75 protein-coding genes, 3 pseudogenes and 1 riboswitch are annotated in these 86,402 nt (G+C 72.3%); of the genes and pseudogenes, 36 read left to right on the plus strand and 42 right to left on the minus strand.

Going from position 1 to position 86,402, the window contains the following annotated elements; translation table 11 throughout:
- Positions 1 to 129: 129 nt before the first annotated feature.
- Entirely contained in the window at positions 130 to 1,041 is a 912-nt protein-coding gene (locus ACIBM5_RS41205) for a carbohydrate ABC transporter permease (protein ID WP_020557696.1), read from the plus strand.
- A complete protein-coding gene (locus ACIBM5_RS41210) occupies positions 1,038 to 1,970 on the plus strand; it encodes a carbohydrate ABC transporter permease (protein ID WP_396011829.1) in 933 nt (310 codons plus the stop codon). Before ACIBM5_RS41205 ends, ACIBM5_RS41210 begins: the two co-directional genes overlap by 4 nt.
- Positions 1,971 to 2,090: 120 nt before the next feature.
- Here ACIBM5_RS41210 and ACIBM5_RS41215 read toward each other — a convergent pair whose 3' ends face one another.
- Positions 2,091 to 2,435 (minus strand): cupin domain-containing protein, encoded by a 345-nt coding sequence (locus ACIBM5_RS41215; RefSeq protein ID WP_391586575.1) that lies wholly within the window; start codon positions 2,433 to 2,435, stop codon positions 2,091 to 2,093.
- A gap of 158 nt (positions 2,436 to 2,593) precedes the next feature.
- Between ACIBM5_RS41215 and ACIBM5_RS41220 the strand changes: the two genes are divergently transcribed.
- Genes ACIBM5_RS41220 through otsB form a run of 3 tightly spaced genes read left to right on the plus strand, consistent with a single transcriptional unit; the run spans position 2,594 to position 4,499 of the window.
- Entirely contained in the window at positions 2,594 to 2,929 is a 336-nt protein-coding gene (locus tag ACIBM5_RS41220) for a DUF3263 domain-containing protein (protein ID WP_396011830.1), read from the plus strand.
- 12 nt (positions 2,930 to 2,941) lie between these two features.
- The gene (locus ACIBM5_RS41225) at positions 2,942 to 3,634 is read left to right on the plus strand and encodes a LytR C-terminal domain-containing protein (RefSeq protein WP_396011831.1); all 693 of its coding nucleotides are present in this window, start codon (positions 2,942 to 2,944) and stop codon (positions 3,632 to 3,634) included.
- Positions 3,635 to 3,644: 10 nt separating this feature from the next.
- Entirely contained in the window at positions 3,645 to 4,499 is an 855-nt protein-coding gene (gene otsB, locus ACIBM5_RS41230; protein ID WP_396011832.1) for a trehalose-phosphatase, read from the plus strand.
- A gap of 60 nt (positions 4,500 to 4,559) precedes the next feature.
- Here the strand turns inward: otsB and ACIBM5_RS41235 are convergent, their stop codons facing one another.
- Positions 4,560 to 5,879 carry a M14 family metallocarboxypeptidase gene (locus tag ACIBM5_RS41235; protein WP_396011833.1) on the minus strand — a complete coding sequence of 440 codons (1,320 nt, stop codon included), beginning with the start codon at positions 5,877 to 5,879 and terminating at the stop codon, positions 4,560 to 4,562.
- Positions 5,880 to 6,206: 327 nt separating this feature from the next.
- Here ACIBM5_RS41235 and ACIBM5_RS41240 point away from each other — a divergent pair, with 327 nt between their 5' ends.
- Together ACIBM5_RS41240 and ACIBM5_RS41245 are read left to right on the plus strand one after the other, a co-directional pair.
- Complete coding sequence (locus tag ACIBM5_RS41240) at positions 6,207 to 8,324, plus strand: HelD family protein (protein WP_396011834.1); 2,118 nt, start codon at positions 6,207 to 6,209, stop codon at positions 8,322 to 8,324.
- A gap of 117 nt (positions 8,325 to 8,441) precedes the next feature.
- Positions 8,442 to 9,104 (plus strand): metal-dependent phosphohydrolase, encoded by a 663-nt coding sequence (locus tag ACIBM5_RS41245; RefSeq protein WP_391586581.1) that lies wholly within the window; start codon positions 8,442 to 8,444, stop codon positions 9,102 to 9,104.
- Between the two features lie 18 nt (positions 9,105 to 9,122).
- Here ACIBM5_RS41245 and ACIBM5_RS41250 read toward each other — a convergent pair whose 3' ends face one another.
- Positions 9,123 to 9,392, minus strand: a complete 270-nt coding sequence (locus ACIBM5_RS41250; protein ID WP_396011835.1) for a DUF4031 domain-containing protein — start codon at positions 9,390 to 9,392, stop codon at positions 9,123 to 9,125.
- 45 nt (positions 9,393 to 9,437) lie between these two features.
- Here ACIBM5_RS41250 and ACIBM5_RS41255 point away from each other — a divergent pair, with 45 nt between their 5' ends.
- A complete protein-coding gene (locus ACIBM5_RS41255) occupies positions 9,438 to 9,821 on the plus strand; it encodes a hypothetical protein (RefSeq protein WP_391586583.1) in 384 nt (127 codons plus the stop codon).
- Between the two features lie 191 nt (positions 9,822 to 10,012).
- Here the strand turns inward: ACIBM5_RS41255 and ACIBM5_RS41260 are convergent, their stop codons facing one another.
- The 5 genes from ACIBM5_RS41260 to thrC all read right to left on the minus strand — a co-directional run bounded on the left by ACIBM5_RS41260 (position 10,013) and on the right by thrC (position 15,067).
- Positions 10,013 to 10,591: a Uma2 family endonuclease gene (locus ACIBM5_RS41260; protein ID WP_391586584.1), complete on the minus strand. Its 579-nt coding sequence runs from the start codon at positions 10,589 to 10,591 to the stop codon at positions 10,013 to 10,015.
- Between the two features lie 197 nt (positions 10,592 to 10,788).
- Entirely contained in the window at positions 10,789 to 12,417 is a 1,629-nt protein-coding gene (groL, locus tag ACIBM5_RS41265; RefSeq protein ID WP_391586585.1) for a chaperonin GroEL, read from the minus strand.
- A gap of 473 nt (positions 12,418 to 12,890) precedes the next feature.
- Positions 12,891 to 13,094: a cold-shock protein gene (locus tag ACIBM5_RS41270; protein WP_020557826.1), complete on the minus strand. Its 204-nt coding sequence runs from the start codon at positions 13,092 to 13,094 to the stop codon at positions 12,891 to 12,893.
- A 423-nt stretch (positions 13,095 to 13,517) separates the two neighbouring features.
- Positions 13,518 to 13,796 (minus strand): MoaD/ThiS family protein, encoded by a 279-nt coding sequence (locus ACIBM5_RS41275; protein ID WP_396011836.1) that lies wholly within the window; start codon positions 13,794 to 13,796, stop codon positions 13,518 to 13,520.
- On the minus strand, positions 13,793 to 15,067 hold the full coding sequence (thrC, locus tag ACIBM5_RS41280) for a threonine synthase (protein ID WP_396011837.1): 1,275 nt from the start codon (positions 15,065 to 15,067) through the stop codon (positions 13,793 to 13,795). Before thrC ends, ACIBM5_RS41275 begins: the two co-directional genes overlap by 4 nt.
- A gap of 16 nt (positions 15,068 to 15,083) precedes the next feature.
- A riboswitch (SAM riboswitch) is annotated at positions 15,084 to 15,236 on the minus strand.
- 192 nt (positions 15,237 to 15,428) lie between these two features.
- Between thrC and ACIBM5_RS41285 the strand changes: the two genes are divergently transcribed.
- Entirely contained in the window at positions 15,429 to 16,406 is a 978-nt protein-coding gene (locus ACIBM5_RS41285) for a glucosyl-3-phosphoglycerate synthase (RefSeq protein ID WP_396011838.1), read from the plus strand.
- 79 nt (positions 16,407 to 16,485) lie between these two features.
- Here ACIBM5_RS41285 and ACIBM5_RS41290 read toward each other — a convergent pair whose 3' ends face one another.
- On the minus strand, positions 16,486 to 17,430 hold the full coding sequence (locus ACIBM5_RS41290; protein WP_396011839.1) for a hypothetical protein: 945 nt from the start codon (positions 17,428 to 17,430) through the stop codon (positions 16,486 to 16,488).
- Positions 17,415 to 17,819, minus strand: coding sequence for a peptidase inhibitor family I36 protein (locus tag ACIBM5_RS41295; RefSeq protein WP_391586590.1), 405 nt, complete (start codon positions 17,817 to 17,819; stop codon positions 17,415 to 17,417). Before ACIBM5_RS41295 ends, ACIBM5_RS41290 begins: the two co-directional genes overlap by 16 nt.
- A 245-nt stretch (positions 17,820 to 18,064) precedes the next feature.
- On the opposite strand from ACIBM5_RS41295, the gene ACIBM5_RS41300 reads away from it, so the two are divergent.
- Positions 18,065 to 19,531, plus strand: coding sequence for a trehalose-6-phosphate synthase (locus ACIBM5_RS41300; RefSeq protein WP_396011840.1), 1,467 nt, complete (start codon positions 18,065 to 18,067; stop codon positions 19,529 to 19,531).
- Positions 19,532 to 19,609: 78 nt separating this feature from the next.
- On the opposite strand, the gene ACIBM5_RS41305 is transcribed toward ACIBM5_RS41300, so the two are convergent.
- The 4 genes from ACIBM5_RS41305 to ACIBM5_RS41320 form a co-directional block, all read right to left on the minus strand.
- Positions 19,610 to 20,791: a hypothetical protein gene (locus ACIBM5_RS41305; protein WP_396011841.1), complete on the minus strand. Its 1,182-nt coding sequence runs from the start codon at positions 20,789 to 20,791 to the stop codon at positions 19,610 to 19,612.
- 46 nt (positions 20,792 to 20,837) lie between these two features.
- Positions 20,838 to 21,899 (minus strand): DUF916 domain-containing protein, encoded by a 1,062-nt coding sequence (locus tag ACIBM5_RS41310; RefSeq protein ID WP_396011842.1) that lies wholly within the window; start codon positions 21,897 to 21,899, stop codon positions 20,838 to 20,840.
- Positions 21,900 to 22,255: 356 nt separating this feature from the next.
- Complete coding sequence (locus ACIBM5_RS41315; protein ID WP_396011843.1) at positions 22,256 to 23,653, minus strand: hypothetical protein; 1,398 nt, start codon at positions 23,651 to 23,653, stop codon at positions 22,256 to 22,258.
- A 189-nt stretch (positions 23,654 to 23,842) separates the two neighbouring features.
- On the minus strand, positions 23,843 to 24,889 hold the full coding sequence (locus ACIBM5_RS41320) for a hypothetical protein (RefSeq protein WP_396011844.1): 1,047 nt from the start codon (positions 24,887 to 24,889) through the stop codon (positions 23,843 to 23,845).
- A 227-nt stretch (positions 24,890 to 25,116) separates the two neighbouring features.
- Here ACIBM5_RS41320 and ACIBM5_RS41325 point away from each other — a divergent pair, with 227 nt between their 5' ends.
- Positions 25,117 to 27,534: a helicase-associated domain-containing protein gene (locus ACIBM5_RS41325; RefSeq protein WP_396011845.1), complete on the plus strand. Its 2,418-nt coding sequence runs from the start codon at positions 25,117 to 25,119 to the stop codon at positions 27,532 to 27,534.
- A 58-nt stretch (positions 27,535 to 27,592) separates the two neighbouring features.
- Here the strand turns inward: ACIBM5_RS41325 and ACIBM5_RS41330 are convergent, their stop codons facing one another.
- Positions 27,593 to 28,438 (minus strand): hypothetical protein, encoded by an 846-nt coding sequence (locus ACIBM5_RS41330; RefSeq protein ID WP_396011846.1) that lies wholly within the window; start codon positions 28,436 to 28,438, stop codon positions 27,593 to 27,595.
- A complete protein-coding gene (locus ACIBM5_RS41335) occupies positions 28,435 to 29,319 on the minus strand; it encodes an ABC transporter ATP-binding protein (RefSeq protein WP_396011847.1) in 885 nt (294 codons plus the stop codon). Before ACIBM5_RS41335 ends, ACIBM5_RS41330 begins: the two co-directional genes overlap by 4 nt.
- A gap of 276 nt (positions 29,320 to 29,595) precedes the next feature.
- Here ACIBM5_RS41335 and ACIBM5_RS41340 point away from each other — a divergent pair, with 276 nt between their 5' ends.
- On the plus strand, positions 29,596 to 31,260 hold the full coding sequence (locus ACIBM5_RS41340; protein ID WP_391586599.1) for a DNA repair helicase XPB: 1,665 nt from the start codon (positions 29,596 to 29,598) through the stop codon (positions 31,258 to 31,260).
- 20 nt (positions 31,261 to 31,280) lie between these two features.
- Here ACIBM5_RS41340 and ACIBM5_RS41345 read toward each other — a convergent pair whose 3' ends face one another.
- Both ACIBM5_RS41345 and ACIBM5_RS41350 read right to left on the minus strand, forming a co-directional pair.
- Entirely contained in the window at positions 31,281 to 31,862 is a 582-nt protein-coding gene (locus tag ACIBM5_RS41345) for a VanZ family protein (RefSeq protein WP_396011848.1), read from the minus strand.
- 72 nt (positions 31,863 to 31,934) lie between these two features.
- A complete protein-coding gene (locus ACIBM5_RS41350; RefSeq protein ID WP_396011849.1) occupies positions 31,935 to 32,168 on the minus strand; it encodes a hypothetical protein in 234 nt (77 codons plus the stop codon).
- A gap of 337 nt (positions 32,169 to 32,505) precedes the next feature.
- Here ACIBM5_RS41350 and ACIBM5_RS41355 point away from each other — a divergent pair.
- Positions 32,506 to 33,090: pseudogene (locus tag ACIBM5_RS41355) on the plus strand (HAD family hydrolase); the annotation flags it as partial.
- Positions 33,091 to 33,153: 63 nt separating this feature from the next.
- Positions 33,154 to 33,930 (plus strand): annotated as a pseudogene (larE, locus tag ACIBM5_RS41360) (ATP-dependent sacrificial sulfur transferase LarE); the annotation flags it as partial.
- 31 nt (positions 33,931 to 33,961) lie between these two features.
- On the opposite strand, the gene ACIBM5_RS41365 reads toward larE, so the two are convergent.
- Positions 33,962 to 34,198: a hypothetical protein gene (locus tag ACIBM5_RS41365; RefSeq protein WP_396011850.1), complete on the minus strand. Its 237-nt coding sequence runs from the start codon at positions 34,196 to 34,198 to the stop codon at positions 33,962 to 33,964.
- 203 nt (positions 34,199 to 34,401) lie between these two features.
- Here ACIBM5_RS41365 and ACIBM5_RS41370 point away from each other — a divergent pair, with 203 nt between their 5' ends.
- A complete protein-coding gene (locus tag ACIBM5_RS41370; RefSeq protein ID WP_391586603.1) occupies positions 34,402 to 34,785 on the plus strand; it encodes a cold-shock protein in 384 nt (127 codons plus the stop codon).
- A gap of 96 nt (positions 34,786 to 34,881) precedes the next feature.
- Here ACIBM5_RS41370 and ACIBM5_RS41375 read toward each other — a convergent pair whose 3' ends face one another.
- Genes ACIBM5_RS41375 through ACIBM5_RS41390 form a run of 4 tightly spaced genes read right to left on the minus strand, consistent with a single transcriptional unit; the run spans position 34,882 to position 38,397 of the window.
- Positions 34,882 to 35,718 (minus strand): 1,4-dihydroxy-6-naphthoate synthase, encoded by an 837-nt coding sequence (locus ACIBM5_RS41375; RefSeq protein WP_396011851.1) that lies wholly within the window; start codon positions 35,716 to 35,718, stop codon positions 34,882 to 34,884.
- A complete protein-coding gene (locus tag ACIBM5_RS41380; RefSeq protein ID WP_396011852.1) occupies positions 35,715 to 36,365 on the minus strand; it encodes a futalosine hydrolase in 651 nt (216 codons plus the stop codon). Before ACIBM5_RS41380 ends, ACIBM5_RS41375 begins: the two co-directional genes overlap by 4 nt.
- A gap of 3 nt (positions 36,366 to 36,368) precedes the next feature.
- Positions 36,369 to 36,827, minus strand: a complete 459-nt coding sequence (locus ACIBM5_RS41385) for a DUF2771 domain-containing protein (RefSeq protein ID WP_391586606.1) — start codon at positions 36,825 to 36,827, stop codon at positions 36,369 to 36,371.
- Positions 36,828 to 36,837: 10 nt separating this feature from the next.
- Positions 36,838 to 38,397 carry an MFS transporter gene (locus ACIBM5_RS41390; protein ID WP_396011853.1) on the minus strand — a complete coding sequence of 520 codons (1,560 nt, stop codon included), beginning with the start codon at positions 38,395 to 38,397 and terminating at the stop codon, positions 36,838 to 36,840.
- 134 nt (positions 38,398 to 38,531) lie between these two features.
- On the opposite strand from ACIBM5_RS41390, the gene ACIBM5_RS41395 reads away from it, so the two are divergent.
- Entirely contained in the window at positions 38,532 to 39,383 is an 852-nt protein-coding gene (locus tag ACIBM5_RS41395) for a DUF3027 domain-containing protein (RefSeq protein ID WP_396011881.1), read from the plus strand.
- A gap of 121 nt (positions 39,384 to 39,504) precedes the next feature.
- On the opposite strand, the gene ACIBM5_RS41400 is transcribed toward ACIBM5_RS41395, so the two are convergent.
- Positions 39,505 to 39,762, minus strand: a complete 258-nt coding sequence (locus tag ACIBM5_RS41400) for a hypothetical protein (RefSeq protein ID WP_396011854.1) — start codon at positions 39,760 to 39,762, stop codon at positions 39,505 to 39,507.
- A 213-nt stretch (positions 39,763 to 39,975) separates the two neighbouring features.
- On the opposite strand from ACIBM5_RS41400, the gene ACIBM5_RS41405 reads away from it, so the two are divergent.
- Positions 39,976 to 43,050 carry a sacsin N-terminal ATP-binding-like domain-containing protein gene (locus ACIBM5_RS41405; protein WP_396011855.1) on the plus strand — a complete coding sequence of 1,025 codons (3,075 nt, stop codon included), beginning with the start codon at positions 39,976 to 39,978 and terminating at the stop codon, positions 43,048 to 43,050.
- A 114-nt stretch (positions 43,051 to 43,164) separates the two neighbouring features.
- Here the strand turns inward: ACIBM5_RS41405 and ACIBM5_RS41410 are convergent, their stop codons facing one another.
- Positions 43,165 to 43,596: a PPOX class F420-dependent oxidoreductase gene (locus ACIBM5_RS41410; RefSeq protein ID WP_391586610.1), complete on the minus strand. Its 432-nt coding sequence runs from the start codon at positions 43,594 to 43,596 to the stop codon at positions 43,165 to 43,167.
- A 30-nt stretch (positions 43,597 to 43,626) separates the two neighbouring features.
- Positions 43,627 to 46,482: an FAD-binding and (Fe-S)-binding domain-containing protein gene (locus ACIBM5_RS41415; protein ID WP_396011856.1), complete on the minus strand. Its 2,856-nt coding sequence runs from the start codon at positions 46,480 to 46,482 to the stop codon at positions 43,627 to 43,629.
- A gap of 220 nt (positions 46,483 to 46,702) precedes the next feature.
- On the opposite strand from ACIBM5_RS41415, the gene serC reads away from it, so the two are divergent.
- Positions 46,703 to 47,821, plus strand: coding sequence for a phosphoserine transaminase (serC, locus tag ACIBM5_RS41420; RefSeq protein WP_396011857.1), 1,119 nt, complete (start codon positions 46,703 to 46,705; stop codon positions 47,819 to 47,821).
- Between the two features lie 186 nt (positions 47,822 to 48,007).
- On the opposite strand, the gene ACIBM5_RS41425 is transcribed toward serC, so the two are convergent.
- Positions 48,008 to 49,054, minus strand: a complete 1,047-nt coding sequence (locus ACIBM5_RS41425; protein WP_396011858.1) for a hypothetical protein — start codon at positions 49,052 to 49,054, stop codon at positions 48,008 to 48,010.
- Between the two features lie 163 nt (positions 49,055 to 49,217).
- On the opposite strand from ACIBM5_RS41425, the gene ACIBM5_RS41430 reads away from it, so the two are divergent.
- On the plus strand, positions 49,218 to 49,964 hold the full coding sequence (locus ACIBM5_RS41430) for a 3-keto-5-aminohexanoate cleavage protein (protein ID WP_396011859.1): 747 nt from the start codon (positions 49,218 to 49,220) through the stop codon (positions 49,962 to 49,964).
- Positions 49,965 to 50,205: 241 nt separating this feature from the next.
- Here ACIBM5_RS41430 and ACIBM5_RS41435 read toward each other — a convergent pair whose 3' ends face one another.
- From ACIBM5_RS41435 to ACIBM5_RS41450, 4 genes are all read right to left on the minus strand, one after another.
- The gene (locus ACIBM5_RS41435; RefSeq protein ID WP_396011860.1) at positions 50,206 to 51,006 is read right to left on the minus strand and encodes a maleylpyruvate isomerase family mycothiol-dependent enzyme; all 801 of its coding nucleotides are present in this window, start codon (positions 51,004 to 51,006) and stop codon (positions 50,206 to 50,208) included.
- A 108-nt stretch (positions 51,007 to 51,114) separates the two neighbouring features.
- Complete coding sequence (locus ACIBM5_RS41440; RefSeq protein ID WP_391586616.1) at positions 51,115 to 52,419, minus strand: MFS transporter; 1,305 nt, start codon at positions 52,417 to 52,419, stop codon at positions 51,115 to 51,117.
- A gap of 85 nt (positions 52,420 to 52,504) precedes the next feature.
- Entirely contained in the window at positions 52,505 to 52,936 is a 432-nt protein-coding gene (locus ACIBM5_RS41445) for a MarR family winged helix-turn-helix transcriptional regulator (protein WP_391586617.1), read from the minus strand.
- Between the two features lie 162 nt (positions 52,937 to 53,098).
- Positions 53,099 to 54,553 (minus strand): NCS2 family permease, encoded by a 1,455-nt coding sequence (locus tag ACIBM5_RS41450; RefSeq protein WP_396011861.1) that lies wholly within the window; start codon positions 54,551 to 54,553, stop codon positions 53,099 to 53,101.
- Between the two features lie 179 nt (positions 54,554 to 54,732).
- Here ACIBM5_RS41450 and ACIBM5_RS41455 point away from each other — a divergent pair, with 179 nt between their 5' ends.
- Positions 54,733 to 55,530, plus strand: coding sequence for a hypothetical protein (locus tag ACIBM5_RS41455; protein ID WP_396011862.1), 798 nt, complete (start codon positions 54,733 to 54,735; stop codon positions 55,528 to 55,530).
- An 89-nt stretch (positions 55,531 to 55,619) separates the two neighbouring features.
- Complete coding sequence (locus ACIBM5_RS41460) at positions 55,620 to 57,968, plus strand: HAD-IC family P-type ATPase (protein WP_396011863.1); 2,349 nt, start codon at positions 55,620 to 55,622, stop codon at positions 57,966 to 57,968.
- A 94-nt stretch (positions 57,969 to 58,062) separates the two neighbouring features.
- On the opposite strand, the gene ACIBM5_RS41465 is transcribed toward ACIBM5_RS41460, so the two are convergent.
- Positions 58,063 to 59,010: a threonine/serine dehydratase gene (locus tag ACIBM5_RS41465; protein ID WP_391586621.1), complete on the minus strand. Its 948-nt coding sequence runs from the start codon at positions 59,008 to 59,010 to the stop codon at positions 58,063 to 58,065.
- Positions 59,011 to 59,292: 282 nt separating this feature from the next.
- Between ACIBM5_RS41465 and ACIBM5_RS41470 the strand changes: the two genes are divergently transcribed.
- Together ACIBM5_RS41470 and ACIBM5_RS41475 are read left to right on the plus strand one after the other, a co-directional pair.
- A complete protein-coding gene (locus ACIBM5_RS41470; protein WP_391586622.1) occupies positions 59,293 to 60,858 on the plus strand; it encodes an APC family permease in 1,566 nt (521 codons plus the stop codon).
- Between the two features lie 187 nt (positions 60,859 to 61,045).
- Positions 61,046 to 61,894, plus strand: coding sequence for a (2Fe-2S)-binding protein (locus ACIBM5_RS41475; protein ID WP_396011864.1), 849 nt, complete (start codon positions 61,046 to 61,048; stop codon positions 61,892 to 61,894).
- 125 nt (positions 61,895 to 62,019) lie between these two features.
- Here the strand turns inward: ACIBM5_RS41475 and ACIBM5_RS41480 are convergent, their stop codons facing one another.
- The gene (locus ACIBM5_RS41480) at positions 62,020 to 63,132 is read right to left on the minus strand and encodes a citrate synthase 2 (protein ID WP_391586624.1); all 1,113 of its coding nucleotides are present in this window, start codon (positions 63,130 to 63,132) and stop codon (positions 62,020 to 62,022) included.
- Positions 63,133 to 63,457: 325 nt separating this feature from the next.
- Between ACIBM5_RS41480 and pdxH the strand changes: the two genes are divergently transcribed.
- Both pdxH and ACIBM5_RS41490 read left to right on the plus strand, forming a co-directional pair.
- On the plus strand, positions 63,458 to 64,156 hold the full coding sequence (gene pdxH / locus ACIBM5_RS41485; RefSeq protein WP_396011865.1) for a pyridoxamine 5'-phosphate oxidase: 699 nt from the start codon (positions 63,458 to 63,460) through the stop codon (positions 64,154 to 64,156).
- A gap of 424 nt (positions 64,157 to 64,580) precedes the next feature.
- Positions 64,581 to 65,837: an MFS transporter gene (locus tag ACIBM5_RS41490; protein ID WP_396011866.1), complete on the plus strand. Its 1,257-nt coding sequence runs from the start codon at positions 64,581 to 64,583 to the stop codon at positions 65,835 to 65,837.
- Between the two features lie 108 nt (positions 65,838 to 65,945).
- Here the strand turns inward: ACIBM5_RS41490 and ACIBM5_RS41495 are convergent, their stop codons facing one another.
- The 3 genes from ACIBM5_RS41495 to ACIBM5_RS41505 all read right to left on the minus strand — a co-directional run bounded on the left by ACIBM5_RS41495 (position 65,946) and on the right by ACIBM5_RS41505 (position 69,080).
- The gene (locus ACIBM5_RS41495) at positions 65,946 to 66,848 is read right to left on the minus strand and encodes a hypothetical protein (RefSeq protein WP_396011867.1); all 903 of its coding nucleotides are present in this window, start codon (positions 66,846 to 66,848) and stop codon (positions 65,946 to 65,948) included.
- 8 nt (positions 66,849 to 66,856) lie between these two features.
- Complete coding sequence (locus ACIBM5_RS41500) at positions 66,857 to 67,603, minus strand: sugar isomerase domain-containing protein (protein WP_396011868.1); 747 nt, start codon at positions 67,601 to 67,603, stop codon at positions 66,857 to 66,859.
- Between the two features lie 76 nt (positions 67,604 to 67,679).
- On the minus strand, positions 67,680 to 69,080 hold the full coding sequence (locus ACIBM5_RS41505; RefSeq protein ID WP_396011869.1) for a cryptochrome/photolyase family protein: 1,401 nt from the start codon (positions 69,078 to 69,080) through the stop codon (positions 67,680 to 67,682).
- Between the two features lie 197 nt (positions 69,081 to 69,277).
- Here ACIBM5_RS41505 and ACIBM5_RS41510 point away from each other — a divergent pair, with 197 nt between their 5' ends.
- Positions 69,278 to 69,967, plus strand: coding sequence for an iron dependent repressor, metal binding and dimerization domain protein (locus ACIBM5_RS41510; protein WP_391586629.1), 690 nt, complete (start codon positions 69,278 to 69,280; stop codon positions 69,965 to 69,967).
- Positions 69,968 to 70,207: 240 nt separating this feature from the next.
- Here the strand turns inward: ACIBM5_RS41510 and ACIBM5_RS41515 are convergent, their stop codons facing one another.
- Complete coding sequence (locus tag ACIBM5_RS41515) at positions 70,208 to 70,864, minus strand: bifunctional DNA primase/polymerase (protein WP_396011870.1); 657 nt, start codon at positions 70,862 to 70,864, stop codon at positions 70,208 to 70,210.
- A gap of 446 nt (positions 70,865 to 71,310) precedes the next feature.
- Between ACIBM5_RS41515 and ACIBM5_RS41520 the strand changes: the two genes are divergently transcribed.
- From ACIBM5_RS41520 to purU, 6 genes are all read left to right on the plus strand, one after another.
- Positions 71,311 to 72,687: a transcriptional regulator gene (locus tag ACIBM5_RS41520; protein ID WP_391586631.1), complete on the plus strand. Its 1,377-nt coding sequence runs from the start codon at positions 71,311 to 71,313 to the stop codon at positions 72,685 to 72,687.
- Positions 72,688 to 72,893: 206 nt separating this feature from the next.
- Complete coding sequence (locus ACIBM5_RS41525) at positions 72,894 to 74,231, plus strand: hypothetical protein (RefSeq protein WP_396011871.1); 1,338 nt, start codon at positions 72,894 to 72,896, stop codon at positions 74,229 to 74,231.
- Between the two features lie 113 nt (positions 74,232 to 74,344).
- On the plus strand, positions 74,345 to 75,469 hold the full coding sequence (locus ACIBM5_RS41530; protein WP_396011872.1) for a uroporphyrinogen-III synthase: 1,125 nt from the start codon (positions 74,345 to 74,347) through the stop codon (positions 75,467 to 75,469).
- 158 nt (positions 75,470 to 75,627) lie between these two features.
- On the plus strand, positions 75,628 to 76,443 hold the full coding sequence (locus ACIBM5_RS41535; RefSeq protein ID WP_396011873.1) for a hypothetical protein: 816 nt from the start codon (positions 75,628 to 75,630) through the stop codon (positions 76,441 to 76,443).
- 219 nt (positions 76,444 to 76,662) lie between these two features.
- Positions 76,663 to 77,100 carry a hypothetical protein gene (locus ACIBM5_RS41540; RefSeq protein WP_391586868.1) on the plus strand — a complete coding sequence of 146 codons (438 nt, stop codon included), beginning with the start codon at positions 76,663 to 76,665 and terminating at the stop codon, positions 77,098 to 77,100.
- 138 nt (positions 77,101 to 77,238) lie between these two features.
- A complete protein-coding gene (purU, locus tag ACIBM5_RS41545; RefSeq protein ID WP_396011874.1) occupies positions 77,239 to 78,135 on the plus strand; it encodes a formyltetrahydrofolate deformylase in 897 nt (298 codons plus the stop codon).
- Between the two features lie 90 nt (positions 78,136 to 78,225).
- On the opposite strand, the gene ACIBM5_RS41550 is transcribed toward purU, so the two are convergent.
- Positions 78,226 to 78,444, minus strand: coding sequence for a hypothetical protein (locus ACIBM5_RS41550; protein WP_391586636.1), 219 nt, complete (start codon positions 78,442 to 78,444; stop codon positions 78,226 to 78,228).
- A gap of 426 nt (positions 78,445 to 78,870) precedes the next feature.
- Between ACIBM5_RS41550 and ACIBM5_RS41555 the strand changes: the two genes are divergently transcribed.
- Complete coding sequence (locus ACIBM5_RS41555; protein ID WP_396011875.1) at positions 78,871 to 80,064, plus strand: RtcB family protein; 1,194 nt, start codon at positions 78,871 to 78,873, stop codon at positions 80,062 to 80,064.
- Positions 80,065 to 80,162: 98 nt separating this feature from the next.
- Here the strand turns inward: ACIBM5_RS41555 and ACIBM5_RS41560 are convergent, their stop codons facing one another.
- The 3 genes from ACIBM5_RS41560 to ACIBM5_RS41570 form a co-directional block, all read right to left on the minus strand.
- Positions 80,163 to 80,708 carry a DUF1772 domain-containing protein gene (locus tag ACIBM5_RS41560; RefSeq protein WP_396011876.1) on the minus strand — a complete coding sequence of 182 codons (546 nt, stop codon included), beginning with the start codon at positions 80,706 to 80,708 and terminating at the stop codon, positions 80,163 to 80,165.
- Positions 80,709 to 80,791: 83 nt separating this feature from the next.
- The gene (locus tag ACIBM5_RS41565) at positions 80,792 to 81,271 is read right to left on the minus strand and encodes a DUF1772 domain-containing protein (RefSeq protein ID WP_391586639.1); all 480 of its coding nucleotides are present in this window, start codon (positions 81,269 to 81,271) and stop codon (positions 80,792 to 80,794) included.
- A gap of 2 nt (positions 81,272 to 81,273) precedes the next feature.
- Complete coding sequence (locus tag ACIBM5_RS41570) at positions 81,274 to 82,137, minus strand: NAD(P)H-binding protein (RefSeq protein WP_396011877.1); 864 nt, start codon at positions 82,135 to 82,137, stop codon at positions 81,274 to 81,276.
- A gap of 80 nt (positions 82,138 to 82,217) precedes the next feature.
- Here ACIBM5_RS41570 and ACIBM5_RS41575 point away from each other — a divergent pair, with 80 nt between their 5' ends.
- From ACIBM5_RS41575 to ACIBM5_RS41585, 3 genes and pseudogenes are all read left to right on the plus strand, one after another.
- Positions 82,218 to 83,207: an AraC family transcriptional regulator gene (locus ACIBM5_RS41575; RefSeq protein ID WP_396011878.1), complete on the plus strand. Its 990-nt coding sequence runs from the start codon at positions 82,218 to 82,220 to the stop codon at positions 83,205 to 83,207.
- A pseudogene (locus ACIBM5_RS41580) lies at positions 83,195 to 83,605 on the plus strand (NAD-dependent dehydratase); the annotation flags it as partial. The gene ACIBM5_RS41575 and the pseudogene ACIBM5_RS41580, both read left to right, overlap by 13 nt.
- 455 nt (positions 83,606 to 84,060) lie before the next feature.
- Positions 84,061 to 84,615: a GNAT family N-acetyltransferase gene (locus ACIBM5_RS41585; protein ID WP_396011879.1), complete on the plus strand. Its 555-nt coding sequence runs from the start codon at positions 84,061 to 84,063 to the stop codon at positions 84,613 to 84,615.
- Here the strand turns inward: ACIBM5_RS41585 and ACIBM5_RS41590 are convergent.
- Positions 84,612 to 85,475, minus strand: a complete 864-nt coding sequence (locus ACIBM5_RS41590; protein WP_396011880.1) for a carboxymuconolactone decarboxylase family protein — start codon at positions 85,473 to 85,475, stop codon at positions 84,612 to 84,614. The two genes, ACIBM5_RS41585 and ACIBM5_RS41590, sit on opposite strands and share 4 nt — an antisense overlap.
- Positions 85,476 to 86,402: the final 927 nt, after the last annotated feature.

Here is an 86,402-nt window from a genome sequence, read left to right on the forward strand (position 1 = left end):
CGCGGTCTCCGGCAAGTCGCCCAAGGACGTGCTGGACCAGCTCCAGAAGGAAGCCGAAGCGGCGGTCGCGCAGCAGAAGAGCTGACGCACCACAGATACGTCCGAGCACCGAAGGAGGAGGACGGCCCCGTGGCCGAAACCGCCGTACGCAGAGCGCCTACCGTCGTCACCAGAGTCAAGAAGGCGCTGGCCCCGCTGCCGTGGATCGGCCCGGCCGTCCTCCTCATCGGTGTCGTGGTCCTGTGGCCCGTGGTCGTGATGGTCTGGAGTTCGTTCCAGCGCATCCGCCGCACCGGCATCGTGGTGGGATCCAACGGCACCGACAACTACAAGAAGCTGTTCGACGAGCCGGACTTCGTGGCCGTGCTGTGGAACACCGTGGTGTGGGTGCTGGTGGTCGTCGCGATCACGCTCGTGTTGTCGCTGTTCCTGGCACAACTGTTCAACCAGCACTTCCCCGGCCGGCGGTTCGCCCGCTGGGCGATGATCGTGCCGTGGGCGGCCTCGGTGTTCATGACCGCCGTCGTCTTCAAGTGGATGCTGCACGAGACCCACGGTGCGATCAACACGCTCATGGTCGACCTGCACCTGATGGACGCGGGCAAGGACTGGCTGGGCAGGCCCTCCACGGCGATGCCGTGGATGATGGCGGTCGCGGTCTTCGTCTCGCTCCCGTTCACCACGTACACGCTGCTCGCCGGGCTCCAGACGGTACCCGGCGAGGTGTACGAGGCGGCCAAGATCGACGGCGCGTCCACGTGGCGCACCTACCTGTCGATCACGCTGCCGCTGCTCAAGCCCGCGATCCTGGTCGCGGTGGTGATCAACCTGATCAACGTCTTCAACTCGTTCCCGATCATCTGGGCGATGACCAACGGCGGTCCGGGCTACGAGACCGCGACGACCACGGTGTTCATGTACCAGCTCAAGGCGTCCGACATCGGGGAGAGCGCCGCGATGTCGGTGGCCAACTTCGCGATGATCATCATCCTGGTCGCGTTCTTCCTCGTTGTCAGCCGTAACAAGGAGACCGACCGATGAGCACGAGCACCGCCGCCGGCCGCAAGCCGGGTACCGGCGCCGCGAAGCAGCCCGCGGGCGCCCCCGGCGGCGGGAAGCGACCCGGACGCGGGAAGTCCGTGCTCGGGGGCTCGAAGTACAGCCACAAGCAGCTGTGGTTCGGCGCGCTCGCCTGGGTGATCGCGATCGTCTTCGTCCTGCCGTACATCGAGATGGCGATCACCGCCCTGCGCCCCAAGGACGAACTGACCAGCGACGGCTACGTGCCGTCGAAGTTCGAGTGGGCCAACTTCGTCGACGTGTGGGACAAGTCCACGCTCGGCGACAACCTCAAGGTCTCGCTGCTGGTCGCGGGCATGTCCACGCTGCTCGTGCTGGTGGTCTCGCTGCCCGCGGCCTACTACACCGCCCGCAAACGCTTCCGCGGCCGGGGCGTGTTCCTGCTGCTCGTGCTGGTCACCCAGATGTTCCAGCCGACGTCGCTGCTGGTCGGGTTGTACCGGGAGTTCTACATCCTGGACCTGCTCGACTCGTACTGGGCGCTCGTGCTCGTCAACGGCGCGTTCAACCTGGCCTTCTCGGTGTGGATCCTGACCGCCTACTTCAGCGCGATCCCGGTCGAGCTGGAGGAGGCCGCGATGATCGACGGTGCCTCCCGTCTCGGGGCACTGCGTCGGGTCACCCTGCCGCTGGCGATGCCCGGCATCGTCACGGCGGTGATCTTCACCTTCATCGCCGCGTGGAACGAGTTCACCGTCGCGCTGGTGCTGGTGACCACACCGGACAAGCAACCCCTCACGGTCGGCATCAACAGCTTCCTCGGCGCCTACCGCGTCGAATGGCAGTACCTGTTCGCCGGATCCGTCGTGGCCATCGTGCCCGTGGTGATCCTGTTCGCCTACATCGAGAAGCACGTCGTGTCCGGCCTGACCGCCGGATCGGTCAAGTAGGTCCGACCGACTCCGGGAAGCGCGAAGCCCACAGGTCTCGGGGCCTGTGGGCTTCGCCGCGTGCGGATCCGGCGGCCGGTGCGGCGCCGGGCGACGCCTGCCCCGTCGCCGGTCGCGGTGCTACGGCAGGGTGATGTGGTACGCCTTGCGCAGCGTCTCGTGCACCGTCCACACCGTCTCGTCGCCCTCCTGGAGCACGCACGCGTCGCCCGGGCCGACCTCGATCGTCGCGCCGCCGCGGATCTCGATCGTGGCCCGGCCGGAGACGACCACGAACAGCTCGTTGGCCTCGGTGTCGGTCACCACGCCCGGGGTGATCTGCCAGATGCCGCGGATCTGCTTGCCGTCCTCGGACTCCCACAGGACCTTGCCCGAGACCTCGGGCGTGCCGGAGACGATCTGCGCCGGGTCGAGCGGGTCGGCTTCGAGCTCGGCGGCGGGGATATGGACGGCAAAAGTAGACATGCGGCGGAGCATATAGGTCTCTCCGGTGCCCCCCTCCCTCGGGTGATTCATGGGCTTTTCCGGCGAATCATCGTGCCGGTGCGGTGGTCCGTCGGCACGGGCGGGCACAATGCCGAAAGCGGGTCGACGGGCCCGGCGAGGTACCGAAGGGGTGAGCGATGGGCGAGGAACACGACGCGCGGCCCGAGGCGCCCGTGATTCCCGGGCAGGCCGGCGCGCCGACCTCGCCGGAAGCGGTGCCCGCGGGCGGGCTCTCCGACCGGGATCGGGACATCCTCGAATTCGAGCGCCAGTGGTGGAAGCACGCCGGCGCGAAGGAACGCGCCGTGCGCGATCGTTTCGGCTTCTCCGCGACCCGTTACTTCCAGGTGCTGAACACCCTGCTCGACCGACCGGAGGCCCTGGAGCACGATCCGATGCTGGTCCAGCGGCTGCGGCGGCTGCGCGAGGCCCGGCAACAGGCCCGGTCCACCGTGCGCCGTTCCGGGCACTGAGCGGCGGCCCCGATGTTCCCGCGCCGCAGGGACGAGTACGACGTGTTCCCCGGCTTCGGTCGGTACGGTCTGATCTGGACCAACGAGGACGCGTGGGCCGAGGAGGCCGACCCGGAGCCGGACTCCGCGGCGCCCGAGCGTGACCTGATCGCCGGCCTGCGCTCCGACGCGGCACCCGCGCGGGCCCGCTCGCGGCGCGGCCTGATCCCGGTGGCCGCGCTGCTGGCGATCTGCGTCGTGGCCGGTGTGCTCGCCATCGGCCGGGACGAGCCCGCCTCCCGGGTGGCCGCGGACCGGGCCCGGCACACGTCCGGGCCGGCGCCGGCCGCGGCACCGGCCGGCTCCGCCCGCCCGGTGCCGCCCGCCCGGGGGCCCGCGGTGCCTCGGGGAGCGCACGGCAAGGTGGTGCTGCTCGATCAGAGCAAGGTGCCCGCGCTCGCCGAGCGCATGGCCCGGCGGCTGGAGGCGGCGGGCTGGGAGGTCACCGGCACCGACGTGTTCCGCGGCTCGGTCCCGGCCACCACCGTCTACCACCCCGTCGGGCAGGAGAAGCAGGCCCGCGCGCTGGCCGCCGCGCTGCCCGGGATCGGCCGGATCAAGCCGACCTTCGCCGGCATTCCGCGGCACCGGCTCACCGTGATCGTGGTCGACGACCAGGTGGTCCCGCTGGCGGATCGCCTGCTCGGTTCGCTGACCACTGGGTAGGTTGGACGGCATGTCCACGAACCGGTCCACGCTGCCCGCACCCACCACGCCGGCCGGCAGAACGGGCCTCGCCGCGTTGCTCGGTGAGCCGGCCCGAGCCGTCGTCGCGCTCGACTTCGACGGCACCCTCGCCCCCATCGTCGATCGCCCGGAGCAGGCGCGCGCGGACCCGCGCGCGGTGGCCGCACTGACCCGCCTGACCCCGCACCTGGCCGCGGTGGTGATCGTGACCGGCCGCCCGGCGGCGGTCGCCGTCGAGTACGGCCGCTTTCGCGGCGTGCCCGGGCTCGAACACCTCGTCGTGCTCGGCCACTACGGCCTGGAGCGCTGGGACGCGGCGACCGACCGGATCAGCGCGCCCGAGCCGCCGCGCGGGGTGCACGAGGTGCGCCTCGCCCTGCCCGGCCTGCTCCGAAAGCTCGACCTGTGGGACACCACCCGGATCGAGGACAAGGGCAGCGCGCTCGCCGTGCACACCCGCCGCGCACCGGACCCGGACGCCGCCTTCGCGCTGCTGCGCGACCCGCTCGACGACCTCGCGGCGCGGCACGACCTGGCCGTCGAGCCCGGCCGCTACGTGCTCGAACTGCGCCCGCGCGGGATGGACAAGGGCCGCGCACTGACCGGCTTCCTGGCCGAGAAGCGGGCCGGCTCGGTCCTGTTCGCCGGCGACGACCTCGGCGACCTCGCCGCGTTCGAAGCCGTCGAGGGACTGCGCGACCAGGGCACCGCCGGCGTCACCGTGTGCAGCGGCTCGGCCGAAGTGCACGCCCTCGCCGAACGCGCCGACCTGGTCGTCGCCGGCCCGGAGGGCATCGCCGACCTGCTCACTGCCCTCGCCGACCACGTGGAACCGGCCCGGTAGCTCCGGTTCGTCCCGACGGACATCGCACCCGCACTCGGATCGGTGGGCCCGAACGCCCGCTCACAACGCGTCGGCATGCGGCGCCGAAGTGCCCGCACACGGCTCGGTGGTCGCCATCGCGACCGCGAAGCGGGCCCGCGGGTCCAGCAGCAACGCGGCCATCACACCCGCCGGTTGCGCCGTCGGCACCCGCAGGTCGGGCTGCACCCGGACACCGTGCTCGGCCAGCACGGCCCGGGCGCTTGCGTACAGGTCCGGCGTCAGCCGATACGCACACGGCATCGGCCCGACCGCGCCGCGGCCCGCCGGGACGTTGTCGGCCCCGTCGAAGTACACCACTTCGCCACCGGCCTCGGCCCGCTCCCGGGACGTGCGCACCGCCGCGGTGATCGCGTCCCCACGCTCGGCGGCCATCCGCAGCGTGGCCTGCGCGGCCACCAGATGCGCGGCCACCCGGCGCCGGCCCAGCAGACCCGGGTCCGCGCGTTCGAGCGCCGAGACGGGTCGGGTGCCGACCTCGACCAGCACCGCCACCGCGTGGTCCAGAGCGGCCGCGTTGCGCAGCAGCCGTTCGTCCCCGTCGCCGCCGAGTTGTCGGGTGGTGCCGTCCTCCCCGTACACGCCCGCCGCCCAGCCCGCCGCAGGCAGCGCCGTGCCGATCCGATCACGCGCCAACTCGATTGCCAGGGAACGCAGTTCGGGAGCCACATTGAGATTGCGCGGCCACAGGTACAGGGCCGGCGGGGCAGCGGTGTCCGCCGGCACGGTGAACTCGTGCAGGTCGTGCACGATGTGCGGGCGCGCCTCGCGCAACACCCGGCGGATCGCCCGCGCCTCGGGCGAATTCACCGCCACATGGTCCCGGTTGAGGTCCACCCCCTCGGCGGTCGCGCGCGTGCCCGCCGCCGATCCGTCCGGGTTCGGCGTGGCCAGCACCAGCACGGTGACCCGCTCCAGCAGTCGGCGTCCCGCCGGCGAGCGGTCCGCGGCCAGATCCCGGACCAGCTTCAGGCACGCCTCCCGACCGGCCGGCTCGTCGCCGTGCTGGCCACAGACGAACAACACCCGGACCGGCTCGGGCACCGACCGTGCGCCGGCCACGGTGATCAGGTCCACGGCCCGGCCACGCGCGCTCGTGCCGACCCGGGTCACCGTGACCCGCGCGGCTCCCCACCCGGCCCGCTCCGGGCCCGGCGCCGCTGCGACCAGGTCGCGCAGGTAGTCCCGCTCCTCGGCCACGGTCGTCCAGACCGTGCCGCCGCGCCGCTCGAATCCGGTCGACACCCGCCCGCCGCGCCCACCGCCCGCCGGGGCCGGTGCGAGCGCGACTCCGGCCACCAGCGCCATCGCGAGCACCGTCCGCGTCGCCCACACCCTCATCCCCGAACCACCGTCCCCTTGTTCGCCACGACCGTCGCACCACGATGGCCGACCCGTCGGGCCGTTCGCGCCCCTCCGGCCGGCCCGCCGGCAACCGAGCATGGCCCGGCAAAGGGAGTTGATGGCAGAGCCGGACTCGCCTAGGCTCGCTGATTCCGCTGTCCCACCCAGTGCAGTGATCGGGAACCGTCCTCGGCGCCCGGCACCGGTGGGCCGCGCGGGCCGCCGCCTTCGGGCAATCGGCCCGTGCCCTCCGCAGGGGCGCACCAGGACGTGGCATCGCACACGGCCGGGCTCCGATTTGTCGCCGCCACGAACCGGAGAAACATGTCCGCGCCCGCCACCACCGGCCCCGCCCTGCCCGCTTCCGACGCGCTCGCCGTCGAACGCGCCTACCTGGACGCCTCCCGCGCCGCCCTGCGCCGGATGCGCGAGGAGACCGAGGCGCTCGACCTGCGCGACGTCGGTGCCACCGCCGTCGCCAACGAGACCGCCCAGCACCTGATCGCCAAGCGCATCGCCGCACTGGCCGACCACGCCGGCTCACCGCTGTTCTTCGGCCGGGTCGACGGCCGGTTCGCCGACGGCGTCGAGGGAGTCGAACCGGTCGAGGTGAGCGCCGACCCGAGCAAGCCCGTCGAATCCTTCTGGATCGGCCGCCGACACGTGCACGACGAACTCGGCGACCCGATGGTGGTGGACTGGCGCGCGCCGCTGTCCCGCGCGTTCTACCGGGCCAACCGGGACGAGCCGCTCGGCGTCGAACTGCGCCGCCGCTTCGGCTGGACGGCCGGCGAGCTGACCGCGTTCGAGGACGAGCACCTGACCGACCCGAACGAGACCGACACCGTCGGCGGCATCCTCGCCGCGGAGATCGAACGCCCGCGCGTGGGCCCGATGCGCGACATCGTGGCGACCATCCAGCCCGAGCAGGACGAGATCGTGCGCTCGGACCTGGGCCACACGCTGTGCGTGCAGGGCGCGCCCGGCACCGGCAAGACCGCCGTCGGCCTGCACCGCGTGGCCTGGCTGCTGTACGCCTACCGGGACCGCCTCGCCCGCACCGGCACCCTGGTGGTCGGCCCGAACCGGTCCTTCCTCGACTACATCCAGCAGGTGCTGCCCGCGCTCGGCGAGATCGAGGTCGGCCAGACCACCGTCGAGGACCTGGTCACCCGCACCTCCAAGATCAAGGTCCGGGCGCCGGACGAGGCGGTGTCCGGCACGATCAAGGGCGACGCGCGGATGGCCGAGGTGCTGCGCCGCGCGGTGTGGTCGGGACTGCGCGCACCCACCGAGTCGGTGGTCGTGGTCCGCGACTCGCGCACCTGGCGGCTCGCGGTGTACGAGGTCGAGGAACTGGTCGCCGCGCTGCGCACGCGCGACGTGCGCTACGGCGCGGCTCGCGACATGCTCCGGCAGCGCATCGCACACGCGCTGCTGACCAAGATGGAGGAGCGCGGCGAGTCCCCGGACGACCGGGTCCAGGACGCGGTCGCGCGCAGCCGGCCGGTGAAGGCGGCGGTGGACGCGATCTGGCCGGCGGTGGACCCGCTCAAGCTGGTGTTCCGGCTGCTGGGCGACGCCGACTTCCGGGCCGCGTGCGCGGACGGCGTGCTGAGCGCCGAGGAACAGGCCGCGATCGGCTGGGCCACGCCGCCGCGCGGGGTGGGATCCGCCCGCTGGACCGTGGCCGACGCGGTGCTCGTGGACGAGACCGCCGACCTGCTCCACCGCACCGGCGGCTACGGGCACGTGGTGATCGACGAGGCGCAGGATCTGTCCCCGATGCAGTTGCGTGCGGTGGGTCGGCGCTGCTCCACCGGTTCGGCCACGGTGCTCGGCGACATCGCGCAGGGCACCACGCCGTGGGCCACCCCCGGCTGGCAACAAACGTTGCGGCATCTGGGACACGAGGGGGCCAGGATCGAAGAGCTGACCCGGGGCTTCCGAGTGCCGCTGCAGATCCTGGAGTTCGCCAGTCGGTTGTTGCCGCTGATCGCACCGGGCCTGGTGCCCGCGTCCTCGGTCCGCCAGGCGGCGGGCGCACTGGAACTGCGTGCGGTCGCGGCCGACGAACTGGCCGCGCGATCCGCCGAGGCGGCCGTCGAACTGCTCGACCACGAGGGCTCGATCGGCCTGATCTGCGCCGACGCGCGGGTGGCCGAGGTGGCCGCCGCACTGCGGGCGGGCGCCGTCGCGCATCGGGTCCTGGGCGCGGACGGCGACGGCGAACAGGCCCGGATCAGCGTGGTGCCCGCGTCGCTGGCCAAGGGTCTGGAGTTCGACCACGTCGCGGTCGCCGAACCGGCCGAGATCGTCGACGCCGAGACCCAGGGACTGCGCCGGCTCTATGTGGTGCTCACCCGCGCGGTCTCCGGGCTGGTCGTGCTGCACGCCCGCCCGCTTCCGGAGCCGCTGACGGCATCGGTGGGCACCGGCTGATCGGTGGGCGATCCCGGCAGGTGATTGGGCGTGCGATCGGCATCCGATACGAGTGAACCGCGTGTGTCGGAACGGTTGGTGGTCGGCTTCGCTCGCTCGTTCTGCCATGCTGGCCGGGTGGAACGCATCCAGGAGTCCGCGACCGTGACGCTGCGGGACCAGTGGGCCCGGCTCGTCGGTGAGCACGCCGAGGCCGGCGCCGTCGTCGAGAGCCTGCTGGCGCGCTATGCCGAGCCGCACCGCCGCTATCACGACACCGACCATCTGCGCACCGTGCTCGACCTGATCGGGGAGCTGGCCTACGAGGCCGACGACGCCGACGCGGTCATGCTCGCCGCGTGGTTCCACGACGCGGTCTACGACCCGGCCCGGGCCGACAACGAGGAGCGCAGCGCGCGGCTGGCCGAACGCGGCCTGCGCGAGGCGGGCGTGGCGCCGGCCCTGGTCGCCGAGACGGTGCGCCTGGTCCGGGTGACCGCCGAGCACGCGCCCGGCGAGTCCGACCACAACGCGCACGTGTTGTGCGATGCGGACCTGGCCATCCTGGCCGCCGACCGCGAGCGCTACGAGGCGTACACGGCGGCAGTCCGCGAGGAGTACGCGTTCGTCCCGGACGAGGCGTTCCGGGCCGCCCGCGCCGCGGTGCTGCGCGACCTGATGTCGCTGCCCCGGCTGTTCCACACCCGACTGGGCGCGGCCCGGTACGAGGAGGCGGCCCGCTACAACATGCGCGCCGAGCTGGAGCGGCTGGAGGGCACCATCCCGCGCCAGCAGTCCTGACCGACCCGCCGCCGACCGTCAGCGCGGTCGGTACCGCTTGCGCCGGCGCAGGCCCGCCTCGGTCAGCCGGACGACCAGTTCCCGGCTGGAGACCGGCTCGGCCCCCTGGGCCAGTGCCTGCGCGTACAGGTCGGCCGGGACGTCGTAGTGATCCCGATCGAACGCACGTTCCGGCGCGCCGAGCGCGCGGGCGAACGCGTGCAGCTCGGCATGCGAGACGTCGCTGACGAGGTGCGACCACAGTCGCCCGCGTCCGGGCCAGGCCGGGGGATCGATGAGGAGAGCCACACGCTCGATTCTCGTATACGTCGCGATCACGCACACTTGTGGACCATGAGCAAGGATCCGACCGACGCCGCCCTGTTGACCGCCCGCGCCCTGGTCCTGGCCGATCTGCGCACGCACGGCGTCGAGACCCCCGAGACCGTGACCGTGGTCGAGCACGCCCTGGTCGAGCGCAAGTGGTGGGTCGAGCAGTGGCCCGACGGCGCCGCATACGTCCCCGGACTGATCGGGCAGGACGTCCAGGAGGCACTGACCGAGCAGGGCACGGTGTGGCCGCCGTGCCCGCGGCACGACGACCACCCGCTCTACCTCGAACCCGAGCTCGGGGAGGACCCGCACTGGGTCTGCGAACGCGACGCCGAGGTGATCGCCCCGCTCGGCGGCCTCGCCCCGACTCAGCCGCCGAACGAACGTGCGGTCAACGACGCGTAGATCGGCCGTTCGCCACCCATCGGAGGCACCGACCAACCGCCCGCTCTCGGCCCGACCCACCGTGACACCGGCGTGCGAGTGCTCCGGGGGCCGGCGCCACCGGGTGGGCGCCGGCGTTGTCCAGCGTGCGCTCGGCGCGCCGCTGCTCCTCGGCGTCGGCGGCGCGCGGGTCCGAAGACCTCTCCGCCGTATTACCGCGAGGGAAAGTCCGAGGTGTCCAGTTCGATACCGAAGGGCCCGGGGACGGCGACCGATCCGCCGAAATCGACGCGCTGGATGCGCTGGTAGACCTTGCCGTCCGGCTCGGAGTACAACGTCGCCGCCGGGCCGTCCTTGTCCCAGCGATCGACGAGCAGGTAGAGCGGAATCGGCCCGTGTGCGTATGCCCGCAGCTTGTCGACACGATCGGTGTCCGCGTTGCTCGGGGAGGTGATCTCGGCGACGAGAAGAACCCGATCCGCCGGAGTCGGCGTGGCGACGTCTTCCCGTGCCACCACCACCAGGTCGGGAATACACAGCCGGCCGACCGACATGATCTCCACCCCGAGATGCTGAAAGACACCGCATCCTTCGGGGGCGGCCCGGCGCAGCTGCCAATGGAGGTCGTCCGCGATCAATTCGTGCCTGTGTCCCGGAGGCGGCGACATCGTGATGTTCTCTCCGTCGAACTCGGCGCGCCAGCCTTCGGGCGCCTCCAATTCCTTCCACATGGTCACGATGTCGCGCCAGGCGGTGGTCACTTCGATCACGGGTGCGGTCAACTCGTCCACCTCGCCCACCTCGATCCATGTCGTACGAGAACGACGCTACGGCCGCCCGGAGACCGTTTCAGGGTAAGTCGCCATCGCCACTCGAACGAGCGAACACGGCTCGAACACGCGGAAACGCGAAAGAGGCGGCCCCCGAAGGGGACCGCCTCTTTCGTAAAACAACCGACCGTGGGCCGGGACCACCGATCCTCAGTGGATCAGAAGTCCATGCCGCCCATGTCCGGGGCGCCGCCGCCGGCCGGAGCGGCGTTCTTCTCCGGCTTGTCGGCGATGACGGCCTCGGTGGTCAGGAACAGCGCGGCGATCGACGCGGCGTTCTGCAGCGCGGAACGGGTGACCTTCGCCGGGTCGATGATGCCCTCGGCGATGAGGTCCACGTACTCGCCGGTCGCGGCGTTGAGGCCGTGACCCGGGGTCAGGTTGCGCACCTTCTCCACAACCACGCCGCCCTCGAGGCCGGCGTTGACCGCGATCTGCTTGAGCGGGGCCTCGACGGCCAGGCGCACGATGTTCGCGCCGGTGGCCTCGTCGCCGTCCAGCTCGAGCTTGTCGAACGCGATGGTGGACGCCTGGAGCAGGGCCACGCCACCACCGGCGACGATGCCCTCCTCGACGGCGGCCTTCGCGTTGCGCACCGCGTCCTCGATGCGGTGCTTGCGCTCCTTGAGCTCGACCTCGGTCGCGGCACCGGCCTTGATCACGGCCACGCCGCCGGCCAGCTTCGCGAGGCGCTCCTGGAGCTTCTCGCGGTCGTAGTCCGAGTCCGAGTTCTCGATCTCGGCGCGGATCTGGTTGACCCGACCCGCGACCTGGTCCGAGTCACCGGCGCCGTCGACGATGGTGGTCTCGTCCTTGGTGACGACGACCTTGCGGGCGCGGCCGAGGAGTTCGAGACCCGCGGTGTCGAGCTTGAGGCCGACCTCCTCGGAGATGACCTGGCCACCGGTGAGGATGGCGATGTCGCCGAGCATGGCCTTGCGACGGTCGCCGAAGCCCGGAGCCTTGACGGCGACGGACTTGAAGGTGCCGCGGATCTTGTTGACGACGAGCGTGGCCAGGGCCTCGCCCTCGACGTCCTCGGAGATGATCATGAGCGGCTTGCCCGACTGCATGACCTTCTCCAGCAGCGGGAGGAGGTCCTTCACCGAGGTGATCTTCGAGTTGACGATGAGCACGTAGGCGTCTTCGAGGACGGCCTCCATGCGCTCCATGTCGGTCGCGAAGTACGGCGAGATGTAGCCCTTGTCGAAGCGCATGCCCTCGGTGAGCTCGAGCTCGAGACCGAAGGTGTTGCTCTCCTCGACGGTGATGACGCCTTCCTTGCCGACCTTGTCCATGGCCTCGGCGATCATCTCGCCGATCAGGGGGTCAGCGGCGGAGATCGAGGCGGTGGAGGCGATCTGCTCCTTCGTCTCGACGTCCTTGGCGAGCGCGAGCAGCTGCTCGGAGACGGCCTCGACGGCCTTCTCGATGCCACGCTTGAGGGCCATCGGGTTCGCGCCGGCGGCCACGTTGCGCAGGCCCTCGCGAACGAGCGCCTGGGCGAGGACGGTCGCGGTCGTCGTACCGTCACCGGCGACGTCGTCCGTCTTCTTCGCGACCTCCTTGACCAGCTCGGCACCGATCTTCTCGTACGGGTCCTCGAGCTCGATCTCCTTGGCGATGCTCACACCATCGTTGGTGATGGTGGGCGCACCCCACTTCTTCTCGAGCACGACGTTGCGGCCCTTGGGGCCCAGCGTGACCTTGACGGCGTCGGCGAGCTGGTTCATCCCGCGCTCGAGGCCGCGGCGCGCTTCCTCGTTGAACGCGATGATCTTGGCCATGTGGTGAAGTCCTCCCAGAACGGGGGTGAGTGCCGGACCGCACTGGCGCCCGCGACGGACGACCCGACCACCGCGAGGATCCCTCCCTCACGGGTGCCGAGCCTCACCGGCCCGGTCCGTTTCTGTCACTCTCACATCCAGAGTGCTAACGCCAATGATTAGCACTCGACCATGCCGAGTGCAAGCGCAACGGGAGGTCTCGACCCGTCCGCGTGCACGCCCGCGTGTGTCGCACGTGGGGTGGGCCGCACCGGAGACGACGGGCCGCGGGCGGTCCCGGGGCCGGACGCGCAACGACCGGGGCCCGGCCCCCGCGTGGCGGGAAGGCCGGGCCCCGGTCACCGATCGACCCGATTCGACGATCCGGCAAGGGATCGGTGGGAATCGAAGGATCGGACAAGATGTGTGCTGCGGTGTGTCGTGCAGTCCGTGGTGTGGACCGTTTCAAGCAGAGGAGCGGATTGCCCCCTGGTTCAGGCGGTGACGCGGACCATGTCGGCCTGCGGCCCCTTCTGCCCCTGCGAGATCTCGAACTCGACTCGCTGCCCCTCCTCGAGCGTCCGGTACCCGTCCATCTGGATCGCGCTGTAGTGGACGAAAACGTCCGCACCACCGTCGACCGCGATGAAGCCGTACCCCTTCTCCGCGTTGAACCACTTGACGGCGCCCTGAGCCATTCCTAACTCCCCTGTTACTGGCCCTTTCACGGATACTGCACGCCGCAGCTCCGGGTTCGTATCCAGAAGGACCCGGCCTTCCGCTACGACCGCGGCTGAATGTATCCGGACGGATGCCCGGAGCAACAGGTCAATCGGACGAGAATTCCCGAGTGAATAAAGACCGCATTCTTCGCGAGTCACCAGGAAAGCCGTATTTCAATTCGTCAGGAAAGCGACCTTCCGCACATAACGGGTGTGATCCCGACCACGGGTTTACCGACGCGTCGCCGCCAAAGCCGGGAAATGGACCCGGTTAAACACGTGTAACGATCACCCTCTCCGGGTGACGAAGAAATCCGCCGCCCGGTGCTCCGGGCGGCGGATTTCTCGGTTCCGTTTCGTGCCCGAGTCGATGAAGATCGGGACCGTCGGCCTATCGCGTCAGCAACCGCCCGCGACCGCCGGGATGATCGAAACGGTGCCCTTGTCGGGGGTGGCCGTGGCGAGACCGTCCGCGAAGCGCACGTCCTCGTCGTCCACGTACAGATTCACAAAGCGACGCAGCTTGCCCTCGTCGTCGAGGATGCGCGCGCGAATTCCGGTGTGATCCTTTTCCAAGGCATCCAGGACCTCGGCGAGGGTCGTCCCCTCGACGGACACCTCGGCCGCCCCGCCCGTGTAGGTGCGCAGGATCGTCGGGATGCGAACGTTGACGCTCATGCCAGGCCGGCCTTTCGGAAGGAATCCAGAGTGGGTCGAATGGTCGCGGTGGCGCCGGTGGTCGGCGTGACCGCGTCCAACGTCTTGAGGCCGTCACCCGTGTTGAGCACGACCGTCTCGGCATCCGGGTCCAGCGCGCCGGACGCGAGCAGTTTGCGCAGGCAGCCGACGGTCACGCCACCGGCGGTCTCGCCGAAGATGCCCTCGGTGCGGGCCAGCAGCTTCATCGCCTCGACGACCTCGGCGTCGGTCACGTCCTCCACCGCGCCGCCGGTGCGCTTGCACACGTCCAGCACGTACGGGCCGTCGGCCGGGTTGCCGATCGCGAGCGACTTGGCGATCGTGTCCGGTCGCACCGGGCGGATCACGTCCTGACCGGCCTTCCACGCCGCCGCCACCGGGGAGCACCCGGTGGCCTGCGCGCCGAAGATCCTGTACGGCGCGTCCTCGACCAGGCCCAGTGCGATCAGCTCGCGGAAGCCCTTGTCGATCTTGGTCAGCTGCGAACCGGACGCGATCGGGATGACGATCTGCTCGGGCAGCCGCCAGCCGAGCTGTTCGGCGATCTCGTAGGCCAGCGTCTTGGAACCCTCGCCGTAGTACGGCCGCAGGTTCACGTTGACGAAGCCCCAGTCCTCGCCGGCCGGGTCGCCGATCAGCTCCGAGCAGAACCGGTTGACCTCGTCGTAGGTGCCCTCGATGGCGACCAGCTCGCCGCCGTAGACGGCCGCCGTGACGACCTTGCCGGCCTCCAGGTCGGCCGGGATGAACACGCAGCTGCGCAGGCCCGCCCGAGCGGCGGCGGCGCCCACCGCGCCGGCCAGGTTGCCGGTGGAGGAGCAGGAGAGGGTGGTGAAGCCGAAGGTGCGTGCGGCCTCGACGGCGATCGCGACCACGCGGTCCTTGAAGGAGTGCGTCGGGTTGCCCGAGTCGTCCTTGACGTGCAGGTTCGCGATGCCCAGCTCGCGGCCCAGGTTCTCGGCCCGGACGAGCTTGGTGAAACCGGGGTTCAGGTTGGGCCGGGACGCGACGTCCGCGGCGACCGGCAGGAGCGGTGCGTAGCGCCAGATGTTCTGCGGGCCGGCCTCGATCTGCTCTCGCGTGACGGTGCCGAAGTCGTAGGCGACCTCGAGCGGGCCGAAACAGGACTCGCAGGCGTACTTCGGGCCGAGTTCGGTGCGTTCGCCGCACTCGCGACACGACAGCGCGACGGCCGGACCGAAGGAGGTGGAGGTGGCGCTGGTGGAGCGGGTGGCGGTGGGTGTCGCCATGGCGAGGGCCTTTCTGTCCTCATCTTTACCCGTGGGGTCCCACGGGCCGGACTTGGCACCTGTCCGATCCGCCGGTGCTCGCTCGCGCCGAAAGCGCGTCACGAGGAATGACGATCGGATGGTTGCCGGGGCTTCAACGGGCCGTTCCCTCTGCCCCTCTGGATGAGCTGCTATGGCGGTGGACACACCCGTCGCCGGGTGGCCGGTCCGCGTTTGTCCGGCTCGACGTGCGATCGTCGTATCCGGTGACGACGACTGTAACCGAACCGGTGCCGCGTCGATCATCCGGTCCACCTCGCGAGACGATAAAGGGTGACCGCGACCGAGGCCGGAACACCGGCGACGACAGGGGATTTCGAACGTGCAGCCCGAGGTGAGCGCCTGGCTTCGACGACGGTCCTCCGTCGCCGCGGACTGGCCCGTCGACAAGCTTCTTGACGCCAAACGCGACACCCGGGTCAGCGTCGTCCTGCCCGCGTTGAACGAGGCGGCGACCGTCGGGGACATCGTCAAGGTGATCCGAACCGAGCTGATCGAGCGCGCGCCGCTGGTGGACGAGCTCGTGGTGATCGACTCCGGATCCACCGACGACACCGCCGCGGTCGCCGCCGACGCGGGCGCGCGGGTCGTGCACCGCGACGACATCCTGCCCACGCTGGCGGCCGTGCGCGGCAAGGGCGAGGTGTTGTGGCGCTCGCTGCTGGTCACCGACGGCGACATCGTGGCGTTCGTGGACGCCGACCTGAAGGACTTCTCGGCGGACTTCGTCACCGGGATCCTGGGCCCGCTGCTGACCGACCCCACGGTTCGACTGGTCAAGGCCATGTACGACCGGCCGCTGGAGATCGGCGACACGATCGTGCCCGCGGGCGGCGGCCGGGTCACCGAGTTGGTCGCCCGCCCCCTGCTCAACCTGCACTGGCCGGAACTGGCCGGTTTCGTCCAGCCGCTCGGCGGCGAGTACGCGGCCCGGCGCTCGCTCCTGGAACGGCTGCCCTTCCCGTGCGGCTACGGCGTCGAGACCGCGATGCTCGTGGACACCCTGCGCCTGGCCGGTCTGGACGCGATGGCCCAGGTGGACGTGGGCGTGCGCCGGCACAGCCACCAGGACGAGGCCGGCCTCGGCCGGATGGCGGCGGAGATACTCCAGGCCGTGGAGCGCCGACTGCGCCGCGGCCCCACGGGCGCGCACCCGGTCGAGCTCAGCACCGCGCTGACCCAGTTCGAGCGGGACGAGGACGGCTTCCGGCTGCGCACGCACGACGTCGCGGCCCGGGAACGGCCGCCGATGGCGACCGTGCCCGAGTACCGCGCGCGGACCCGCCTGGTCGGGCGCTGACGGTCGTCCCGGTCGGGCGCCGGACGGCTGTTTCGCGCCATCGTTGTGGGCGAGGCGGGCCCGGTGCGGGTGCGCCGGCTCAGCCGCCCAGGACCGCGGCGACCCGACGGGCGGATTCGTCCTCGTTCGCCCGCACCCGTGCCAGCGCCGCCGCCTCGCGTTCGATTGCCTGCCGCTGGTAGGCCACGTCGACCGCGTACCAGGTGCCCGCCACGTTGTGCTCCGTCCGGCAGGCCACCGTCGCGCTCGCCGCGGCGATCTCGCGCGCACTCGGCGCGGGCGTGTCCCACGCCGGATCGCCGCCGGCCGCCAACGGGTCGGGGTAGTCGAACCCCTTCGCGCGCATGCAGGTCGACCACCGCGCCAGCACCCGAAGCACCCGCGGGTCGGCCCGCGACCGCTCGAACGACTCGACGTCCAGCCGACTCGGCAGCGCCGCGCGCTCCAGCACCGGATCCACGCCCAGCGCGAACCGCGCCTGGCCCAGGCAGCCCGGCCCCGGCCGATCGGTGCCCTCGGTCGGCGCCGGCGGCTCACCGTCCGCCCCGGCCGCGCCGTACAGCGCCACCGCCAGCTCCCGGCTCGGCGCCGGCGCGCTCGGCTTGGCCGTACCGCCGGCGACGGAGCCCGGCGGCCGAAATCCCCACGTGGCCACCTCGACCGGGTCGCCCACCCCGTAGCGGCGCTCGGTGCGCGACTTCAACACCGGTCCGCCGTCGGTGGCCGGCGGCGTCGGGTAGGTCAGGCCCAGCCGGGCCAGGCAGTCCCGGATCAGCACGGACTCGGCCGAGGCCCGCCGGGCGCGCTGTTCCCGGGTCGGCAGGTAGGCCGCGATCGGCAGGTCGAGCCCGGTCACCTCGCCGCTCACCGGAGTCGCCGTCGCCGGCGGCGGGGCGCCCGACGCGAGGTCGGCCGCGGGCGGGCGGTCGCCGCGGTCGCCGGCTCCGGTGCACCCGGCCAGTGCCAGGCACAGCACCGCGATCGCGGCCGACCCGCGGCGCCGGCCCCCTACTGCGCGGTCCAACTGCCGGACGCGTTGTTGTTCTTCAGCGCCGGGTCGAGATTGGCCGTCGACTTCGGGCCGATCTCCTGGACCGGACCCTGGTAGTTGCTGCCGTAGTAGATCCGCAGGATGTGCGTCGGGTCGTTGTTCCACACCGACGCGGCGTTGTTCTTCACCGGCACCCCCGTGCCGCTGCTGCCGTCCGGGGACCGCATGAAGGTGTAACCGGCGTAGTTGGCCATGTTGTACCGGTGATCGAAGCGCGCACCCTTGGTGTTCGAGTTGTAGTACAGACACGCGTCCCCGTCGTTGCACGCGCCGTCCCCCTCGGCGACCGCCGGTGCCGCACCGGCCGCGAGGACCAGCGCGGCGGCCACCGCACCCGCACCGAGGCCACGATTGCTGCGCATACCCGATTCCCCCTTGCCCCGTTGCCCGCAGGCCCGATTTCCGGGCCCGGGTCCGATTCGTCGATCGAGTCGGCGGGCCGAGTCACCCGGTCGCATCCGAGCGAGACAGGCCCGACGAGTCAAGAGAAAACACACCTTCGCTACTCCCGGTAATGACATGCACACGTGATTCTCGCCACACCGTTCGAGTCGCAGGCGCGATCGGGTCGGGTTTGCGCACCGGGATGCGTGGCTAGGGTCGGGGCATGAGTGCTCCCCCTCCCGCCGGTGTCCTGGTCGCGTCCAATCGTGGTCCCGTGTCCTTCTCCCTGGAGGACGACGGCACGCTTTCGGTGAGCCGCGGCGGCGGCGGACTCGTGTCCGGACTGTCCACCGCCGGGCAGGGAACCGGCGCCGTGTGGGTCTGCTCGGCGCTCGGCGAGGCCGATCGCACCGCGACCCGGGCCGCTCCCTCGGGCCGGCTGGATCTCGCCGGTCACGACACCGGCGGCCTGGCGGTGCGGATGCTCGACATCGACCCCGGCACCTTCGCCCGGGCGTACAACGCCATAGCGAATTCGACCCTGTGGTTCGTCCACCACCTGCTCTACGACACCCCGTCCAAGCCGGTCTTCGACGCGCGCTTCCGCAAGGAATGGGCCTCCTACGAGGCGTACAACCAGGCCTTCGCGGAGGCGCTGGCCGACGAGGCCGCCGAGGGCGCCAAGGTGGTCGTGCAGGACTACCACCTGACCCTGGTGCCGGTGCTGCTGCGCCGGCTGCGGCCGGATCTGCGGATCGGGCACTTCTCGCACACCCCGTGGGCGCCGCCGGACTACTTCCGGCTGCTGCCCGACGACATCGCGCGGTTCGTCCTGGAGGGCGTGCTCGGCGCCGACCACGCGGGCTTTTTGACCCGGCGCTGGGCGCTCGCCTTCCTGGACTGCTGCGCGGACGTGCTCGGCGCGACGGTGGACCGGGACGCGATGACCGTCACCCATGCGGGCCATGTGACCGAGATCGGCGTGCACGGCCTGGGCGCGGATGCCGAGTTCCTGCGCGAGCGGGCGTCGCGTGCCGACGTGGACACCCGGCTCGCCGGACTGCGCGAGGCGGTGGGCGATCGCCGGGTGATCGTCCGGGTGGACCGCACCGAACTGTCCAAGAACATCGTCCGGGGCCTGCTCGCCTATCGCGAGCTGCTGCGCACCCGACCGGAATGGCTCGGTCGGGTGGTGCACGTCGCGTTCGCCTACCCCTCCCGGCACGACCTGCCGGAATACCGCGAGTACACCGCGGCGGTGCAGCGGGTGGCCAAGGAGATCGACGACGAATTCGGCACCGGCGACTGGCAGCCGCTGATCCTGCACGTCAACGACGACTTCCCGCGCTCGCTCGCGGCGTACCGATTGGCCGACGTCGCGCTGGTGAACCCGATCCGGGACGGGATGAACCTGGTCGCCAAGGAGGTGCCGGTCGTCTCGCTCCTGGACGAGGCGCACGGGGGTTGTGCGCTGGTGCTCTCGCGCGAGGCGGGAGCGTGCGAGGAACTCGGCGAGGACTCGATCGTGGTCAACCCGTTCGACGTCTCGCAGACCACCGAGGCGCTGCACACGGCGCTCACGATGGACTCGACCGAGCGGCTGCGGCGCACCAAGCGGCTGGCCGCCGCCGCGGTCGCGCTGAACCCGCAGCAGTGGTTCCTGGAGCAGTTGGACGCGCTCGGCAAGTAGGCACTGCGGGCCGCCGCCCGCGCCTGCCGACACCCGCCCGCGCCCACCGGTTCGACCGGTGGGCGCGGGCGGTCGGGCTCAGACCGCCGTGGGCGGGGTGGCGCGGCGGCGGCGGGTGATCAGCACGGCCACCGTGCCGGTGCCGATCAGGGCGACACCGGCGACACCCGCGCCGACCAGGCCGGCCGGTCCGGTCAGCGGCAGGCTGCCGCCGCCGGACTTGCCCGCGCCGCCGCTCGTCCCGCTCGACCCGCTTGTGCCCGCGGCCGTACCGCCGGTCGAGCCGCCTCCGGTGGTCGTCGCGCCGGTCGTGCCCGAGGTGCCGCCGCCGGTCGTGGTGCCGGCCCCGGCCGTCGCGCCGGATCCGGTCGTGGCCGAGCCGCCCTTGAAGGAGACCTTCACGAACGCGTCCTGGCTGCGGTCGGGCGAGCCGTGCGCGGCCATGGTCAGCACGTAGCACTCGGTCCGGAGGCAGTCGACGTCCTTGCCCGCGCCGTTCTTGTAGGTCGCCTTGACGTCGGTGAGGGTGGCCGAGAACGTGCCGTCCGGGTTGATCCCGTCCGGGCCGTACGCCTTGAGCCACTTCGAGGCGCCGTAGTTGCCCGCGTTGGTGGTCCAGTCGGCCTCCTTGGGCCCGAACACCACGTAGATCCCGTTGCCGCTGCCGGCCGCGTAGCCGGAGCCCTCGACCGTGATCGACGTGCCCGCCGGATCCAGGCCGGTGCTCGGCGTGACGGTCAGCTTCGCGCCGCCGGCCGCCGCCCGCGGTGCGGCCTGCGCGAGTTGCGCCGGTGCCGCCGGTGCGGCGGCGCGCAGCGATCGGGGGGCACCGCCGGGCGCAGGCGCGGCGAAGGTCAGCGCGACCTCGGCGGTCGGTCCGCCCTCGACGCCGACCCGGACCTCGAACGCGGGCGCGTCCGGAGCGAATCCGGTGCCCACCCGCAGCGGCGTCGCGACGACGCCCTGCCCGTCGGCGGCGAGCGTGCGGCTGCCCGCCCGGTCGGCGGTGTCGCCGCCGTACAGCGCGACGGTGACCCGGGCACCGGGAGCGAAGCCGCGGCCCACGACGGTGATCTCGTCGCCGGCCGGGGCCAGTGCGGTGCTGCGCGACACCGTCGCGGTGGGTCCGGCCGGGCTCTCGGCACGGGTGTCGGCGGGTGCGGCCGAGGCAACGGCGGCGGCGCTCAGCACGCCGGCGGCGGCCAGGCCGAGCGCGGCGGCCGAGCCTGCGGCGCGACGGACACGGGGGGAGGTGTACATGTCGGCTCCTGGTGGGGTCGGGGCGGCGACGCGCGACGGCGGGTGTTCAGCCGGTCGGGTCGGCGGTGACTTCGGTGGGGGAGGCGGCGGCGTCCGGCGCGGTGTCGGTGTCCTTCGCGGCGGCAGCCTCCTTGGCGGCGGCGGCGGCGGCTTCGGCGGAGGAGGCGGCAGCGGCGCGGCGTCGGCGGAGCACCGTCGCGGCGTAGGCGATCAGCGCGCCGAGCAGCAGCGTGATCGCGCCGAGCAGCAGCCACGGCGGCGCCCATACGCTCGTCGATTTCGCGGTCACCGTCGCCGGGTTGCCGGTGACCTCGACGTCCGCGGTGAGTCGACCGGCCGGGAAGACGCCGTCGAAGCGCTGCACCACCTCGTGCGTCGCCCCCGGCAGCAGCTCGGGCAGGGCGGCTCGGGCGGGGCCGCCCAGTCGCCAACCGCCGGGCCCGGAGACGGTGGTCTCGACGCCCGCCGTGGTGCGTACGTTGCCGGTGTTGCGCACCCGGTAGCGCACGACCGCCTCGGCGCCGCCGAACATCGCGATCGGGTTGTCGTAGGACAGCCGCAGGTCCTCGATCGCCAGGCGCGGTACGGCGGGCCCGTCCACGCGCAGGTAGATCCGGGCGCCGACGCGTCGGTCCACGTCGAATCGTTGTTGTCCCGGGCCGGTCGCCTCGGCCTTGATCGAGGCGACGATGGCGCCGGTGTGGTCGCCGGGGCTCGCGTCCGCCGGGACGGTCAACCGGAACGGGATGTCCGCGCGTTTGCCCGGCGCCACCGTGTACGACTCGGCGTCGAAGCCGATCCACGCACCGACATCCTTCGGTTGCTCGGCGGCGGTCAACAGGGTCATCCCGCCGTCGGCGGCGAGCACGGCGTCGGTGGCGTACACGCGCAGCGTCAGCGGCTTGTCCCCGAAGTTGGACACGCCGACCACGTCGACCAGGGTCTGTCCCGGCGCGGCGGTCGACACGAAGTGGTCGCGTCCGCCCGCCGGTTGCACGCCCCAGGTGAACCCGTCGGCGGCCCGGGCGGGCGCCGCGAGTGCGACGAGTGCGGTGAGGGGCAGGATGGTGGCGAACAGGGCGCACAACAGGCGGGCGGCGGCGCGCATGGGGGTGGGGCTCCTTTGTCGGGCGCCTTCGGCGCCGGCTCGCGAGGGTCCGCTTCGTTCTCTCCCCCGCTTCGCTCCTTCGAGAAGAAAAGCGGTCCCTCGCTCGGGACTTCGTGTCCCCGCGTTTCGTTCCGGGGCACGAAGTCCACGCTTGCGGCTCCACCGCTCTCCGCGCTGCGCGGGTCGATCACCGGGGGGCCGCCGGGTCGGGGGCGCCGACGCGCCGGGCGGTGGGTCGGCGCTGCCGGGATTCGCCGGACACGGGTTGGGGCGGCGCGGCGGGGCATCCCCGGACTCGGCGGCGGCGGGGGATGGCCGTCGGCGGCGAGTCGGGGGATGGCCCGGTCCGAGAGGGGTCAGATGAGGGTCAGAGTCAACGTGCCGGTGTAGGTGCCGGGCACGGTGATGCCGGGGACGCCGAGCTTCAGCGCGCCCGCACATTCGAACGAACCGGCGCTCGCGCCGGCCGCGGACGAGCACAGGGTGCGCGGTCGACCCAGGCCGGTGCCGGGTTCGGCCTTGGCGCCCGCGGTGACCTGCGGGGTGGCGCCGCCGGTGGGCAGCGTGCCGGTGACCGACTTCGCGGTGGGCGTCCAGCCGAGGTTGTCGCCGACGATCCGGCCGCCGGCCGCGGTCAGGTCGCTGGCCTGGCCGGTCAGCGTCCAGCCCGCGTTGGTGCCGCGCGCGTCGGAGACCGTGAGCGGGTTGAGTGCGCCGCCGGTGAATGCGTCCTTGCCGTTCAGGGTGACGCCCGGGAGTGCGACGTCGGTGCCGCCGACGCCCAGGGTCAGCGGGCCGCCCTGCACGTCGGTGGTGATCACCTGGTAGCCGGTACCGGGGCCCGGCGGGACCGTCGGGGCCTTGAACGCGACCGGCAGGAAGGTGTCCTGGCTGCGGTCGGGCGAGCCGTGCGCGGCGAAGGTGACCACGTGGCACGTGGTGACGGAGCAGTCGAACTCGACGCCGTCCTTGTTCTTGTACTTGGCCTTCATGCCGTCCAGGGTCAGCGTGAAGCTGCCGTCGGCGTTCAGCTTGGCCTGGCCCGGCGAGGCGGCCGGGTTGGTGCGCACCCACTTGGTCGCCTGGTACGGCGCCGGGTTGGTGTTCCAGTCGGCGTTCTTGGGGCCGAACGCGACGTAGATGCCGTTGCCGCCGTCGCGGACCGGGTCGAAGCCGGTGCCGGTGACGGTGAACGTCTGGCCGGCCGGGTCGGCGCCGGTGGCCGGGGTCACCGCGAGCCCGGGCGTTCGCACGGGCGGCGTGCCGTTCTTGAACGCGACCGGGGTGAAGGTGTCCTGGCTGCGGTCGGTCATGCTCGCGCCGTGCGCGGCGAAGGTGACGACCCGGCACTCCTGCTTCAGGCAGTCCACCTCCTTGCCGTTGCCGTCGGTGTACTTCGCCTTGACGTCGAGCGTCGTGGTGAAGGCGCCGTCGGCGCTCATCTTGCTGCCCGCGACCCACGCCTGGGCGCTGTAGGCACCCGCGTTGGCGTAGTAGTCGTCGATCTTGGGTCCGAACAGGACGTAGACCCCGTTGCCCGAGTTGCGCACCTTGTCGAAACCCGTGCCGTTGACGGTGATCGTGGCGCCGTCCGGGTCGACGTCGACGGCGGGCGACACACTCACGGACGGGGTCGTGGCGGCCTGCGCGGGCGAGGCCAGGCTCACGCCGGCCAGCGCCAGCGCGGCGGTTGCGCCCATCGCCCCGAAGCGGATCAAGCGGTTCGCGGGCTGGGGCCGCGCTCCGTTCGTCATCCTTGGCTCCTCCATCTGGCAGTGTGCACAGTGCGGCGCCCGGACCTATTAGCGGTAGGTCCGGGCGCCGTCCGATGCAGAGGAGGTAAGGCTAACCTAATTAATGGGATCGTAAAGAGCGGATGCGGCGCCCCGGCAGCGGAGTGCGTCACACCCGGACAAGTCCGAGTACGGGTGGTGTTCCCGTGCCTACGCGGTGATCTGACGACGATTCAGTCGCCACAGCAGATACAGGGACGCGGCGATCGCGGCGATCCGGATCATCCCGGGCAGCAGCTCGCCGAAGCGGTCCCACGCCTCGTCCCGGGTCAGATCCGCGCCCAGGTGCCCGGTGGCGCGCATCCACATGCCGATCGCGAACGCCAGGGCGGTCGCGCCGGGGACGTAGAACGCGGCGAACCGGCGTTCCTTGAGCGACCACGCGCCCGCCGTGAAGACCACCAGGTAGCCGAGCAGCACCACCACGGTCGACGCCACGATCGCACCGATCGCCATCATCGCGATCGCGAACACCTCGCGCACCTGCGTGCGCAGCGCCCCTGGACCGAACATGCCCAGGGCCGGCGTGGGTTCGGTCAGCGAGTCCTCGTCGTCCCAGGTCGCCGACGTGTCCGAGACCACGCCGATCGGATAGGCCGGTGCGTGCAGCGAGCCGTCGCCGTACACGTCGGGGGCGGGTCGCTCCGGCGTCCCGCCCTCCGGCGGGGTCCGCCACCACAGCGGCTCCTCCTCGGGATCCGCGAGCGGGACCGGCTTGGTCGCGGCGCCGCCGGCCGCGGTCTCGGCGAGCGTGGGCGGACCGGCCGCCGGGGGCGCCTCGGGGGAGACCCGGGGCGGCGGCGCGGCCGGCTGCGGGGCGGCCGGCTGCGGGCGGTTCGGATCCGGCACGGCCGGAATCGGCGTCGCGTCCGCGCGAAAGCCCATCTGGCGCGCCACCGTGGCGTAGCGCGAACCGCGCATCGACATCGCGCCGACGCCGTCGTCGGCCCCGGCGGTGCGCAGGTCGCCGAGCCGGTACAGCTCGTGGCCGACCACGGCCTCGGGGCTGCCGAGCCGATCCAGGACGACCTGCACGGTGCCGGGGGTGTGTGCGTTCAGCCGCTCGCGCTCGCTGTTGATCTGGCTGCGCAGCCGCTCCACCAGTCGGGCCCGGTCGGCGGGGCGCAGTCTGCGCTGGGCGGCGTCGCCGACCTCGCCCAGGTACTGCAGAACCAGATGATCGCTCTCGAAGTTCACGCCCCCACCCCACCCCCGCCGAAGGATCGTCGCATCGGCACGACGCTTGCATCGGTAAAGCGACAACTCAGCGTAGGGGCCCGGGCGAAGCGGAGCGAGGGGTTGACCGAAATGGTGATCGCCCGGACCACCCGAGGCGGCGTCGACGGCCGATATTCGGTCGCCGAAGGGCACCGGGATCTCGGGAGCGGTGATCGTCGGCGGGCGGACCGTCTAACGTTGATGGGATGACCACAGCTGCGTCGCCCACCCGTGCCGAGGCGGATCGGCCCGCCGAGTCCGGCCCCCGGACGCTCGCCGAGGATCTGCGCGGGCGCACCGACGCGGCCCTCGCCGCGTTGCTGCGGGCCCGACCGGACCTGACCACCCCGGTCCCGGTGGACCTGACCCAGCTGGCCACCCGGGCCACCACGCGGGCCTCGATCGCCCGGGCCCTGGAGCGGCTGGACCGGTTCACCCTCCAGGTGGTGGACGCCGCGGTGGTGCTGCCCGACGGATTCACGCCGGCCCGACTGCACCCCCTCGTCGGCGCGGCTCCCGAGGCGCTCGCCCGGGCCGTGGCCAATTTGCGCGAGCAGGCCCTGCTGTGGGGCCCGGACGACGCGCTGCGGGTGGTGCGCACGGTGCGCGACCTGGTCGGCGCGAGTCCGGCCGGGCTGGGCCCGGCGCTGGTCGGCGCGTCGGCCGCGACCGCGCCCTCCCGGCTCCAGGAGGTGCTCGCCGATCTCGGTCTGGGCTCCACCCACGACGCGGTCTCCGCGATCGCGGCGATCACCGAACTGTTCACCGACCCGGCCCGCCTGGACGCACTGCTCGGACAGGCTCCCGAGGCGGCGCGCGAGGTGTTGGACAAGCTGGCCTGGGGCCCGCCCACGGGCAGCGTGCGCGGCGCGGACCGGCCGGTGCGCGCCGACGCGGCGCGGACCCCGGTGGAGTGGCTGCTCGCCCGGGCGCTGCTGGTGCCGGCCGGCCCGGACGCGGTGGTGTTGCCGCGCGAGGTGGCGCTGCACCTGCGCGGCGGTCGGGTGCACCGGACCCTGGAGCCCGCGCCTCCCGAGCTGCCGACGCGCGCGCACGATCCACAGGCTGTGGACAGTCTGGCGGCGGGCTCCGCGTTCACCGCCGTGCGTCGGGTCGAGGACCTGCTGGAGGCGTGGAGCGCGGGCGGGCCGGCCGTGCTGCGGGCCGGCGGCCTGGGCATGCGCGAATTCAAGCGCACCGCGGTGCAGTTGGACGCACCCGAGGCCGAGGTCGCGCTGTGGCTGGAGTTGGCCTACGCGATGGGCCTGGTCGCGGGCGACGGCGAACCGGACGAGCAGTGGTTGCCCACCCCCGCCTACGACACCTGGCGGCGCACCCCGGTGGGCACCCGCTGGGCCGCGCTCGCCGGTACCTGGCTGGAGACCACCCGGGTGCCCGCGCTGGTCGGCTCGCGCGACGACAAGGACCGGCCGATCGGCGCACTGGGCCTGCAGGTGGACCGCACCGCCGCGCCCGAGGTGCGCCGCCGGATCCTGGCCACGCTGGCCGCACTGCCGCCGGGCTCGGCCACCGATGCCGACTCGCTGCTCGCGCACCTGACCTGGCATCAGCCGATCCGGGCCGCGCGGCTGCCCGAGGCGTTGTTCCGGGCGATGCTGGTCGAGGCCGAACTGCTCGGCATCACCGGACGGGGCGCGCTCGCCGGATACGCCCGCACGCTGGCCGAGGGCCGGGTCTACGAGGCGGGCGACGCGCTGACCCCGCTGCTCCCGGAGCCGCTGGACCACGTCTTCCTCCAGGCCGACCTCACCGCCGTGGCCCCGGGTCCGCTGGTCCTGGACCTCGCGCACGAACTGCACCTGGCCGCCGACGTGGAGTCCACCGGCGGCGCCACCGTGTACCGCTTCACCGAGTCGTCGGTGCGCCGCGCACTGGACGCCGGCCGCACCGCGGCCGACCTGCACCACCTGCTCGCCACCCACTCGCGCACGCCGGTGCCGCAACCGCTCGGCTATCTCGTGGACGACGTCGCCCGCCGGCACGGCCGGATCCGGGTCGGCACCGCGGCGGCCTTCCTGCGCTGCGACGACGACGCGCTGCTGGGCGAACTGCTCGCCGACCGCCGCGCCGCCGGACTGCGGCTGCGCCGACTGGCCCCGACCGTGCTGGCGGCGGAATCCGCGCCGGACACGGTGCTGGAGAAGCTGCGCGCGCTGGGCTTCGCGCCGGTCGCCGAGTCCGCCACCGGCGACCTGGTGCTGACCCGCCCGGACACCAGACGCACCCCGCCGCGCTCGGCACCGCCTCGGGTGGCCGGCGAACCGCCGGCGCCGAGCGAGGCGCTGCTCGGCGCGGCCGTCACCGCGATCCGCGCGGGCGACGCGGCCGCCACCGGCCGGGTCGACGACGGCGCGGAACGCGACGGCGAGCCGGTCGAACTGCCGCGCACCTCGGCCGCCGAGACGCTGCTCGCGCTCCAGGCCGCACACGCCGACCGGCGGGCGGTGTGGATCGGACACGTCACCCGCGAGGGCCGGGCCACCCAACACATCGTGATCCCGCTGCGCCTGGAGGGCGGCTACGTCACCGCCCACGAACAGGGCACCGGCGAGATCCACACCTACCCACTGCACCGCATCACCGGCGTCGCCGACACGAACTAGGCCGGACACGGCCCGGCCCCACACGGCCCGGCCCCACCCCGGGCGCGTCGGCGCCCCCTCACATCTCCCGACGCCCGATCCGCCACACCGCGAGCCATACGCACAGGGCGGACAGGACCAGGGACAGCGCGAGGTTGTCGCCGTACTCCCCGGGATCGTGCCCGCGCAGCAGGTCGACCTGGGAGTTGAACAACTGGGACGGCAACCAGGTCTGCACCGGCCGCCACAGCGCCGCGAGCGGCATCAGCACGAAGCTGACCAGGGTCGCGCCGAAGATCGCCACCGGCCGGCGCAGGAACGCGGCCATCGCGGCGACCACGCTGAGTTCGAGCACCACGCCCACGATCCCGTAGAACGACCCGTAGAAGACGGCTTCGGCCGGCAGCGGGCCGAACATCCAGTGCACCTGGGCCCAGGCGATCAGGCTGCCCAGCAGATAGGCCAGCGAGACCGCCGCCGTGGTCACCGTGTACCGCGGCAACACCAGGTCGCGCGGGCTGCGCATCCGGGTGCGGTGGAACGCGGCCAGGCCGGGTCGATGGTCGACCGCCAGCGCACTCGCCATCAGCGCGAGCCCGACCAGCACGCCGATCTGGCCGGCGGCGTAGGTGTACACCGCCATCCCGCTGTCCGCCCGCAACCCGCCCGTCGGTGCCACCGCGTCGATGTGCAGCGCCTCGACGATCCGGTCGCGGTGCCTGGCGAACACCGGGCCGACCAGGCCCACGCCCGGATAGGCCACCAAGAGCAGCAGCCAGCGCCGGGTACGCACCAGCCGCAGCCACTCCAGGCGCCACAGGCCCAGCCGACGCGGCCCGCGCGGGACCCGGTCGACGCCGGCCACCACCGCGGGCACGGTCGGTTGGGTCGAGGCGGGCGCCTGCACCGCGCCGGATCGCGTCATCGGGGACCGCCGGTGATGGACAGGAATGCCGCCTCCAGGTCCGACTCCTCCGGCGCGACCGAGACCACCCGGGCCGAGCAGCGGCTGAGCACCTCGGCGAGGTGCCGCTCGCCGGCCTCCAGCGACCGGGCCTCGACCCGGAACAGGCCGGGTCGCAGCGACGATACGCGCGCGACCCAGTTCTCCGCCGCGAACGCGCGCAACAGATCGGTGCCGCCGCCGCGCACCCGCACCAGCCAGCTCGGCCGCATGTGCGTGTCCACCAATTCGGCGGTCGACCCCTGGTAGAGCAGCCGGCCCGCGCGCATCACGCCCACGTGATCGCAGACCCGCTGTACGTCGGCCAGGATGTGGCTGGAGAAGACCACCGTGGTGTGTTCGCGCAGGCTCGCCACCAGGTCGAGCACGTCGGCCCGACCACGCGGGTCCAGCGCGGAGGTGGGTTCGTCCAGGATGAGCAGTTCGGGATCGGCCACCAGGGCGGCGGCCAGGCCCAGGCGCAGCGTCATGCCGCGGGAGAGCGAGCCGGCCTTGCGATCGGCGCACCCGGACAGTCCGGTGCGGTGCAGCGCGACCTTGATCTTCTCCCGGGGCAGCCGTCCGTCGACGAGGTTTCCGGCCAGTTCGACCACCTCGGACGCGGTCAGCCACGGTTCGAATTCGGGCACGTCCGTGGACACCGCGACGCGACGCCGTTCGACCCCGAAGAGCACCTCGCCGTAATCCGCCCGGCGGGTGCCGCCCATGATCGACAACAGCGTGGTCTTGCCCGCGCCGTTCGGTCCCACCAGGCCGTATACGCAGCCGCGCGGCACCGTCAGGTCGATGCCGAAGATCCCGGTGCCACCGCCGTAGTCCCGGGTCAGGGCGCGTGTGGACACGGCGGGACCAGTCGGTTCGCCGGCGTGCTCGGGGGTCTCGGCGGCGGTGCGATCGGGACGGGGAACCCGATCGTCGGAGGCCGACGACGTTTGTTGCGCCATCAAGTATCCAGGGTAGGTAGACGGGCCGGTTTGTGTGTTCCTCCGTAAGGATGGGTCTGGCGCTCCTCCCTGGGCAGTAGTGCCCCTGAAGCCTGCTCCTGCCGACGACAAACGGTTTTCGGAACACGGCCGCCGCGCGGATGGTTGAGACTTGTTGGTCCCGTCCCCTCCACCATGCGGAAAGGTTGGCCCGTGCCCGATGGCCCGCTGATCGTCCAGTCCGACAAAACCCTGCTCCTCGAGGTGGGGCACGAGGCCTCCGGCGACTGCCGTCGAGCGATCGCTCCGTTCGCCGAACTCGAACGCGCACCGGAGCACGTGCACACCTACCGGCTGACCCCGCTGGGCCTGTGGAACGCGCGCGCCGCGGGCCACGACGCCGAGCAGGTCGTGGACGTACTGCTGCGCTACTCGCGCTACCCGGTGCCCAACGCGCTGCTCGTGGACGTGGCCGAGACGATGGGCCGCTACGGCCGGCTCCAGCTGTCCAAGCACCCCACCCACGGCCTGGTGCTGACCAGCACCGACCGTGCGGTGTTGGAGGAGGTGCTGCGCAGCAAGAAGATGATTCCGCTGGTGGGCGCGCGGGTGGACCCGGACACCGTGGTGGTGCACCCCTCCGAGCGCGGCCAGATCAAGCAGGTGCTGCTCAAGCTCGGCTGGCCCGCGGAGGACTTCGCGGGCTACGTGGACGGCGAGGCGCACCCGATCGAGCTGGCCGAGGACGGCTGGGGACTGCGGCCGTACCAGCAGGAGGCGGTCGAGGGCTTCTGGCACGGCGGCTCGGGCGTGGTCGTGCTGCCGTGCGGCGCGGGCAAGACGCTGGTCGGCGCGGCGGCGATGGCCACCGCGAAGGCGACCACGCTGATCCTGGTCACGAACACGGTCTCGGCCCGGCAGTGGAAGTCCGAACTGGTCAAGCGCACCTCGCTGACCGAGGACGAGATCGGCGAGTACAGCGGTACCCGCAAGGAGATCCGGCCGGTCACCATCGCCACCTACCAGGTGGTGACCACGCGCCGGAAGGGCGTCTACCCGCACCTAGAGCTGTTCGACTCCCGGGACTGGGGCCTGATCGTGTACGACGAGGTCCATCTGCTGCCCGCCCCCATCTTCCGGTTCACCGCCGACCTGCAGGCCAGGCGCCGGCTCGGCCTGACCGCGACGCTGGTGCGCGAGGACGGTCGCGAAGGGGACGTGTTCTCGCTGATCGGTCCCAAGCGCTACGACGCGCCGTGGAAGGAGATCGAGAACCAGGGATACATCGCGCCGGCCGACTGCGTCGAGGTGCGGGTGACCTTGACCGAGATCGAGCGGCTGGCCTACGCGACCGCCGAACCCGAGGAGCGGTACCGCTTCTGCGCGACCACCGCGAGCAAGACCCGCGTGGTCAAGGAGCTGGTCGAGCAGCACCGCGGCGAACAGACCCTGATCATCGGGCAGTACATCGACCAACTCGACGAGTTGGGCGAGGTGTTGAACGCGCCGGTGATCAAGGGCGAGACCACCAACAAGGAGCGCGAGCGGCTGTTCGACGCGTTCCGTACCGGCGCGGTGCAGGCGCTCGTGGTCAGCAAGGTGGCGAACTTCTCGATCGACCTGCCGGACGCGACGGTGGCCATCCAGGTGTCCGGCTCGTTCGGCTCGCGACAGGAGGAGGCCCAGCGGCTCGGGCGGGTGCTTCGGCCCAAGGCCGACGGCCGGGGAGCGCGCTTCTACTCGGTGGTCGCGCGCGACACCATCGACCAGGACTTCGCCGCACATCGGCAACGGTTCCTCGCGGAGCAGGGATACGCGTACCGGATCGTCGACTCCGACGACCTGGACAAGCAGAGGTAGTCCGGGACCGGGGCGTTCGGTCACTCGGTCGGGCGCTGCTCGACCGTCTTCGTGGTCCGCTCCCGCCGCCACCACGGGGTGCGGCGGGGGTGGACCCGGGCGGCCAGGTGGCGGCCGAGGAATATGTAGGCCAGGAACGCGCCGGTCGCGTTCAGGATCACGTCGTCGATGTCGAACGCGCGGCCGACGACGAACAGGCCCTGCACCGCCTCGACCACGAGCATCAGCACGCCGACGGTGAGCAGGATCCGGAGCGGGCCGCGCAGCCGGGCGGAGACCACCGGGAGCAGCACGCCCAGCGGTGTGCACAACACCAGGTTGCCGCCGACCTGCCGGACCGCGTCCCGGACTTCGGGACGGTCCAGGTAGGACCGGATCGAGTCGCCCGGGTCGGTGTTGCCGGTGACCAGGTCCTGCGAATCGGGCTGTGGGGTGAACGTCACCCGGGCCAGCACCAGGGCGAAGGCGACCAGGGCCAATACCCCGAGCCCGATCGCGACGGCGCGCAACACGCGGGCACCGCGCGAGCGGGTGGGCCGGGGGTGCTCCGCGGGGTCGGCGGTCGTCGTGCGCCGCTCGTCCCCGGTGCCGAGCGCATCCACCGTGTCCACTCCCGACTGTCGGTTCGGCTGCCTGAGCGGGCGTCTGCCCGCGCGCGGCCGGACCATGCGGGGTCACGGCACGGCGTGTCGACCGAGCAGGGTGACCCGAACGGCCGTACCGGCGAACACCCATGTGCCGCGCGCGACCGTCGCGGTGATGTGCGCGGGCCGGCGCAGCCGGGCGCGGACCAGGTCGGTGAAGGGGATCGCGGTGGCGGTCCCGGCGGGGACTCCGGCGGAGGAGGAGCCGCGCAGCGTCGGCATCCGCAGCGATCGGGGGGCGGGGAGATGCGTCATCGTGCTCATGTCCTCGACGCTAGGTGGACCGGCATGACGGGCGCGTCGGCACCAGGGCGCCCGCTGCGGTACCTCTCGCGGATGACCGCCCCTCGTGGGTCGACCGCGCGACCGACCCGGTGGGTCGGGGGAGCGGTCCGGTCCGCCCGGCCGGCGGAGCGGGCCGGTCCGGTCCGGATCGACGTCGCGCGTGGCCGTGGGTTCCCCGGCGGGGACATCTGCTTCCGATGCGCCCTTGACCCGAATACGCCGAAACGATCAAGGATTTCGCAGTTCACGGCATTGTCCGCATGCGGACATCGGCCCGCAACGCACCGCGTCGTAGGCTGAACGAGTGAATGCCCTCATGGTTGGTTTCGACCTGGATATGACGCTTGTCGATTCCCGTCCCGGCATCGGGGCGGCCTGGGCCGTGCTCGCCGAGGAGACCGGCGTCCCGATCGACATCGACCTGGTCGTCTCCCGGCTCGGGCCGCCGCTGGAGACCGAGGTCGCGAACTGGTTCCCGGCCACCGAGATCACCGCCGTGGCGGCGCGTTATCGCGAGCTGTATCCGGACCATGCCGTGCGCGGCACGGACGTGCTGCCCGGTGCCCGCGAGGCGCTTGCCGCGGTGCATCGACACGGTGGGCGCACGATGGTGGTGACCGGCAAGCACGAGCCCAACGCGCGCCTGCACCTGGACCATCTGGACCTGGCCGTGGACCACCTGGTCGGCGACCTGTGGGGCGAGCAGAAGGGCGCGGCGCTGCGCGCGGCGGGGGCGAGCGTGTATGTCGGCGACCATCTCGGCGACCTGATCGGGGCCCGGGTGGCGGGCGCGATCGCGGTCGGGGTGGCCACCGGTCCGATCTCGGCCGAGGACCTGCGCGCGGCCGGCGCCGACGTCGTACTCGCCGATCTGACCGAGTTTCCCGCGTGGTTGGACGCGCACGTCGCCGATCTGCGGCTGGCGGACCTGCGCGAGCGGCTGCGCGGCCTGGGCAGCGTCGCGGTCGCCTTCTCCGGCGGCGCGGACTCGGCCTTCCTGCTGGCCGCGGCGGTACGCACGCTGGGTGCGGCCGACGTGCTCGCGCTGACCACCGAGTCGCCGAGCCTGCCGGCCGCCGAGCGCGACGCCGCGCGGGCCTTCGCGGCGGACCTGGGCGTGCGTCACGAACTGGTGCCCAGCGACGAGATGGCTCGCGAGGGGTATCGCGCGAACAACGGCGATCGGTGCCGGTTCTGCAAGACGGAGTTGATGGCGGTGCTCGGGCCGGTGGCGCGTGCGGCGGGGATGACCCATCTGGCCACCGGCACCAACGCGGACGACGCGCGGGTGGGCTTTCGGCCGGGGATCGCCGCGGCGGCCGAGGCGGGGGCGGTCACCCCGCTGTTGGACGCGGGTCTGACCAAGGCTCAGGTGCGGGCGATCAGCCGGGCGTGGGGGCTGCCGACCTGGGACAAGCCGGCCGCGGCGTGCCTGTCCAGCAGGGTCGCCTTCGGGGTGGCGATCACGCCGGCCCGACTGGCCCGGGTGGAGCGGGCCGAGGCCGCGTTGCGTGCGGTCCTGGCCCGGGAGGGGATCCCGGTCCGCAACCTGCGCGTGCGCGACCTGGGGCAGTCCGCGCGCATCGAGGTGGACGCGGCGCTCAGCGCCGCGGTGGACGGCCACGCGGCTGCCCTGGCGGCGGTCCGCGAGGCCGGCTTCGCCGCCGTCGAGGTGGACCCGCTCGGCTACCGCGAGGGCGCGATGAACGAACTCCTGGCCGACCCGGAGCCGTACCGCTAGGGCCGGTCTTCGCGCGCCGGGTGCCGCGGCGTCAGATCGTCTCGGGCACCGGGCGACGCCTGCTGCGGACCGATTTGACCAGACCGGCGGCGGCCACCGCGAAGCCGACCGGCATCAGCGCACTGACCAGGTAGACCGCGGTCGGCAGCGCGTCGGCGCCGATCAGCAGCGGTGTGACGGTGGCGAGTGTGGCGAGGGTTCCGATGGCGAAGAGCACCGCGCCGATGCGGACGAGCCGATCGCCGGGGCCTGCGGATGCGTTGTACACACGCCCAGGGTAGATGCCCCGATCCGGCCCCGATGCGCCCGGGGCGGGATCCCCATGTCCGGCCGAGAACGCGACCATTAGCCTGGACGAGTGAACGGGGTCACTACGCGTTCCTGCTCGGATTCGATGTGTGCGCCCCACCCAGCCTGGTAAATGCTCGTAAAAGTCCCGACGAAGCCGTCCCGACACGATCGAGGTCTCCCGTGCCCACCGGCAAGGTCAAGTGGTTCGACACCGAGAAGGGCTTCGGGTTTTTGTCCCGGGACGACGGAGGCGACGTGTTCGTACACGCGTCGGCACTGCCGCAGGGCCTGGACACGCTCAAGCCGGGCACCCGGGTCGAGTTCGGCATCGTCGAGGGGCGACGGGGCGAACAGGCCCTCTCGCTCCGGGTCATGGACCCGCGTCCCTCCGTCGTCGCCGCGAGCCGCAAGAAGCCCGACGAGATGAGTTCGATCATCCAGGACCTGCTCAAGGTCCTCGAAGGCGTCGACAAGACGCTCGAACGCGGCCGCTACCCCGACAAGCGCGCGACCACGAAGGTCGCCGAGCTCCTGCGCGCGGTCGCCGACGAACTGGACACGTGACGCACTCGTTCGCGTGGCGTCGGTGCGCTCGGCCTTGCGGCCTGCGCGGTGTCCTCGAGCGCCGGACGGGCTGATTGTCCGATCTCCCGTCCGGCGCTAGGGGAGTTGCAGGGCGCCGGGGGGGATCGGTGGGACCAGGCCCTCGGTGGCGGCTCGGGTGAGCAGGTGGGTCACTGCCGCGTGGCCGGCTTCGCCCAGGTCTCGGGTGAACTCGTTGACGTACAGGGCGATGTGCCGGTCGGCGACCACCGGGTCCATCTCCTGGGCGTGTTCGAGGACATAGGCGCGCGACGCGGCCGGGTTCGCCCAGGCGTGCTCGACGGACGCGCGTGCCGCCGCGGCCAGGGCGGGCAGGTCCAGCGATCGTTTGGCGATGATCGCGCCGAGCGGGATCGGCAGCCCGGTGTCCGACTCCCACCAGTCGCCCATGTCGGCCAGGCAGGTCAGTCCGTAGCGCTGGTAGGTGAAGCGCGCCTCGTGGATCACCAGGCCCGCGTCCACGACGCCGTCGCGCACCGCGGGCATGATCTCGTCGAACGGCAACACCCGGATCTCGCCCACGCCGCCGGGTACGTTGCGCGCCGCCCACAGCCGGAACAGCAGGTAGGCGGTGGAGCGTTCGCCGGGCACCGCGACCACCTTGCCCGCCAGCGCCGCGGGCGTGCTCGCGACCGGGCTCAGTACGAGCGGGCCGCAGCCGCGGCCGAGCGCGCCGCCGCAGGGCAGCAGCGCGTACTCGTCCAGAACCCACGGCAGCGCCGCGTAGGAGACCTTCAGCAGGTCCAGTTCGCCGCGCTCGGCCAGGCCGTTGGTGATGTCGATGTCGGCGTAGCGCACCTGTACGGGCGGCGCGTCCGCGAGCAGGCCGTGCGTCCACGCGTGGAAGACGAACGTGTCGTTCGGGCACGGCGAGTAGGCCAGCGACAGGGTCATCGGGTCGGGCTCCCTTCGAGCGCGGCGAAGGCCGAGGCGAGTGCGCGCAGCGCGTCGGGGATGCGCCACGCCGCGCGGTCGCGCGGGCCCACGGCGTTGGAGATGGTGCGCAGTTCGAGCATCGGCACGCCGAACGCGGCGGCGGCGGTTGCCACTCCGAAGCCCTCCATGCCCTCGACCGCGGCACCCGGGTGCCACCGGGCCAACTCGGCGGCGCGCGCGGCGGTGCCGGTCACGGTGGAGACGGTGAGCGCCGGACCGGTGGCGAGCGCAAGGCCCGCCGCCCGCAGGGCGTCACCCACCCGGGCGACCAGTTGCGGGTCGACGTCGAACGCGCTCGTCCCGAAGCCCAGTTCCTCGATCGGCACGAACCCGTCGGCGGTCTGCGCACCCAGGTCGGCGGCCACCACGCGGGTGGCCAGCACCGTCGAGCCGACCGGCGCCGAGCCCGGAAAGCCGCCGCCGATACCGGCGTTGATCACCACGTCGTAGGCACCCCGGGCGAGCGCCGCAGCGGTTCCGGCGGCGGCCGCGGCCGGGCCCGCGCCGACCGCGAGCACGTCCGGGCCGGGAGTCCGCCAGGAGCGCGCACCGCCGAGCACGGCATCGCGTTCGGCGGCCACGGCGGTGATCACCAGGATGGGCAAGAGCTACTTCTTCTTGACCTTGAACGCCCAGATGCCCCGGTAGCCCTGCTCGCCGTCCGGCTGCACGACCTGGACCAGGATCGGCTCGTCGTCCTTCTGCGGCGACCCGTACTTCAGCCGAATGTCGGAGTAGAACGTGGTCTTGATCACGGACTGGGTCTGCGGCTTGCCGTCGAACAGGAGCAGCCAACCGGCGTCGGCGATCTTCTTGTCCACGCCGACCGAGAAGCTGCCGCCCTCGTCGACCGAGATGGTCTTGAGCTTCGTCTTGTTCAGGCAGTCCGACACCTTCGCGTCGTCGATCGTGCCGTCGTCCTTGTAGCACTCGGCCTCGGAGTGGACCGACGTACTCCCGGTGACCAGGGTCACCAACGGGGTGGGCTTGTCGATGTTGCAACCCGTCAGGGCGAGCGCGCCCAGGACGGCGGCGCCGGCGAGCGCGGCAGGGCGGCGAGTCTTCATGATCGGAAGATTACCGGGCGGCCCGCAGCCGGATGCCGGGGGACCGCTTGCGCCGCGCTCGGCGAGTCGTCAGTTTGCGACCGGCGGTCACCAGCGCCAGCGTGAGCACGCCGGCCGCCACGCTCATCCCCAGCGTGCCGTTCAGCGGCAGGGCGATGCCGATGCCGCCGCCGATCACCCACGCCACCTGGAGTGCGGTCTCGGTGCGGGCGAAGGCGGAGGTGCGCACCTCCTCGGGGATGTCGCGCTGGATCATCGCGTCCAGGGACAACTTGCCCAGCGCCTGGGCGAGACCGGCGACCGCGGCCACCGCGAGCACGGTGACCAGGCTGTACATCACCGCCGCCCAGGCCGCGCAGGACGCGGACACCAGCAGCACGCCGACGATGATCGCCTCCGGCGCACGGGACTTGAGCCAGGCCCCGAGCCCGGTGCCGACCGCGTTGCCGACCGCGGCGGCGACCACCACCGCGATGGTGGCCTGGGTCGCGGACAGGTCGGCCACCGGGTGTTGTCGCATCAGGAAGCCGAGGAACATGATCAGGAAGCCGGAGAAGCCGCGCATCGCCGCGTTCGCCCACAGTGCCTGCACCACGGACGGGCCCACGCTGCGCAGCCGCCGCGAGGTCTTGACCCGGGGCGGTTTGCGACCGGGCTCGCGCACGCCGGCGCTGCCCGCGACCGTCTCCTCGGCCCTGGGCTCGGGCAGTGCCTCGGTGGTGTCCCCGTCCCGGCCGGCCCGCAGCTTGGTCAGCGACACCTTGCGCTTGTGCTCGACGCCGGGCGCCTCGGCGGTGAAGGAGGCCCGGTCCTCGCCCTCGGCCGAGTCGACCTTGGCGGGCAACGTGAGGGCCAGGATCGCGCCGACGGTGAACACGACGCAGGCGCCGTACAGGATCCCGGGTGTGCCGAACGCGTACTTCAGACCGCCCGCGACCGGTGCCGCGCCCATCGTGCCGATCAGGCCGAACAGGGTGATCCGCGAGTTCGCCTTGACCAGCGAGACCGAGCGCGGCTGGAGCCGGGGCACCACCGCGCTGCGGCTGACCCCGTACACCTTGGAGGAGACCAGGACGCCGAAGGCCGCCGGATACAGCTCCAGGCCGCCGTTGTTCACCGAGCCGGCCATCAGCCAGCACAGGCCGACCCGGACCAGCATCGCCACCGCCATCGCGAAGCGGCGACCGCGGCGCATCCGGTCCAGGATCGGACCCATCACCGGGGCGAGCAGTGCGAACGGCGCGAGCGTGATCAGCAGGTACATGGCGACCCGGTCGCGCGCCTCGCCGGTGGGCACCGAGAAGAACACGGTCGTGGCCAGGGCCATGGTCACCAGCGCGTCGCCCGCGTTGTTGATCAGATGCAGTTCGATCAGCTTGGCGAGGCCGCTTTCTCCGGCCCCCTTGGCCCGGGCCGCGCCGCGTAGTTTGCCGAAGCCGCCGGTGAACAGTCCGCCGAACCAGCCCAGCGCGCGACGCGCCGGACCCCGGTTCTTGGCGTACGACCCACGGGTCGAGCCCGGCGCACGAATGGTGCGCCGTGATGCGGTGGTGGTCTTGGAGGCTGCCACGCCGGGATCCTGCCCTCGCTCCCTTGGTTGATGCGGTCGCGACACGCCAGGAAGGGCTCGCTCCGCGCGCCCGTTCGGGAATCGGACGTGTTTTGAGGGTATCGGCGGTGGAGACCTTCGACGCGTGAGAGAGAATCACTCTCGTGAGTGCCGCGACCCGTAGTCGAACCCCGGACCGCCTCTGCGCCGAGGCGGTTGATCTTGCCTTCGCTGCCGCCGAGGAAGCCGCAGGTCAGGACTCCGTCGGCGAGCATCTGGGTGTTCAGGTGGATGGTGATCGCCTGGTCACCCACCTGTTCGCGTGCCGCGAGTCCGCCTACCACGGCTGGCGGTGGGCGGTGACCGTTGCCCGCGCGCCCCGCGCCAAGCTGGTGACCGTGGACGAAACCGTCCTCGTCCCGGGACCCGAGGCGCTGCTCGCGCCTGCCTGGGTGCCGTGGAACGAGCGCCTTCGTCCCGGCGACCTCGGCGTGGGCGACCTGTTGCCCACCGACGCCGACGACCCCCGTCTCGAATTCGGTTACACCGGAGCGGACGAGACAGAGGAGGAACTGACCGAACCGATCGCGTTCGGTCCCAAGGCGGTCGCGTACGAACTGGGGCAGGGGCGCGCGCGCGTCCTGTCGCCGGTCGGCCGCGATCTGGCCGCAGATCGCTGGGACGAGCAGTTCGGCCGGGCCACGCCCATGGCCCAGGCCGCCCCGGCGCACTGCACGAGTTGTGGATTCCTGGTCAAGATCGGCGGCCCGCTCGGGCAGGCGTTCGGAGTGTGCGCCAACGAGTACTCGCCCGCCGACGGCCGGATGGTCTCGCTCGCCTACGGCTGCGGTGGCCACTCGGAAGCGGCGGTCATGCCCGCCGCGACGCCTGCCGCCGAGCTGTCCCTGGACGAGTACCGGATCGAGACCGTGCGGATCCGCCCGGTCGAGAGCCCGGTGGACGAGGACGGCATGCAGCCCGGCGAGGACCAACTGGGCCACTCCTGATCGATCCCGTGCACGTGTGCGCGACCTCGCGCGACACGCCCGACGTCCTCGACCCCTACCCGACCGACATGCCGAAGCCGCCACCGATCCGGTGGCGGCTTCGGGTCGTTTCGGGTTCGCGTCAGCGAGCCGTGCCGCGGAAACCGACCGGGCCCTCGCCCGGGAACTGCGCGGATCCCTGGAAGCGCGCGCCGTCGTCGAAGAACGTGATCGTCGCGTTGCCCTGGGGGCCGGACCAGGAAAGCTGGGTGCCCGTCGCCGGGCGCGCCTTGTCCGGAATCACGGCGTTGCGACTCTGGACGACGATCGCCAGGTCCGCGTCGTCGTGCCAGGCGGCGTCCGCGTCGCCCCACTGGATCTGCGTGCGATAGGTAGCCACGTTGTCTCCCCTTCCGTAGCGAGCGGGGTTTCCCCCACCCGTGTGTCTACTCCGGCGTCCTCGGGTCTCGCCAGGGAATCGGGGGTAGTTGTTTGTGTGGGTTTTGTGTGAGTTGATCCACTGCCGTCCACACGGTGGGATCACCGGGAAGCCGTGTGCCCGGAAACGCAATAGGGTTCCGGCCACATCCGCGAACGAGGGACGGCGCACGGCATGGGCATCGAGGACCGCTTTGGCACCGCTTCGCTTCGGCGAGCCGTACTGGACGCGTGGGCCGCGTCGCCCGCGCGTTTCCGGGAGGACGCGAACGCCGAGGAGGAACTCGCCCTCGGCGGCTACCGCGACCGCCTGGTGGTCGAACTCGCGCAGAACGCCGCCGACGCGGCGGCCCGGGCGGGCGTGCCGGGCCGGCTGCGGCTGACCCTGCGCGACGGCGTCCTGGTCGCGGCCAACACCGGCGACCCGCTGCACGCGCAGGGCGTCGAGGCGCTGTCCACGCTGCGGGCCTCCGCCAAGCGCGACGACGGGCCCGAGGCGGTCGGCCGGTTCGGGGTCGGCTTCGCCGCGGTGCTCGCGGTCACCGACGAGCCGTGCGTGCTCTCGCGCACCGGCGGCGTGCGCTGGTCCCTCCAGGAGGCGCGCGACCTGGTCGCCGACGCGGCCCGAGGCAACGCCGGGCTGACCGACGAACTGGCCCGGCGCGACGGCGGTGTGCCGGTGCTGCGGTTGCCGATGCCGGCCGAGGGCACCCCGCCCGAGGACTACGACACCTGCGTCGTGCTGCCGCTGCGCGACGGCGCCGCCGCGGACCTGGCCGGCCGGCTGCTCGCCGAGATCGACGACGCGCTGCTGCTCACCCTGCGCCGGATCGCCGAGATCGTGATCGAGACCCCGGACGGCGTGCGCACGCTGACCTGCCGGGCCGACGGCGGTGCCCTCGTGGTGGCCGACAACGGCGTGGAAACCCGCTGGCGGGTCGGCGAGGACGGCGGCGCGCTGGAGCCCGAGCTGCTCGCCGACCGGCCCACCGAGGAGCGCCGCCGGGCCGCGTGGTCGGTGTTGTGGGCGGTCCCGCTGGACGCCGCCGACCAGCCGCGCCGGCCGAGCGTACGGGCCGTGGTGCACGCCCCCACACCCACGGACGAGCCGCTCGGGCTGCCCGCGCTGCTCGTCGCCTCCTTCCCGCTCGACCCGACCCGTCGGCACACCGCGCCCGGCCCGCTGCGCGACTTCCTGATCGAGCGCGCCGCCGAGACCTACGCCACGCTGCTGGCCACCTGGCCGACCACGACCACCGGCATCCTGAGCCTGGTGCCCGGACCGACCGCCGAGGGCGAACTGGACGGGCTGCTGCGCCACCGGGTGCTGAGCCGGCTCGCCGACACCGCGTTCCTGCCCGCCGCCGCGCCCGCCTCCGAGGCCGAGCCGGACGACCCGGACGCGCTGCTGCTCGACCGCGGCACCGCCGCGCGCGACCGCGACCTGCTGCGCCCGCGCGACGCGGTGCTGATCGAGACCGCGAGCCCGGGCCTGGTGGACGCGCTCGCGCCGGTGGTGGCCGGGCTGCTGCCCGCCGGGCTGGACCGCAGCGCGGCGCTGCGGGTGCTGGGGGTGCGCCGGCTGCCGCTGGCCGAGGTGGTCGACCAGTTGGCCGGCATGGACCGGGACCCGGCCTGGTGGCGGGCCCTGTACGACGCGTTCGACCCGGCGGCCCGGGACGCGCTGGGCGCCCTGCCGGTGCCGCTGGCGGACGGCCGGATCGTGCGCGGGCCGCGCGGGATCCTGCTGCCCTGTCCGGACACCCCCGACTTGGCCGCGCCGGCCGTGCTCCGACTGCGGGTCGCCCACCCGGACGCGACCCACCCGCTCCTGGAGCGGCTGGGCGCGGTCCGGGCCACCCCGCGCGCGGTGCTCGCGGACCCGGCGGTGCGGGCGGCGGTCGCCGAGAGCGAGGACGGCGACGACATCGCCGAGGCGATCCTGGAACTGGTCCGGGCCGCCCGGATCGGCCCCGGCGACGAGCCCTGGCTGTCCGCGCTGCTGCTGCCGGACGTGGACGGCGACGCGGTCCCGGCCGGCGAACTGATGCTGCCCGGCAGCCGGATCGCCGCGGTGGTCGAGCCGGGCGCGCTCGGCGTCGTCTACCCGGACCTGGTCGAGCGCTGGGGCGAGGACGTGCTGGAGGCGGTCGGCGTGCTCGGCACCTTCGGCCTGGTCCAGGAGGACGACGTGGTCCTGGACCACGACGGCTGCGACCACGACCTGGACGCCGAGGACGACTGGCTGGACGACGTGCTCGACCACATGCCCGACCAGGGCGTGCCGCCGGTGCTGGCGACCTTCGTCGCGGTGCGCGACCTGGACCTGGTCGCGGACGACGCGTGGGACGAGGCGCTGGAGGTGATCGCCACGCCGCCGCTGCGCACCGCGGTGATCGAGCCGGCGCACGCCCTGCTGCCGGACGGCGGCACCGCCCGGGTGCCCTCGTACACGGCGTGGTGGCTGCGCGGGCACCCGGTGCTGGACGGCCGGCGGCCGGCTGGTCTGCTCGCCGCCGACGGGGACCGGCTGCTGCACGGGCTCTACGACGAGGTGCGGGCGAGCCTGGACCCGGTCTTCCTGACCGCCCTGGGCGTGCGTACGACGCTCTCGGCGCTGCTGGCCGACCCGGACGGCCCGGACGAACTCCTGGAGCGTCTGGCGGACCCGGAGCGGCCCGTGACGCGCGATCAGTTGCGGGCGCTGTACACCGCGCTCGCCGACGTCGCACCGGAGCGGTTGTCCGCGCCGACCGAACTGCGCGGCGTCTCGGGCGGGCGGATGACCGTGGCCGACGTGGCGGACGCGCTGGTGGGCGACGCGCCGGACCTGGCGGCGCTGGTCGCGGACGACGCGGCGCACGTGGTGCTGCCGGTGCGCCCGGACCGCGCGGAGGCGCTGGCCGACCTGCTCGACGTACCGCTGCTGTCCGAGACGATCCCGGGCAAGGTGCTCTCCGAGGGCACGCCGCACGAGGTGCCGGACGACGTGCTGGCGGCGATGCCGGACGCGCCGAAGGAGTACTTCGAGCACGAGGAACTGATCGTCTCCGGCCCGAACGGGACCGAACTCGACGCGGACTGGCGCTACATCGACGGTCGAGTGCACGCCACCACGTTCGAGGGCGTCGCCCGCGGCCTGGCCTGGGCGGCAGGCGAGTGGCACCGCCGCTTCGAGGTGGAACAACTCCTCACCCACCCGGAGAACGCGGACCACTTTGCGACGGAACGCGACTTCGACGGGGTGTGAGGCCGGCGAGCCGCCCGGTCCGAGGCGGACTCGGGCGGCTCGCCGGGCACGCGGGGGACGTGCCGGTGCGGCGAGCACGGGCGGGCCGCGGTACGAAGTCCGCCCGTCGCGTTCTCAGCGCAGGTCGGCGCCGTACACGTGGTCGACCGTCATCGTCATCAGCACCCGGCGGTCGCTCACCATCGCCGCGCGGTATTCGGCCCAGTCCGGGTGCTCCCCGGCGGCGCGCCGGTAGTAGGCGACCAGCGCCTCGACCTCCGGGCCGTCGGGGTCGGTGCCCGGACCGGTCAGGGTCACCGTGCCCTCGGCGGTGGCCCAGGAGCGGCCGTCGGGACCGGTCACCTCCAGCGCGGCGCGGGGGTCGCGGCGCAGGTTCGCCGTCTTGGCGCGGCCCTGGGTCATCGAGACGTACAGGAGACCCGCCTCGGGGTCGTAGTACGGCATCACGGGGGAAAGCTGGGGGCGGCCGTCCGACTTGATCGTGGCCAGGACGCCGAGCCGGCTCTCCGCGAGCAGCGTGCGCGGGTTGAACGGTGTGTCGGTCATATCCGGAGCCAATCCCCGATCACCCGCCGGCTATTCCCCGCCGCGCGCACCCGGGTGACCGGCCCGCCCGGGCAATCCGGCGGCCAGGAGTTCGGCCAGGTGTACCGGGCGGTGATCGCTCAGGTGGGTGATCTGGGTGCGGCAGCTGAAGCCGTCGGCCAGCGTCACCGCGTCCGGCCCGGCGGCTTCCAGCGCCGGCAGCAGCCGGTCCGCGGCGACCGCGCGCGACACCTCGCCGTGCGCCGCCTCGTAGCCGAAGTTTCCGGCCAACCCGCAGCAGCCGCCCGCGAGTTCGCCGGTCAACCCGGCCCGGGTGCGCAACCGACGGTCGGCCGCGTCGCCCAGGACCGCATGCTGGTGGCAGTGCAGTTGGCCGGTCACCTCACGATCGAGCACCGGCGGCGACCAGTGCGGCGCGTACTCCTCCAGGGCCTGGGCGAACGTCCTGACCGAGTCCGCGAGGCCGTCCGCCGCCCGGCCGAGCAACTCGGGTACGTCGGTGCGCAGCGCCGCCGCGCAGGAGGGTTCCAGGCCCACGATCGGCAGCCCGGCCTCGATCGCCGGCCGCAGGGTGCGCACGGTACGGGTCATCACCCGGCGCGCGACGCCCAGTTGCCCGGTCGAGACCCAGGTCAGGCCGCAACACACCGACCCGGGCGGCACCACCACCTCCAGCCCGGCGGCCTCCAGCACCTCGACCGCCGCGCGGCCGACCTCGGGCCGGAACCGGTTGGTGAAGGTGTCCGGCCACAGCACCACCCGACGGCGCGAACCCCCCTCCACACGTGGCCGATCGCGCCACCAGCGGGTGAACGGCTCGGCGGCGAACGGCGGGATCTCCCGAGTGCGATCGAGTCCGGCCAGGCCGAGCGCGGCACGCCGCAGCGCCGGCACCCCCGCCGCCGCGTTGGCCACCCCCGCCAGACCCGGCACCGCGCCCACCGCACGGGCCCACAGCGGCAGGTTGCCCAGCGCGTAGTGCGCCGCGGGCCGCAGCCGACCCCGATAGTGGTGGTGCAGGAACTCGGCCTTGTAGGTGGCCATGTCCACGTCCACCGGACAGTCGCTGCGGCAACCCTTGCAGGACAGGCACAGGTCGAGCGCGTCGCGGACCTCGGTGGAGCGCCAGCCGTCGGTGATCACGTCGCCGATCAGCATCTCGTGCAGCAGCCGGGCCCGCCCGCGCGTCGAGTGCGCCTCCTCGCCGGTGACCCGGTACGACGGGCACATCACGCCGCCCGAGGAGGTGTCCGCGGTCTCGCGGCACTTGCCCACTCCCACGCAGCGCCGCACCGCGGCGGCGAAGTCGCCGCCGTCGGCCGGATAGCCGAACTCCACCGGCACGGGCGTGCGCATCCCGGTGAAACGCAGATTGTCGTCCACAGGGTGTGGACGAACCAGGATGCCCGGGTTCAGCAACCCGGCCGGATCCCAGATCGCCTTGAAGGCGCCGAACAGTTCGACGATCTCCGGTCCGTACATCCGGGGCAGGAACTCGGCCCGGGCCTGTCCGTCGCCGTGTTCCCCGGACAGCGAGCCGCCGTGCGCGACCACCAGATCCGCCAGGTCGGACGAGAAGGCCCGAAACGCCGCGACGCCGCGGGTGGTGAGCAGGTCGAAGTCGATGCGGATGTGTACACAGCCCTCGCCGAAATGGCCGTACGGCAGTCCGCGCAGCTCGTGCCGCGCCATCAGCTCGGCCAACGCGCGCAGGTACGCGCCGAGCCGCTCGGGCGGCACGGCGGTGTCCTCCCAGCCCGGCCACGCCTCCGAGCCGTCCGCCATCCGGGTCGCGGTGCCGGACGCCTCCTCGCGGATCCGCCACAGCGCCCGCTGCCCCGCCGGATCGGTGACCACCCGCGCCGGTCCGGAGCCGGCCAGCGCGTGTGCCCGCGCCGCCGCCTCGGCGACCGAGTCCCCGCCGACCTCGACGAACAACCAGGCGGCGCCGGGCGGCAGTTCGACGTCGCGTGCGGATGCGGCCAACGCGACCAGGCCCGCGCTCAGGCTCTCCACGGTCAGCGGACCGTGCGGCAGCAGACCGGGCGCCGCATCCGCCGCGGCGAAGTCGTCCGGAAAGCCCAGCACGGCCAGGACGCGGGCCCTGGGCGCCTCGACCAGGCGCAGACCGGCCCCGAGCACCACGACGCACGTGCCCTCGGTGCCGACCAGGGCCCGGGCCAGGTCGCGGCCGTGCTCGGGCAGCAGCCGGTCCAGGGCATAGCCGGAGACCCGGCGCGGCAGGGCGGGAAAGCCCCGCCGGATCAGCGCCAGGTTGGCGTCCGCGAGCTCGGCGAGCGCGGCGTGGATCTCGGCGGCGCGGCCCGTCGTGGGCACCGGCTGATCGCGGCCGACCCGCATCCGGGTGCCGTCGACGGTCGCGATGTCGAGCCATTCGACGTTGGCGCTCGTCCGGCCCCACGCGACCGAGTGCGACCCGCACGCGTCGTTGCCGATCATGCCGCCGAGTGTGCAGCGGCTGTGGGTGGACGGGTCCGGGCCGAAGGTGAGTCCGTGCCGGCCGGCCTCCCGGCGCAGGTCGTCGAGCACCACGCCGGGCTCGACGTGGGCGATCCGGGTCGCCGGGTCCACATGGCGGATCCGGTTCAGGTGCCGGGCCAGGTCGAGCACCACGCCGTTCCCGGTGGCTTGCCCGGCGATGCTGGTGCCGCCGCCGCGCACGGTCACCGGCGCGCCCAGCTCGTGGCACACCGCGAGCGCCGCGAGCACGTCCTCGGCGTCCAGCGGCGCGACCACCCCGGGCGGCACCCGACGGTGGTTGGAGGCGTCCATCGAGTACAGCGCGCGGGCCTGCGGGTCGAACCGGACCTCGCCGCGCACCCGCGCCCGCAGCGCGCCTTCCAGGTCCCCGAGCTGTGCCGTCACCGCGTCATCCTCATCCGTCGTGCCCCGCCGACCGAGCCGAACACGCCCGCTCGCCGGGCTCCGGACCCGGCCCCCACCGTCCGTCGGGCCGAGCACGAAGCACCGGCCCCGGTCGCGTACCGTCCACCCGCCGAGACGCCTCCCGCCACATGCCGGCCACGATCGTCTCATTGTGCGGAATACACATCACCCACGAAACGGACACGACTACGCTCTCCGCGTGGCCGAGATCCAGATTCCCGCAGCGCTCATGCCCGCCGACGGCCGGTTCGGTTCGGGTCCGTCCAAGGTACGTCCCGAGGCGCTCGCCGCCCTCGCGGCGACCGGTACCTCTCTCCTGGGCACCTCCCACCGGCAGGCGCCGGTGAAGAACCTGGTGCGCCGGGTTCGCGAAGGTGTCGGCAGCCTGTTCTCCCTGCCCGAGGGCTACGAGGTGGTCCTGGGCAACGGCGGTGCCACCGCCTTCTGGGACATCGCCGCGTTCGGCCTGGTCGAGCGCAAGTCCCAGCACCTGTCGTTCGGCGAGTTCTCCTCCAAGTTCGCCACGTCGGTCAAGGCCGCGCCGTGGCTGGACGAGCCGACGGTGATCAAGTCGGAGCCCGGCACGCACCCGCTGCCGCAGGCCGAGGCGGGCGTGGACGTGTACGCCCTGACCCACAACGAGACCTCGACCGGTGTCGCCATGCCGATCGCCCGCCCGGCCGGCGGCGACGCGGGCTCGCTGGTGCTGGTCGACGCGACCTCCGCGGCGGGCGGGCTGCCGGTGGACGCGGCCGAGACCGACGTGTACTACTTCGCGCCGCAGAAGAACTTCGCCGCCGACGGCGGTCTGTGGCTCGCGGCGTTCTCGCCGGCGGCGTTGGAGCGGGCGCAGCGGATCGCCGCGTCGGACCGCTACATCCCGCCGTTCTTCGACCTGGCCACCGCGATCGACAACTCGGTCAAGGACCAGACGTACAACACGCCGGCGCTGAGCACGCTGTTCCTGCTCGCCGACCAGCTCGACTGGATCAACGGGCAGGGCGGCCTGGACTGGGCCGTCGCGCGCACCGCCGACTCGTCGAGCCGGCTGTACGGGTGGGCCGAGAAGTCCGCCTACGCGAGCCCGTTCGTGGCCGACCCGGCGGCCCGCTCGCAGGTGGTCGGCACGATCGACTTCGCCGACTCGGTGGATGCGTCCGCGGTGGCCAAGGTGCTGCGCGCGAACGGCATCGTGGACACCGAGCCCTACCGCAAGCTGGGCCGCAACCAGCTCCGGGTGGCGATGTTCCCGGCCGTCGAGCCGGCCGACGTCGAGGCGCTGACCGCGTGCGTCGACTACGTGATCGAGCAGCTCTGACCCGCGTCCGCAACGCCTGACGGGCCGCCGCTCCGGACCGAATTGGTCCCGGGGCGGCGGCCCTTCGGCACGCGTGCGGCGAACCGGCCTCTGGTAGGCGGCCCTTCGGCACGCGTGCGCCGAACCGGCGTAGAGAAGGCGGCCCTTCGGCACCCCTTGCGGGGTCGTCGGCGGTCCCGTCGTCGGTCAGTTCCGGTTTCGGCCGCCCAGCCGGCGATACGCGAAGAACAGCACCACCAGGCCGGCCACGGCCAGCAGCCCCGGGCCGTAGGTCTTGGCCTTGTCCGTGGTGGACTCGCCGTCGCCGTCGTCACCGGCGGACGTGGTCGGGTCCGCGGAACCGCCGCCGTCCGACCCGGATCCGGACGTACCGCCGCCGGGCGCGTTGCGCACCAGGTCCGGGCGGTTGTCGCCCTTGAGTTCGACCCGGCGCACCTGGCTGCCCTTGCCCTCGCTGCCGAACAACAACTCCCTGCCGTCCCGGCTCCACGCCACCGACTCGCCCTGGCGCTGGATCGGCACGCCGACCCCGGCCAACTCCTTGCCCGGCGCGGCGAACACGGTGGCGGAGAAGTAGCCGCGCAGCACGAACCGGGAGCCGTCCGGCGCGAACGCGCCGTCGGTCACCGTCGGGCCGGCGGCGGCGATCCGCTTGAACGTGTTGATCCCGGTCGGGGAGAGCTGTTCGGGCTGCTCGTACAGGCCGCCCTCGCCCTCCTTGCTCGCGATGTAGAGCCTGTTCGTGCGCGGGTCCATCAGCAGCGCCTCGGCATCGCGCGGACCGTTGTCGTACTTCACCCGGAACTTGGTCGCCTTGACCGTCGCGTCGGCGAGCGTCGCGGGTTCGGCGAAGCGGTAGATCCACACCTCGGGCCACTTGCCGTGCAGGTTGTCGCCGATGTCGCCGACGAAGACCGCCGGTTTGCCCGCGTCGTCCTTGCCGATGGTGATCGCTTCCCAGTCCCGGGCATCCACGCCGGCCAGCGTGATGGTCGCCTTCGTGGTGCCGTCCTTGCCGATCGCGTACACCTTGGGCGCGTCCGAGCTGTCGTTGTGCGTCCAGTAGACGTCCGGGTGCAGCGCGCTGGCCACCAGGCCGCTGGACTCGGTGATCCGCTCGTCCTTGATGGTGAACAACACGTCCGCGTCGGCCACCGCCGATGCCGGCGTCGCCACCACCAGGGCCACCGCCGCCGTCAGGGCGCCGAAGCCGCGCGTCCGTCCCCGTCCCACCCGCTTCACCCGTCCCGTCCAGTCATGGGTCCACCCTGCCGGCCCGACCCCGATCGCCGCCGAGTCGGGGACCACTTTGCGACAGGTGGGCCGAATCCATTGCGGTTTGCCGGGCATCGGGGATGGGATGGGAGTTCGTGGGCGTCGGCATTCGGAGTCTTCCATGACACTGATCAAGGCATGTCTGAACGGCGCACGGCGCCCCGAGGAGCACCCGGCGCTCCCGCTGACGCCGGCGCAGATCGCCGCGGACAGCCGCGCCGCGGTGGCCGCGGGGGCGTCCATCGTGCACGTGCACCCGCGCGGTCGCGGCGGCCGGGAGAGCCTGGCGCCGGACGTGATCACGCCGGTGGTCCGGGCGATTCGCGGGGCGGCGCCGGGGGTGCCGATCGGGGTGAGCACGGGCGCCTGGATCGAGCCCGACGCCGCGGCCCGGCTGGCCGCGGTGCGCGCCTGGACGGTGCTGCCCGACCTGGCGTCGGTCAACCTGTCCGAGGAGGGCTCGGTCGACCTCGCGTACGTGCTCGCGCACCTGGGTGTGGGAGTCGAGGCGGGGGTGTGGACCGAGGCGGACGCGGAACTGCTGGTCGAACGGGACCTGGCCGCGGTGTGCACCCGGATCCTGATCGAGGTCGAACGCGCCGACGTGGGGGAGGCGCTGGACGAGGCGGGCCGCATCCTGGCGGTGCTCGACCGGCACGACATCGCGGTGCCGCGCCTGCTGCACGGCGCGAACGAGTCCGCGTGGCCGGTCCTGGACGCGGCCATCGCGGCCGGTCTGGACACCCGGATCGGCCTGGAGGACACCCTGCTGGACCCGGAAGGCCGCCGGGTCTCGGGCAACGCGACGCTGGTGCGGATCGCCACGGACCGAGCTCTCGCGGCCCGCTCGGCGGGCAATCCGCACTGACCGCACGGCGGCGTCCGCGCGCGGATCCGCCCCGTCGATCCCGCGTGCCGGGAGTGCGCGGTCGCGCGCCGGCCCGGGTGCCGCTCCGGCCCTAACGCATCAAGGCGCCGATGATCACGGCGATGAGCAGGAGGGCCAGGGTGGCCGTGACGACGCGGGTTCTGGTGCGGGGATTCACGCCCCAGAGCCTACGCGGCGCGGGCGCGCGGCCGAATCCCGGCCGGGCGCCCGCCCTCGCGGGTCACACCATCGAGGCCGCCAGGCGGCGGCGGAAGGCGGCGAGCACGCTGCGGTCGCCGGTCTGCGAGACGACCGTGCCGGGGCGTCGACCCCACAGGTAGAGCAGCAGTTCGGCGGGCTCGCCGCTGACCGCCGCGTCGGCGAACCCGCGGTCGCGGGACATCGTCACGCCGGAACGCTGCATGGTCAGCCGCCAGTGGTGCCGGTTGCTGTGCACGCCGATGGTGCGCCCGCTCGCGCCGTCGCGCGTGCCGCCGTCGTAGTGCGCCGGGAGCAGTACCCCCAGCACCTCGTCGATGCCGTCCAGGGCCTGCTGGGCGTCCAGCGGTCCCGGGGTGCCGACGGCCATCTCGATGTCGGCGCGGTGCACCGCGGCCTCGCGCGCCATCCGGCGGACCAGGAAGCCGGCGGTGCCCGGGTCGGGCCCGTCGCCGTCCACGCCGTCGGCGACGCCGGGGTCGAGGGCCTCGCCCTCGATCGGGTCGAGCGGGTCCCGCCGGGCCATCTCGGTCACGAGCGCCGCGTGCGCCCGGTTGTAGGTGTCGAGCAGATCCCCCTTGGTCGAGCTGTTCGTGACCGGGTGCGCACTGCCTGCGCCCGGGCGCGCGTTGTGCGCGACCGGGCGCTGCTCCGGGCGTAGTTGCCCGGCGGCGCCGGTGTACATGAGCACGGAATGTCGTACGACGTCGGCGACCGTCCAACCGGGACAGGACGGTACCGGCGCGTCCATGTCCGTGACGGCCGCCTGGCCCAAGCGGAGACCCTCCGCCTGGAACAGGTGCTGGAACCGCACGTAGTCCATTCGTCGAGGATTCCAGCGTTTCGGGTGACGTGTCGATGGTCTGCGTCACCCCAGGGCGTGAATCCCGCGTCAAGAAAGGGTGTATCGCACACCAGTGCTGACGCTGTGTCAGATCTTGACCACGGGATTACCGAACTCCGACCGTGTCGCCGAGACGGCGGGCGTCGCCGGCCGCATCGCGCGCACCACCGAGCCCGGCCGCAGTCGGACTCCGGCGTGCCGGGCGAGCAGCACACCGACCACGAGCGCCGCGGCCAGCGAGATCAAGCCGCCCACGAGCAGCCCGGTACGCGGCCCGAAGCTCTCCGCCAGCCACCCCGTCAGCGGGCCGCCCAGCGGGGTGCCGCCCATGAACACGAGCATGTAGATGCCCATCACCCGACCGCGCATCGCCGGGTCGCTGCCGAGCTGCACGGTCGAGTTGGCCGCGGTGTTGAAGGTCAGCCCGGCGATCCCGATCGGCACGAGCAGCAGCGCGAAGCTCCAGTAGCCGGGCATCAGCGCGGCGATCGTCTCCAGCAGCCCGAACACGATCGCGGCGCCGACCAGCACCCGCAGCCGGGTCCGGCCGCGCTTGGCCGCGAACAGGGCGCCCGCCAGCGAGCCGACCGCGAACACCGTGTTGAGCAGCCCGAACGAGCCGGGTCCGGCGTGGAAGACGTCGTTGGAGAAGGTCGCGAGGGTGACCGCGAAGTTGTAGCCGAAGGTGCCGATGAAGCCGACCAGGGCGATCGCCACGAGCAGGTCGGGACGGCCGCGCACATAGCGCAGCCCCTCGCGCAGTTGGCCCTTCTCGCGGGCCACCACCGGCATCGTGCGCAATTCGGACTCGCGCATGGCCAGCAGGCCGAGCAGCACCGCGATGTAGGAGACCGCGTTGACCGCGAACACCCAACCGGTGCCGATCGCGGTGATCAACAGGCCGCCGACCGCGGGGCCGACGATCCGGGCGAGCTGGAAGTTGGCCGAGTTCAGGCTGACCGCGTTGGCCAGGTCCTTGCGGCCGACCATCTCGATCACGAACGCCTGCCGTGCGGGATTGTCCACCGCGGTGGCCATGCCCAGGCCGAACGCCAGCAGCCACACGTGCCACACCTGGACGGCATCGCTCAACACCAGGACCGCCATCACGGCGGCGAGCAGACCCATCACGGTCTGTGTGCCGATCAACAGCAGGCGCTTGCGGTAGCGGTCGGCGATCACGCCGCCCCACAGGCCGAACAGCAGCATGGGCAGGAATTGCAGACCGGTGGTCACCCCGAGCGCGGTGGCGCTGCCGGTGAGCTTGAGCACGAGCCAGTCCTGGGCGATGCGTTGCATCCAGGTGCCCGTATTGGACACCGTCTGCCCGGCGGCAAACAGCCGGAAGTTGCGGTTTCGTAGTGATGAGAAGGTGCCGGCTGTCGCCGCCACGGGCTCCCCTTTCGTCGTACGGTCGGCCGAGGCCGGATGAACATCCGTCCCCGAACCGAACCGCGACGCGGGCTCTCGCGCCGGCCTAGGCCTGCGCCAACTTCTCCAGCACCGGCAGGGCCGCGCGCAACGCCTCGTTCTCCTCGGGCGTGAGCCGGGACAGGTGTTCCGCCAGCCAGGCGTTGCCCAGCCTGCGGTTCTCCTCCACCACGGCGGCGGCGGGCTCGGTCGCGGAGACCACGACCTGCCTGCGGTCGTCGGGGTGCGGCTCGCGCCGCACCAGGCCGCGCTCCTCCAGGCCGGCGATCACGCGCGTCATCGACGGCGGCTGCACCTTTTCCTGCCGGGCGAGTTCGCCCGGGGTCATGGCGCCGCGCACGACGAGCACGGTCAGCACCGAGAGCTGGGTGGGGCTCAGCGTCTCGTCGGCCCGCTGGTTGCGCAGGCGACGGGAGAGCTTCAGCACCGAGGCACGGAGGGCGGCCACCGTGGCACGGTCGGGTTCGGACGGGGACACGTTGTTAGCTTAACTCTTTACTCTCGCTAACTTCCAATGGTTTGCCCGCACGGGATATTCCCGGGGCCGCCGTCGGGCCGTGATCGGGCCGGTGACCCCGCATCCCGGGCCCGACGGAGATCCGCACCCCCGACGGCGACCCGGCGTCCCACGCTCCCGGCGCTACTTGACGCCCAGCACCTGCTCGATCGGGTCGATCGCGAAGTGCACCACGAACAGCGCGGACACGATCCACAACAGCAGCGGGATCTCCCGAGCCCTGCCGACCGCCGTGCGCAGCACCACGTACAGGATGAAGCCCGCGCCGATCCCGGTGGTGATGCTGTACGTGAAGGGCATCAGCGCGATCGTCACGAACGCCGGCGCGGCGACCGTCATGTCGTCCCAGTCGATGTGCTTGACCTGCGTCATCATCAACGCGCCGACCACGACCAGCGCAGGCGTGGCGGCCTGCGCCGGCACCAGCTTCGCCAGCGGCGTGAACAGCAGCGCGAGCGCGAACAGGCCGCCGGTGACCAGGTTGGCGAGCCCGGTCCGGGCGCCTTCGCCGACGCCCGCGGTGGATTCGACGAAGACCGTGTTGGAGGACGCCGAGGCGCCGCCGCCGGCGATCGCGCCGACCGATTCGACGGTGAGGATGCGGCCCAGGTTCGGCACCTTGCCCTGCTCGTCGAGCAGTCCGGCCTCGCGGCTGACCCCGATGATGGTGCCCATGCCGTCGAAGAAGTTCGACAGCAGCAGCGTGAAGATCAGCAGCGACGCGGTGATGAAGCCCACCCGGCCGAACGCGCCGAACAGGTCCACGTCGCCGATCAGTCCGAAGTCGGGGGTGTCCACGACACCGTTCGCCTCGGGCGCGGTCAGGCCCCAGGTCGCCTTGTCCAGGCCGGCCGCCTGGTGCACGATCACCGCGAGCACGGTCGAGGCGACCATGCCGATCAGGATCGCGCCCGGCACCTTGCGGACGACCAGTACGAACGTGAGCACCAGGCCGAAGCAGAAGACCACGGCCGGCCAGCCCTGGAGCGTGCCGCCACTGCCGAGCGCGACCGGCACGGTGGAGTTCGCCTTGTCCGGCACCCGGGTCACCACACCCGCGCTGACCAGGCCGACCAGGGTCACGAACAGGCCGATGCCGACCCCGATCGCCTGCTTGAGCACCAGCGGGATGGCGTTCATGATTGCCTCGCGCAGCCCGGTGGCGGCCAGGATCAACAGGCCGATGCCCTCCAGCACGACCAGGCCCATCGCCTCGTCCCACGTGGTCTGCGGCGCGATCTGGAACGCGACCATCGCATTGATGCCCAGCCCGGCGGCCAGTGCGAGCGGCATGTTGCCGATCAGGCCCATCAGGATGGTCATCACCGCGGCCACCAGAACGGTGGCGGTGACCAGCTGCGGCTGGGAAAGCTGGTTGCCGAACTTGTCGTGCGCGGATCCGAGGATGATCGGGTTCAGCACGATGATGTAGGCCATCGCAAAAAACGTGGCGAGTCCACCGCGTATCTCGCGCAGCGGCGACGAACCGCGCTCGGAGATCTTGAAGAAGCGGTCGAGGCCGCTCCTCGTCGTGGAGGGGACCTCGGGGGTGGTCGCGGCGGCGGCCTGGGGGGACATGCGGAATCCTCGAAGCGTGGGAACGGGTAGTCGAGACACGCACACGGCACGATGGGACGAAGTACCGGGAGACCCTGAAAAGGGTGCCAGACACCACACCGAAAACGGGAACCGGTCCCTGCGTTCGTTCGTCGGGGCGCACGCGGGGCCGGTGCGGGCGGCCAAGTAGCCTAGGTTTCGTGAGCAGGCACGGGAGCGGGAAACGACGGCGCACCTCGCCGGATCCGGACGACACGGGCGCACCGCACCCGGGCACGGCCGCGGACCCGGCGTCGGGGCACGTCGAGGACGCGTACGACGCGGGCTCCCCGGGCAGCGGTGAGTACGACGTGAGCCCGTACGGCAGTGGTGAATACGCGGCGTACGGAGCGGAGACGTATCCGCGGACCGACTACTCGCAGACCGACTACGCGCAGGGGGACTACGCGCAGGCGGACCACGAGCCGACGCAGTACGCGCAGGACGCCTACGAGCCGGCCCGGTACGAGCCCGCCGAGTACGAGTCCGGCGGCTACGCGGCCCACTCGGCGCCCGGCGGGGGGGAGTCGTACCCGTCCGAGGTGCCTCCCGCGGCGGGCTACGGCGCGAGTGCCTACGACCCGGCCACCGATCCTGCGCTCATGGGCGGGACCGCTGAATTCGCCGCCGTCGTCGACGAGTCGGCCGAAGCCGTCGAGCGCAGGTCCACCGAGGACCGACCCACCGAGAGCCGATCCACCGAGCGCCGACCCGCCGAGACCCGCGACGCGGACACCGGCATGCGTCCCGCGCCGCCTCCGCACGAGGGCAACATCATCAGGCTCGTCGCCGTCGGCAGCCTGATCTGGTTCGCGCTGTTCGTGCTCGCGTGGTTCATGCGCGACACGCTGGCGGACGACGACCGGGGCTGGTGGCCGTGGTGTGCGCTGGCCGGGTCGGGCCTCGGGCTGTTCGGGCTCTGGTACTGCCGCCGACTGCAAAGCGCCGACGAGGACTGAGCCGGGCGGCGGCCACTCGGCGCGAGCAATCCTCGCGACTGATGGCAAATAGCCACAAAATCCGACATTCGCTGACGTAGCTTCAGGGCATGATCGAAGCCCCCGCCACCATCACCGGGCTGACCACCGCCGAGGTCGCCGAACGCGTCGCGGACGGCCGCGTCAACGACGTGCCGGCCCGGTCCAGCCGCAGCACCTCGGCGATCGTCCGGGGCAACGTCTTCACCAGGTTCAACGCGATCATCGGCACGTTGTTCGTGGTGATCCTGATCGTCGGCCCGATCCAGGACGGCCTGTTCGGCCTGGTCATCGTCGCCAACACGGCGATCGGCATCATCCAGGAACTGCGCGCCAAGCACACCCTGGACGCCCTGGCGGTGGTCGGCGAGGCCAAGCCGCGGGTGCGCCGGGACGGGCACACCGCCGAACTGTCCGCGCGCGATCTGGTCCTGGACGACGTGTGCGAACTGGGCGCGGGCGAACAGGTCCTGGTCGACGGCGTGGTGATGGAGGCGGACGCACTCGAACTCGACGAGTCGTTGCTCACCGGCGAGATCGATCCGGTCCACAAGAAGGTCGGCGACCGGGTGATGTCCGGCAGCTTCGTGGCCGCCGGCAACGGCGCCTTCCGCGCGGGCAAGGTCGGCCGCGACGCGTACGCCGCCCGACTCGCCGAGGAGGCGGGCCGATTCACCCTGGTCGACTCGGAACTGCGCCGGGGCCTGGACCGGATCCTCAGCTACGTGACCTGGTTGATGATCCCGGTGGGAATCCTGCTGATCATCAGTCAGCTCCGTACCCACGACGGTCTGCCGAACGCGCTGCGCGGCATGGTCGCGGGCCTGGTCACCATGGTGCCCGAGGGCCTGATGTTGCTCACCTCGGTCGCGTTCGCGGTCGGTGTGGTGCGGCTGGGCCGCAAGCAGTGCCTGGTCCAGGAACTACCCGCGATCGAGGGCCTGGCCCGGGTCGACGTGGTCTGCCTGGACAAGACCGGCACGCTCACCGAGGGCGGCATGGACGTGGCCGAGGTGTGCCCGCTCGACGACACGCTGCCGATCGACGCGGCCCTGGGCGCACTGGGTACCTCCGACCGGCGGCCGAATGCGAGCCTCCAGGCGATCGTGGACGCCTACCCCGCGCCGCCGGATTGGCCGGTCACCGACGTCGCCGCGTTCTCCTCGGCCCGCAAGTGGAGCGGCGCGAGCTTCGACGGGCACGGGACGTGGCTGCTCGGCGCGCCCGACGTGCTGCTGCCCGAGGACCACCCGGTACTCGCCCGAGTCGACGAAATGGGCGGCCGGGGTCTGCGAGTGCTCCTGCTGGCGACCGCCGACGGGCTGACCGACGAGGCGGGCGGGCGGGCCCATCCCGCCGCGCTGGTGGTGCTGCAACAGCGGCTGCGTCCGGACGCCGCGGCGACGCTGCGCTACTTCGCGAGTCAGGACGTGGCGACCAAGGTGATCTCCGGCGACAACGCGCTCTCGGTCGGCGCGGTGGCCGCCAAGCTGGGCCTCGCCGGTGCCGAACACGCGGTGGACGCACGTCGGTTGCCCGAGGACCGAGCCGAACTCGGCCAGGCGTTGGAGGACAACACCGTCTTCGGCCGGGTCACCCCGCAGCAGAAGCGCGCGATGGTCGCGGCCCTCCAGGCCCGCGGTCACACGGTCGCGATGACCGGCGACGGCGTCAACGACGTGCTCGCGCTCAAGGACGCCGACATCGGCGTCGCGATGGGCGCGGGCAGCGGTGCGAGCCGTGCGGTCGCGCAGATCGTGCTCCTGGACAACAGCTTCGCGACGTTGCCCTCGGTGGTGGCCGAGGGCCGCAGGGTGATCGGCAACATCGAGCGGGTCGCGAACCTGTTCCTGGTCAAGACCGTGTACGCGCTGCTGCTGTCGCTGCTCACCGGCGTCGCGGGCGTGGTCTTCCCGTTCCTGCCCCGCCACCTCACCCTGATCGGCTCGCTCACCATCGGCGTACCGGCCTTCTTCCTGGCCCTCGCCCCGAACGCCGAACGCGCCCGGCCCGGCTTCGTCCCGCGCGTACTGCGCTTCGCGATCCCCGGCGGCGTGGTCGCCGCACTGGCCACGTTCCTGTCCTACTGGTTGGCCCACCTCAACCACGGCTCGAACCTCGACCAGGACCGCACCACCGCCGTGATCACCCTCTTCCTGGTCGCGACCTGGATCCTGGCGATCGTCGCCCGCCCCTACACGTGGTGGAAGATCGCCCTGATCGCGGCGATGGCGGCAGCCTTCCTGATCGCCCTCTACGTCCCCCCGGTAGCCGACTTCTTCGCCCTCTACCCCCAACACCAGGGCAACAACGGCACCGCGGTGGGCATCGCGCTCGTCGCCGCCGCCCTCCTCGAACTCGGCTGGCACATCTCGGGTTGGCTCCACCGCAAGAACGGCCGGGGAACCGGGAGCCCCTGACGGTCGGGATCGGCGGATCGGGGCCGGCGCGGCGGATGCCCCCGTCATGGGCGGCTCGGGCGGGGCGTGGGGCGCCGGGCTTGCTACTCCCCGGTCAGACCAGGTCGCCCGGGTCGGTGTTGGCGCCGCACAGTATGACCGCGACCTTCTCTCCGGCCGCGGGCGTGTAGGCGCCGGTGGAGAGGGCGGCCAGGGCGGTGGCGGCGGCGTGTTCGACGACGATGCGGAAGTTGTCCCACAGCGCCTGGCGGGATTCGATGATGGCCTTGTCGGAGACCAGGACCGAGAAGGCGCCGGTGCGTCGGGCCGTGGCCAGGGCCGTCGCGGAGACCCGGCGCGCGCCCAGGGAGTCGGCGGCGACGGAGTCGGTCGGTACGTCCACGACCTCGCCCGCCTCCAGCGCGGCGTTCAGGGCCCGGCAGTGTTCCGGTTCGACCGCGACCGTGCGGATCCCGTGTTCCTCGGCGGCGGTCGCCACGCCCGCGAACAGGCCGCCGCCGCCGACCGAGACGATGATCGTGTCCAGTTTCCCGGGCACACCGGCGAGCAACTCCGGCACCAGCGTGCCCGCACCCGCCGCGATCAGCGGATTGTCGTACGCGTGCGACAGCAGCGCGCCGGTCTCCCGGGCGAAGCGCTGCGACGCCTCCAGCGCGTCGGCGTACTCACGGCCGACGAGCAGCACGTCCGCGCCGTACGTCCGCAGCCGCTCGACCTTGATCCGCGGCGCGGTCTCCGGCAGGAACACCGTCGAGCGCACCCCCGCGCTGCGCGCCGCCCAGGCGCAGGCGAGGCCCGCGTTGCCGCCGGAGGCGATCACCACGCCGGCCTCGGGCATGGTGCCGGCCTCGATGTGCGCGGTGGTGAAGTTCGCGGCACCGCGTGCCTTGAACGACCCGGTGTGCTGGATGTACTCCAACGCGAGCCACACGTGCGGTGACGGGTGGATCGGCATCATGGTGACCGGCTGGGTCTGGCCCACGATGCGTTCGGCGGCGTTCCTGATGTCGCCGTAGGTCAGTTCGGGTGTGGCGGTATCCATGACGCCCGACCCTATGGGTTGTCCACCCGCCCACCCCTCGCAGACCCGCGCGTTCGGCGCGCGGGCGGCGCCGGCGCGACGTGCTCGGCACGGGCCGCGTGTGGCGCATCCGGGCCGCGCACGTTGCGATGCGGGAATGGTCCCGCACCGCCCGTCACCGTCCCGACAGCGCAAGGCTCGAATCGGCCCGATCCATGACAGCCTGTCAATTGTGGGGGTGTCGCCCGTGGGTCGAAGCTGACTCGCCATCAGTTCTTTCCCGACGAACGGTAGGGAGGTGGGATGTCCAGCCACTCCGGTGACGGGCAGACCCCCACGGCCACATCGCAGGCCCAACCCCAGGCCCAGCCCCAAGTACAGCGCCTGAAGGCGAATTCGGTCGGGCTCGTCGGGGTCGTCTTCATGGCGATCGCGACCGCCGCGCCGATCACCGCGATGACCGGCAACCTGCCGATCGCGGTCGGCTTCGGCAACGGCATCGGCGCACCCGCCGGCTACCTCTTCGCCACCCTGGTGCTGAGCGTGTTCTCCATCGGCTACGTCGCGATGGCCAAGCACATCACCTCGGCCGGCGCCTTCTACGGCTACATCTCGCACGGCCTGGGCCGAGTCGTGGGGATGGCCTCCGGGCTGCTCGCGGTGCTGGCGTACGTGGTCTTCGAGGCCTCCATCGTCGGCATCTTCGCCTACTTCGCGGACACCACCGTCAACGCCCAGTTCGGCGTCGACCTCAACTGGGCCGTCTACGCGTTGGGCATGCTCGCGGTGACCGCGCTGCTGTCGTACTTCGACATCCACCTCACCTCACGCCTGCTCGGCGTGCTGCTGGTCGCCGAGATCGCGGTGCTGGCCGCGATGGCGATCGCGGTCCTGGTCCAGGGCGGCGGCCCGGACGGGTTGTCCACCGCGCCGATCAACCCGGCCAACGCGTTCGAGGGGGCTGCCGGTCTCGGCCTGTTCTTCGCCTTCTGGTCCTGGGTCGGCTTCGAGTCCACCGCCATGTACGGCGAGGAGTCGCGCAATCCGAAGAAGGTCATCCCGCGCGCCACGCTGATCTCGGTGATCGGTGTCGGTCTGTTCTACGTGTTCGTGTCCTGGATGGCCATCGACGGCAGCGGACTGGAGAAGTCGAAGGAGATCGCGAGCGGTTCGACCCCGCTGGACGTCTTCTTCGGCCCCACCGGCGAGTTCATCGGCGGCTGGGCGGTCGACTGGTTCCAGTGGCTGCTGATCACCGGCTCGTTCGCGTGCGGCATGGCCTTCCACCAGTGCGCCTCGCGCTACCTCTACGCGATCGGCCGCGAGGGCTTCATCTCGCGCAGGCTCGGCAACACCCACCCGGTGCACGGCTCGCCGTACTTCGCCTCGTTCGTGCAGAGCGTGATCGCCACCGGCATCGTGCTGCTCTTCCTGGTCACCGATCAGGACCCCTACATCCACCTCTATACGCTGCTCGCGATCCTGGGCACGATGGCGATCCTGATCGTGCAGACCCTGTGCTCGTTCGCCGTCATCGGCTACTTCCACGTGGGCGGGAACCATCCGGAGACGGCGCACTGGTTCCGTACCTTCCTGGCCCCGCTCCTGGGGGGCATCGCGATGATCGCGGTGGTGGTCCTGCTGTTGCAGAACATGGAGACCGCCGCCGGCGCCGCGTCCGGATCGTTGCTCTTCAAGCTCACGCCGTACATCGTCGGCGGAGTCTTCGTCGGCGGCATCGCCCTGGCCCTGTACATGAAGGCCAGGAGCCCGGAACGGTACGAACTGATGGGCCGCATCATTCTGGAGGACGCCGGCGAACGGCCCGACGACGACGTGCTCGACGTCCCGGTGTCGGTCCGGTCCTGAACCGGCTCCCGGGTCGCGCCCCGGGGCACATCGCAACATCCGAACCCGAGTCCGGAACCGTAAGGGGCGCGCGGCCACACCGCGCGCCCCGTCGCGCCATCGCCCACAGGAGTGGGGTCGGGGCGTGCGATCGCATTCCCGAGTGCGCCATATGGACAGTGGGTTAGGCAAGCCTTACCTTCGGATCATGACGTTGCTTGATCTTCGGCAACCGGCACCGTGCCCCGCGTTCGCGGAGACCTTCCGTGCGCTCGGTGCCGCGTGCCCGCTGATCGCGGTCGAGCCCGGACGGCCGGGAGCGGATCGGCTGCACGCCGCGCGGCTGGCGAGCGACCCCGACGTGATCGCCGGCCTGTTGGCCGCCGAGCGCCGGCGGATCACCGCGGCGCTCGACGTCGAACCACGTGCCGACGCGATCGCGATGTGGGCGCTGCACGGCTACGCCTGGTACGCGTGCCTGATGCTCGCCGGGCCCTGGTTCCTGAACCGCCGCGTGCCGCTCGTGGGCCTGGCCGACGTGTGGATCGACGTCGACTCCGACCGCTCGGGCCGGTCCTTCACGGTCACCGCGGGCACCTTCGCCTGCCTGCCCGACGACCCGGACGCGGGCGCGACCGGCGCGCGCGTGGTGGCCGACGAGGCCGCCCTGCGGGCCGAACTGCTGCGCGCGGTGTCCGAGCACCTGGAGCCGCTGCTCGGCGCGTTCCGGTCACACCTGCGCCGAGGCGAGCGGGTGTTGTGGGGGATGGTGGCGGACGAGCTGGTGAGCGCCGTCTGGTATCTCGGCCGCATGCTCGGCCCGGCCGAGGGCGACCGCGCGGTCCGCGACCTGGGCGAACTGCTCCCCGGGAACACCGGCCGCTTCAAGCGCGAAGCGGGCTTTCGTACCCTGCGCGGCACCGAGGGCCGCACCCACCGCAACCGCACCCAGAGCGTGTGCTGCCTGTGGTACACCATCGACCCGAACGCCCTGTGCGGCACCTGCCCCCGTGCCGACGACGAGCGGCAGGCGGCCATTCTGGAAGGCCGTGCCTGAGCGACCCCGCGGCAGCCGGACCCGACGGGCCGGACGGCCGTGCGCCGGCAACCCCGGCCGTGCGCCGGGCATGACGGAACCCCGCGCCCTTGTGGGGAACGGGGCTCCGGATGAGCGTCGAGAACTCAGTGCTTCAGGTTGCGGACCGTGTCGTCGTAGCCCGGGACCTCGGTGATCGGGCGGGTGCCCGGACCGACATACAGGGCGGCCGGGCGCACCAGCCGCGAGGTGCGCTTGTGCTCCAGGATGTGCGCACTCCACCCGGCGGTCCGGGCGCAGGTGAACATCGAGGTGAACATGTGGGCCGGCACCTCGGCGAAGTCCAGCATCACCGCGGCCCAGAACTCCACGTTGGTGGCCAGGATCCGGTCGGGACGTCGAGCCTGGAGCTCCTCCAACGCCGCCTTCTCCAGTGCCGCGGCCACCTCGTAGCGCGGCGCCCCGAGCTCCTTGGCCGTGCGCCGCAGCACGCGCGCGCGGGGGTCCTCGGCACGATAGACCCGGTGGCCGAAGCCCATCAGGCGCTCGCCGCGGTCGAGGACGCCCTTGACGTACGCCGTGGCGTCGCCGGTGCGCTCGATCTCCTCGATCATGTGCAGCACGCGCGAGGGCGCACCGCCGTGCAGCGGGCCGGACATCGCGCCGACCGCGCCGGACAGACATGCCGCGACGTCGGCGCCGGTGCCCGCGATCACGCGCGCGGTGAACGTCGAGGCGTTCATGCCGTGCTCGGCCGCCGACGTCCAGTAGGCGTCGACCGCCTTGACGTGCTGCGGGTCCGGCTCGCCGCGCCAGCGGATCATGAAGCGCTCGACGATGGTCTGCGCCTTGTCGATCTCGCTCTGCGGCACCATCGGCTTCTCCAGGCCGCGGGCCGACTGGGCGACGTACGACAGCGCCATCACGGCGGCCCGGGCGAGATCGTCCCGCGCCTGGGCGTCGTCGATGTCGTGCAGCGGTTTCAGACCCCACACCGGAGCGAGCATGGCCAGCGCGCTCTGCACGTCCACGCGGACATCGCCCGAATGGATCGGGATCGGAAACGGTTCGGCCGGTGGCAGGCCGGGGTTGAACGCCCCATCCACCAGCAGGCCCCAGACGTTGCCGAACGAGACGTGGCCGACGAGGTCCTCGATGTCCACACCTCGGTACCGGAGCGCGCCACCCTCCTTGTCGGGTTCGGCGATCTCCGTCTCGAACGCTATGACTCCTTCGAGCCCGGGTACGAACTCGGACATCAGGCGGCTCCTCATGCGATCTCGACTGACTTGTGGCCGGGTCCTTCATACCCCGCACTACCACACCGTGTCTTCCCCCGAACGAGGCCGGGGCGCATGGTGCCGATCATGCTCCGCACCTGGGATCCGCCGGTGATTCGGGGAGGTGTTCCGCTCGGTCCGGGCGAGGCCGGGATGGTGCCTCGCCTGAAGGTATGGGCCGATCGAAGTCCGTCGGTCAGGATATCTCTTGATATCGAGACGACCTACGCCGGAACACGCCCGGGCGAGTGAGGTCCGGCACAAACCGGCCGGGTTCGGTCGTCCCGGCATCATCCGGCAGGGGGTGACCGTGCCGGCGGCGGGCGCCGAGTGGTACTCGTTGTCCGTGGAGTTCACCGAGCTTGCCGCCATGCGCCGGCAGTACCGAGGCGAAGGCATCGACGTCTGCGCACTGCCGCCGACCCCCTTCCCGTTGTTCACCGCGTGGCTGGCCGAGGTGGCCGCTGCCGAGTTGCCCGAGCCGAACGCGATGGTGGTCGCGACCGCGACGCCGGACGGCCGGCCGAGCATGCGCACGGTGCTGCTCAAGGAGTTCGACGAGCAGGGCTTCGTCTTCTATACGAACTACGGCTCGCGCAAGGGCACCGAACTGGACGCGAACCCGGCGGTGAGCCTGCTCTTCCCGTGGCACGCGCTCGCCCGCCAGGTGATCGTGAGCGGATCCGCCGAACGGGTGTCGCGCGAGACCACCGCCGAGTACTTCCGCTCCCGGCCGCGCGGCTCGCGGATCGGGGCCTGGGCCAGTGAGCAGTCCAGCGTGGTGTCCGGGCGGGACCAGTTGGAGAAGCGCTACGCGGAGGCCGCGGCAGGGTTCGCGGACATCGACGACATCCCGGTGCCGGAGTTCTGGGGCGGCTACCGGGTCCGGCCGGATGCCGTGGAGTTCTGGCAGGGGCGGGAGAACCGGATGCACGACCGGCTGCGCTACCTGCGCGAGGGCGGCGAGGGCACCCGGTGGCGGTTCGAGCGACTGAGTCCGTGAGCACGTTCGGCCGGTTCGGTGTGCGGGTGGGCGCGCGGCCTGATCGGCGTGAGCCGGCGCCGAAGGCGCCCGACAAAGCAGCGACCCGCAGGTCGCTTCTCCGTCCACCTCGGTGAGGTGGAACGAAGGCCGGGGGACGATCCCGGCGACCTGCGGGTCGGGTGTCTGCCTGGTGTTGCCGGCCGCCTGCCTGCGTCCGTCGCGGTGCACTCACGACGGGGCCTGCCGAGCCGGTAAACCGGAGTGGCGGCTAGCGGGCAGCCACCTCACGCGTCCGAATGCTATGCAACTTCAGACCACCTCCTCTCCCGTGTGCCAGTGAGGTTAGATCGGCCCGAGAGCGGGTGCAACGCATTTTCGGGGTGCCCGATCCCACATCGAAATCAGGAATAGATGCAGGGCACATTGGGATTGGATAGCGCGGGTGCCCCCTGCCTCGAAGCGCCTCGCCCGGGCCGTCCTCGCGGACGTGACCCCGCTCCGCGAGTTCCCCGACTTCCGTCGTCTGTGGTTCGGCCACTCGGTCTCCTCGCTGGGTCAGCAGATGACCGCGGTCGCCGTGGCGATCCAGGTGTACGCGCTGACCGGGTCCAGCTTCGCCGTCGGTCTGGTGGGGCTGTGTTCGGTGGTGCCGCTGATCGTGTTCGGGCTGCTCGGCGGTGCGATCGCGGACAGCGTGGATCGCCGACTGGTCGGCCTGGTGACCGCGAGCGGGCTCTCCGCGGTGTCGATCGTGCTGGCCGCGCAGGCGTTCCTCGATCTCGGCCAGGTGTGGCTGCTGTACGCGGCGGTGGCGGTGCAGTCGGCGTTCTTCGCGGTGAACAACCCCGCGCGGACCTCCATGCTCCCCAAACTGCTGCCCGTGGAGCGGTTGCCCGCCGCGAACGCGCTGAACTCGATAGCCATGGCGCTCGCGATGACGATCGGGCCGATGCTCGGCGGCCTGGTGATCGGCCTGTGGAGCTTCCAGGCCGCATATCTGATCGATGCGCTCGCCTTCTCCGCGGCGCTGCACGCGATGTGGCGGCTGCCGTCGATGCCGCCGACCCGGGCCGAGGGCGGGCCCAGGCGGGCCTCGGTGCTGGAGGGGCTGCGCTTTCTGCGGAGCAGGCCCAACATCCGGATGACGTTCCTGACCGACATCGTCGCGATGGTGTTCGGCATGCCGCGCGCGCTGTTCCCGGCGATGGCCGCGACGCTGTACGGCGGCGGGGCGACCACGGTCGGCCTGCTGGTCGCGGCGCCCGCGGTGGGCTCGCTCGCGGGCGGGTTGTTCTCCGGCGGGCTGGGCCGGGTGCAGCGGCAGGGGCGCGCGGTCGTGCTCGCGGTGATCGCGTGGGGCACGTGCATCGCGGTGTTCGGGCTGGGCGGCCCGCTGTGGCTGGGCCTGATCCTGCTGGCCCTCGCCGGCTGCGCGGACACCATCAGCATGGTCTTCCGCAACACGATCATGCAGGTGGCGACCCCGGACGAGATGCGGGGGCGGCTGGCCGGCGTGTTCATCGTGGTGGTCGCCGGCGGGCCCCGGCTCGGCGACTTCGAGGCCGGGTCGGTGGCGGCGCTGAGCACCGCGCGGATCTCCGTGGTCAGCGGTGGACTGGCCTGCGTGATCCTGGTGATCGCGCTGTCGCTGCGATGGCGCGGCTTCTGGCGCTACGACGCCCGCGACCCGCAGCCGTAGCAACCCGGGCTGCGGATGGGGTCGGCCCGACCGGGCAGCACCGACCCGATCCGGCCGCGCCGACCCGGTCGGATCGGCGCGGCCCGGTCGAACGGCGCGGTGCGCGGCTCAGCCGCGCGGTGCGATCCACACCTGTTCGGCGTGTGCGGCCACCCGGCCCTCGGCGTCGTAGAGCGTCGTCGCGGTACGCACCTTGCGGCCCTCCCGGCCGAGTCGGCGACCGAGGACGACGCACGGCTCGTCCGGGTAGGGCAGCGCGTACACGTGCGCGGTCATCCGGCCGAGCAGCAGCGCGGTGTCCCGGTCCATCCCGGTCCAGCCGCCGGGGCAGTCGAGCGCGGCCCAGACGAACTCGGGGCCGACCTGCTCGCTTCCGGGCGCGACCAGCGAGGCGTGCGGGGTCCACACGCATGCGTTGGTGTCCGGCCGGTCCGTGAGCATGCCCGGGAACAACCGCAGGCCGTCGCCCTCGGCCCGTTCGGTGCCGCACACGAAGCACTCGGTGTAGGGGTTCCACGCGGCGAACCCGGGGAAGGACCGGCTCGCCTCGACCGCCTCGGCGGGGGTCACCGGGTCGATCGGCGTGGGCAACGGCAGCGCGGCGTCGACCGCTACCGCCTCGGCGATCGGCCCGTCGTCCCGGTGCAGCGTCAGCACACCCGTGCCGGCGTCGTGCGCGAGCGCCAGCGGTCGGTCCAGCGGCACCGCGCGGCGCAGCGTCACGGTCACCCCGGAGGCCGTCCCGCCGCTCGCGCGGCCGGCCAGCAGACCGGCCAGGTAGCCGCCGTTGCCGATGCCCGGCGGCCCGTTGAACCGGCCCGGGACCACGATCGTGGCCGCGCGCGGGTCGGGCGCGCCGACCGACTCGGTCGACCCCGGGTCGGCTGCCTGATCGGACGCCTGCTCGGCCCCGGTCGGCGTGGACGACCGATCGGCCGACGACTTCCGGTCCGGGGTCCGCCGATCCGCGGCCTGCCGGTCCGAAGATTGGGACCGTGCGTTGGGATGCACTGCCGGGTTCACCTCAGATAGAAGATCCGGTCCGCGTGTTCGGTCAGCAACCGCTCGTTCCACGCGGCTCCGCCCTCGACGTTCGCGGACATGAACACCGGGGGTTCGATCCCCCGGGAGACCAGGTGGCCGATCACGCCGACCATGAGCGCCTGGAGCACCGCGGAGCACACCACGCCCGAGGTCGGGCCGATCCGCTGCGGTACGCCATCCGCCTCGAGGGCGGCGTCGCCCGGCGGGATGGCGGTGTCCAGCACGACGTCGCAGTTGTCGAGGACCCGGGTACCCGACGGATGCCTGGGCGATTCGGCCTCGCTGGCCACGACCGATGTGACGCCGACCACGAGCGCGCCGCGCTCGCGCGCGCGCCGGGCCATCTCCACGGGCAGCCCGTTGCGTCCGGACAGCGAGATCACCACGAGCACGTCGCCCTCGCGCAGGCCCGCGCCGTCCAGCACCGGGCCGGCCAGCTCGGCGAGCTTCTCCACCGCGGTGCTGACGGTGATCGGGCGCACGGAGAGTTCGTTGCCGGGGGCGATCAGCGGGTTGGCCAGGATCAGGCCGCCCGCGCGGTAGACCACGTCCTGCGCGGCGAGCGCGGAGTGGCCACCGCCGAAGACGAAGAGCCGGCCACCGGCGGCCAGCGACTCGGCGATGCGGTCCGCGGCCCGGTCGATGGTGGGCAGTTCTTCGTCCCGCAGCCGTTCCAGCAGTCCGATCGCCGCGTCGAGGTAGCGCGCACCCAGCTCGACCATGCCCGGTCCTCCCGTTTCCTTCGGTGCGTTCGGAGCTTCGTCCTCGGATCCGCCGTGCGTACGCGGATCCGGCACCTTACCGCCGGATCGCCTCGTAGCGGTCGAGTGCGACGCGTCTTTCCTCGGCGTGCTCGACGATCGGATCGGGATAGCCCGGGACGCCGATCCTCCACGGCTCGTGCACCGCCTTGCCCGCGATGGCACGCAGTTCGGGCACGTAGCGCCGAACGTAGTCCCCGTCGGGGTCGAACCGGCGGCCCTGGGTGATCGGATTGAAGATCCGGAACCACGGCGAGGCGTCGGTGCCGCAGCCCGCCGTCCACTGCCAGCCGTGGCTGTTGGAGGCCGGGTCGCCGTCCACCAGGTGCCGCATGAAGTGTGCCGCGCCGCGGGTCCACTCCTGGTGCAGGTCCTTGACCAGGAAGGACGCGACCACCATCCGTACCCGATTGTGCATCCAGCCCTCGGCGAGCAGTTGCCGCATTCCGGCGTCCACGAACGGGAAGCCGGTCCGGCCCTCGCGCCACGCGTCGAACAGCGCGTCGGCGTCCGGGCCGGTGTCGTAGCGCATCCCGGCCATGTCCCGGTTCAGGTACTCCCGCGCGGTCTCCGGGTGGTGCCACAACACGTCGGCGTAGAACTCGCGCCAGGCCAGTTCGGCGCGGAAGGTCTCGTCGACGCGGCCGGCGAGCAGCGTGCGCGGGTGGATCTCGCCGAACTTCAGGTGCACCGACAGCCGCGAGGTGCCGGCCAGGTCGGCCCGGTCGCGCAACTCGCGGTACCGATCCAGGCCGTGCGCGCGGAACGCCTCCCAGGTCGCGCGGGCGACGCGCTCGCCCGCCTCGGGCAGCCGTACCCCGGCGGGCGCGGGCGCGGCGGGTGGCGCGACCGCGTCGGTGTCCGCCCACGCGAGGTCGGCGGGCAGCGGCAGCGGGTCGGGCCGGCCGTGTTCGAGCCACGCGCGCAGGAACGGCGTGAACACCCGGTACGGCGTCCCGTCGGTCTTGACCACCCGCCCCGGAGCCACCGCGTACGGCGACCCGGTGGCCCGGAACGGCACGTCGAGCGCCGCCGCCACGGCCGCGTCGCGGGTGCGCCCGTAGGGCCCGAAGTCGGCGGAGACGTGCACCTCGGCGGCGCCGACCTCGCGCACGAGCGCGGGCACCTCGCGGGCCGGGTCACCCACGCGGAGCACCAGGTGTCCGCCGAGTTCGCGCAGGTCCTCGTCCAGGGCGCGCAGCGAGTCGACCAGGTGCGCGCGGCGTGCGGGCCCCGAGGCGTCCCACAACACCGGGTCGAACACGAACAGCGGCAGCACCCGGGCGGGCTCGCCGTCCCCGGTGCCGGGAAAGCCGGTGCCGGCCGCGGCGTGCAGCGCCGGATGGTCGGCCAGCCGCAGGTCCCGCCGGAACCAGAGCACGTGTACACGATCGAGGGATCCGGACGGGCGCGAGGTCTTCCGGGATGGCAATGGCATACCGGAACGTTATGACCGTACGCACTCGACGACGTGGGCCCACACGGGCGGGGCACACGTACGGATGACGCGGGGGCACGCGCCGGACGGCGCGAGCGGGGCAAACCGCGGGGACCCGATCGGCCGGACGTCCGCATCGGCGGTTCAGGTGCGTCAGAATTGCACGGCAGGACCACCCAAGAACGGAGCCGCTGGTCGTGAGTGGACTCATCGACACCACGGAGATGTACCTCCGGACGATTTTCGAGCTGGAGGAGGAGGGCGTGGTCCCGCTGCGGGCGCGGATCGCGGAACGGCTCGAGCAGAGCGGGCCGACCGTGAGCCAGACCGTGGCACGTATGGAGCGGGACGGGTTGTTGACGGTCGAGGGCGACCGTCATCTGGAACTGACGACCGAAGGGCGGGGAATCGCGACTCGGGTCATGCGCAAGCACCGACTCGCCGAGTGCCTGCTCGTGGACGTCATCGGATTGCCCTGGGAACAGGTGCACGCCGAGGCGTGCCGTTGGGAGCACGTGATCAGTGAGCAGGTGGAACGTCGCCTGCTCGAACTGCTGCGCTACCCGAAGGAATCGCCGTACGGCAACCCGATCCCGGGCCTGGAGGAGCTGGACCAGGAACTGCACGCCGACTCCTTCAAGGAAGGCGGGCTGGTCACGCTGCTCGAGTCGGCGGGGCCGGAAGGCAAGAACGTCGTGGTGCGGCGGCTCGGTGAGCCGCTGCAGACCGACGCCCAACTGATGTACACGTTGCGCCGGGCCGGGATTCGTCCCGGGGCGGTCGTGAGTGTGCACGAGTCCGCGGGTGGCGTGATGGCGGGCAGCGGCGGCGAAGCCGCGGAGCTGTCGCCGGAGGTCGCGTCGCACGTGTTCGTGGCCGCACGGTAGTCGCGGGTATACCCGCGGGATTTCGGGCCCTCGTTGCCGGTTGGTTCGGCATCGAGGGCCCGTTGCGTTCCGGGTGGCTCGCAAAGGTGTCCCCACCCGGCCCACCCGGCCCACCCGGCGCACGCGTGCCGCCGGGTGGGCCCGCTGCGGCCTTGCCGGCAACCGGCCGCCCGGTGGCGCCCGGCGGCGGGGGCGCGTCGGTGGGCCGGGTGGGGCGGCGGCGGTCCGTGTGTGGGGGAGTTACCTGGCCTCGACCATGGAACGGCCGCAGGCGTAGGCGATCGGGCTGACCAGTTCGCGGGCCTCGGGGAGCCAGCGGTTGACTTCGGTGGGTTCGCGGGCCCACGAGGCGCTGCCGGAGCTGCCCATCCGGGACGGCGGGGCGACCACCCAGTCGCCCTCGCCCTTGGGGATCAGGTCGATCGCGCTGGTGCCCCAGCCGATGCGACGCAACATCTCGCCCATCTTGTCCCGGGCGCCGGGCAACACGAGGAACTGGAGCCGGCGGGTCGGCGTCGCGATCACCGGCCCGAGCGGCAGGCCCATGCGTTCGAGCCGGGCCAGCGCGAGGCAGCCGGCCTGCTCCGGGACGTCGATCACGTCGAAGCCGCGACCGGTGGGCAGCAGGATCGCCGCGTCCGGATGTTCGTTCCACCAGCGCCGGACCAGCGCCGGCGAGCTGGCCGCCTGGACCGCCCAGTCGCGCAGGATCGGGTGCGCGCCGGGGGTGGCACACGCGGGATGACCGCAACTGCAACGACGCCCCGCACTGTTCTCGACCACCGAGGCGCCGGGAACCACGTCCCAGTGGCGGTCCTCGGCGTAGCGGACTGCGGTCTCTACAAGCGTGTCGCGGGCGAGTTGCCGGGCCCCCAGGGTGTCTTCCACGTGCTGCACAACTGCGCGGCCCCGCGATGGTTACGGCCGGGCGGCGCCCCGCTCGCGGCCGCCTGTACGGTGCACCCCGAACGGCGCCGGGTCGCGCGCCGCGCGGCCGCGCTCCGGGCAGGTGAGACCGGATGATCAGGGGCGACGAGATCATCGCTCGCCATCCGGCGCAAGGGGGGCGCATGGGTGCAGAACCGGGGGCGCAATGAAGGGTGCCCTATCCGCTGCTCTATACGGGTCACTACGCTCCGTACGCGGATGACATTTCATACGACTGCCGGGCAACATCGGCAATTCCTGCCGATCCGGATCTTTCGGCGTGGGGATGGCGTCCGCTGGACACGCATCACGGACTCATCAGGCATCAGGGCACGGACACGAGGGGACCGCACGATCCCCGTCGCGCCGGTCCCGCATGTCGCAATCCCGCACCAACGGTCGGGGAGGGAACGCCGATGGCCGCGCGAACGCAGGCGACGAGGCAGCCCAACGAGAGGCTGACGGCACTGATCCAGGAGGCCGGCTGCTCGAATGCCGGGCTCGCCCGGCGGGTCAACATGTGCGGGGCCGAGCACGGCATGGATCTGCGCTACGACAAGACCTCGGTGGCCCGTTGGCTGCGCGGTCAGCAGCCGCGCGGCGCGGTGCCGAACCTGATCGCCGAGGCGATCGGCCGCAAGCTCGGCCGACCGGTCACCGTCGAGGAGATCGGCATGGCCGACGGCCGCTCGCTGGCGACCAACGTCGGCCTCCAGTTCGCCGCCACCCCGGCGGCCACCGTCGAGGTGGTCACCGAGCTGTGGCGCAGCGACGTGAACCGGCGCGACTTCCTGCTCAACTCCTCGGTGGCGGTGGCCGCGCTGGTCGCACCCAGTCGGGACTGGCTGATCACCGAGCCGGACGCGCAGGTGGCCAGGATCGGCGGGCCGCGGGTGGGGGCCTCCGACATCGAGGCGGTGTGTGCGACCACGGACATGTTGTCCGCGCTGGACCACCGGTTCGGCGCCGGGCACATCCGTCCGGTCGTGGTGCATTACCTGGGCAGCGTGGTCACCCAGCTGCTCAACGGGACCTATTCCGACGAGACGGGCCGAGCGCTGTTCGCGGCCGTGGCCCGACTCACCGAGCTGGCCGGCTACATGGCCGTGGACACCGGCCAGCCGGGTCTCGCCCAGCGTTACTACATCCAGGCCCTGCGGCTGACCCAGGCCGCGGGCGACCGCGCCTACGGCGGCTATGTGCTGGCGGCCGGGATGAGCCACCTCGCGGGCAGCCTGGGCAACCCGCGCGAGATCACCCAACTCGCCCGCGCCGCCCAGGAGGGCGCCAAGAACGAGGCGACGCCGACCACCCAGGCGATGTTCCACGCCGCCGAGGCGCGCGGGCACGCGCTGCTCGGCGACGCGCGCGCCTGCGAGGCCTCGCTGGCGCGGGCCCAGTCCGCGATGGACGTCGCCGTACCGGACGAGGATCCGTCCTGGATAGGGCACTTCTCCCAGGCGTACCTCTCCGACGAATTCGCGCACTGTTACCGCGACCTGGACCGTCCCCGACAGGCCGAGGCGGCGGCCCGCGCGGCCCTGGACGGGCACGCCGACACACGGGTGCGCCGGCGCGCGGTCGACACCCTCCTGCTCGCCACCGCACACCTGCAGCAGAACCGGCTCGACGAGGCGTGCGCGGTCGGCGCCGAGGCACTGGACCTGGTGGGGCGGCTGCACTCGGCGCGCGGCCTGGAATACCTCAAGGACTTCCAGCGCCGGCTGGAACCGTACCGGGACGAGCACGTGGTCCGGGAATTCGCCGAAGCCGTGCACGCCGTGCCGGTCTGAGCCCCGCCCGGGCCGCCGACCTGCGGCGCAGCGGGCAACACGGCCCGCCGCCGAGGGCGCGGACGGCGCCGCCGCGAGGTGCGCCGCTGTTCGTCACTCGAACGTCTGAGTTACCGTCGGGCGGACGGATTACCGGCCGCCGGGCGGCCCGGACGGTCGCACGACCGCCGGACACGACGGCCTCGGGCGACGAACGGGTGGATGGCATGGGATCGGCTGGATCGGGCGGACGGGGCCCCAATGGCGAGCAGCCGGGGCCCTCGCCCTTCGGCCCGCTCGAACTCCCGCGCGACGAGACCGAGGTGCTGCCGAGGTTCGAGGACTACGCGGACCAGGGACCCCCGCAGGGCTACGGCGCGCCGCAGCCGTACCCCGGGCGGCAACAGCCCTACGACGCCGACGCGTACCGGCCGAACCCGGCCCACCCGAGCCCGCCGGGTGCCCCGGCCGAGCAGCCCGGCGCGACCCGGCTCGGCCCGCAGCCCGCGTTCGCGCCGCCGGCCGGACCCGGCCAGGTGCCGCCGCGCCCGTCGCACGCACCGCCGGGGGCGCCCGCGGCCGCACCGACGGGAGCCCCGCCGGCCGGGCCCGACCTGTTCCGGCCGAGCCCGTCGCCCGCCGCCGGACCGGCCGACGCCACCCAGGTGTTCCCGGCCAACCTGTTCCGGGACGAGGGACCGCCGGCCGGAACGGGAGCGGTGGACGCACCCGGGCAGCCGACGCCCGCGCCCTACGCGCCGCCGGCCGCGCCGCCCGGCCACGCGTCGCCGTCCGCCGGGTATGCCGCGCCGCAGCCCTACACCCCGCACTACGCGCCGCCGACCGGCCCGCCGCACGGCCCCGGCCCCGGTAACCACGCCGACCCGGGTCCGGCCGGCCGCTCGCGGACCCCGCTGATCGCCGCCGGTGTCGGGGCGCTCGTGGTGGTCGCCGCGATCGGCGTGTTCGCCAGTGGTGCGTTCGGCGACGACGAGAAGAGCGACACCGCGGACAAGGGCGCCGCGGCCGCCACGACCGGCGCGCCCGCCAAGCCGGGCGCCTCGGCCGGCGCCACGCCCGGCACCACCGCACCGCCCGCCAAGGCCGACGACGGCGCCGCCGAGCAGGCGACCGCCGTCGACCGACTGCTCCAGGACGGCGCCGGATCCCGGCAGACCGTGTCCCGGGCCGTGCAACAGATCCAAAAGTGCGAGGACCCCGCGGCCGGCGCGCAATCGTTGACCGAGGCCGCCCGACAGCGCGACCAGCAGATCGCCGGCCTGGGCAAGCTCACCACCGACAAGCTCAGCGGCGGCACCGAACTGGTCGCGGGCCTGCGCGACGCGTGGGCCGCCTCCGCCGAGTCGGACCGCGAACTCGCGGCCTGGGGAACCGAGATGGCCCACGGCGGCTGCAAGGGCCACCACGCGGAGAACACCGACCACAAGCGCGCCGCCGACCGCGCGAGCGGCCGGGCCACCACCGCGAAGAACAAGGTCGTCGGGCTGTGGAACCCGATCGCGACGACCTACAACCTCAAGAAGCGCACCGCCGGCGAGTTCTGACCCGCGCGCCCCGCCGGCCCGCAGCCGGGCGGACGCCTTTCTCGGCCCATGCGCTAACTCCCGCGTGACCGTCCGGCAACAGCGCCGTAACACACGTCGGCGAGTCTCACCCCATGGAGACAGGCACGAGGGCCGAACCGCTGATCGGGTTCACCATCGGCGTCACCGCGGCCCGGCGCCGCGAGGAACTCGTCGCGCTGCTCCGGGATCTGGGCGCCAAGGTGGTCGACGCGCCCACCGTGCGGATCGTGTCGCCGGCCGACGACCCGATCCTGCGCCGGGCCACCGACCGCGCTCTGGAGCAGCGACTCGACTACGTCGTGGCCACCACCGGGGTGGGCTGGCGCGGCTGGTTCGCCGCCGCCGAGAGCTGGGGGCGCGCCGCGCGATTGACCGCGGCGTGCCGGGCCGCCGTACTGGTCTGCCGCGGGCCCAAGGCCGGCACCGCGGTGCGGGCGTGCGGCCTGCGCGAGGTGTACTCGGCCGGGTCCGACGCCGGCGACGAGGTGCTGGCCTGGCTGCTCGCCCGCGACCTGCGTGGGCGGCGGATCGCGGTGCAGGAACACGGTGCACCGCCGGAGGGTTTCGTCGACGCGCTGCGGGCACGCGGCGCCGACGTGCTTCGGATCCCGGTCTACCGCTGGGGTCCGCCGGACGATCCGGGTGCGGTCCGCCGCCTGGTGGAGCAGACCGTGCGCCGTGAGCTGCACGCGCTCACCTTCACCAGTGCGCCCGCGATCGGCGCGTTCCTGGAGGCCGCCGAGGAACAGGGCCGCAGGGCCGACGTGTTGGCCGCGCTGCGCGCCGACGTGCTGCCGGTGTGCATCGGGCCGGTGTGCGCCCGGCCGTTGGCCGAGCAGGGCGTGGAATCCGTGTGGCCCGAGCGCGGCCGGCTCGGCTCGCTGGTGCGCACGATCACCGAGGCGCTGCCCGCCCGGGCCCGCCGCGAGCTGCACACCGACACCGAGCGCCTGGTCCTGCAGGGCAACGCGCTGCTGGTCGACGGCCGGACCATCTGGCTGCCGCCGGTACCGGGCGCGGTGTTGCGCGCGCTCGCCGAGAAGCCGGGCTGGGTGCTCAGCCGAGCCGAACTGCTGCGTCGGGTGTGGGCCGACACGCGCACCGACGAACACGCCGTGGAGGCGGCGGTGGCCCGGCTGCGCACGGCGCTGGGCCCGTACGCCGGCCTGGTCCGCACGGTCACCAAGCGCGGATACCGGCTGGCCGTGGACCCGTGAGCCGCCGGCCGCGGCGCCGCGAGCGAAGCGGTATATTTCCAGCGCCCGCCACCCCCCGCCTGGTAGGAGCCGAGGGCCAACCCGCACCATGGCTGGGTGACAGGGGGTGAACACGAACCTTGATACGCATACGGAAACGCACACGACTGTCGGCGGTCGTGCTGTTCGCCACGACCATGGCCGGTGCCGCCGCGTGCTCCGGATCCTCCGACACCGGCCGGATCGCCGACACGGTGGCCAGCGCCGGGCCGAGTTCGGCGCGACTGTCCTCCACCGGCTCCAAGCCGGACCCGGCGGACCGCCCGAGCGGCAGCGTGCCGCCGGTGGTTCCGCCCGCCGCCGCCGGTGACACCGCCGAATCGGGGGTCTACGGCAGCGAGTTGCTGACCCACCTGCGGACCACCCCGCACGGGGGACACGTGACCAGGGTCCGGGTGGTCAGCTCGTACAAGGTCTACAAGGTCACGCTCGAAACCGACCTGGTGCGCGGCGACGGCTCGAATGTGCGGGCCGAGGAGATCGTTCGCGACCGGGCGGGCAAGCTGCTCACCGAGACCGCGCAGTGGGCCGAGGACCACCCGGCGCTGTGGGTCGGCGGGATCGAGATCCTCGACTCGGACCGCGACGCGATTGACTTCCGGCTCGGCGCCGAGCGGGACGACCGCAAGCCGGCCGCGGACGACTACGGCGCCGCGATGCTGGCCGCGCTGCACACCACCGCGGAGGGGACCCGGCTGCAGCAGGTGCGGCTCACCCTGGACCACAAGGGCAAGTACGAGGTGGCGATCGACACCGACCTGTCCTCGCACCTGCCGGGGGACTACACGACCGAGGCCGCGCAGGCGTTCAACACCGCGGCCCGGATCCTGCGCGAGGCGCAGAACTGGATCCGCGACCACCCGGGCTTCGAGGTGGCCGCGCTGCGCGTATACGACCTCGAACGCGGACTGATCACGATAAAGGTGGTCGACTGAGTCGACCCGAGTCGACCGCGTGGACCGGGCCGGCCGGGCCGACCGGCCGTCGCCCGCGCTGCGGACCGCCCGGTTGCCGGGATCGGTCCGGTCTGCGGCATGATCGGTGGGAATCCGAGGTGATCGAAAGCATCCCGCCCGAAACCGATCGGGAGCGGAACGGGAGCGGATCGGCGAAACGGAAGCGGAGACAGGGGAGGAGGCGCCACGATGGCACGTATGCGCCAGAGCACCGTTCCGTGGTGGCGTTGGCGGGCCCAGGTCCGCTCCGCGCTGCACATGTTCGGCGACCCGACGTTCCAGCGCGAGTCCTGGCTGGCCGGCCGCCCGGAGTACGGCTCGATCACCGATGCCGTCTATCGCCTCGTCGGCGACTCGTGGCTGGACCGCTGGTCCGCGAGCACCTACGTCGGCTGCCTGGTCGCGGACGCGGACGAGGCCGCGCTGGTGGACGCCGCGGTGCTGGAGATCCTCGCCGTCCTGCACGACATCGGTGAGGACGCGCCCGCGCCCGCCTACCTCACCCACCCGCGCTGGCCGCAGGTCGTGGCCACCTCACGGGCCGCACACGTGGCGCTCGCGAAGACGGACGAGGACGACCCGGACGCGCCGCCCGACTCGCTCGACGTGCTGCGCATCCGTACCGGCGGGCGCTGAGCCCGCGCGGGACGTGGGATCCTGTACGACCGGCGGGGCCGGCCCGCAGGCAGGCGGATCGGGCCCCGCAGCCGAGCCGGCGGACCGGACATCCGGAAGGCCGTACGAATGCCGCAGTTGGAGAAGAAGGGCGCGTCCATGACCGAGCAGACCCAGCCAGTCGACGGCACCGGTGCCGGGGCGACCGGCGGCCAGTACGTCCTGACGCTGTCCTGCCCGGACAAGCGCGGCATCGTGCACGCGGTCGCCAGCTTCCTGATGATGACCGGCTGCAACATCGTGGACAGCCAGCAGTTCGGCGACCGCGACACCGGTCTGTTCTTCATGCGCGTGCACTTCACCGCCGAGCAGGGCGTCGAGCTGGACGCGCTGCGGGCCGGCTTCACCGCGGTCGGTGCGTCCTTCCACATGGACTGGCAGATCCACGACGGCGACGCGCGGATGCGCGTGTTCGTGATGGTCAGCAAGTTCGGTCACTGTCTGAACGACCTGCTCTTCCGCAGCAGCATCGGCGCGCTGCCGATCGAGATCGTGGGCGTGGTGTCCAACCACCGCGACTTCGAGGAGTTGTCCCGCTCGTACGGCGTGCCGTTCCACCACATCCCGGTCACCCGGGAGACCAAGCCGGAGGCCGAGGCGCGACTGCTCGCCCTGGTGCGCGAGAACGACGTGGAACTGGTGGTGCTGGCCCGGTACATGCAGGTCCTGTCGAACGACCTGTGCAAGCAGCTCGAAGGCCGCGCGATCAACATCCACCACTCGTTCCTGCCGAGCTTCAAGGGCGCCAAGCCCTACCACCAGGCACACGCGCGCGGGGTCAAGCTGATCGGCGCGACCGCCCACTACGTCACGGGCGACCTGGACGAGGGCCCGATCATCGAGCAGGAGGTCGAGCGGGTGGACCACGCGGTCACCCCCGCGGGCCTGGTCGCGGTCGGCCGCGACGTCGAGTGCCAGGCGCTCTCGCGCGCGGTCAAGTGGCACTCCGAGCGGCGCGTGCTGCTCAACGGGACCCGCACCGTCGTCTTCACCTGAGCGCACGGCCGGCGCGTGCTGCTCGGGGGCGCCCGCACCGTCCTCTTCAGTCGAGCGCCCGACCGGCGCCGGCCCGGCGCATCCGCCACTTCAGCGCACACTCAGCACGAACGCCGCCACGCCGACCAGGGCTGCCGCCGCCCCGGCGAGCCGGCCGGCCCGGGCGGCGCGCGGGAACTCGGTGCGCTCCCGAGGGCCGTCCCCGTCGAAGTCGCGGACCACGGGTCGCATCCGGGAGCGATGCCGATCGCGGCCGAACACGACGCAGGCCACGGCGGTGATCCAGGCGGCTACCCCGACGACGAACATGCCTCGGGAATGTACGCCCGACCCGGTGGGCTGTCACCGCGGCGCACGGGGTGCACGCCGGGGCGCACGCCGGCCGTGCCCGCGCCGACCGGAAAACCCTTTGCGGGGTGGGCGGTTGCCGTGGCTTGATGGAGGCCGAGCCGAGACGGGTCCTTCCGTGTGACCTGTCCTTGTAGGGAGAGGAGCGAGCCGGTGCGGTTCCGTGACAACAGCCGATGCCCCGTCAAGGGTGCCTCGGCCCGCCGCGTGTAACCCCTGCTTCGCTTCCGCTCCGCGGGACCCGCGGTCGCCAAACCCTGCGGCCCCGCCACCGGCCGCCCCGTGCCGCACCCGGATTCACCACCCGGAGTGCGCCGGGACGGCCCACCCAAGCTTCGAGCCGATGTGCTCATGTTTCGTCGTACCCACTCAGGAGAGTGACCAGTTATGTCGTACACCGAGGTCCCGGGCGCCCGGGTCCCGATTCGCATGTGGACCGACCCCGCCGCGGTCGAGGGTCAGGCCATGCAGCAGCTCCGCAACATCACCACCCTCCCGTGGCTGCACGGCCTCGCCGTGATGCCCGACGTGCACTTCGGCCGCGGCGCCACGGTCGGCTCCGTCATCGCCATGCGCGACGCGGTCTGCCCGGCGGCGGTGGGCGTGGACATCGGTTGTGGGATGAGCGCGGTCAAGACCACGCTCACCGCGGCCGATCTGCCCGACGACCTGTCCCGGGTGCGGTCCAAGATCGAGCAGGCGATCCCGGTCGGGATGGGCATGCACGGCGAGGCGGTCGACCCGAGCAAGCTGTACGGGCTCTCGACGGCCGGGTGGGCGGAGTTCTGGTCGCGCTTCGACGACGTCGCGGACGCGGTGAAGTTCCGGCGCGAGCGGGCGATGAAGCAGCTGGGGTCGCTCGGATCCGGGAACCATTTCGTCGAGTTTTGTGTAGACACATCCGACTCGGTATGGCTCATGCTGCACTCTGGCTCGCGCAACATCGGCAAGGAACTGGCGGACCACCACATGTCGGTGGCCCAGTCGCTGCCGCACAACCGGGGCATCGTCGACCGGGACCTCGCGGTCTTCATCAGCGGCACTCCGCAGATGGACGCGTACCGCTCCGACCTGTACTGGGCGCAGGAGTACGCGGCGAAGAACCGGGCGATCATGATGGCCCTGTTCCAGGAAGTGATCCGGCGCGAGTTCCGCAAGGCCCGGGTGGGCTTCGAGGAGCCGATCAGCTGTCACCACAACTACGTCTCGGAGGAGACCTACGACGGTGTGGACCTGCTCGTGACCCGCAAGGGCGCGATTCGGGCGGGCCGTGGTGACCTCGGCATCATCCCGGGCTCGATGGGCACGCGGTCGTACATCGTCCGGGGCCTGGGCAACGAGGCCGCGTTCAACTCCGCCTCGCACGGTGCCGGCCGCAAGATGAGCCGGAACGCCGCCAAGAAGCGGTTCACGGTCGAGGACCTCGCCAAGCAGACCGAGGGTGTGGAGTGCCGCAAGGACTCGGGCGTCGTGGACGAGATCCCGGGCGCCTACAAGAAGATCGAGCAGGTCATGCGTCAGCAGCAGGACCTGGTCGAGGTCGTCGCCGAACTGCGCCAGGTGATCTGCGTCAAGGGCTGAGCTCCGACGCCGGATCGGTCGAAGTCCCGCCCTCCGTGAGCAACTGCTCGCCGGAGGGCGGGACTTCGGTGTTTCCGGGGGTTCGTCGGAGTGGTTCTTCAGGAGGTGCGGGTGGTGCGGGCGAGGATGTGGACGGCTCGGGTGAGGGTGGCCAGGGCGGCGGTGGCGGCGAGGGTGCGGGCGATGTTCCAGGCTATCCAGGCGTTTTCGACGTCGTCGCGGAGCTTGGCGGGGTCGGCGATCTCGGCGGGGTTGCCGGCGTCCTCGATCTTGTTGTTCAGCGGGATGTTGCCGCCCATGGTGATCAGCATGCCGAGGAAGGCGAGGGCCACGCCGGCGATGATCCAGCGGTTCGCCTCGGTGTGGCCGAGCTTGCGGGTCCGGACGATCGAGATCACGCCGAGGATCGGGGCGCCGAAGAAGCACGCGAAGAAGACCGGGTTCTCGATCCGCTTGTTGACGTGCTGGAGGAAGTCGATGAAGGTGCGGTCGTCGACGTCCGCCAGGCCCGGCATGATCGCGACGGCGAAGCAGAAGTAGACACCGGCGACCAGGCCCGTGGTGAGCAGGGTGGCGCCGAGCAGTACGGCGGCGGTGCGGGTGGGACGTGGGGTGGGGTGCGAAATGATGGACTGCTCGGTCATGCCTGGATCCCCGTTTTCGAGTGACTGGTTGCCGGGTGCGGGTGCGGAGTTTCGGGTGCTCGGGTGGCGGTGGTGGCGCGTCGTCAGCGGGTCAGGGCCATGACGAGGCAGGCCGCCGCCGCGATGCCGGAGAGTGCGCGGACGTGGTTCGCCCTGGTCCAGTCGGCGAGATAGCCGGCCCAGAGGCGTTCCTCCGCGGCGGAGTTCGGCTCGACCGCGGCGAGTGCGTTGTTGCGGGGCACGTGGTAGCCGCCGGTGAGCACGATCGTGCCGACCAGGTAGAGCACGGCGCCGACGAGCAGGTACACCGCGTACGCCTCGCCCCACGAGACGACCGCCGCGATGCCCAGGCCCACGCACAGCAGGGCGGTGCCGAACAGGCCGGCCATGAAGGGGGCGGTCACGGCCGTGACGTTTATCGAACGCATGGCCGCGGCCCCCTGAGCCGCCGGCAGCCGACCGAGGCCTGCCATGACGAAGGAGGAGAAGCCGAAGAAGACTCCGCCCATGGATGCGCAGCCCAGGGCCGCGACAAGCGTCAGGATGAACAGGGGGCCGCTCATGGTCACACCTTCCAGACGCCGCGGGCGGCGGCGTCACGTGCGTAGTCGGAGAAGTCGCGGGGTGCCCGACCGAGCGCGCGCTGCACACCGTCGCAGACGTGTGCGTTGCGCCCGTCGAGGACCTCGCCGAACAGGAAGGCCAGCAGGTCGATGACCTCGGCGGGCACCCCGTGATCGGCCAGGACCGCCGAGTATGCCTCCAACGGGACCTGCACGAACGTGATTTTCCGGCCCGACGCACGGGCGATCTCGGCGACCGCGTCGGCGAAGGTGAGCAGCCGCGGACCGGTCACCTCGTATACCTGGCCGAAGTGCCCGTCCTCGGTGAGCGCGGCGACCGCGACGTCGGCGATGTCGTCCACGTCGACGAAGGGTTCGCCCACGTCGCCGACCGGAAGAGCGACCTCGCCGCCCAGGATCGGGCCGAGGAACTCGCCCTCGTCGAAGTTCTGCGCGAAGAAGGAGGCCCGGACGATCGTCCACTCGGCGCCGGACGCGCGCACCCGGGCCTCGGCGTCCTGCGCCTCGGGCTCGCCGCGGCCGGACAGCAGGACCAGGTGCCGCACGCCGCTCTCGACGGCGAGGTCGGCGAACGCGCCGACCGTGTCCGCACCGCCGGGCGCGGCGATGTCGGGCTGGAAGGAGACGTACACGCTGTCGATGCCGCGCAGCGCCGGGGCCCAGGTGGTGCGATCCGCCCAGTCGAACGGGACGAGTGCCGACCGGGAGCCGAGCCGAACCGCACGGCCCAGCCCGGTGAGCTTCTCGGCGATCCGCCGGCCGGTCTTCCCGGTCCCGCCCAGGACCAGCGTGGTGGTGCCGGTGTTGCCGGTGGTGTTCGCGGGGTTCTGCTCGTTCGTTGTCATGGCTCTATTCAATGCCCGCGGGGTGAGACTGAACATCGCTCAAACGCCCAATTACATGTTTGATCGTCTAAGGTTTCGGCATGGATGCTCTCGCGAGTCTGCTCAACGGACCTCGGGCGCAAGGCGCCTTCCTGCTCCGTTCGATGCTGAGTCCGCCGTGGTCCATGCGCATCCACGACGAGGCGCCGCTGACGATCGTGTCGATGGTGCGCGGCCATGCGTGGATCGCGCTGGACCGGGGCGAGGCCCTGCGACTGACCGCCGGCGACGTGGCGATCGTGCGCGGTCCCGACCACTACCGGATCTCCGACGACCCGGCCTCGCAGCCGCAGATCATCATCCATCCGGGCCAGCGCTGCTCGACCCCGGACGGCCGGGACCTGGCCAAGGAGATGGCGCTGGGCGTGCGCACCTGGGGCAACAGCGCGGACGCCGAGACGATCATGTTGACCGGGACCTACCAGATGGCCGGCGAGGTCAGCCGCTCGCTGCTGGAGGCGCTGCCCACGCTCGCGGTGGTGCGTCACAGCGAGGGGGACTTCCCGGTGATCCCGCTGCTGGCCGACGAGATCGTCAAGGACGACCCCGGGCAGGACGCGGTCCTGGACCGGCTGTTGGACCTGCTGCTGATCGCCATGCTGCGCACGTGGTTCGCCCGGTCGGGCACGGATGCGCCGGGCTGGTACCGCGGTTACCGCGATCCCGTGGTCGGGCACGTGCTGAGCCTGATCTACAACAACCCCGAACAACCGTGGACGGTCGCGTCGCTGGCCGCCGAGGCGGGGGTCTCCCGGGCCTCGCTGGCCCGCCGGTTCGCCGAGTTGATCGGCGAACCGCCGATGACCTTCCTCACCGGCTGGCGCCTCGCACTGGCCGCGGACCTGTTGTGCGACCCGAACGCCACGGTCGGCGGGGTCGCGGAGAAGGTGGGCTACGGCGACGCGTTCGCGCTCAGCACGGCCTTCAAGCGGGTCCGGGGGCTGAGCCCGCGCGAACACCGGGCCCGGGCACTGCGGCGCGAGGGTGTGGGCATCGACGGCTCGCGGCACCTGATCGCGGACCGCGTCTGAGCGCTCGGGTGGGCCCCGCCGGGGTCCGGCTCGGCTCGCTCACCCCGACCCAGGACTTCGCCTACCCGACCGATACCGCCGAGGGGTTCCCGGCGGTCGCGCTCGCCGACGCCACACTATGCGAGGTGATCAACCTGGGCACCGGCACCGAGGTCTCGATCGGCGAACCGGCCCGGGCGCTGATCGTGACCTCCGGTCGGGACGCGGAGATCGTGGTCGACCCCACCCGCCTGCGCCCGACCGGCAGCGAGGTCGAACGCCTGCTCTCCGACAACACCAAGGCCCGCGAACTCGCCGGCGGGAAGCCCCGCGTCGACCTCCCCGAGGGCCTGCGCCGCACCTCCGCCTGGATCGAGGCCAACCCCGACTCCTTCGCCCCGAACCGCTACCAGGTCTGAACCGGCCCGGAAGCGCATGTCGGCGGCGTGGTGTCGGGCGGTCTGCGGGCGACTGGTGGGTCGAGGTGTACGCGTGGCGGCATGGTCGCCGGGTGGGGCGCCGGGTCGCCGGTCGCTCGCTCATTCGTCGGGTGGGGTGCCGGGTCGCTGGGCCGGTCGCTCGCTCGTACGGGGGTGGGGCGCCGGGTCGCTGGGCCGGTCGCTCGCTTGTACGGGTGGGGTGCCGGGTCGCTGGGCCGCTCGCTCGTCGGCCGCTCGCCGATCGCTTGCTCGCCGATCGCTCGCTCGCCGATCGCTCGCTCGTCGGCCGCCCGCCGCCCGCAGGCCGCCCGTCCGCCGGCCCGGGGCGGGCGTGTTCGGGGGTTCAGTAGGCTCGGAGATCGACATCGGCGAAGTGAATCGAACCCGAATCGATCGCAAGCAATCCGAACCGAACCGATCCGAACGGCACGCGCGTGGCACTTGCACCTCGTATCACGGTCGTCGAGACCGCACGACTGGTTCTGACTCGGCCCCACCCCGAGGACGCCGCGGCGGTGTTCGCGGTGCACGGGGATCCGGAGACCAACCGGTACAACCCGCACGGACCGATGCGGTCGGCCGAGGAGGGGGTCGCGTTCCTCACCTCGATGATCGAGGACTGGGAGCGGGACGGGATCGGCTACTGCGCGGTCGCACCGCGTGCGGATCCGGCCGGGGTGTTCGGCTTCGCCGGGACGCAGTTGACCCGGCGGCTGCGACCGGACGGCATACCGGTGTTCAACCTCTACTACCGTTTCGCGCCGATCGCGTGGGGCCGGGGACTGGCCCGCGAGGCGGTCGACGCCACCCTCGACCTGGCCCGCGGGACGCTCCCGACGATGCCGATCGTCGCGGTGATCGACGCGGCCAACGTGCCGTCCCTGACCCTGGCCCGCCGGGTCGGTTTCCGGGCAAGCGACGCGTTCGTGGACCGGGAGGGCCGCGACGTGTACATGCTGCCGCAGGACGGCGCGGCGGACACGGACTAGGCCGCCGAGTCGGCGGCGGCGCGCTCGGCGGCGGCCCGCTCGGCGAACACGGCGCGGGCGACCGTGATGCCGTTCAGCGCGGCGGGGAAGCCCGCGTAGCCGACCATCTGGGTAATCGTCTCGACCACCTCCTCCTCGGTGCCGCCGACGTTGAGCAGGGCGTGGATGTGCACCGCGAGCTGCGGCGCGGCCGTGCCGAGCGCGGTGCACAGCGCGACCGTTGCGAGTTCGCGGGTCTTCAGGTCCAGACCGGTGCGCGAGTACACGTCGCCGAACGCGAATTCGAGCACGTAGCGGCCCAGGTCCGGGGCGATGTCCCGAAGCGAAGCGATGACCTGTTCGCCGGCGTGGCCGTCGATCTCGGTGAGCGCGGCCAGACCGCGGCGGTAACGCTCGGCGGTGGTCTCCGCCGGCGCCGGCGCGGAAACCTCGTCCGGCGTGGCCTCGGCCGCCGCCGGATGGGCCTCGAAGACCTCGCGCGCCGCGGTCAGGCCGTTGAGCGCGGCCGGGAAACCGGCGTACACGCAGACGTGGATCAGGGTCTCCACGATCTCGCGCCGAGTACAGCCGACGTTGAGCGCGCCGGCCAGATGGAATCGCAGCTGCGGCGCTGCGTTACCGATCGCGGCCAGGGCCGCGACGTTGGCCAACTGCCGCTGCCGGAGCGTGAGTCCGGGACGCGAGTAGATGTCGCCGTAGCCGAACTCGACGGTGTACCGAGCCAGATCGGGAGCGATGTCGGCGAGGCTTTCGAGCACGGCGGGCCGATCGGTACCGGCAACCTGCCGCAGTACGGCAAGGCCGCGCTCGTAGCGGTTGTCCTGGGCGTTGGTGGTGGCGGTCTCGGGTGCGTTGTTCATGACCGGGACCCTACGAGTTGGAGTGAACTCGAAGTCAAGGGCGCCAAGTCGACGCCGGGGTGCGGCGGTGCGGTGGTGCGCGGTGGGTGGTGGGTGGTGGGTGCCGTGGTGCGTGGTGCGTGGTGTGGTGCGGTGGGCGGTGCGGTGCGGTGCGCGGCGCGTCTTGAGTCGGGGTGCGTTCGTGTTTCCGGCGGTGGTGGGGGTTGGTGGGCTTGGGCGCGGGTGGCTTTGTGCTCACCGGTCGGCGTGGCCTGGTGGAGATGGGCCCGGTCCCAGGGTCACCGGCGGTCAGGAGCCTTGGGTTTCCCGGCGAGATGCGGGTGTCGCGTGCGGGAAAAGCGCTGGCAACGGCGGAGCGGGAGGGCGGCCCGGCAAGGTTCGCCGGGGAGCCTTCCCGAGTGGGCCGGGCGTTCTCGGCGTGCGGCCGCGTCTTGGTCGGGTAGGGCGCGGATGGCCTTGTGCTAACCGGTCGACGTGGACCGGCGGAGATCAGCCCGGTCCCACAGTCACCGGCGGTCAGGAGCCCTGGGTTCTCCGGCGAGACGGTGGCGTCGCCTGCGGGAAAGGCGCTGGCAACGGCGGAGCGGGAGGGTACTGCCGTCAGGTCCGCCGGGGGGCCTTCCCGAGTGGGCCCGGGCGTTCTTGGCGTGCGGCCGCGTCTTGGTCGGGTCGGGCGCGGGTGGCCTTGTGCTCACCGGTCGGCGTGGCCTGGTGGAGATGGGCCCGGTCCCAATGTCACCGGCGGTCAGGAGCCCTGGGCTCCCCGGCGAGATGCGGGTGTTGCCTGCGGAGAAAAGCGCTGGCAACGGCGCGGAGGGTGGGCGGCCCGGTCAGGTTCGCCGGGGAGCCTTCCCGAGTGGGTTGGGCGTTCTCGGCCGGCGGTCGCGCCTGGGTGGGCAGCGGGTGGCTTTGTGCTAACCGGTCGGC

This window comes from Embleya sp. NPDC050493, from assembly GCF_044458105.1.
In the GTDB taxonomy this organism is placed as follows: domain Bacteria; phylum Actinomycetota; class Actinomycetes; order Streptomycetales; family Streptomycetaceae; genus Embleya.

Excerpts from the sequence above, each read along its gene's own strand:
- ACIBM5_RS41575 (WP_396011878.1), top strand. The coding sequence starts at position 82,218 with ATGGATGCTCTCGCGAGTCTGCTCAACGGACCTCGGGCGCAAGGCGCC.
- ACIBM5_RS41465 (WP_391586621.1), bottom strand. The coding sequence starts at position 59,010 with ATGGATACCGCCACACCCGAACTGACCTACGGCGACATCAGGAACGCC.
- ACIBM5_RS41350 (WP_396011849.1), bottom strand. The coding sequence starts at position 32,168 with ATGAGCACGATGACGCATCTCCCCGCCCCCCGATCGCTGCGGATGCCG.
- ACIBM5_RS41300 (WP_396011840.1), top strand. The coding sequence starts at position 18,065 with ATGAGTGCTCCCCCTCCCGCCGGTGTCCTGGTCGCGTCCAATCGTGGT.
- ACIBM5_RS41460 (WP_396011863.1), top strand. The coding sequence starts at position 55,620 with ATGATCGAAGCCCCCGCCACCATCACCGGGCTGACCACCGCCGAGGTC.
- ACIBM5_RS41310 (WP_396011842.1), bottom strand. The coding sequence starts at position 21,899 with ATGCGCGCCGCCGCCCGCCTGTTGTGCGCCCTGTTCGCCACCATCCTG.
- ACIBM5_RS41540 (WP_391586868.1), top strand. The coding sequence starts at position 76,663 with ATGCGCCAGAGCACCGTTCCGTGGTGGCGTTGGCGGGCCCAGGTCCGC.
- ACIBM5_RS41435 (WP_396011860.1), bottom strand. The coding sequence starts at position 51,006 with ATGGACTACGTGCGGTTCCAGCACCTGTTCCAGGCGGAGGGTCTCCGC.
- ACIBM5_RS41215 (WP_391586575.1), bottom strand. The coding sequence starts at position 2,435 with ATGTCTACTTTTGCCGTCCATATCCCCGCCGCCGAGCTCGAAGCCGAC.
- ACIBM5_RS41255 (WP_391586583.1), top strand. The coding sequence starts at position 9,438 with ATGAGCAAGGATCCGACCGACGCCGCCCTGTTGACCGCCCGCGCCCTG.
- ACIBM5_RS41410 (WP_391586610.1), bottom strand. The coding sequence starts at position 43,596 with ATGACCGACACACCGTTCAACCCGCGCACGCTGCTCGCGGAGAGCCGG.
- ACIBM5_RS41560 (WP_396011876.1), bottom strand. The coding sequence starts at position 80,708 with ATGACCGAGCAGTCCATCATTTCGCACCCCACCCCACGTCCCACCCGC.
- ACIBM5_RS41270 (WP_020557826.1), bottom strand. The coding sequence starts at position 13,094 with ATGGCTCAGGGCGCCGTCAAGTGGTTCAACGCGGAGAAGGGGTACGGC.
- ACIBM5_RS41570 (WP_396011877.1), bottom strand. The coding sequence starts at position 82,137 with ATGACAACGAACGAGCAGAACCCCGCGAACACCACCGGCAACACCGGC.
- ACIBM5_RS41430 (WP_396011859.1), top strand. The coding sequence starts at position 49,218 with ATGACACTGATCAAGGCATGTCTGAACGGCGCACGGCGCCCCGAGGAG.
- ACIBM5_RS41375 (WP_396011851.1), bottom strand. The coding sequence starts at position 35,718 with ATGACCCTGTCGCTGGCCTACTCGCCGTGCCCGAACGACACGTTCGTC.
- ACIBM5_RS41405 (WP_396011855.1), top strand. The coding sequence starts at position 39,976 with ATGGGCATCGAGGACCGCTTTGGCACCGCTTCGCTTCGGCGAGCCGTA.
- ACIBM5_RS41210 (WP_396011829.1), top strand. The coding sequence starts at position 1,038 with ATGAGCACGAGCACCGCCGCCGGCCGCAAGCCGGGTACCGGCGCCGCG.
- purU (WP_396011874.1), top strand. The coding sequence starts at position 77,239 with ATGACCGAGCAGACCCAGCCAGTCGACGGCACCGGTGCCGGGGCGACC.
- ACIBM5_RS41525 (WP_396011871.1), top strand. The coding sequence starts at position 72,894 with ATGGGATCGGCTGGATCGGGCGGACGGGGCCCCAATGGCGAGCAGCCG.
- groL (WP_391586585.1), bottom strand. The coding sequence starts at position 12,417 with ATGGCCAAGATCATCGCGTTCAACGAGGAAGCGCGCCGCGGCCTCGAG.
- ACIBM5_RS41385 (WP_391586606.1), bottom strand. The coding sequence starts at position 36,827 with ATGAAGACTCGCCGCCCTGCCGCGCTCGCCGGCGCCGCCGTCCTGGGC.
- ACIBM5_RS41235 (WP_396011833.1), bottom strand. The coding sequence starts at position 5,879 with ATGAGGGTGTGGGCGACGCGGACGGTGCTCGCGATGGCGCTGGTGGCC.
- ACIBM5_RS41295 (WP_391586590.1), bottom strand. The coding sequence starts at position 17,819 with ATGCGCAGCAATCGTGGCCTCGGTGCGGGTGCGGTGGCCGCCGCGCTG.
- ACIBM5_RS41220 (WP_396011830.1), top strand. The coding sequence starts at position 2,594 with ATGGGCGAGGAACACGACGCGCGGCCCGAGGCGCCCGTGATTCCCGGG.
- ACIBM5_RS41330 (WP_396011846.1), bottom strand. The coding sequence starts at position 28,438 with ATGACGCGATCCGGCGCGGTGCAGGCGCCCGCCTCGACCCAACCGACC.
- ACIBM5_RS41225 (WP_396011831.1), top strand. The coding sequence starts at position 2,942 with ATGTTCCCGCGCCGCAGGGACGAGTACGACGTGTTCCCCGGCTTCGGT.
- otsB (WP_396011832.1), top strand. The coding sequence starts at position 3,645 with ATGTCCACGAACCGGTCCACGCTGCCCGCACCCACCACGCCGGCCGGC.
- thrC (WP_396011837.1), bottom strand. The coding sequence starts at position 15,067 with ATGGCGACACCCACCGCCACCCGCTCCACCAGCGCCACCTCCACCTCC.
- ACIBM5_RS41450 (WP_396011861.1), bottom strand. The coding sequence starts at position 54,553 with ATGTCCCCCCAGGCCGCCGCCGCGACCACCCCCGAGGTCCCCTCCACG.
- ACIBM5_RS41305 (WP_396011841.1), bottom strand. The coding sequence starts at position 20,791 with ATGTACACCTCCCCCCGTGTCCGTCGCGCCGCAGGCTCGGCCGCCGCG.
- ACIBM5_RS41505 (WP_396011869.1), bottom strand. The coding sequence starts at position 69,080 with ATGCCATTGCCATCCCGGAAGACCTCGCGCCCGTCCGGATCCCTCGAT.
- ACIBM5_RS41340 (WP_391586599.1), top strand. The coding sequence starts at position 29,596 with ATGCGGAAAGGTTGGCCCGTGCCCGATGGCCCGCTGATCGTCCAGTCC.
- ACIBM5_RS41565 (WP_391586639.1), bottom strand. The coding sequence starts at position 81,271 with ATGAGCGGCCCCCTGTTCATCCTGACGCTTGTCGCGGCCCTGGGCTGC.
- ACIBM5_RS41480 (WP_391586624.1), bottom strand. The coding sequence starts at position 63,132 with ATGTCCGAGTTCGTACCCGGGCTCGAAGGAGTCATAGCGTTCGAGACG.
- ACIBM5_RS41530 (WP_396011872.1), top strand. The coding sequence starts at position 74,345 with ATGGAGACAGGCACGAGGGCCGAACCGCTGATCGGGTTCACCATCGGC.
- ACIBM5_RS41475 (WP_396011864.1), top strand. The coding sequence starts at position 61,046 with ATGACGTTGCTTGATCTTCGGCAACCGGCACCGTGCCCCGCGTTCGCG.
- ACIBM5_RS41240 (WP_396011834.1), top strand. The coding sequence starts at position 6,207 with ATGTCCGCGCCCGCCACCACCGGCCCCGCCCTGCCCGCTTCCGACGCG.
- ACIBM5_RS41315 (WP_396011843.1), bottom strand. The coding sequence starts at position 23,653 with ATGACGAACGGAGCGCGGCCCCAGCCCGCGAACCGCTTGATCCGCTTC.
- ACIBM5_RS41520 (WP_391586631.1), top strand. The coding sequence starts at position 71,311 with ATGGCCGCGCGAACGCAGGCGACGAGGCAGCCCAACGAGAGGCTGACG.
- ACIBM5_RS41275 (WP_396011836.1), bottom strand. The coding sequence starts at position 13,796 with ATGAGCGTCAACGTTCGCATCCCGACGATCCTGCGCACCTACACGGGC.
- ACIBM5_RS41500 (WP_396011868.1), bottom strand. The coding sequence starts at position 67,603 with ATGGTCGAGCTGGGTGCGCGCTACCTCGACGCGGCGATCGGACTGCTG.
- ACIBM5_RS41590 (WP_396011880.1), bottom strand. The coding sequence starts at position 85,475 with ATGAACAACGCACCCGAGACCGCCACCACCAACGCCCAGGACAACCGC.
- ACIBM5_RS41325 (WP_396011845.1), top strand. The coding sequence starts at position 25,117 with ATGACCACAGCTGCGTCGCCCACCCGTGCCGAGGCGGATCGGCCCGCC.
- ACIBM5_RS41550 (WP_391586636.1), bottom strand. The coding sequence starts at position 78,444 with ATGTTCGTCGTCGGGGTAGCCGCCTGGATCACCGCCGTGGCCTGCGTC.
- ACIBM5_RS41555 (WP_396011875.1), top strand. The coding sequence starts at position 78,871 with ATGTCGTACACCGAGGTCCCGGGCGCCCGGGTCCCGATTCGCATGTGG.
- ACIBM5_RS41470 (WP_391586622.1), top strand. The coding sequence starts at position 59,293 with ATGTCCAGCCACTCCGGTGACGGGCAGACCCCCACGGCCACATCGCAG.